This is a genomic window from Nocardia sp. NPDC051832 (genome assembly GCF_040681285.1).
Lineage (GTDB): Bacteria > Actinomycetota > Actinomycetes > Mycobacteriales > Mycobacteriaceae > Nocardia.
Genome location: NZ_JBFAYL010000004.1, coordinates 449,493 through 564,835, shown reverse-complemented (window position 1 = coordinate 564,835; position 115,343 = coordinate 449,493). Strand labels below are relative to the sequence as shown.

The window sequence follows — 115,343 nt, the reverse complement described above, 5'->3', positions numbered from 1 at the left end:
GGCCGTATTCCAGCCCGGAGCCCTGTGTCATCAGGCCAGGAATATCTGTTGCTTCCAGCGCTTCGGAATCGATCGGCGGCCAAGCCTGGTCGAGCAACCGCAACGCCCGCGATGCTTCCGAATAGTGTTGTGCGAGTGCGCCGGTCGCGTTGAGTACCCACGGGTCATTCGTGGATTTCCGGAAGTAGAAGTCGAAGCTCCGACGCCCGGACTCGAGCGGCCGAACAGCGACCTGAAGCTCGATCTCATCGTCTTCGGACGGCACGATCGGCACCTGCAACGTGAGTTCGTCGAGCACGTCGCAGTCGATCCGCGCTGCCGCGATCAGCAGGAATTCCACCAGGACCGCACTGGGGACCACCACGACGCCATGCGCCGTGTGGTCGTTGATCCATGGGTGATCGCGCATCGACAGCCGACCGGTGAACAACCATTCCTCGGTACCCGCGACGCCGACGACGTCGGTCAGGATCGGGTGGCCGCCCAATTGGCTGGACGTGGCGGCGAGACTCGGACGCAGCCAGAACCGCTGATGTTGGAAAGCGTAGGTCGGCAACGGGATTCGTTGCTCAGCAGGTGTGGCCAGCAGTGTCCGCCAGTCGACCGATCCGCCGGTGACATGCAGCTGCGCCAGGGCCGACAGCAGCTGCGGCACTTGACCGTTCGACCGTCGTGACGTGGCGACGACCGAGGCCGAAGCTTCGACGGCCGGGTCGGCCGCCAGACACCGGTTGGTCAGTGCGCTGAGAACGGCTTCCGGTCCGACTTCGACGAATCGCCGTACTCCGCTCGCGAGCAAGGTATTGATTCCGGGTGCGAAGCGCACCGTGGCCCGGACTTGCTGTACCCAGTATTCGGGGGTGGTGATGGCGTCGTCCGCGAGATGTCCAGTGACAGTGGAAACGATGGGCAGCCGGGGTGGATGGTAGGTGAGGCCCTCCGCGACCGTGCGGAATTCCGCCAGCATCGGATCCATCTGCGCTGAGTGGAAAGCATGGCTGACGCGCAGCCGCGTGGTCTGAATACCCTTGGCGGCCAACACTTCTTCGACGGCGACGATCGTGTCGGTAGCACCGGACAGCACGGTCGCGGCCGGTGCGTTGACCGCGGCGAGCGAAAGGTCCGCATCGAGTCCGGCGATGATGTCGTTCGCGTGCGCCTCGTCGACCGCGACGGCGAGCATCGCTCCGCCTTCGGGGAGTTGGCCCATCAGCCGGCCGCGGGCTGCCACGAGTGTGCAGGCGTCCCTTAGCGAGAGCACTCCGGCGACGTGCGCGGCCGATACTTCGCCAATGGAGTGGCCGGCGAGGACATCTGGCGATACTCCGAACGATTCCAGCAGCCGATACAGCGCGACTTCGAACGCGAAGAGCGCGGGTTGAGTCCATTCGGTGCGATCGAGCACCCCTGCGGGGTCGGTGAACATCACCTCACGCAGTGATCCGCCCGCCCCGTTGCCTGCCGCGTGTGGTCCGCCGAGGAGCGGATCGAGGTGTGTGCACACCTCGTCCAGTGCCGTCGCGAAGGCCGGGAAGACGCTGTACAGGTCAGCACCCATGCCGACCTGCTGGGCACCTTGCCCGGTGAACAGAAACGCTGTCCGGCCCGCGACAGCGGTTCCGATGGCGATGGCGGGGCCACTGCCCGCCTCCGCGTCACTGCCTGCCTGCGCGCCGCTGCCCGCGTCGGCGGCGCTGTCCCCATCAGCGAAGGCGCGCAACCGTTCGAGCAGCTCGTCCCGGTTGCGTCCGAAAACCACCGCGCGCGAATCGAGTTGTGCGCGTGTAGAAGTCAGCGCGCTGGCAACATCGGCGACGTCCAAGTGCGGACGTGCCGACAACCAGCTGCCCAAGCGGGCGGCCTGTGCGCGCAGAGCCGCATCGCCCTTGCCCGAGATGACCAGCGGCACCTGGTTCGTGCTCGGGATATCCGAGCCACGGTGCGGAGCATCCGAACTGGCCGTGTCGTCAGGTGCTTCCTCGAGGATCACATGCGCGTTCGTTCCGCTGATCCCGAACGACGACACCCCCGCCCGGCGCGGCCGGTCCCCGCGCTCCCAGGACTCGGCCTCGGCCAGGAGACGTACCGCGCCCGCGTTCCAATCCACATGCGGGGACGGCACTTCCGCGTGCAGCGTGCGCGGTAGTCGTCGATGCCGCAGCGCTTGAACGATTTTGATCACGCCCGCGACTCCGGCCGCGGCGACGGTATGGCCGATATTCGATTTGAGCGAACCGATGCGCAGGGGTTCCCGGTCACCGCGAGCCTGTCCATAGGTAGCGATCAGTGCTTGCGCCTCGATCGGATCGCCCAGTCTGGTACCGGTCCCGTGCGCCTCGACGGCGTCCACGTCGGCTGCCGATACTCCGGCGTTGGCCAGGGCCTGTTCGATCACGCGTTGCTGCGACGGCCCATGGGGTGCGGTGAGCCCATTGCTCGCACCGTCCTGATTGACCGCGCTGCCGCGCACCACCGCCAGTACCTTGTGCCCGAGTCGGAGCGCGTCGGAGAGCCGCTCCAAGACGAGCACACCCGAACCCTCTGACCAGCCCACACCGTCGGCGGCGGCGGCGAAGGCCTTGCAGCGGCCATCGCGCGAGAGCCCGCGCTGCCGGGCGAAATCGACAAACAGGTCGGGAGTCGCGGCGATGGTCACGCCACCGGCGAGGATCAGCGAGCTCTCGCCCTGACGCAGCGCCTGGCATGCCGAGTGCAGAGCCACCAGCGAGGAGGAGCACGCGGTATCCACCGTCACCGCGGGGCCCTCCAGGCCGAGCACATAGGCGACCCGCCCCGAGATCACACTGTGCGAGGTGCCGGTCAGCCGGTAGCCCTCCAACTCGCCGGTGACCAGACCCGAATACCCGGACGCGCACGCGCCGACGAAGACACCGGTGTCACTGCCGCGCAGCGTCGTCGGGTCGATCCCGGCGTCTTCCAGCGCTTCCCACGCGGTCTCGAGGAACACTCGTTGCTGCGGGTCCATCGCCAGGGCCTCGCGCGGGCTGATCCCGAAGAAGCCGGGGTCGAAATCGCCTGCGCCGCTGAGAAATCCACCTCGGCGCGTGTAGACGGTACCGGCCTTGTCGGCGTCGGGGTGGTAGAGGCGATCGAGATCCCAGCCGCGATCGGCGGGGAATTCACCGATCGCGTCGCGTCCGGCTTCGATCAGGTCCCACAGCTGCTCGGCCGAGGCGACACCGCCCGGGAACCGCGCACCCATGCCGACGATCGCGATCGGCTCGTTCGAGGTGGTTCGCCGCGTGACCCGGCTGCGCCCTCCGCTGTCCGCGGTGACGCGCGCTTTCAGCACGGTGGCCACCGAGGTGGCGGTGGGGTGATCGAAGATGAGCGAGCGCGGCAATTCCACACCCGTCGCCCGGGTCAGGAGTTTTTGCAGCTCCACGCCGCTGAGCGAGTCGAATCCCAGGTCGGTGAAGGGCAGGTCGTCCCGAATGGACGCAGCCGATTCGTACCCGAGGACGGCGGCGGCCTGCTCGCGGACCACGGCGAGAACTGCGGCGTGGTGCTGAAATTCGGGCAGCGCTCGCAGACTGTGCGCGAGGATGCTGTCGGAGCTAAGGTCGTCATCCGCACTGCGAGTGCGGGGCGAAGGGGCGGGCGATACCGCCGGCAACTCGACGATGGAGTTGTCCTCGCGGCGAAATGCGTACGGCGGCAGATCTACTCGAACACCTGCCGACCTCCACGCCGACGAATCCACCGGCAGCCCAGCGCAATACGCCTGAAGGAGCGACTCCCAGCCCTGGCGAGTGCCGTCCCGCGACGACTCGGCCGCGTTGATCGCGGCAGCCCCGCCGGTCGGCTCGACACCGGCCTCGGTCGGCGCGACGGAATCCGAACCACCGCCGTGCTCGGCGAGCGCCTCGAGCCCGACCAGTAGCTGCTCGCGACTGGACGCGAAAAAGCCTGCGCGCCAAGGCATGTGGGCGCGGGTAGTGAGCAGTGAATGTGCCACATCGGCAAGCGCGAGTTCCGGGTGACGCCCCAACCAGTCGTGTAGCCGCCTCGCTTGCGCCCGGAGGCCGACCTCATCGCGTGCGGAGAGCACGATCGGTCGCCCGTCGGCGTCCTCGGGGGTTGCCGTGCTGTCCGTGAGCGGCGCCTCGTCGAGGATCAGGTGCGCATTCGAACCGCCCATGCCGAACGAGGAGACCCCCGCCCGCCGGATGGTGGTCGCGGCCCACGGCTCCGTTGCACTGACCACGCGCAAGCGCAGAGCATCCAGGGGAATCGCCGGATTGGGCCGCTCGAAGTTGAGGCTGGCCACGAGTTCGCGGCGCCGCAGGCACAGCGCGGTCTTGATCAGGCCGATGATCCCGGCAGCGCCTTCCAGATGGCCGACGTTCGTCTTGACCGACCCCACCGCCAGCGGCGCATCCGGCGCGCGATCGGAGCCGTAGGCCGCGCCGAGCGCGGCGGCCTCGACCGGATCGCCCGTCGGCGTTCCCGTACCGTGCAACTCGACATACTGCACGGAATCGGCGGGCACCTCGGCCGCCGCGAGCGCGGCGCGAATCGCGGCGACCTGCGCATCGCGGCTGGGTGCACTCAACACCCGCCGCTCGTTGCCGGTATTGACCGCGCTACCACGGATTACGGCGTGAATCCGGTCGCCGTCGTCGATCGCGCGCGCCAGCGGTTTCAGCACGATCACGCCACCGCCTTCGCCGCGCACGAAACCGTCCGCGCGCGAGTCGAAGGTGTAGCACCGCCCCTGTGCCGAGTGCGCACCGAAGTGCTCGACCCGTGCACCACTGGCCGGCGAGAGGATCAGATTGACGCCACCGGCCAACGCGATATCGGTTTCGCCCGCCCGCAGGCTCTCGCACGCCAGGTGCACCGCGACGAGCGAGGAGGCCTGAGCACTGTCGACCAACAGGCTGGGGCCGGTGAAACCGAAATAGTTGGACACCCGGTTGGCGATGATTCCGCGGGTCGCACCCCACAGAGAGTGGCGCGTGATGCCGGGCCCACCGGCGGCCGTGACGAGTTCCGCGAAGTCGCCGCCGGTGCAACCGAGAAACACCCCGCCCCGGCGCGATTCGCGTGCCACGTCGGCCAGCCCCGCGTCCTCGAGCGCCGCCCAGCTCAGCTCCAACGCGAGCAGTTGCTGTGGGTCGATCGATCGAGCCTCATGGGGCGCGATGCCGAAGAACTCCGCGTCGAAATCGCTCACGGAATCGAGGAAGCTCGCGCGTTCGCTGAGCTGCGCCCGCGCCGCCGGTGCGGCGCCGACGGTGGCGCGTCCCGCACCGAGCAGCCGCCAGAATTCGTCGAGATCAGCAACCCCCGGCAGCCGGCACGCCATCCCAACGACAGCAACGGGGAAATCTGATCGAGTCACCACTCGGGAACCTTCCTCAGGTCGAGCACGCGCCAGGGCGCCGCGGCACCGCGCATGTGTGAAATGTCAACTACACCAAGAGCTTTAGAGATTGCTCTAGGTTGCCCGACCGGGCGGGATGCCGAAGCGGCCGGCGTAGCGACGCCGTTGGTTCCATCGTTCCGCCGGGATCTTCACGGCAGTGGCAATGTCAGACACAGAGTCTCCTCGGTAACTCGAATCCCCCCGAGAAGTGTTGTACGGGAACGCACCCCGCGAGTTCGCTACGACGTGACGCCACACATCGATTCGCGCGCAACAACTTTCAAGCCCGCTCCGGCGCCGCTCATCGATAAAACGCCGCGCCGCACGGCGACCGCCGACCCCAACCCACTGATCAACACCTACACCTCACCTGCCTTGCCGCGCCCGACCTACCCGCCGGACCATCCATAAACCGCGCGGACCAGAACCCGATCCGCTACTAGCCGGTAGCTTACCTCGGGGTAGGCACGAACGCTCGGCTGGTTCTGTGCCGTATCACATCTTTACGTCTCATTGATCCGTGCCAGATCATCACCTATTGTGCCGACCCGGCGGCTGCGGACGACCGCAGCAGTGCACTCCTACTCGGGCCGCCGACTGCTGCGAACGCGCCTGTGCAGCAGAGCGTTCGGCGTTGGGCATTGAATGTGACGACTGAGGTCGCCTCTGGTTTCCGCGTGAAATGTGCCGTGACCTCGGCGGGGGCCCCGCTCGAGACGAATCGGCTAGGGTTGCTGGTGCAGCAGGTGCGGGATCGACCGGGGGATCACCATGAGCAATGACTGGTTTTTCTTTCTCATCCCGCTCGGGTTGGGACTGATCTTCGCCACTGTCGGCTTCCACGGCATCCGCCGGGCACGCAGACTGCGCCGCACCGGCGCGAAGGCGTACGGACAGATCGTGCGGCTCGACACCAGCTCAGGCGATAGCGGCACCCTGTATCACCCAGTGGCCCAATGGTTTACACCGGACGGCCGCCTACATGAGCATTCGGCGGCCATGGGCAAAGGCATCATCCTCAATTTCCGCCCCGGGACAACGGTTCTCGTCCACTACGACCCGGACGACCCGCGCCGCGCCGCCATCGACCGATACGACGGCGGCGGCGCGGATTGGCTGTTCGCGCTACTCGGCACGGCGGTGACCCTCGGCACGGTCGTGGTCTTCACCCTCCAGGTGCTGAGCTGAGCTGTTCCACACGGCCGGCGCCCGATCCTGTGTCCCGATCAGAAAGCATCAGCTTCCGCCAAGTACCCAGCGCGAACGCTGCGCGCGGACCGGGCGACCATCCGGGCGAGAGCCGGAATTCGCTGTGCGGCATGTATGTTCAGCGCTCACGCCCGCGGTAGCCGCGGATGGCGATCGTCGCGAACACCGCGATGAGCGCGACCGTCCAGGCCAGGGTGCGCCAGGTGGGGGCGGCGATCGGTCCGGTAGCGGCCAGGCCGCGCATCGCCTCCACCACCGAGGAGACCGGATTGGCGGCGGCGAGGGGCTGGATCCAGGTGGGGAGGTCCTGGCGGGGGACGAAGCCGGTGGAGAGAAACGAGGCGACGAGCAGGATCGCGTTGAGTGCTGAGCCGACCGCTTCGCCGGACTTGGCGTGCACGGCGATCGCCACCATCATCCAGGCGACCCCGGTTCCGAAAACCAGTGGCAGGATGAGGAATCCGAGCGCGCCGAGCAGCCCGCCGGTGAAACGGAAGCCGAGCAGATGGCCGACCCCGATCACCGCGAGCAGGGTGATCAGGTTGCGCACCGCGTCCCCGGCGATGCGGCCGATCAGCGGCGCCGACCGCGCGATCGGCAGCGCCCGCAGCCGGCGGTCGAAGCCCGATTGCAGATCGTCATAGGTCGTCATCGCGGTGCCGAGCCCGGCGAACATGATGCCCATGACGGCGAACAGCGGCAGGCTGAAGTTCACGTAATCGGCGCGGATGCCGCCGGGGGCGACCAGCGAGCCGAACGACACCGTGATCAGCACCAGCAGGATGAGGGGAAAGAACGTCGCCATCATCAGGAGGACGGGATTGCGCAGCGTCACCCGGATGGCCCGGACGGTCAGCGCCCAGCCGTCGTGGAGCAGCTGCGGCCGCGGTCCGGCCGCGGCAGGGGTCTGGTTCACAGTGATCTCCGATAGGTCCGGGCCGCCAGCGCGACACACAGCACGAAGCCGCCGATCAACCACAGCAGCGCGATCGTGACCGGTTCGGCGACAGCGGCGTCCGGGTCGGCCAGGGCCCGCAGTGCGGCGGCGGTGCGACTCAACGGCTGGTTGGCGACGAAACCCTGCAACCATCCTGGGAATGCTTCGGTCGGCGTGAAAGCGTTGGATACGAGCAGGAATGGGAAGAAGATGACGTTGGTGATCACCTGCACCGAGTCGACCTTGCCCACGGCGAAGCCGATCGCGATGAATCCGGTGCATGTCACCGCGGCGAAAAGCAGTGCGATGAGTACGAATCCGACCGATCCGAGGACGCCGCCGCCGAGGCGGAAACCCATGACGGCGCCTGCGGGTAGCAGGACGGCGATCGTCAGCAGCGCGCGGCTCAGTTCCGCGCCGACCAATCCGAGGACCGGAGCGACCGGCGAAACCGCCATGGAGCGCAGCCTGCGGATCATGCCGCCGGTCACGTCCTCGACCGAGAGGATGGCCGCCGACATGGCCGTGAACAGCATCGCCTGCAGCAGCACCGCGGGCAGCAGGTACTGCCCGTAGTCGCCGCCGATCCGGCGCTCGACCACAGTGCCGAACACGACGTAGAACATGGTCGCGAAGACCAGCGGCAGCACGATGGCGCCCATGATGGAGGCGGGCCGCCTGCTCATCAACCGCAGATGGCGTCCGGCCAGGATCGCGGTATCGGCCGCCATCGACGGATACGGACGAGGCGCCGCGGCAACGGATTCCGGTGCGGCGGTGCGTGTCACGGGGTGTCCTCGGACTCGGCGGGGACACTCGGGTGCCCGGTCAGGCGGAAGAACACGTCGTCCAGAGTGGGGCGGCGCAGGGCAATATCGTCGACGCTGATCTCGGCGGCGTCGAGCTTGCGCACGACATCGACCAGCGTCGCGGCACCCGAGGCGGCGACGGCGACACCGTCGGTCAGTTCGGCGAGCCCGGACATGCCCGTCAGCGCGGCGGCGATCCGGGGACGGTCGCCCTCGGCCGCGCTGACGTGGCAGACCGAACCTCCGGCCTGGTCCTTGAGTTCGTCGGCGGTGCCGTCGGCGATGACGCGGCCGTGATCGACCACCACGATCCGGTCCGCGAGTTCGTCTGCCTCGTCCAGGTATTGGGTGGTGAGCAGGATGGTCATGCCCTCGTCGCGCAGACTTCGGACCACCTCCCACAGCACGGCGCGGCTGCGCGGGTCGAGCCCGGTGGTCGGTTCGTCGAGGAACAGCACCTCCGGTTGGCCGATCAGCGACGCCGCGAGGTCGAGCCGCCGGCGCATGCCGCCGGAGAAGGTCTTGCTGCGCCGGTCGGCGGCGTCGGTGAGATCGAACCGGTGCAAAAGTTCGTCGGCGCGTTCGGCGGCCCGATTGCGTCCGAGTTTCAGCAGTCGCCCGAACAGCGTCAGGTTCTCACGCGCGGTCAGATTCTCGTCCAAAGCGACGAACTGGCCCGTCAAACCGATCACCGAACGCACTCGACCGGCGTCGGCCACCACATCGTGACCGGCGACCCGCGCGTGCCCCGCGTCGGGGACCAGCAATGTGGTCAATACGTCGATCGTTGTCGTCTTTCCCGCCCCATTCGGTCCGAGCACCCCCGCGATCGTGCCGCGCTCCACCGCGAAACCGAGCCCATCGAGCGCGGTCACCTCGCCGAACCGTTTGACGAGACCCGTTGCCTCCACGGCATAGTCCACCATGGGGGTTAACTTAACCTAACCTAACTTGTATTGGCTAGGCCGCGAAAGGGATTCATTGCCGGCTGTTCGTGGACCGCTGGGATGCGGTCTTGCGGTACTGCCGTTGCTGGCACGCGCGCGAGCAGTATTGACGGCGGCGTCCGGTGGTGGGTTGGCGAAATGTACCGCCGCAGACCGCGCAGCGGTCGAGCGGCTGGGAAGTTTCATCACACGACGGCTCGGTTTCATCACGGTCGCCGACAGCGGTCCGACCGTGGGTCGACTGTGCCGCGGTGACGAAACTCCCGGCGGCGGAATGCCCGCGCGGCGTCCGGCTCTGCAATTCGTCATCGAGCCAAGGACATTCCGCGACGATGTCGTCGTCCGGGCACTCCAGTAGGTGCATGAGATATCCGTGCGCGCTGCGCAACTGCTCGATCTTCTCCTCGAGCAGGTCGGCGTGAGTTCGAACAGTGTTCTGCCAGAGCTCATTTCGGTTGCCTGAGGTCACGACGGCCGCGTGCTCGAGCGGCATCGCGCCGGTGACGCAGCACAGGTAGGCCAGGCCGATGCGGCGCAGCCCGGTCTCGTCGTAGACGCGTCGCCCGTGGGTACGTGCCGGTTCGGGCAGTACCCGCTGAGACTCCCACCAGCGCAAGGTCGACGGGGCGAGGTCGTACAGGGCGGCCGCCTGGCCGATCGAGACGCCTGCTGAATCGCTCATTGGTCCATGTTGACATGAAGCCGACTTGAAGATTGAAGATTGTCGAGCAGTTAGGCACGCCTTACCTGCCGTCGCGGGCGGCGGGTGGAACCCCGTAGGAGGAATGTCTTGAGCACGACAACGGCGGACCCGGGCACGGCCCCCGCGGCCGGGTCCGAATCGAAAGCAGCCGCGCGCCTTGCTGATTCGGCCGCTCTGGCTCGCTTGTTCGCACCCATCCGGTCCCACCTGATCGCGTGCGGGGTGCTGTCGGCGTTGTCCGCGGCGGCGGGCATGGTGCCCTATATCGCCGCGGCCGAGATCGCGCGCATCATGCTCGACGATCCGGTGGGAGCGGCAGTCTGGACCTGGGTGGCGATCGGTGCACTCGGCGCCGCGCTGTGGCTGATCCTGCTCGTCCAGTCCTCCCGGGTCGGGCACTACGCCGATGCCGCGATTCTGCACGACTTGCGGGTGCGGATCGTGCGGCATCTCGGTGCGTTGCCGCTGGGGTGGTTCCGCACGTCGGGGTCTGGCCGGGTCACGCGCGCGATGACCGGGGACCTGGAGGAGATGCACGAGGTCATCGCGCACGCGCTGGGCCAGCTGACCGGAGCGGTCACGGTGATCGTGGTCGCCGGGAGCTATCTGTTCTGGGTGGACGTGCCGATGACACTGGTGGTGCTGGCCGTGCTGGCGCTGATGGGGCTGAGCTACCGCATCTCGATGCGTTCCATGACGACGCATGTCAACCGGCTGATCGCCGCCGAGGGCCGAATCAGCGCCGCCAGCATCGAGTATGCCGACGGGATTCAAGTGGTCAAGGCCTTCGGCACAGGCGGACAGGTGCTGCGCCGCTTCGACGACGCCGTGCACGAGTACGCCGCCGCCTTCGCGGCCTGGGTGGGCGAGGTGCGCTACAGCTCGGCGGTCACGCGATTCCTGGGGTCGGAGATGGCGGTGCTCACGGCGGTGACGGCCGCGGGCGTGGCCTGCATCGCGCACGGCACGCTCACCGGCGCGGAACTGGTGGCGTTCCTGGTCGTCTCGGTGGGCCTGCCCGCTTCGATCGTGCCCGCGGTGTCCGGCGCCCAAGCCGTGCGCAAAGGCCGGATGGGCGCGGACAACATCGAAAGGCTGCTCGCGCAAAGGCCATTGCCGGTACCCGAACAGCCCCGGGTCCCGGACGGCCACGGCGTGGAGTTCGACCACGTGTCCTTCTCCTACGACGGAACGACCAACGTGATCGACGATGTCAGCGCCGTGTGCGCGCCGGGCACGGTGACCGCGATCGTGGGTCCCTCCGGCGCCGGAAAGACGACGCTGGCGAGCCTGCTGCCGCGCTTCTACGACGTCAGCGGCGGCGCGATCCGGATCGGGGGCGTCGACCTGCGCGAGATCGGTTCGGCCGACCTGCTCGCGTCGTTGTCGCTGGTGTTCCAGGACGTCGCGCTGCTGCGCGACAGCGTGGCCGAGAACATTCGCATCGGCCGGCCCGGCGCGAGCGACGAGGAGGTGCGCCGGGCCGCGCGGGCCGCGCAGATCCACGACGTGATCGAAGCTCTGCCGCAGGGATACCGCACGCCGCTGGACGGGGGCGGCGGCGCGCTGTCCGGTGGTGAACGTCAGCGCTTGACGATCGCACGGGCGATTCTGTCCGGCGCGCCGATCGTCGTGCTCGACGAGGCCACCGCCGCACTGGATCCCGACAGTGAGACCGCGGTGCAGGACGCGCTGGCCAGGCTGGCGGTGGGCAAGACGGTGATCGTCATCGCGCACCGGCTGCACACCATCGCCGGGGCCGATCAGATCCTCGTGCTCGACCACGGACGGCTGGTCGAACAAGGCCGCCACGACCAATTGCGCACCCGCGGCGGGCTTTACGCGCGGATGTGGGCCGCCCAGGAGGCGGTGTGCTCGTGATCCACTTCCGAATTTCCCGAGTGCCGGGTTTCGATGAGAAAGGACCGACGACATGATCGCCCGCCTCTACCGCCTGTGGCCCGATCCGCGGCTGCTGGCCCGGCTCTGGTCGCTCACCGCGATCCAGGCCGTTCTGGAGGCTCTGTTGCTCGGCGTACTCGTTCCGATCCTCGACGCGCTGGTACGGCCGGAGCCCGATCTCGCCGGAGCCACACCGTGGTTCGTGCTGGGCGGTATCGGTGCGGTCGGTTACGGAGTGCTGGCGGTCGTCGCCGACCCGGTGGGCTATGCGGCCGCCGGAGCTCTCGCCGCACAGTTGCGGCAGCAGCTGATGCGCCACGTGAGCACGTTGCCGCTGGGCTGGTTCACCGCCGCGAACAAGGCGCGTCTGGCGCGCGGCGTGACCGCCGACGTCGGTGACGCCGCGCATTTGGCGGTGGTGATCGGCAATCCGGTGATCACCTCGACGGTGCTGCCCGCCGTCCTCCTCGTGATCGTCGCGGTCATCGATTGGCGCGTCGCGGTGCTGCTGGGTGTGATCGCGGCGGCCGCGTCCGGGGCGCTGCGGCGCGCGGCCCGGGTCAGCGCGCAGGCGGAGATCGAGCTGGAGCGCGCCGCGGCCGATGTCGCCGGACGTGCGATCGAACTCGGGCAGGCGCAGACCGTGCTCCGCGCGGCCGGCCACGCCGGCGGCACGCCTCGGATGCATGCCGTCCTGGACGACCACCGCGATACCTACCGGGCCGGCATGGATCGCGCGCGGCGGCCGTTCTTCCGCTATACCGGCGTGGTCGCCGCCGGTTTCGTCGCCGTGCTCGCCCTGGTGGCGTGGCTGATGCTCACCGAGCGTGTCGAGATCACCACGGCGGTGGTCTTACTCGTCTTGGCCGCGCGTTTCTTGCAGCCGCTGGGCAATCTGATCGATCTCGTCGGTGCGCTGCGTGCGATGACCAACAAGATCACCCGGATCGAGGAATTCCTCGCCACCCCCGCGCTGCCGGTCCCCGCGCACCCCGTGCGCCGATTCGAGGAATCCGGCGTCGAGTTGATCGGTGTCACGTTTGCCTATCCGGGAGCGGATTCGCCTGCGGTGCAGGACCTCTCGCTGCGCTGCCCGGCCGGCAGCACGACCGCGCTGGTGGGTCCCTCGGGGTCGGGCAAGACCACGGTCATCCGGCTGGTCGCCCGCTTCTTCGACGTCGAGGCCGGGTCCGTGCGCCTGGGCGGCGTCGACGTCCGCGACCTCGACCCGCAGGTCATGCTCGACCAGATCGCGATCGTTTTCCAGGACGTCTATCTCTTCGACGACACCATCGAGAACAACCTGCGCCTGGCCCGGCCGCAGGCGACCCGGCACGAGCTGGGCGAAGCCGCTCGCGCCGCACGACTCGACGAAGTCATCGCACGCCTGCCCGGCGGCTGGAACGCCCGGGTGGGGGAGGCCGGAGCGATGCTGTCCGGTGGCGAGCGGCAGCGGGTCGCGATCGCCCGGGCGATGCTCAAGCAGGCCCGCATCGTGCTGGTAGACGAGGCCAGCTCCGCACTCGACCCCGAGAACGAAGCCGCGGTAACCCAGGCCATCTCGAATCTCGGCGCGGACCCGGGCCGCACGGTCATCGTAATCGCCCACCGCCCAGCGACTCTGGCTGCCGCCGACCAGGTGGTGTCACTCGACCGGGGGCGCGTCGTGGAGGCCGGAACCCCTGCGGCGCTGCTGCGCAGCGGCGGCATGTTCGCGCGGATCAGCCGGCAGTCCGAGCGGGCTCGGCACTGGCGCATCGAGAGTTCGGCGTCATGAACCTGCCCGGCTTTCTGGGTCATTGGTCCGCGTCGCGGACCAAAAGCGCGATCTGTACCCGATTGGCGACGCCGAGCTTGGTGAACAGATTGCCGCTGTGCGCCTTGACGGTGGCGACGGTGACCTGCAACCGCGCGGCGATCTCGGGGTTGCTCAGTCCGTCCGCGATGGCTCGCGCGGTGTCGAGTTCGCGTTCGGACAGGGCGGCCAGGCGTTTCCGCGCCGCGTCCCGGGCGGCGCTGCGGGCTTCGGTGGAACCCGGTCCGGTGGCGGCGGCGATCACCCGCGCCGTGACGGTGGGGGACAGCACCGGGTTGCCGGCCGCGACGGTGCGCACCGCGTCGGCGATCTGAGCGGGTGGGGTGTCCTTGAGAACGAAGCCGAGTGCCCCGGCGCGTAAGGCGCTGAGCACCAGCTCATCGGAGTCGAAGGTGGTCAGCATGAGTACCGCCGGGGCGGCCGGTGCGGCACAGAGGTACCGGGTGGTGTCGACGCCGTCGCGGCCGGGCATCCGCACATCCATCAGCACGACGTCCGGTCGCTGTTCGTTCACGACCTTGATCGCGGTGTCCCCGTCGGTGGCCTCCGCGACCACGGTCAGGTCCGGTTCGCCGTCGATAACGAGTCGTAGCGCCATCCGCACCAGCTGGTCGTCGTCGACGACGACAACGCGCACCGTCTCCCGTTCACTGTGCACTCATGCTCTTTTCTCGTGGTTGCGGTCGGGCTCGGGCCAGGGAATTCGCGCGGTGAGAACGTACCCGTTGTCGGAGGTGCGGTGGTGGTCGAGAGTTCCGCCGGTGAGGGTGATTCGTTCGGCCAGGCCGAGCAGACCGAAGCCCGAGGCCGGTGGCCGGGTGACGGTGGTGGCGGCCGCCGAATTGCGGACGCTGACATGCAATTCGCCGCCAGGCGTCCCGGCCAGGGTGATCTCGACCCGCGCGGCCGGGGCATGTTTCGCGGCGTTGGTCAGCCCTTCCTGAATTACTCGATACCCGGTCCGTCCTACGGTCTCGGGTGGGGTAGCGGTCACAGTGGTGGCGAGCGTGACATCCAAGCCCGATGTCCGGGCGTCGGCCACCAGCTCCGGGATCCGGTCGAGCGTGGGTTGCGGTGGTTCGGGGCGGTCGGGGTCGGCGCGCAGGACGCCGAGGACATCGCGGAGTTCTTCCAGCGCTTGGCGGGAACCGTCGGCGATCCCGCGTGTCAGTGTGCGCTGCTCCTCGGCCGAGAGGTCGTCGCGGTGATCCAGGACGCCGGCTTGCATGGCGACCAGCGAGATCCGGTGCGCGAGCACATCGTGCATCTCGCGGGCGATCCGGTTGCGTTCGGTGGCCTGTGCCTGCGCCGCCCGGGCGGCCTGTTCGCGTTCCGCGCTGTCGGCGCGGTCCCGCAGCGATCGCACTTCGACGCGACGGGCGTCGATGGCCACACCGATCGCCACCGCGATTCCCGCGGCCGCTGCCGGCAGCGCGAGTTGCAGCCAGGTCGGGGCGGGCAATGTATCGATCGGGTAGAGGTTTTCGGTGAACTGCGCCGCGGTCACATACGCCGCGACGACCACAGCGATCTCGACCGGTCGGCGGCGAGTAGACAGCGAGCACAGTGCCAGCAGCGCGGCGCCGGTGGCGAGCGCGGACACGGCCGCGGCGATCACGACCACCAGGGCGACGGTGAATGGAAACCGCCGCCGCCACAGCAGAACTGTCAGGCAGCCGAGTGCGATGAGCGGATCACCGGTGACGAACCAGGAACACGTATCGGCCACGCAGCCCGCCGGCAGCGCCGTGGCGACGGAGAACCAGAAGGCTATCCCGACTACCGCGGCTGCCGTCAGCCGCCAGATCTGCTGCCATGCCCCGAGTCGTGCGGCGCCGTCGGTGTCCACCCGGCCATTATCGCGACACCGACCGGCCGAAAGCAGCAGCCCAGCGGCTGAGGTGTGCTCAACCCAGGGCTAAGGGCCGCTTCGACTTTCGTCGAACACGATTGCCGCCGAAGGAGTGATGTGCCGGCGGTGCGGGCTCGACAGACTTGTCCAGGTACCAGCCGGACACGACCCTGCGGACGGTTCGCTCGTGGCCGGCGCCATTTCGTCGGGAGTAGGAGCGCATGAATCGACAACGGAGCCTGAGTCTGCTGGCCGTGCTCGGTCTCACCGGCGCGCTGGTCGGGGCGCTCGTCGTGGCCGCGGAGCCGGACGAGGGCCCCGCCGCGCGGGTGCAGTGGGGCGCCTGCCCGGAGGGGATCGAAGATCCCGCCGCCGGGCCGGCTCAGCTGCAGTGCGCCACGGTGCCGGTGCCCTTGAATTACAGCGAGCCCGAGGGCGCGCAGATCGAAATCATGATCTCCCGGTTGGCCAGTAAGCACCCGGACAAGCGTCGCGGAGTGCTGATGCTCAACCCCGGTGGTCCGGGTGGTTCAGGGTTGGACCAGCCCAAGTTCCTGGCTGCTCAGGGGCTTCCCGCCGATGTGCTCGACAGCTATGACGTGATCGGTATGGATACCCGCGGGGTAGGGCATTCGGCACCGGTGAGCTGCGGGTTCACCGACGATCAGGCGTACTTCGGCAATATCCCGCCGTATGCGGTCAACGATGCGGCGGTCACCGAGCGCGCCACCGTCGCCCAGGGCGTCGCCGAACAGTGCGCGGCCAACGACCGCGAAGGCCGATTGCGGTACGTGTCTACGGCGAATATGGCCCGTGACCTGGACCGGATCCGAGCGGCGCTGGGGGAGGACAAGGCCAGCTACCTCGGCTACTCCTACGGCACCGCGCTCGGCGCCGCCTACGCCTCGATGTTCCCGCAGCAGGCCGACCGCATCGTCCTCGACAGCAATATCGGCGATACCTATCTCGACCACGACGGGATGCGGCTGTACGGCCGCGGAATGGAAGAGACGTTCCCCGACTTCGCCGAATGGGCCGCCGCCCGCCACGACAGCTACGGTCTCGGCCGCACACCGGAAGAGGTGCGGCGGACGTACTTCACCCTCGCTGAGCGACTCGACGCGAACCCGGTGGACGGGATGGATGGCGGCCTCTTCCGGTTCGGCACCTTCTTCACGCTCTATCGCCCGGCGTTGTACGCGTCGGCGGCCGAAAGCTGGAAATCGCTGCTCGAAACCGGACGTCCCGGGCTTGCGGGCGGCCGCCCGCCAGGTACCGGCGCGCCCGCGCCGACCGATAACGCCTGGTCGGTCTTTCTAGCCGTGACCTGCAACGATGTCGAATGGCCCGAGGACATCCAGACCTACCACCGCGCTGTCGCCGAGGACCGGGAACAGTACCCGCTCTACGGTGCGGCCACTTCGAACGTCATGCCCTGCGCCTACTGGAAGCTCAGGCCGTCGGAGCCGCCGGTCCGGATCGACAACACCGGCCCGGCCGATGTCCTGATCATGCAGAACCAGCGCGACCCGGTCACCCCGCTACGCGGCGGCGAACTGCTCGACGAGAAGTTCGGTCAGCGGTCCCGATTGGTCACCGTCGACGGGAGTGGCCACGGGGTCTACGTTCTCGGCGCCAACCCCTGCGCGTCCGAGGTCGTCACCCGCTATTTGGTGGACGGCGCCATGCCCGAAAACGACATAGCCTGTCGCGCGGGCTAGCGCGAGTATCCTGCCGTCCCTCACCACCACTGCGTGATCGCACCGACCTGCCGCCCCAGTTCCGGGGCGAGCGTGCGCGCGAAACTGGCCGAGATGTGGTGTTTCAGTCGTGTGCGGTGCCGATAATCAGCCCGCCGAGTAGGGCGCGGGCAAGTGCTGCCGCCCGTGCGCGGCCGAGGGTGAGATCGTCGGATTCGGCGATGGTGAGCGACATTTCGGTGAGAGCGCCGTAGATGGCGCTGGCAAGTAATTCGGGTGGGTGCGGCTGCATCTTGCCCGCATCGAGCAGGTGCTTGGCGCCTTCGATGACGAGTCCGCTGAAGTGGCGCTGGTCGACTTCACGCCAGTGTCGCCAGCCCAGCGCGATGGGCCCCTGCAGCAGCACGATCTGGCGATACTCGGGTTCGACGCAGATGTCGAGGAAGGTCTCCATCGCGCGGTCGACGCGTTCCACCGGATCGGTCGAGGAGTCGATCGCGGCTCGGATGCGTTGTGCCGCTTTGTGTTCCAGGTCTTCAACGACCGCCTCGAACAGGCCCTTCTTGCCGTCGAAGTGGTGATAGAGCGCGCCGCGGGTCAGGCCGGCGGCGCGCACCAGCTCTTCCGCCGACAGATCGGCGTAATCCCGTTCGGCGAACAGGCGGGCGCCGGTCTCGAGCAGCGTCCGCCGGGTGTTCTCGACGTGCTTGTCACGCAAAGACTCCATACGCTATGTTTAGCACATACAGCGTGTATGACAGATGCATCATGAATGGAGCGGAGCTGCGGGTATGGACAGATCGGTGGACGTGCTGGTTGTCGGCGCCGGTACCGCGGGCCTGGTCGCCGCTCGTGACCTGGTGCGCGCGGGATCCGAGGTGCTGGTGCTCGAGGCGCGGGACCGGGTGGGCGGCCGGCTGCTCAACGCCGAACTCCCCGGCGGCTCGCCGATCGAGGTCGGTGGTCAGTGGATCGGGCCGGGCCAGCATCAGGTGCTGGCGTTGATCGAGGAACTGGGACTGCGGACCTATCCCACCTACACAGCTGGCCGCAGTGTCGCCGAGCTGGACGGCTCTCGTTCCGAGTACACCGGCCGAATTCCGAAGGGCAACCCGCTGACGCTGCTGGATATCGCTCAGACGCAACTGCGGCTGGATCGGTTGGCGCGCAAGGTCGTTCGGACCGAGCCATGGGAGTACGAGCGGGCCGAGGCGTTGGACGCGCAGACCTTCGATACCTGGCTGCGCGGCCACGCCCGCACCTCTGGCGGCCGAGCCTTCTTCCGATTGATCACCGAGGCCGTGTTCGCCACCGGACCGCAGGATATGTCGGCGCTCTGGGCGAATTTCTACATCGGTGCCGCCGGTGGGCTCGACGCGCTGATCAGCGTTGCCGGAGGTGCTCAGCAGGACCGGGTGGTGGGCGGCACTCAGGCCATCGCGCTGGCCATGGCCAAGGAACTGGGCGAGCGCGTCCTCCTCAACAGACCTGTGACCGACATTGATTGGGATGACGCCGGTGTGCGCGTCCGCGCCGGCGGCATGACAGTGCGTGCGCGCCGGGCCGTGATCGCGGTGCCGCCGCCGCTGGCCGCCCGGATCCGATTCACGCCGGGCTTGCCCGGTGATCGTGACCAGTTGGTGCAGCGGATGCCGATGGGCAGAGTGATCAAGCTCAATGTCGTCTACGACGAACCGTTCTGGCGGGCGGAAGGCTGGAGCGGCCAGGCCAACAGCGACCGGCGAGCTCTGGGCACCGTCTTCGACAACACCCCGTTCACGGGTGGGCCAGGCGTGCTGGTCGGGTTCCTCGAGGGCCGCCACGCCGACGCCGGCGCCCGCCTGAGCCTGGCCGATCGGCGCGCGCTGGTGCTCGAGGATCTGGCCGGGTACTTCGGCCCGCGGGCGCGTCAACCCATCGACTACATCGAAAAGGACTGGGCCGAAGAGGAATACAGCCGCGGTTGTTACGGCGCGTTCGCCACGCCCGGCACCCTGACCCGGTTCGGGCCCGCGCTGCGTCGCCCGGTCGGCCCGCTGCACTGGGCGGGCACCGAAACCGCCACCCGTTGGCCGGGTTACATCGACGGCGCGGCCGAGTCCGGTCACCGCGCCGCTGAAGAGATCAACAGCGCCCGAACGGTCGGCACATAGCCGCGATCACCGATTCGACCCTGCAGACAGGCCATCACGGCAGAGCGACATCAGGGCGGTTCTGCCCGGAAAGGTAGATATGAGCAGCAAAGACTCCACGCGTCCCCAGGCTGCCTCGGGCTCCGCGCCGCCCACCACGACCGTGGCCGTGATCGGAGCAGGATTGGCGGGATTGACAGCGGCCCGCACCCTGCACCGTGCAGGTGTCGATGTGCTGGTGCTCGAGGCCGCGGACCGATCAGGCGGACGCGCGATGAGCGAAACCACCGCGCTGGGATCACGGGTGGATCTGGGCGGGCAGTGGATCGGTCACGACCACTCCCGAATTGCCGCGCTGGCCGCCGAACTGGGAGCCACCCAGTTCCGCATGCACACCTCACAGCGGCCGACCGTCCTCGACGGCGCCCGTCGGGTACCGCTGGGCGCGCCGCCGATGCTGGCCACCGCAGGTCTTCTGCTCGGTCTGGAAGCGTTGTCCCACATCCGTCCGCCCCAGCGGTGGGACACCACGACCGTCGCGGACTGGTTGGCCAAGGCACCCGGGCGCACACCACGACGATTGCTGGAACTGACCGCCCTGACGTCGTGGTGCGCCGACCTCGACCGGTTGTCGGTGCGGGCGATGATGACGTTGATCCGCCTGCAGGGTGGACTTCGCAACATGCTCTCGACCACGGGCGGTGCCCAGGAGAGTCTGCTGGTCGAAGGCATCGGCACCCTCGTCGACGGCCTCGCCGACGAACTCGGTGACCGGGTCTGTCTCGGGCACCGGGTCACCTCGATCGCAGTGGGCGCCGCCGGCGTCACAGTCACCACGACCGCCGGCGCGATCAACGCCACCAAAGTCGTTGTGACAGTGCCACCACCGTTGCTGAATCGCATCGACTTCCAGCCGGCCCTGCCGCCCGAGCGTAGCGCCATCGCCGCTCGCACCTACATGGGGTCGGTCTACAAAGCGATCGCTGTCTTCCCGAGACCGTTCTGGCGAGACCGGAGCAAGAACACGGAAATCATCGTTCTGGATGCGCCCGGCATCGCCGTGTTCGACACCAGCCCGCCCGATGGTCCCGGCCACCTGTGCATGTTGGTGGGTGGCCCGCACGCTCGCACCCTCGACCATCTCGACCCCGCCACCCGGCGCGAAACCGTCCTCCGCCCCCTGGTCTCCTGGCTGGGTACCGCGGTCCTGGAGCCGGTGAGTTGGCACGAGAAGGCCTGGCATCTCGACGAGAATGCCGGCGGCGGCTACACCGCGCTTCCCGGACCGGGCGGCGCTGACGCGGACATGCCGGTGCAGTTCACGCCCGTCGGCGACATCCATTGGGCCGGTACCGAAACCGCAGTCGATCACCCGGGCTACCTTGACGGTGCCATCGAATCCGGCAACCGAGTTGCCCACGAGATCCTCGGCGCCCTCGCACAACTCAGCCCTCGATAGCAAACCGAGCACGCAAGCCAGCGGGACCGAGCCTTAACCGGGCACCTCGGCAACGTAGATCCGGGCGCTCCGGCGCGCGAGCACGGCTTCGAGCTGGTCGACTCCCTCGAACTCGTTGCACAAGAGGAACAGGTGACGCCCCTCCGGCCCGCCGAGCGCGCAGGAGAAGCACGGAAGGTCGGTTTCGACACGATGGGTGATCTCGCCACCCTCGAGGACCCGAACCACTACTCCCGCAGGGACACTCGGATTCTGGGGGTCTGGCATGTCGGCGGTTTGACACCAGATGCCGCCGCCGGAGTCGATGCAGATTCCGTCCGGTCCCAGCCCTTCGGCCCAGGTGCGCCGGCCCGACAACGAGCCATCGTCCCCGATGTCGAACGCGGTGAGCCGTCCGGCGAATGATTCCGCGATCACCAATGTCGAGCCGTCGGGGGTGATCACCATTCCATTAGGGAACTCGATGCCCCCTGCGACGTCGCGAATTATCCCGTCGGGGTCGATCAGACGTATCCAGCCGGGTTCGGGTGCGCCACCGCCCAGGAAGTCGAAATCAGCGCCGTTGATATAGACATGACCGGCCGGATCGACGACGAGCTCGTTGCCGCCCTGCACGCTGTGCCGCACGGTCGACCCGTCCGGTTCCACTCGGGTCAGCTCTTCTCCCGAAACTAGCAACCGGCCATCTGACAGCCAATCGATCGACCAGCCCATGGTGTCGCGACCAGGCGCGACGACTTCGGTCTTCCCCTCGAGGTCGACCGCGACCACTTGCCCGCCGCCCCAATGGGCGAACCACAGCCGGCCGTCATGCCAGCGTCCGGACTCGACCATGATCAGGTCATCCACGAGAAGCCGTGGGGGAGCGAGCACCTCGACCCCGCGGTCGGAGTTCCCCGGCTGGACGGTCACAGTCGCCATGCTATCGCTGACTGAGTTCTGCGATGAGATTTCGGTAGGTGGTGAAGGCCGGTTTCGGTGTGTAGTCGTCGAGCATGATTCCGAACTGGTCGAACAGGTCGGTTCCGCGGCTGTTGCCGTCTCGCAAGGACCACAGTTCATAGGCTCGGACGTTGAACTCGGCGCGATGTTCGTGGACTGATCTGACACAGTGTTCGATCACCGCGGCCTGTCGGGCGGCGGTGCGGTCGGTTCCGGTCGGCCATCCGTGTTCGGTGATGTGGATCGGTGTGGTGGGCGGGATGCCGGCGCTCGCCATTTCGCCGCGCAGCCACCGCAACAGCTCGACCATCGCGTCGCGGAGGTCGCCCGGCCGGCCATCGGCATCGACCGGATGCATCCAGACGTCGGGAAAGCAGTCCAGCCCAACGTAATCCAGCGCCCGTGACCAGGCTGTGCCGCCGATCTCGCCCAGTTCGGCGAAGAACGTGTCGCCGTCGAAGGAGGGGGCGACGTTGAATCCGACCTGCACTTCGGTCCAGCCCGAACGCAGCGCTTCCGCTTTGCCGGCCAGCACGCCGGCTACCAGCGCTTCGCGGACGTGTGGCACCTTGCCGTCCACCAGATCGGTGATGTCGTCATCGACCAGATCGGTACTCCCGACGTTCGGTTCCTCGGTGATCTGCAAGGTGCTCAGCACGGGACCGAAACGTCGCACGAGTTCGCGAACGACGTTCTGATACCCGTCGATGTCGCCAGTCTCGGATTGGTAGGACACCACCAAGTCGAGCCGCCGCCCGGCGGTGAGATATCGCGTGAAGTCCTTCGGGTCGGCCTCGGCTTCCATCCGCGCTACCGACATGCCGTCGTCGTAGGCCAGATAGCAGCGAACCAGCAACGGGTAGCCCGGATCGGGCTGCAATGCCGCCAGCGCCGCCTGGATTCGACCCGGATCGTCGGGCGGCATGGTTTCGGTCGGCGAGAACCCGCCCGGGTAGATTCCGAAGACCAGTGCGGGGAAATCGGTATCCAATTGCCCTGTCCTCTTTGGTAATTCGCTCAGCCCGACGCTACTCGCCTACCTTTTATGCACAACCGCGGTGGGCGGATTGTCTTCTCGCGTAGGTGCAGCTCCGGCCGTGCGGCCGCGCGATACGCGAAATCGGTTGTCGCTGTGTGTCAGAGCTACCGACGCCGCCGGGATGGCCGGATCAGTCGGACTGCGGGCTTCGGCAGGACCATCTTCTCGAGGTCCTGTTGAACTAGGGTCGCTTCGCGGGTGTGCTTCTGTTAGTTGATTTGAGTCAGAAGCAGATTCGACGATGCAGTCTTGCTGGTCGTCCTGCGACTGGACCTGTGATGTGCCACCCGTGACGCATTGTGGTTCTGTTCAGTTCTGGCACAGTAGCTCGCCTGCCGAGGTGTGGAATCGTTGGTAGACACCTGAGCGTCCGACTGTCAGTTCTGCGCCCATGAACGCGGCGGCAACTGGTCCGCCACCGGTTCGGGCATCGATGAACGCAAGAATCTCGGACTCAGGGGTAGCTCCGGGGTCGCTGCAAACCTGCGGATACTGGTCGATCATCGACCGTGCAGTGTCGAGGAGGTCTTGTGGGGTGACGGTGGCGCACCAGGTCGAGTCGGCGATCTCGTAGAGGAATCGGCGCACAGGGTTGAGACGAGCGTCGGGCGCGTGGCCGTCCTCCAGAAACTGGCCCGGGGCGAATGCAATGTGCTCGGCGCATGCCGGCCGGGTACGTTCGGCCTCGACGAGGGCTGGCTGGGGTTTCGGTGTCGTGCAGGCTGTCCCTGAGATAAGGATGACACCGAGGAGCCAGCATGCGAGCCCTCTGCGGACCAACTGTCTCACCCCGGCATTCGATCGACGGATCCTCGACCTCGATGCTATAGCTCTCAAGCTACTATGTAATGAACAATCGTTCATTACATAAGGGGAGGCGTGGCACGCACCGCTGAGCAGAGCGCGGCCATGACCGCAGCGACACGGAGCACAGTTCAAACCGCGGCCGTGCGCGTTTTCGCCCGGCACGGGTACGCCGCATCGGCGATCCGCGATATCGCGGTGGAAGCCGGCGTCAGCATCGGCACGATCTACCGTCACTATCCGACCAAAGATGCGTTGTATGCCGACCTGCTCGACCAGGCGCTCAACGGCCTCCTCGCCCTGACCGAGGAGCTGTCCGGTCCAGGCAGTCCGGCCGAGATAATCCAGCAATTTACCGCCCGATACCTGTCCGGCCTCACTGCCGATGACGGCGCCGCGGAGTTCATGATCGTCGTCAACCAGGGCGTCACAGCCGGTATACCGGCTGCATCGACCGCTCGACTCCACGACGCCCACCGCGTGATGTGGCGCGCTTTCGAAGACCTGATCCGTCGCGGCCGAGCGGCCGGCGAGTTCGGTCACGGTGATCCGGCTCAACTCACGACCTGCTACTTCGCGATGCTCGGTGGCCTCACCTCGATTCGGGTCGCCCTGGGTGCTGAGTTCGCAGCCCCCGACGTCGATGTCGTACTCAAATTGCTGACAGAAGGACGCGCGGGATGATCGAGATCGAACACGGCGACAAGCTGGGCGAGAGCTACCGGCAACGGATCACCGAAGTACTGGTGCGGGGCTTCGCTGAAGACTTCGCCTACTTCTCTTCGGACCCAGAGCAATTGACCGCGGCGTTCGAGCACATGCTGCTGCTGGAGCGTTTCGTCGTGGCCTTGGTCGACGGCGAACCCGCCGGCATCGCATCGGTCACCACTGGCGATCAGGAGTGCTTCGCACCCCGACCGCGGGAGTTCCGCCGACACCTCGGGCTCCTCCACGGGACCATCAGCTACCCGATCGTGCGCTCGCAATTCCTCGGCGCACCCGAAGAGGCACGAAAGGGACTGGCCGAGATCGCCTTCGTCACCACCGCCCCCGCCCACCAAGGGCGCGGGGTGGGTACCGCACTGATGCGGCACATCATCGCCCTTCCCAGCTACGACGAGTTCATCCTGCGCGAGATCAAAGACTCCAATACGCCCGCGCTCAGCCTCTACCGCAAGTTCGGCTTCACCGAATACCAGCGACGACCCGTCCGCTTCGCGCGCCGCGCAGGCTTCAGCCACTACCTCTCACTCCACCTGACGGCCTAGTTGACACGTGCGAAGGGCCGGACGCAGTTCATATGTATTCGGCCGCTAGGTTCGAAAGCGACGACGCAATCGATCTCAGGGGGTTAGGGCATGCCGTCAGCTTGGGAGCAGGCGTTGAATCGCCGGGTAATCCATCCGGTCGTCGTATTCGCGCTGAACAACGGTTTCGCGCCCCCGACCTTCGCCCTGCTGGAAACAACCGGTCGCCGGACTGGGCGCCAGCGCGTTGTTCCGGTGGCGAATGGATTGCAGGGCAATACTTTCTGGCTCTTTGCCGGTCAGGGGGCGGCTGCCGCATACGTCCACAACATTCGTGCCGACCCGAGAGTGCGGATCAAGGTCACGCCCGCGCGGCTACGCGACGGCTTCGGCTTTCGATGGCGTTCGGGCACAGCCCATCTGCTTCCTGACGACGACGCTCGCGCTCGTCACCACGCGCTCTGCAAGGGCCGCCCCGGCTACCGTCTCGACGGCCTGGCGTTACGCCGACTCGCCGCCGGCGCCGAAATGCTCACCATCCGAGTCGATCTCGACTGATCCCCTTGTTTATCAGGCGACGGTGCTGTGGGGTGGAGGCGATCAAGAGAACACCGCAGTCGCTCCGGTACCCCCGACCGCCATGCCCGGCGGGCGGGTTTCGTTCGACCAAACAGTGACGCGCTCTCGGCGGTGCCGCACGGCGTGTGAGCCAGGAGCCGGGTTTGCTTGGGTGAGGGTTCTTACGGCAGTTTTAGGGCGGCAGCATCGGGGATCGGGCGGCATACCGTGCCCTGGGCTGCCGACTGATGTGTGCACCCGGGAAGGCCTTGCGAGATGAACTCCTCCGACCCCCGGCTACGAGACTGTCGTAGCCGTCGGACAGGGCTGTGCTGATGGTGCGCCTTTGGCGGCGACCAGCCGCGGTCGATCCCGACCCCGGATCCGGACGGCAGGTTGTTGCGGCGCATGCCGTCGTGTCGACCGAGTATCGCCACGATCTGGACGGTTTGCGCGGCCTTGCCATCGCGCTGGTTGTGGTGTTCCACGTGTGGATGGGCCGCGTGTCCGGTGGCGTGGATGTGTTCTTGGTGTTGTCGGGTTTCTTCTTCACCGGAATGCTGCTGCGCCGAGCCGAAACCGCGGGAACAGTCGATGGCAGACAGGTGCTCGCCAGAACCGGGCGCCGACTGCTGCCGGCCCTGCTGCTGGTCCTCGCTGCGGTTGTCGCCGCGACGGTGATCTCGCGGCCCTACACCCAGTGGGGCGAGATCTCCGCCCAGACCCTGGCTTCGGTGTTCTACTACCAGAACTGGTACCTGGCTGGCGCCGAGCTCGATTACAACGCACCGGATCCGTCGGTCAGTCCGTTGCAACACCTGTGGTCCATGGCGGTGCAGGGGCAGTTCTACCTGGCGATTCTGTTGCTTCTGGGGTCATCGCTGTGGGTGTGGCGGCGAACGGGCCGCCGGGGCCGGCACCGGGTGTGGCTGCTGGCTGGGCTGATCGGGCTGGCGGTGGTCTCGTTCCGATACGCCGCGGACGGCTCGGCTCGCCACGAGGCCTGGACCTACTACGACAGTGCGGCGCGGGCGTGGGAGCTGCTGGCCGGGGCGGCACTCGCGGTCGCGGCTCCGTGGATCAGGGTGCCGAAAGGTGCGCGGGCGGTCCTGGCCGTACTGGGTTTGGCCATGGTCGTCTCGTGCGGCGTACTGATCGACGGTGCCACGAAGTTCCCGGGACCCGCGGCACTATTCCCCGTCGGGGCCGCTGCCGCGCTGATCGTCTCCGGGATGAACGCCGGCGAGCGACCGCCCTGGATGAACCGAATACTGGCCACTCCCATCCTTGTCGAACTCGGCGCGTTGGCGTATTCGCTGTATCTCTGGCACTGGCCGGTGCTGATCTTCTTCCTCGCCGAGTACGGAAAAGTCACCCCCGGCATCGAGGGCGGAATCCTGGTTATCGGTGTCTCGCTGGTGCTGGCCTGGGCGACTCGGCGTTTCCTCGAAACACCGCTGCGGCTGCCCGCGGATTCGCGAGTCCGGATGATGCTCGGACGTTCTGTCGGCTTGGCCGGTGTGGCGGTGCTGGTCGCTGCGCTCGGCTGGCAGACCGTGCTCAAAGCCAATCCACCGCATCCACCGGACGAACTGGATGCCGCCCGGTATCCCGGGGCGGCGACGCTGTTCGCCGGAGTGGCCGCCACCCCGGAACGTATGCGTCCCACTGTGTTCGAGGGGCAGCGCGACGCGCCGCGCCCCACTTTCGACGGCTGCATCGTGCCGGATCGGGCAGTCCGCGTCTGCACCTACGGTGACCCCGACGCCGCCCGCGCCATCGCCCTGGTCGGCGGATCGCATTCCGAGCACTGGTTGCCGGCGCTGGAACTTCTTGCCGCCCAGCACGAATTCAAGGTGGTGACCTATCTCAAAGAGGGGTGCCCGCTGACCCTGGTCGACGAACCTTCCTACGCGCTGGCGCCGTTTCCGGAATGCCGCGAATGGTCGGCTGAGGTACTCGACCGCCTCACCGAGCAACGCCCGGACTGGGTGTTCCTCACCGCAACTCGGCCCCGCATCGACGACGGCGACCACGTCCCGCCGGAGTATCTCGAGGTGTGGACAGCGCTGTGGGAGCGCAACGTCAACGTGCTGGCCGTGCGTGACACCCCGTGGCCGCGCCGCGACGGCGTGGGGTACCGGGCGCTTGACTGCCTGGCCCACCGCGGCAACGCCTACAGCTGCGGAATGGACCGCACAGCCGCCCTCGATCCGGAAAACCCCGCAGCACAACCGGCTTCGGGTTACCCCAACGTTTACCCGCTCGACTTGACCGACGCGGTGTGCCGCCCCGAGCGCTGCCTGGCCGCGGAGGGCAACATACTGGTCTACCGCGACGAGCACCACATCAGTGCCAGCTACGCGCGCTCGCTGGCTCCTGAACTCGGGCGTCAGCTCGGGGAGATCACCCAGTGGTGGTGAGGACGGGCGAGGTCGTCCTGGGGCCGTCCTATTTATTGAATCCCGAGGGCGTCGAGCAAGATCGGCAGGGAGCGGTGGAAGTTGTCGTTCCAATACGGCGATCGGGAGATCAGGCCACGGCCCTCGTCACAGCCCGCTGAAGCCGAAACACGCGCGCGAACGGTCATCGATTTCTTCGCTCGGAGTCGTGCGTTGCGCTGGGTAGCACAATCGGTGGCGCGATCGGGGGATCTGCCCGCGGCACGCGACATCGCAGCCTCTATCGATGACAGCGAGTATCAAGTCACAGCACTGGCCGACATGGTGGCCGCAGCCGCCGAATCGGGGAACCTCGCCGCCGCGAGCGACATCGCCGCCTTGGTGACCGACGAATTGGCGTCGATCGACCCTTTCGATCGGATACGGTGCTGGGCGAGGTCGTGGAAGCGCTGGCGCGGGCAGGGGACTTGCCCGCCATAGACAGGATCACGGCTTCGGTCACGGACCTCGATCTACGCGTTAGAGGACTGACAGCTGCGGCAAAAGCGCTGGCGCGAGGCGGGGACATCCGGGCAGCCCAGAACATTGCCGGCAACGCTGAAGAGGCCGCGCGCAACATCAGCGACCCCTACCAGCAGGCATGGCGGTTGACCGTTGTGGCCGAAACCGTCGCACTGTCCGGCGATTACGCCGCAGCTCGAAAGATCGCCACGCAGGCCGAAACAGTTGCGCGATCGATCACCAAGGAGCGAACCAGAGCGCTGCGAGTGCTGACACAGGCGGTGGGACGATCGGGAGATCACGCGACCGCCCGCAACATCGCAGCCTCGATCGCCGACCCCGAAGAGCAAGCCCTGGCGCTGACCGACACAGCGGTCATGGCCGCGCGAGCAGGCGATCACGCCGCCGCACGCGACATCGCCGCGCAAGCCGAAGCAGTCGCGCGGTCCCTCGCCACCCCCACCCCCAGGCCTAGGTGCTGGCGGAGGTTGCCGACGCGGTATGGCGATCGGGGGATCACGGCGCCGCCCACGACATCGCAGCCTCGACCTCGACGCCGACGATCCATATCTGGATGTCACCGGAGCCCTGGTCGAATCCAAGGGCAAAGGCACCGGCGGCTGGATCCGCAAGCCCGCGCCCAAGTCCGAGAACCGGTGGCGGCGAATCCTGTTGCACGCCCACACCGTCGAGGCGCTACGCGAAGCCATCGAGCACCTCGAGGCGTCGGGTCAGCCGAACCCGCTGGGGGCGCTGTTCCCGTCCCGCACGGGCACCTTCCGCAAAGGTGTCGCGACCGAAGTCGATCAGGCCTTCAACGATCCCGAGCGTGCGGCACGGCAGCCGGGTAACACGACCGCGGTGGCCAAGCGCCATTACATCGATATTCCCGAGACTGTCCCCGACAACCGGGCGGTCCTGGAGCGCTGGGCCACCGGTTTGGTGGGGTAAAGTGTGGTGTTTCTGTGGGATCAGCTCAATTCCGGGCTGACCTTAGAAAGAATAAAACCCTCTCCGACCGTGGTCAGAGAGGGTTTCTGTCGGGCTGACAGGATTTGAACCTGCGACCACCTGACCCCCAGGACTCAAATTCGGGCATTCACGCACGTCGCGCACTGTAGGCATGTGCCTCCGGCGATCGCATGACCTGGGAGCGTTCACTGGCGTGCAGTGCGTGTGGTCCCAACCTGGTCCCAGCTTCGGGGCCCGCAGATGATCGGCAGTCAGATGTCGTCCTCGTCGCGTAGGCCCTCGACCAAGTGCAGTTGACGGGGGTCGCCCCACTGCACGAGGAGGTAGGCGTAGTCCTGACACTCTTCGGGGACAAGGTCGCACCACTCCTCGATCAAGTCGTTCAAGCACTCTGCGGCCGCGTGGCGGTCGATTTTCGAGTACAGCGTAATGGCCTCGAATCGCGAGTAGTACCAGGAGCTCTCTTTCGCAAGCATGCTCAGCGCTGCTCCGGCCCGCTCGTCGGAGTTTTCGAACAGGATTTCCGCAGCTCTTACCCGTACCAACTGGTCGAGGTCCTCGTCGTCAAGCACGAGTTGCATCAAGGCGTCGGCTCCGCGGCGAGTATCGAACTGCATCAGTGCTGTGGCAGCCTGGAGCCGATCACTGAAATCCGGTGTGTGCGGATCTTCGTTGAATTCGCGATCCAGGGTTGGTTCTTTCGCGAGTGATTCCAGCGCGGTAAGTCCGGAGTCCTTGTCGAGCTCGGCAAGAATCTCGGCCGCCCAGACTCGCGTTGTTGGATCTTCCTCGAGCTCGACGACGGCCCTCGTTGAGTGGATCGCTTTCTCGATGAGAGGTTGCCAACTTTCGGGTTCGAGGGATCCGAAGCGGTTGATCATTGCGACGAGTAGGCAGCAATGCAGACTTTCGCGGGTGACGTTGTCGTACAGCTTCCGGTGGGCAATGTCGTGTAGGGGTGATTGGTCGGCTTCTATCAGGAAGCTGATGTAGGACACCGTCTCCAATGGTGCTCCCCAGGGATTCGATCCTCCGTTGTGAATCCATCGATGGAGGGTCCTGTCCAGTTCCTGCTCGTAGGCCTGTGGGGTGCGCATGGCCCACCGTGCGGCGCAGTATTCCTGCATTGTCTTGTGTGCGAACTCGAGTCGGTCACCTTCGCGGACGAGGAGGCCGCATCTGGTCAGCGCGGAGACAATGAAGTCCGTCCAAATTTTGCGTGTGATGGCAGGTGGACGTTCGCCTGCCGGGCTCCGCGATATCAGCCTGATCCACGCCTCGACACTGTGGTCGGGGAGGTATTCAGGCCTCGCAGGGCGGATGTACATCAGTGGATCGACCGGTCGTGATTCGTCTTCTGCGGCCATTTGTCCGATGAGATCGAGCAGTCCACTCATGAGCGATTCGACATGTTTCGACACGGTCGGGCCGAATCGCTGCGTCAGGTACTCGCTCTGCGTGCGGAATCCGGATGGCCCTCGACTGTGCATTCGTTCGTGCAGGAGGTCCACGAAGCTCGAATAAAGTGCATTTCTGCTGTCGGGTATCACACCGTCCGGATTCATCGAATTGACCTGGCACAGAAGGGAGGTCATCAGTGGTGTTCGCGCCAGTTTGGACATCCCGACAGAGCTCAGCGCTGCAATGAATGCGTCCGCCGAGGCCTCGGGGCGAGGGATTCCGAGTTGGCGAAACCATCCCTGCACGGCGCTACGTAAATCGTCGGTGGAGAACTGGTCGAGTCGATATTCGGGAACGGTACGCAGGAGCTTGCGCTCGGCATCGGATATCGGTCGTCCGGCCACGACGAAGGAGTGAACGGCAGGTTGGCGATCAGTGCATTGCAAGATCCACTGGAGGACTTCCCTGCGGAGTTCGGGGTCGGTAATCTCGTCGATTCCGTCGACTAGGACGAGCCATCTGGTGCCGGGCCGCGGCGCTGTTCGGAAGAACCCCTCACCAAGCGTGCGCACAAGTCCGAGCCGCGACAGGGATTCGTTTGCCGCCGAGGCGAGAGCGGTGCCGAGGGGTCGAAGCGGAGTCAGCGCCGCGGCGTTGACCGTGAGAGCCAGCGGCTGCGTTTCAATTCCCGCCAGCCATTGCGCTGCCGAGCGTGCCTGAATCGCGCGCAGGAGGCTCGTCTTACCGCCACCTGGTCCGGCAGTCAGCATGCACAGCGCGTCCTGCCCAAGGCAGTTTTCGGGCAGTGTTTCACTGCTCGCGACGATCGAGATTCTTTGCGGGACTCGAACATCCGACAGTCGAGTTGGACAGCTCGTCTCCATCAGACCGTAGGGATGCTGATAGTCGGCACTCTGGCTGGCCTGGAGAAAATCCAACAGCTCAGGAGGCAACAACCGAACTGCTATGGCGGCAAGTGTCTGCCGGGTCAGCCGTTTTCGAAGGATCACCTCCGCAGGGTCTGGCCGGGTAACGAACAGTTGCCACCGCGGGCCCAGCCGCTCCACCATGGCCGAGCGCACCAGGTCGGACAGGGTCTGGTGAAGTTGCCATACCTCGGCGATGGTCAGATGCTCGGCCAGACCCCCCAGCGCCTCTCGATTGTCTCGCTCGAGCTCACCACGTAGCGGGAGCTCGACGATGTAGATACGGGAAAGAAAGTCGCTCAGCTCGTCGGGATCGGCGTCGAGATCCTTGAGTTTCGATCCGAGCCTGGCGCGGATGCTGGATTCTCGCTTGCCGTCACTGCGCGCGACGTCACGAAACGAAGGCTCTCTGGCAGAGAGTTTTCCTTCGATCGCCACAGTGAGACGATAAGGTAAAACCGAGCCTTCCGAATTGGCCTGTCGGAGAACACGATCTGTTCGAAGGAGACTGTGCAGAGCCTTGGAGTCACCTATCCGCAGCAGCGTCCAAGGCTCGTTGGGCTCACGGGATTTGACCTGCTGAAAATCCCACAAAGTCGTGTCGCCGCCATGGTGCGTGCCCAACGTGCGGGCCACCACGACGTCTTCGATGTGTTCGCACGTCACATTATCGATGGGGTAGCCACCCAACATTTCTATGGCATACCGCACGGCTACTTGCGCCTGAAACCCAAACCGCTTCTCCGTCTCGGTCCCCGTGTTGTCCGGCGCTGGAATGTGGCGAGGATCCTGCCCGACGTCCACCCGATCTCCTTGTCCTCGGTGGCTAGTTCAGCGAGACCGAGTCTGATGCCACGCCACATGACCACGCAGGAAGCGTAACTGCGAATCGGTGCGGCACGCTGCAATCGTCGACATGGCGCCCACGAGCTTTCATGAGATCCTCCGACACGGTGCCAACCTGGCGTCATCGGTCAGCGTGTCGGCTGCTTTCAAGGCATCCAGCGACGCACCTTCCCCAGCGGAATGTCGGAGGGGGAATATTCGACCCTGACCGTGGCAACCAACGCCGCGGTGGGGCGTTGCCGGCACCGGTGAGCCGGAGCCGGTAGAGCCCAGCATCGGCGCCGGTGCCGGTAACACCACGACCGTCGCAGCTACGGACAAGATGGGGTACGTGATCGTGCGTGGGAACATAGTTGCCTATATGCTGACATCAGCGAGAGCTACGAAAGGCCAGCCGCCTCGAGTTGGTCGACAACGTCTGTGACGTAGCGGTGGATAGTCTGTAGTTCAGGTATCAACTCGCGGTAGTCCGTTGTCTTCGGGATATCGATAACAGGTGTTACGCGCAAGTGCTTCTGGTATTGGAACTCGAAGGGTCCGACTCCGGTCTGCGCCAGCCTGAACCGCGTTATCACACTGCCTTTTTCGAGATTTGCGCCGCTCTGAGGATCCTCGTGTGTTATGGCGTATCCGTCCGGTGCGACAATTTGGATCTGCGCGGAGAATCCGTTTGTAACTAACAGCTGACGGTGCTTATCTTCGTTCACCAGCTCAGTTAGTACGCCGAGGGGTTGGTGGTGTGCGGACGGCCAATGATACGGCTGGCACTGTTCAATGACGGCTGTAACCGCAGGCGAGTGAACAGGCTTTGGTACAACGGGATTACCTTTCTGATCCACAGCGCTAAGCAAGATTTGGAACTGCCAGGCGTGTGGGTACACCGCGTGATCTAATGCCGCCCGGATGCAAGTCAAGGCATCGCCGGTAATCAGCGACCAGACCTCCGGCACGTCGGATGGCTCGGTAACAGCGATTGCTTGGCAGTCCACCTCCCCGGGGTGAGTGGTGCTGGGCTGCCACAGGGCGTGCACCTCAATCGGGTGTTCCTCGGTGAACACCTCCACACGCGCAGCCAGGTCAGCCACGTGGTAAGCCGCGCGATCGAGCTTGTGGCGTGCGCTTTCGATTCCAGTAACTGCCATACTTTGATCGTAGAACGATCTCGCCACCGGTCTTGTTGACTTCGCTCGATTCGTCACGGCTGCCGTGATAGCAGCATGGCTAGAGGAGATTGAGCTCTGCTCGTGTCTGCTGGATCAGCGTGGATTCAAGCTGCTTTGCTTGTCGCCATAAATCTTCCCATCGGCTGTACATCTTCTTGGGGTCTTCGTCCTTGCCTATGCCGGCGGCCTCGCGGATATGAGAGGTGGCAAGGTTGTGAGTTGTCCAGACAATATCCGTGAGAAGTTCCAATAATCTGCCGGACGTCGCCGACATTCCGTCAGGGCTAAGTATTCGAAGCTTGCCGACCTGCGGCGATGTCGCGTATACAGCACTCTCTAACGCCCGGGCAGTCTTAAGGGCATCTGAGCCGTCTGCCGTCATTGCCCACCCATCAAAGTCTTCGACCGCATGATTGATTTTTGTATATACGTCAAGGATTGCCGATATGCAATTCAAGATGGCCTCGTGCCGCCATTTATCGTGGTCGCGATTGGCTGCCGCCGCATTCGATAACTCGATATTTTCCTGTGCAGCCTTAATGGTTACAGTATTGCGCTCATCGGCTGCAACGATTGCACGGCTATTCGTACGGTTATTAATTAAGATGCCGAAGAAGGTCACGGATGCGACGACAAGAGAACTGAGCAAGGGTAGCCACGCTGTCACGGAGTCCATCTTCCCATCGGCTCATAGACCCGCGCATCTAGATCGTCTCCATTGAGTAGACGGCGCCTTGCCAGGCTTGCCGCGGCTGAGGTGATGAGCGATTGCAGATCTGGGGCATCGAACTGCCGGGACAATGCCGGGACTCGGCCGGGACAGTGCCGGGACCCGGTAGGTCCCGTCCAAGTCCCGGCGCACATGCCTGAAAACCATGTCTGATCACCTGAACGCGCCACCTGGTCCCAATCTGGTCCCGAGGCTCCGGATCGTGAAATGAGAAAATCCCCTCCGCCCGCAGGTCGGAGGGGATTTTTCATGGTCGGGCTGACAGGATTTGAACCTGCGACCACCTGACCCCCAGGAGTCAGCACCCGGGGGTTGCTGCACGTCACGCACGGTTTGCGGGCTCTACCCTGATGAGCGCGAGCTGGGGATGTTCGTGGTCGCGCATGGCGTTTGGTCCCCAAACGGTCCCCAAGTCCGTCTTTCACCGGCGGAGACCGGGATCCCGGCGGCACGTGTGGGAGTCCGAGTCTTGAGTGACGGCTCATGAAGCGGAGGCCTTCTTTATGCGCCCGGACAACCTCGCCTTGATCACCGAGTGTTTGGACGCCAACCCGAATAGCGAGGCGGTGAGCGCCTCGTTGCTCATGAAGCCGGGCCCTTGTGATCTCGTCCTCGGTCAGTCCCTGTTCGTTTGCCAACGCCAATATTTGTCCTACCCGACAAGCCATCGCTGTCTTGTAAACAACTTGGACGGCCTTCCGAGCGTCCTCGCGCTGCGGTGGGGCGGTGCGGTCCACCCGATACTTCGTTAAGTGTCACTCATAAACACGACATGATCAGGCGGTGGCCGGTCCGCGTCCAGCCCGCTGACCAGCAGCGAGTATTAGAGGAGGAGCAGGATTGCATCCCGTAGTGCTTCGTCATCTTCTTGCCCATCCCAAGTGACGAATAGGATATTGGACATTTGAAGCATGTTGTTTTCGGAACGAGACAGTTGATAATTTGCAATAATCAACTTCGGCGTCGACCCGTCGATCGAAGATAGCTGCTTAGCAATTTTTTGAAGGATCCTTATTGGCATCTTGTGTCGCGAGTATCTAAGAACTGCTGGCGTGATAGTTTCGCCGTCAATTGTTAAATAAAGATCCCAAACCGTATCCGTCGGAGGATGCAAAATCTGCACTTCCGGACAGGTTCGACGTATTGCATCTACTACGGCGTTCACGTAGCTAGTTCCATGCCCCGCTAAAGCGTCAAGTTTCCTCTCATGAGCATTGGTTGTTGCCTCCACCTGTTTGATTGTCTCTTGGTCGACATGTATAGAGAGAAACCTCTCCACTAGCCGCAAGAAGCCTTTGAGCGTTGTCTGATGGTATGGATGGTCGGTCCTTGATGCCATCTCGGCACGTAGTTCGGGCCTTGGCCCGCGTATCTTTCCGTCGGGACTGTGGAAGTACCAATCCTCTTTTTCGTCGTTTGTAACGAAGAGGAGTGGCTTCTCTATTGAGTCGGCGTATTCCAACAATTCGCTCCAGATGAGATAATCCCCCTCTGGGCTAGGCTTTTTATTCGGTCCTTTGGCGTCTCGGTAACCAGGGGGGATATCTTTCTCGTACCGACTTTTAGACTCGGTGATACGCTTTTTGAGCTCGTCATCGGTTGGCTTTTTGCCAACCTGATCTGGTATCGCGAACAGGGCGTCAATCGCCGCAAGAACTGGATCGTCCTTATCGACGGTGGCGAAGTCTATGACGTGCTTCCTGGCGAGGTCCAGTAGCTCAGTCTTAAGTGACTTGGCCATTTCCTCAAGTGTTGCAACAGGAACTCGGCGAACGTCAGGATCGGAAATCCGCTCTTCGAATTTGGCCTTGAGTTGCCGGGTGTGGGTGTTGACCTCGTCAGCCAACTCCCGATAGACGCGGCACTGATCGTAGGCGTTCTTGAGTCGGTTTCGCTGAAACTCCAACCCTGCCTGATAGGGCAGCCAAAGGCGACTTCGAACATTCTCGTGTCCAAGTACGGAGAGTACTTGTTGGCGTTGTTGCTCCCCGAGTCGGTACAAGTGGTGCAGAACATTCGCATCGAGGGCTATCGCTCCAGTCTCTAAGATCGCCTGGAAGGTTGCCTCGTCATTTCGATACCATTCAGGGAACGAGTGCCGCATGTTGGCCCTTCCGCGTCGAGTCTGAGCTGTCAGCATGTGCAAGGCAGCATATCGTAGGTGGAGCGTGGCACGCATCGTGAATTCGGTAGTCCCCCATCGGAACTTTGAGATCGTCAATGCAAATACGCGCGGTGGAGGTTAGGTAGATATGACCGTTGGTGGCCAGTCCTGTGGTTCAACATTCACAGGCTTGCCAGTGCCATCATCAGACCAATCGAACCTTGGTGGCGGCGGGCCCCACTGAAGTGGTCCGGCGAAGTCAACTTGTCCAGCGCCGAAGTCGGCGCCCGCGAAGCTGACAGCATCTGCAAACGCAGCTCTATGGAACTCGATGTCGCCGCTGAAGTTCGTCCCGTCGAACCCGGCGCCCCGGGCTAGAAACCGAGTCCGACCTGCGCCTAGAGCGAGAGCAAAGGATTGAGTGCAACAGATGGAGAGCAGATAGGAACCAAGACCAAACCCAGCAGGAAGGAAAGAAGGACCACAACCGGGCCAGCTGGTGGTTGCGTTTGATAGAGACAGCGGGCCCGGTCTTGCGTGGCCGAGCAGGAGGCGATGCAGTTTGTCGGTGAGCAAGCATAGCATCGTGGCTATGCGCTCGATCCGCCTATATGAACGAGAGTGGTTCTCCCACACCGGACATCGCACCTACGAACTCGCCGACCGGCTCTACCGCATGGCCTCTGCCGGCCTGCCGACGATCGCCCGCATCCGCGACGAGAACCGGGAGACCGAGTTCATCGCGACCTGGCCCACCGACACCCTCGTGCATCGCCTCGCGCGGATGGCCGCCCACGACATGTTCTACGACGAGATCGACACCACGCCCTCGTCGTGGGAGCTCCGTGACGAGACAGCACCTCGAGGCGTCCGCCCGGTGCGATACATGTCGGTGACGGTGGCGATGCGCCACTACGGCCTCGAACACGGCGCCGACAGCTTCGAGGTACCGCGGACCTCCGATGTCAGCGACGCCTGTCACGACTACTTCACCAGCGATTTGATGTGGAGCGAAACCTACGACCAGCTCCTGCACACGATGGCAGCCGAGGTCTTCCACACCGTCTTCCCATACCGCACCATGCTCTACAACCTCAACCGGATCGCCGCCGCCGTAGTCTCCGAACTCGACGCCGAGATGTGCAGCGAAGAACCGAAAGTCGCGAGCCTGTTCGCACAACCGGGACGGCTCGCACGCAAGAAATTCCCGGATTGGGCTCAGCCGGTCGTCTGCCACCGGGATCGCAATCACTGCACCTACTGCCGGTGCGACTTGACCAGGGGCGGGACCCCACTGGGCAAGGGGAACTTCGATCACATGGTCCCCCTGGCCGAGGGCGGGTTGAATGACATCACCAATATTCAATTGCTGTGCAGAGACTGCAATTCGGAGAAGTCCGCCAAACTCATAGAGCCGAGCGACCAGTACATAAAGTGGTTCCCGTAAAGAAGCGATGGTTCACCAAGGCTGCCCCATCTGCCCGACACGACACCGATGCTCTCGCGATTGGTTACTTCTACACGCGTCACCGCGGCCAGCAAGCGACGACTCGACCGGAGGTAACGAAACTCTCAGGACCAACTAGAGGTCGAGATAGCTTCGTGCCAGATCGGAGAGAACGAAACGATTGCTGGCAGGCCAGACAACGCCGATCTCTCTGTCGTCTTCTAGGTACGCACACCAGGCCGGCGGGATCTTCTCGTCAGCAAGGAAGATCAGGCTGGCATCGTCATCCACGACTTGGAAGTATCGGTACTCGTACAGTTGCCCGACTGCCGCCCGGATGGCGTCCGCCGGCCGTCCACTGACAGTTTTGCCTCGATCACCGTCAACGGCTCAGTTGTCGCGAGGTCGACAGCGGCGTTCCGAAGGGGTACTCGTCCACGCGTTTCAAGCCACTGGGCGAAGCTGTTCACCAGGGTCTCATGACTGCGGGTCCGGACTCCTCGTCCGCCAAGCATATTGGCGACGTAGTCGGTGTCAGCCTTGGGCTTAAACGGCTGTAGAAACCCCGCCGAGCAACCGCCGCAGTCGCATTGCGCCGAGATGGTCTGCGGCGAGTCGGGCTCGGCGCGGGATCGTAGTCGAACAGGATCTCGATAAACGATCGCGGCAACTTCGCGAAGTAGTTGGACATCGGAGCGAACAGCTCCCGGTCGGCGTACAGCGCGTCGGACAGGATCGTCAAATGACAAAAATCCCCTCCGACCCAGGTCGGAGGGGATTTTCTTGGTCGGGCTGACAGGATTTGAACCTGCGACCACCTGACCCCCAGAATTCCGGGATTAGAATTCGTGCACGTCACGCGCGATTTGCATCAATTCGGGTACCCCTATTGAGCTGGCGATGTTCATGCTCGTGCGTGGCGTGTGGCCCCAAATTGGCCCCAACCGCAGGGGTTGTATGCGCCTGTATGTGGACTCCAACCAGAAATCCGCCGACCACCCGTATTTCGTTGCCAGAGCGTCGAATCGGTCTCAGGCGTCGAGCACCGAACCGGTATCCCGGAGGTCGACGCGTTGATCGAGATCGCCGAGCACGAACGGTCCCAGGGCTGGAACCACGCCGCGGTCAGCACCGCCGAAGCCACCGTCGCCGATACGCGGCTCAACAATCTTGCCGAGCAACAGAAGCCGGCGCGACGGCGGTGGTCGGCGGCCAAAGCCCTGCTGACCAAGGCACAGAAGGCCGGACACGCCGCCAAGATCGCCGCTGCCCGGCAACGCGAGATCGCCGCCTACCGGGAGTTCGACACGATCTCGCGGGCAACGATCAACGAGGGCTTCGGGATAGTCGCCGCCGGCAATCAACGTTGGGGCCAGCGCCTCGATCACATGCAGCGCACCAACGCCGCTGACGATGCCGTGCTGACGGCCCTGCGAAAAATGCCCTGACCAGGGTCATCTTGTCGGCAGCCCGCACTATGATTGCGGCCGTGAACCCGAGGCCACAGATCGACAGTGAGAACCTGATTCCCGTTTCCGCCGAGCACTTGGATCAGTGGAAGAATCTGACGGTTCAGATCCGTGCCCACGAACTGGTCCTCGCCGGCACCATCGAGCCCGTGCCCGGAAGTGCCCTGCACCAAGCCAACGCCATCTACCCACGAGAGAAGGTCTCGGCTTGGGCGCGGTCGTACCTACTCGCTGCGGCCGAGCACCTGGGCTTCTGGGCCGACCTGGTCGCACCTTACGAATTCGACCCCAGCGTGGTGAACAAAGTGCGGTTCCGGCAGTACCTGATTTTAGGGCGCTCGGGCTGGGAGGCTGCGGCCCATGCAGCGTGGCTACTCGACGTGCCGAGCCTCAAATTCGAGGAGTGCGTGCAACGATTCGTCCGGCTGATGCATCGTGACTTCACCTATCACCGTGACGCGCTGGTCGCCGACCAGGCCGATACCACCGCTGCGGATGAGCGGATCGCGAACCTCGCCACCAGCGCGGAGCAACTACCGTTCGCCGCACCCCGCAGCCGAGTCCCGGGCTATGAAGCCATGCTCCGCGAAGCCGCGATGACCCTCGGAGCCGACGAGAACCGGTGGGCCTACCTCTGGAAAGCTGCCAGCGGCGCGACCCACGGCCAGAACTGGTTCGGGCTCGAGGGCTTCGACTTGATCGCCAGAGCCGAGCTCGAACCAGGCGTCTACCACACTGTCGCGATACCGGATCCGAGCTTCATCACCGAAACATTCGCCGCGGCAACGCAAACACTGGCGCGTGGGACTCAGCTGCTGTTGCACTCCGGGGGCCATGATCCTCTGGCGTTGCTCGGCCCGGCAATCTTCGAGGTAGGTGCACGTATGCAGAAGAAGGACCAACCAGGCGATCGTCCGGATGCCGACATAGCTCAAGCCGAGACGGATTGACCACGATGGCTCTACTGTCCCAGGTCAGGTCTGTCGGCCGCCGTTGCGCGCCCGTCGTGTAGACAACCGCGGCACAGTCACTTCGAGACGAGCACGAAGGGGAACAGCCAGGTGAGCATCAACTGGGACCAGATCGGGCAGGAATGGTTCGACCGGATCGTCGAGGTGTTGATCAAGCGCCGCTACCGCGAGGCCGACAGCGTCATTGCGGTTAATGGTCGTGGAGGAGACGGCGGGATCGACATCGAGGTGCGCCAGGGCGCGCGGCTGCGGATCTTCCAGTTGAAGTACTTTCCCGGGGGCTTCAGCGGCGGATGGACGCGACGGCGCACGCAGATCAAACGCTCCTACAACAAGATGCTCCCGGAGAAGCCTTATGAGTGGATCCTGGTGGTGCCCGACAACGTCATCCAGTCCGAACGCAAGTACGTCAAGGATCTGGCGAGCGGGTCGGCGGCGCCGCGCTGGCGAATCATCGGCCGCTTGGAACTCGACGACATGCTCATCGACTTTCCCGCGGTCGACAAGTGGGCGCAACGCAATGTGACCAGCCAGCTGCGCGAGGACGCCAAACTCTATGGCCAGGAGCGCAGCAGTCTGCTGCGCTCCGAGGATCTCGGCGAGCGGGTCGCCGCTCTGGGCGAACTGGTGGATTCGGCGGATCCGGACTGGACTTTCGATATCCATCGAGTCGGCAGCACCGTGTCGCAGGTGCTGCGGCCCCAGCACCCGGGTGCCTACGAGTCCAGCCCGGTATCGGTGTCCTTCCAGACTCGTTTCGGTCCCGAGCATGCCGCGCTCGCGCGCCGGTATCAGCGCAAGGTAGGTTTCGGCACCGCAGAACGACTCGAACTGCCCGCCGAAACCGTCCAGGACGTCGAGATTGCCGGGCCTCCGCACATCGCGCGTCGCTTCGACTCGGCCTCCGTGGTGATCGGTGACCCTCAAGTCATGGCCCCGGGTGTCGTTATGCCGGTGGAGCTGCGCTTCACCGACGAAGACGGCGCACTCTTCGGCTCCCACGAAGGTCGCATCAGCAATCTCGGGACCGGCCCGCACGGGATGTCGATGAAGGCGACCCTCTACGACGAGCGCGTCAGCGTGGAGCTCACCTTCGCCCCCTCGACCGACGAGCAAGTGGCGCCGCCAGCTGCGGAGTTGTCCACCAATATCGGCGGCGCGAGGCCGCGGGTGGTTGCCGATGTTATGGGATTCGTTCGCCAGATGCGCACCACGCGCAAGCTCGAGGTCTTCATCAACGGTGACTTCGTACTGTCGGTTCTCGCGCACGCCGATACCGCGGCGGAGGAGGATGACGAGCTGATTGTGGAGGAGTTCGCGACAGACCTCGACATCGTCCAGCGGCACTGCGGACAGCACTTCGCCTATCCCGTCCCGAAGTCGGACATGGAACGTGTGGCCTTGCGGGTCGCGCGGATCGTGATCGAGGGCGGCATCGTCGCCACCCCTGATGCGGGCGTCGTCACCGTGGCCTGGCCCGAGCAGGACTTTCCGCAACTGCAAGAGCTGCTCGACACCGAGCGGGGGCAGGTGGCATTCCGCTTCGACTACGCGGTGCGCCTCGGTGATCGGGTTCTCCCGATCGGGCTGGCTTGGGTCTTCCACGACGCAGTTGAGGTGCTGGACGCCCAGGCCGCTCGCGACGCGCTGGAGGCCGGTGACAGCGACAGCATCACTGTCGCCGTCCGGGTCGTCGGGGGTGAATACTTCTTCGTCGCATCCGCAGAGCAGTCGCCCGACCATCTCGACGAAAAGCTCGAAACCCTGTGGCAGCTCCACGGAATCACCCAGCCACGCCCGGAACGCCAGGCCCGCGGGCACGAAACCTCCTCATGATGATCCGACCTCCAGACCGGATCGCGGCCACGGACACACGCCGACAGGCCCACCGGACGCCCCGATGCGAGCGAGCCGCCATGACGCGCCCTGAGCCGGGGTCGACTGCGGCTCACGCTCCGGCGACGCCACTCACGGTGGCGACGCTGAGAGCAGGATCAGGGCTGCGCCCCGAACAGCGACGCGAATGGCGGCAATTCGCACGGGCCACGGGCCGCCGACCTCACCGCCCTGCCGCACATCGTGGTAAATATCCTCACTTCCAGTACCTCATTGGTATGAGGTACCAAAACTGAGTACCCATTTCCCCTCCGACCAGCGGTTTTGGTGGTGGTGTCTGGCTGTCTGCTGCATGGACACTAAGCACACCCTGCGGGCATGTTTAGTGTCCATGCAGCAGACAGCCAGACAGTTGAGGAGTAGAGCAGGTCGGAGGGGAAACAGAACGAGAACTGAACTAGACGAGGAGGACTGGACCAGGGAGAGGACTAGATCGAGGAACGGACCGGCACGAGGAGGGGGAGGACGAGACCAAGAGAAACCGGCACCCAGGGAGCTTCGAGCGGGGGCTGGTTTGGGTTGGTGACGAGTTGGTCGGGTACCAGCGGCAGGAATGCGGGGACTGCTATCCGCGACGACGCCGCCCTTGTGGCCGGCCACTTGCCAGTGCGAGGCCGCGTTCTTCTTGCCGAGAGCGATCCCCAGCTTGTCGGGTAGCGGGATGCCGGTGAGGGCGTCGCGGGCGCCGGTGCCGTAGGCGGCGATAATGGCTCGGATCTGCTCGCTGTGGGTGAGGGCCAGGTGCTCGCTGTGGGTGACGATGACAGTGCGCCAGTCGGGTTGGCGCATGAGCGCGCGGACGGTGCCGCACACAGCCACTCGCAGGCTTTTCCCGGTCTGAGAGGGCTTGGAGATCATGAGCCGCGCGCCCGGTGTGCGGAACGCCCATTCGAGGCGTCATCGATCATTTCCAGGTCTGGCGTTTGGATGGTCTCCGGATCGATGGCCTGTGCGAGTGCGCCGGCGGTGGGGTACCGGCGGACGGCTGCACGCCGGATCAGCTCTTGTTTGGCCCAAGCGACGAACGCCGCCCGCTGCCCGGTGGGCAGTTGGGCGGCGCGTTCCCACAGTCGTTCCGCTGATCCGGCCATCGACCGGTTGTACGAGTCACGGGTGCAGCACAAGGCTGAACGGCAACGATCGCGGGCAGGTCGCGGGGGTTCCTGTGAAGTGGAACTTGCCACGGTTCGGTTCCCGGCCGGATCGGATTGGTTGGTCAGAAGTAATGCGCGTAGTACGCACTCCTGCAACGATTTCCGCATGATGACATTGCTAGCTCAGCAAGCCAGCATCGGCAGCCCTGACAGGTGGTGGCTGGCGTTCGTTGTTCCAGCTGGGGTGGTGCTCGGAGCTCTTGTGGCCGGAGTGTTCGCATTGCGGACTACCCGAACGACGCCGCACGACAAGTTGGAGACCCTGATCTCGGCTCTGAAAGACTGGCCTGACGATCTTCCTGGAAAGGAGACCGTGCACCAATCTGTCGAGCTGACTGCCGGATTGGGCTCGGCCCTTGTGTATGGGCTCGTGCAATGGATCATCGGACTGGACAACGTTGTGTCCCTGGTCGTCATCGCTACTCTGACGGTCTTCGGAGCCCTAGCCGCCTTTCTGGCTACCATGATGCTCGTAGGGCCAACAACTGGCGGCATGTTTTCGTTTTCCGCCATGAGACTGATCGGAATTGCTAGAGCCCAGCGGAACTCTGGGACCCGGCAGCGCCGTTGACCGCGGTGGATGGTGGTTACGCGCGGTCGGGTTCTTCACCGAGCACGGCATCGCCCGCCTCCACCGCGTGCTGACCGATAACGGATCCTGCTACCGATCCCGCCGTTGAGCGGCTGCGCTGGAATGTTCTGAGATCGTGCACTAACGGACCCGTCCCTACACCCCGCGCAGCAACGGCAAGGTCGAACGGTTCAACGGCACCCTGGCCCAAGAATGGCCCTACATTCGCGCATACGACTCCGAACAGGCACGCCGGGCGGCGCTGATCGGCTTCCTCAACCACTACAACCATGATCGCCCGCACGCGGGCATCGGGCACTAAACACACTCTGCGGGCGCATTTAGTGTCCGTGCGGCAGGCAGACAGACAGTTGGGAAGGTCGGGACTAATCGGAGGGGGAAACGGGGCCGGATGGGAGGAGCAGAGGGGAGGTAGACGAGTCGCCGCTCGGATTGTCGCTGGGGTCGGACGCCGTGAGCGATCGCCTCGAAGTGGTAGATCCTGAGTGGAATCCACCTGCCGAGGGGGAGACGAGGGCACTCCGCCTAAGGGCTGAGACCTGCGGTATCGGCCTGTGGGTGGTGCTGTTGCCCCACCAGCCGCAGGCCGATATGGGCGGCGTCGTCGCGGAGATGTTCTGCGGGAACGCCGGCGGGGCGGGGCTCGGCCGGCGCGTTCGGTAGGTGATCGTTTCCGAACGCCATGACTGGTCGGCAAGCCGCCGCGGGTTCACTGGGGCGGCTTAAATGCCCCGGGCCACCGAGTTGTGTCGTCGTTAACGCTCTCGGTCAGGTTCGCCCCAGTCAGATCAGCACCGGTCAGGCCCGTGCCAGTCAGGTTTGCACTAAACAGGCCCGCGCCGGTCAAGTTCGCGCGAGACAGAAGCGCGCCTGTCAGATTCGTGTAGCTGAGATCTGCACCAGTCAGATTCGCACCAGTCAGGTCTGCGTTGGTCAGGTTCGTCACCCTCAAACTCGCTTCGACCAGGTCTGCGCCGCGCAGAGAGAGTCCGGCGAGATCGAATGCCCTGAGATGGCACTTCGGAAGTGAGGCTCGATCCAAGCTGATGCTGGTAGACACCCACGACTTCGGGTCATCAACGGGCCGCAGCCGTCGCTGGGCAATGATGCCTACGATGGTCTGTCGGATCTCGCGTTCAGATAGATCCGGCTGCTCGGAATCGCTACTGATCGTGAACGGGACGCGCAGGTACCACTGCAGCAGGTTGATGCAGACCTGACGCTCGTCGTCCTCGCCGAAGGCGTGCCAGTCATCGGCGAGCGCAGTCAATGCATAAACCCCGGCCTGGCGGATAGCGGCGGAGTCGTGGGCTATCTGAGCGGCCACGGCGGTGTAGCGGTCACGCAGCACTGACTCGCGTGCACGATGGGAGTCGTCTTGGTGCCGTTCGCGCTCGCGATCCATGGTGGCTTGGTGATGGGTCGCTTCCTGAGCGCGGCTGCGTTGGCCGTTGACGTAGGCCAAGGTGCCCGCAGCGAGCGCTCCCGCACCGGCCAGCACTGTGGCCAGCGGCTGGGAAAAGGTAGTCGCTACCCCCGAAAGCGCGGCCACACTGAATCCGGCGACACCGGCCCCGCCCACCATGAGACCGACCGAGCGCCAGCGCAATTCGACCGAACTGCGGTGTACAGGCTTCTCCCCCTCAGGCACGAAGGTGACGGTACTGAACCCCACCTGATCGTGCTGAGCATTCGGTTTCAGCCGATCGTTTATCAGGACACCACGCGCGCGAACACTATGCGGTGGAACCGTTCTACTGCCTACCGCGTCAAACCTTGTGAAGGAACGGATTGACGACAGAACGGTCGAGCCCATGTCGCTTAATAGGTCTATCAGAACCGCAGCCATCGGTAGCCTCGTCGCTGCTGCGATGATCCTCGCAGGGGGCGCCGCAACGGCGACGATTGACACCTGTCAACCCGGAGATGTCTACTGCGAAGCGCCGAAGTCGACGGGTTAGGGCCGCCACGCACCCCTAGCTGGCCCGTCTCTCGCTCGCTGTGAACGATTCTCGGCCAGCCAACCGATGTCCGGGAATCGATGGATTCCTCGACACCGTCGCGCTGATTCGCGGCGTCGCGCAGAATCAGTGCGATGTCCGGGAGGGTGAGCACCGCTGGTGCACAGGCGCGTTCGAGAACCACGGCGATGCGCGCACGGTTCAGCAAGGACTCCCGCGCGGCCCTTGGCCGACGTGCCGGACGGATCCGGCTCTTCCCTGCGGTTACGCTTGCTCTGCTTGCCGGGCTGGGTGTGGCGGCCGCGGCTTACGGGTTCCTGCGCTGGATCACCCCTACCGACACCAGCAAACCTGCCGCCGAGCTCGATGTCACCAAAGTGGCGTTGACCGTTGTCGCCGGTGTCGGCGGCGTCGTTGCCCTGGTGATCGCCTACCGTCGCCAACGCGATCTTGAGCAATCTCGGTTCGTCGAACGCTTCGGCACCGCGGCCGCCCAGCTCGGTGCTACCGATGTCGCGGTCCGCATCGCTGGGGTCTACGCCATGGCTGGTGTCGCCGACGAATCCGACGGGCTGCGCCGCCAGCAGTGCATCGATGTTCTGTGTGGCTACCTGCGGCTTCCCTATAGTCCCGAGCTTGGTGGTAATCACCAGACCAAACGAGTGCAGAAGCAGCCGCGGTGGCCGGACGGCGGGGACAATGAGGACCACTTCGAATACCGGCAGAACGATCGGGAGGTCCGCGCGACCATCGTCCGCGTCATTGCCGACCATCTCCGCCCCACCGCCGAATACAGCTGGTCGACAAGCAACTTCGACTTCCGCACAGCACACCTTGAAGACGTGGACCTCACCGAGGCGACCTTTTCTGGGGACGTCCTGTTCGGAGGGGCGACCTTTTCCGGTGACGCCTGGTTCGGTGGGACGAGCTTCGCCCGCGCCGCTCAGTTCGAAAAGACGACGTTTTTCGGTGTTGCCTGGTTCGAGGGGGCGACGTTTTCCGAAGACGCCATGTTCGACGGGGCCTCCTTCGCTGGTGGCGGCCGGTTCACCCTCGCACGATTTTTCAGCAATGCTTGGTTCAATAGCGCATCGTTCACTGCCGCCGCGCGATTCGAACAAGCAAAGTTCGGCGATGCCGCGTTGTTCAACGAGGTCAAGTTCTCCGGCAGCACCGGTTTCGGTGGCGTAACGTTCATCGGCGAAGCCTGGTTCGTCGGGACGATGTTCACCGAGGACACCGTGTTCGAAGGAGCGGCGTTCTCCAAGCAATCCCGGTTCGATGGTGCGTCGTTCTTTGGCGATGTCGGGTTTGACCAGGCCACGTTCATCGGTGCTGCTCAGTTCGAAGGGGTGGCGTTCTCCGGTGCCGCCTTGTTTGCGAGAGTCGATTTCGGTAGCGAGCCCATTTCCTTTGCGGGACCGAAGCAGTGGGGTCCTCCCACACCATGGTTCGACTGGGATCAGGGCATCAGTCAGAAGCCAGCCAACGTGGAGCCGCAGGATTGGCCACCCACCGCGGCGACACCGCCGTCGTCTGCCGCGTAGGTGTCGAGAATCGTTCGTTTGTTGGACACCGGCCGGGCTGGCAGCGAACGCCAGGTCGACCACATCCAGGCCCTGTTCAACAAACGCGTTGAAAAAGATTGGTGTTCAACAAGTCCTGTCGGACGTTTCTCGTACGGTCCAGGCCATGACCGAGACCCTCGACCAGCCCGTGCTCGTCCTCGACGGCTACGCCCTGGATCCGATCGGCGGGCCGGCGCCCTGATCGGCTACGCCCGCGTCTCGACCGCCGGCCAGCTGCTCGACCGCTAGCTGCACGCGCTCGCCGTGGCCGGGTGCCAGAAGGTGTTCTCGGATGTGCAGCCGCATCTGTGGGGTGCGTGGGCACTGTACGAGAGCCTCATCAAAAACTCCGGGATCAGCTGATCTCTCACAGCTTCCGACTGCCGGTAAGACCCACATCGCGGTCGCTATCGACGTCAGATCGAGGGCGGGTGTGGGGCTGGTTCAATGGCCGCGCCGGGCTGGCCGGGCCGCCTATGGGCCTGGCTATCACGGTGCCGGTCGAACTCGTTTGGGGCGGCACCGTGATTGCCAGGTGCGTGGCTGGGATGGGTGACAGGATCGGCGGCATGAGGAGATTTCTCGGGGTGCCGGTCGTGGTGTTCGCGGCCGCGGTGCTGATGGCCGGGTCCGCGGTCGCGCAGGCGCCGTCGACCGCTCCGACGAATCCGGGGTGGTTCACCCAGCCGTTGGCTACGGTGCTCACCGGGGTCCTGGCGGTGTTCGCCGCCACGATTGCGCTCGGGGGCGTGCTGCTGAACCGCCGCCAGACCGAGAAACACTTCACAGGCAAGCAGGAACAGGACCGCGCGCAGTTCGATCGCAAACACGAGCTGGAGCGGATCGAGGGCCTACGTAAGCGATACACCAGTAGCGCCGAACAACTCGCCCACGCCTCGGCTGCGATCCGCCAAGCCGGGGTCTACGCACTGACCGCGCTCGCCGACGACTGGCACGCGATCGGCGAGGACGAGGAACGCCAGGTCTGCATCGATCTGCTCCAGTGGTACCTGCGCGTGCCCTTCCCGCAACCTCTGGAGGGGGAACAGCCGGATCTGTCCGAACGCGAGATCCGCCAGACCATCCTCACCATCCTCACCCGCCGCCGGCACCGGCCGCCCGAGGACCCGAAATCCTGGGCAGAAGTTTTCATCGACCTGCGGCAGATCTCCCTACCGAATTGCACCCTCGCCCACCTCGAATTCGCCGATCTGTCCTTGACCGGCGCGAACCTGACCGATGCCGACTTGTCCGACGCGGACCTGCACGGCGCGGACCTGCACGGCGCGCACCTAGGCGGAGCGAACCTGCACGGCGTGCACCTGACCGATGCGGAGTTGTCCGCCGCGGACCTGCACGGCGCGAACCTGTACGGCGCGAACCTGATCAATGCGAGACTGGTCGTCGCGAAACTGGCCGGCGCGCACCTGACCGTCGCGGACCTGACCGGCGCGAACCTGTACTGCGTGAACCTGTACCGCGCGAACCTGTACGGCGCGAAACTGGCCGGCGCGACCCTGGGCCGCGCGAACCTGGGCGGCGCGAACCTGAAAGTCGCGGACCTGACCGATGCGGACCTGACCGAAGCCAGGCACAACGACGAGACCGTATGGCCGCATGGGTTCACCCCTCCGGCGGATGCCGTTTACGAGCCGATAGCCGACCTCTGACCGCCGGTAAGTCCCGCGTATCAGCGCCCAGATCGGGCGGACCACGGGGAAGCGGAACGAGCGACTACGCCGTCATCCATACCCAACTGGCGGCGGCGAACGGAGGCCATCGGGGGAGCGTCAATGCGGGCCAGGACAAGCACCGGCTCGCCGCAGCGTACCAGGGCCATGTGAGGTCGGCGGAAGCCTGCGAGCTCGATACGCGTGTTCACTGCGGCTAATCGCCCGCGGCGCCAGTGAGCGCCGGCAGCTTTCCGACCCAAGGGGCCCGGTGCTTGAAGGTCGAGATCCAGGCGATTCTGATGCGGACGTGATGCGACTCGGAGTCGCATCAGAGTCGCATCAGCCAACGCTGTGAACAGGCGCTTCGCGCCTTGTTGTTGTCCTGCCCGTCCGAAACTCTCTGTGGCTTCGCTGATCACAGAGAGTTTCGACGGGCAGGACAACACCCAACAAACAAAGATCAAGTGATGAGGAAGGAAGGGAGAAAGAGACCCCAATGGGAGGAAGGAAAGCGAGACCCCAACAGGTCGGCTGGTGGTCACGTCGGGCGCGTGCGTTACGTCTCGAGCGGCGCCGCCTCCGGCGGCGTGTTCGCGCGCGTAGCGCGCTCAGCGCGGTGGTTCAGCCAGGAGGCGGCGCGCACACTCGAAGTAGGAATCACCACAACGAAAAAGTGGGCTGATACTCCGGCGGCGCTCCCATCGCACCCAGCTAGGTGAAATACGGCGCCGCCCCCTCGCGCAGACCTACCTCGATCCGTAGCTTGATCGAAGGGTGGATATCGAGCGCCGAAAGGTCCTCCGGGGCAACCCACTTGACGTCTGTCGATTCCGAGCTGGGGCGGGGCTCGCCGCCGATAGGGTTGGCGTAGAAGCAGATCGAGAACTCCTGGCGAACCTCGCCGTTGTCGTAGGCAATGACGTGACCGGGGTTCGAGAAGACCCCGACGATCCCTGTTACCGCGACGTCGATTCCGGTTTCCTCGGCCACTTCGCGTGCCACCGCAGCAGCTACGGTCTCGCCAACCTCTTGGCCGCCGCCGGGAATGGAGTACTTGTTGTTGGGTGAAATCGGCGACCCACACCAGATTCGGTGCGGCGGCAGTGAAGTCGCGATTGAGCTTGTCACCGGCGCGGATCCCATCTTTGACGGGGATCGTCGCGAACCTCGGGCGGGTAACCCTTCGTCATGATGGAACCAACTTCACTAGGAAGAAGTGGCCCCCAACCCGTGACGGTTCACCCGGGGCCCGCGAACAGGTAATGGCTGGGCCATTGCGGGCCCCGGGTGCGGATGACGTGAAAGCCCGCCGATCCGCTGCTGACCGTCGGCCGATGTCGAATCCGCCACGGCCCGAGCCTGTTCGGGTGGCAGCTGTGCGGCGGCAATCCACCGTCGCCCTCGCCGGAGCCAACCGGCACTCACCACCACTGCGTGATCGCACCGACCTGTCGCCCCAGTTCCGGGGCGAGCGTGCGCGCGAAACTGGCCGAGATGTGGTGTTCGTCGCGGTAGACCAGGATGTTGCCTTCGGCGGCGAGGCAGCGTTCGGGGCGGCAGATGGCGTCGGTGAGGTCGACGGGGAAGATATTGGGGTAGGCGGAGGCTGGTTGGGTGGCGGGGTTTTCGGGGGTGAGGGCGGTGGCGCGGTCGATGCCGCAGCTGTAGGCGGTGCCGCGGTGGGCGAGGCAGTCGAGGGCGCGGTAGGTGACGCCGTCGCGGCGCGGCCAAGGTGTGTCGCGGATGGCGAGGACGTTGAGGGTCCGTTCGGACAGGGCAGACCAGATGTCGAGGTACTCGGGCGGGACGATGTCGCCGTCGTCGGTTCGCGGGCGAGTTGCGGTGAGGAACACCCAGTCCGGGCGCTGGTCGGCGAGGCGGTCCAGCACTTCGACGGACCATTCGCGGCATTCCGGGAACGGAGCCACGGCGTAGGAGGGTTCGTCGACCAGGGTGAGCGGGCACCCTTCCTTCAAGTAGGTGACGATGCGGAAGCGGTACTCGGCGGCGAGGACTTCCAGCGCGGGCAGCCAGTGCTCGGAATGCGAGCCGCCGACCAAAGCGATAGTGCGTGCGGCGTTTTCGTCACCGTAGGTGCAGACGCGGACGTCGCGGTTGGGGGTGATGCAGCCGTCGGAGGTCGGGCGTGGCGCGTCCTTCTGCGCTTCGAACACCGTCGGACGCATGCGTTCGGGCTCGGCGACCGCGCCCGCGAAAAGCACTGCCGCACCCGGATAGTGCGCGGCATCCAGAGCTTCCGGCGGGTGCGCGGGATTAGCCCGCAGCACCGCCTGCCAGCCGAGCGCCGCGAAGAGCACGCCGACTCCGGCCATCGCGGTCACCAGTCCGATACCCCGCCGGTAGCGCACGCCTTCGGTGTAACCGCGTTGCCGCAGTGGAGTTTCGATGTAGCGCTCGGTCAGCACCGCCAGCACCAGCGAGACGGCGAGGACGAGGAGCCCGCCTTGCAGACCCGGCGTCACCTTGCCGTACTCCGACAGATAGAAGATCAACACCGGCCAATGCCACAGGTACAGCGCGTAAGCCAGCCCACCGAGCCGCACCAGCACCGGCGTAGCCAGCAGCCGGTTCACCCACGGCGCGGGCCCCATCCCGGAAATGATGAGCGCCACAGCGGCCGCGACCGGGAACAGCGCGGCGGGGCCCGGGAACTTGGACGCCCCGTCGATCAGCATCCCGCACGAAATCACCATGGCGAGACCGGCAATCGCCAGCACCGCCCGCAACCAATGCGGAACCTTGATCCACGGCGCAGCGACCGCGAGCGCGGCTCCGGCCAGCAACTCCCACGCGCGAGCGCCGGTGTCGTAGTAGGTCCAGGCCTGATGCTGAGCGGCCCCCTCGGCGGCGTACCAGAACGAGAGTGCGCCCGCCCCAACCAGCCCGGCCAGCAACAACATCCGCTGCCCCGACCGGCGCGCCCACACCGCGACAACGACCAGGATCACCAGATAGAACTGCGCCTGCACCGCCATCGACCAAAGATGTTGCAGCGGACTGACGGACGGATCCGGCGCCAGATAGTCCAACTCGGCGCCCGCCAGAAACCAGTTCTGGTAGTACAACGCGGACGCCAGCGTCTGCGCCGAGATGTCACCCCACTGCGTGTAGGGCCGCGCGATCACCGTCGCACCGAGCACCACCACGAGCACCACGGTGAGCGCGGGCAGCAGCCGGCGCGCGGTGCGCTGTAGCGTCTGCTTGATCTCGCTGCGCCGCAACAGCATTCCGGTGAAGAAGAACCCGGACAGCACCAGGAACACGTCGACGCCGCCGGACACCCGGCCCATCCACACGTGGAAGACCACGACCAGCGCTATTGCGAGACCACGCAATCCGTCCAGGTCGTGCCGATACCGCGGTGCCGCACTCGGTTTCGCGACCCGCTGCGCGGGTTCGGTGCGGCGCGGCAGCCGCGGCATCACCACGCGGGCCCACAGTCCGCGGCGGACATCGTCGTTCTTCGCGAGAGCACCGTCCAACTCCTCATGCCAACCGTCCCCGACCCGCATTCCGGGCAGGGTTTCGACCAGACTTCCGAGCGCGCTACAGGGAACAGCAGATCACGATAGCCCCGGAGTTGCCGAAATCAGGTTAGGGGCAAGATCGCCGGGACTCCAACATTGTCCTCATCCGCGGCCACATATTCGTCAATTAGGCGGTATGTCCGATTTCGGAACTACAACAGGTTCGCCGCTGGCCGGATGCGGTAAGTGTGCCGGTCAGACTCGGTGCGCCTTGTGCAGCCGGGCTTCCAGGCCGTCCAGTACACACAGCAACCCGAAGTCGAAGGACATCGCCCGCGCGGCGGCCGCGTCCATTCCGATCTGCGACCGGTAGTCGGCCAGCATCTCGGGGTAGTCTGCGGCGAGATCGTCCATCCGCTCCTCGACCCCCGCCGCGTCCATCTTGTCGCCTCCGAACGCTTTGGTGAACGCGATATCCGGAATGACCTGCCCGAGCACGAAACACATCACCGTGCCGCTGGCCATGTAGATGTCGACTCCGCTGAACCCGGCCTGGGTGAACGCCCGCCGCAGCCGGTCGTTGAGCCGGAAGGCATTGGGCCCCAGGCTCGGAAACGACCCGACCAGCTCCGTCGACCACGGATGCGCGTAGAGCGTCTCGCGCAGGTTGTAGCCGAAGGTCGTCAGCACCTCCCGCCAGGACGAGTCGTCCGGCTCCGGCGTCTCGACCATGCCCCAGACCTCGTCGAGCACCAGCTCCAGCAGCTGGTCTTTGTTGGCGACGTACCAGTAGAGACTGGTCGCCCCCGCGCCCAGCTTCGCACCGAGCTTGCGCATGCTCAGCGCCTGCATCCCCTCCGCGTCCAGGATGTCGACGGCCGCCCGGACGATCTGATCGCGACCTAGCCCAGCCGCCTTCGCGGGCCGGGGTTCGCGGGTGAAGACCGACGAGAACTGTTTGCTCACGGATCAGATCTTATATCGACTCGCACAGTGTTCGATGATGTCGTACAGTGTTCCGGTGGAATCGAACACTGTACGAGACCCGCGTCGTTGGTGGGTTCTCGGCGTCCTCTGTCTCTCCCTACTCGTCCTGATGATCGACGGCACCGTCCTCAACTTGGCCATCCCCTCGATGATCAAGGAGCTCGGCGCCACCCCGTCCGACATCCAGTGGATCCTCGACGCCTACGTCCTGGTGTTCGCCGGTCTGCTACTCACCGCGGGCAGCCTCTCCGACCGCTTCGGCCGCCGGAAGATGCTGATCATCGGCCTGGCCCTGTTCGGCCTCGCCTCCCTCGGCGCGGTCCTGGCCAGCGAACCCTGGCAGGTCGTCGGCGCCCGCGCGGCCATGGGCATCGGCGGCGCGCTGCTCATGCCCTCGACCCTGTCCATCCTCATGACCACCTTCGACGAGGAAGAACGGCGCACGGCCATGGCCGCCTGGTCCACCGTGTCGATGGTCGGCATCGTCCTCGGCCCCACCCTGGGCGGCTTTCTGCTGCAGCACTATTGGTGGGGATCGGTGTTCCTGCTGAACATCCCCGTCGCCATTCTGGCCATCGTCGCCGCCTACACGCTGATGCCCGAAACCTACGGCGACCAGCGGCCCGTCGACCCGGTCGGCGTCGTGCTGTCGATCGTCGCCCTCACCGCCGCCATCTGGGTGATCATCGAACGGGAATGGAACCTCCCGGTGATCGCGCTCGCGGTCGTCGCCGCGGCCGGCTTCCTGTTCTGGGAGAAGCGCAGCGAACATCCGATGCTCCCGCTCGGCGTGTTCCGCAACCGCGACTTCAGCGGCACCGCCGCCACCCTGCTGCTGATGGTGTTCGGCATGGGCGCGGTCATGCTGATGCTCACCCAGTACCTGCAGTTCGTGCTCGGCTACGGCCCCATGAAAGCCGGCCTCGCGCTGCTTCCATACGCCGTCGCCGCCGCGGTCTGCAACGGCCTGGGCGCCACCCTCGGCAAGAAGCTCAGCAACAAGACCCTGATCGTCAGCGGCCTGGTCGTCATGTCCCTGGCCTTCGCGATCCTCGCCCTGAGCGAGAACTACGCGATGATCCTGGCCAGCATGCTGGTGATGGGCATGGGCGGCGGCCTCGCCGGACCCGCCGCCTACGCCTCCATCATGAACGCCATCCCGCTCGAGCACGCCGGCGTCGGCTCAGCGATGAACGACACCCTCCAGCAAGTCGGCATGGCGATCTCCATCGCATTGCTCGGCAGCGTCCTGGCAAGCGTCTTCACCGACAACATGCCCTCGGATGTGCCGGAAGCGGCACGCGAATCCATCGGCAGCGCATTCCAACTCGGATACATCGAGCCGGCGAAGGAAGCCTTCACCACCGCGATGTCGTACGGATCCTGGATCAGCGCGGGCTTCACCATCGCGGCGGCGCTGCTGGGCTTGGTGCTGTTGCGCACCAAGCCGGCAGCGGCCGCCGAGCCGGACAAAGCGGAGGCCCCGCTCCCGCTGTAGACCCCGACACCCCCGTCAGAACCAGGCGATTTGGTTCTGACGGGGGGTAGTGCGCTAATCTCTTCAAGCACCCGCTGAGCGGGGGCAACGGGCTGTGGCGCAGCTTGGTAGCGCACCTGACTGGGGGTCAGGTGGTCGCAGGTTCAAATCCTGTCAGCCCGACCAAGAAAATCCCCTCCGACCTGCGGGCGGAGGGGATTTCTCATTTTACGATTCGGAGATGGGGACCATTTGGGGACCAATGCTCCTGACTGTGTTCGGCCTCCAGCACCGGAAGCTGAGGTCCGGCGCTCGACGCCGACAGAAACTCGCCGTCGTTCTGCAGCGCCTGGATCTCAGGGTGCAGGCACCTCTGTGTGATTCGCGGGTCGGTGTGGCCGGCGATCTGTTGAAGTCGGTGCAGCGGGACGCCGGCGTCGGCGAACCAGGTGAGTCCGGTGTGCCGGAGATCGTGGCGCCGGAGATGGTTCGTAACCGAGTCGAGCAACGACGGTGTCCCAATGGGTCGCCTTCCGCAGGACTCCGGTCTGGATTTGACCACCACGCAGCCCCACGAACAGCCTGGCATCGGGGTTGCTGTTGGCGGCTCGAATCCTCCCGAGTACCAGCGGCCGGATTTCCTCGATGATCGGAATCCGCCGGGACCATTTACCTTTCGTTCCGTTGTCCTTCAGTCCGCTTGGGCCTGGCGCGGTTTGACGGCGCAGTACCCAAATCCACTGCTCGGTGTCGATGTCGCAGACGCGGCAGCCTGATACTTCGCCAATGCGGGTGGCGGTGCACGCTTCGAAGCGAACGACTTCTCCCCATACACGATGCTGACCGGCCGCAGCGGCTACCAGCGCGTCCGCGAGCTCGGCCAGCGCGGCCCAGTCGGAAAGAGTCAACGCTCTGGGATTGTCCAGCTCGTCCTCGTGTCGCTCGTACTGGCTGTGCCAGCCGTTGACCTCGACGCGATTGAGCACGGCCAAACTGTTCTTGACCGCGGACTTGCTGACTCCGTTGGCGATCCAGCTCATGACCGCCCGATCGGCCAGGCCGGCGGTCACCATGGTGACCGGTAGATGTCCCAGGGCGGGAACGACTCGGCGGCGCCATGCCGGCAGATAGGCGTCGCCGACTGCCTTCCTCAAGTCCGCGCATGGCCGCTTCCCAGCTGAGTTTGCCGTAGTTGGCCAGCGTCGCGGTCGCGGTCAGAGGGTCGACACCTCGTGCTGCGGCGCGACGGATCTGCTCTACCCTGTTCGGCTTCATCGCGGGTGTTTTAGTGTCCATGCGGCAGGTAAGCAAACAGCACCGCGATAACCGCAGATGATTGCGCAGATACCTACTCACTCGTCCCTACTCGCATGGGCGAGTAGGGACGAGTGAGTAGGCGCTAACCGCGCAGCACACCAGCCATGCCAGCTGGTGTGCCATCTAAATCGTAGTTACTGTCAGAAGCGAATCACTGTCGGTAGGGACACCGATTACCTTGGTTCGATTGAGCTCCATCTCCAACGGCTTAGAGCACTTCGCCAGTGGCGAGAGATCAATTTCGTGGTCGGGGCCTCCAACGCATCCGTACAGTGATATTGTGGCTAGATTTTGTAACTCCAACAGCACCGACAAATCAGCCGGCAAGCGTGCCGCGAATAACGTGATGTGATGGATATTCGGGGCGGCACCGATAACAGCGCGAAAATCGGTGGCAAGGTCGCACTGTCCGAGACTAAGCGCCTCAATACTATACATCTGCCGAGTCTTTAACGCAGAGACTCCAGAATGTCCGCTGAGTTGTATTACTGAAATATGCGGGCAGCGATCCAGAAATTCGCCGGTATAAGCCTCCGCTCCATCGATAGCTAGGGATTTCAGGCTAGCGGGAAGGGACCAGGATTCTGAGGTTTCAGCTGTACTCACCCACTTACCCTCTACGGAAAGCGACTGCAAGTTCTTGAAGCACCCCAGAGTATTGATTCCCTTAAGCAAAACATCCTGGGCGCTAATTGCAACAAATGACAATTGACGCACAGCATCGGGGTCTGGAATAAAACCCAACGATGACAGGTCATTATCGCCAACCAGGCCGTAGAAATTGAGCGCGCTCACAGAAGGGAGGCGCGTGAAGTCCATTTCACCGACACTAATCGGATAATAGACACTAATTGAAGAAACACTAGGTAGTTCCATCGCAGGTTCCCACTGCGCAGGCGATTGAAGCCTGAGTCTCAATCCCAGCGATGTCTCGATCTTTGCCAGGACTTGATGCGCGAAATCCGCGATGTCACTGGCGAAATCCCAAGCCTCCACCAATGCCCTATGCACCTCAGGGCGCCGATCGCGAGCATAGGAGACAAGTAGCTCTCGATCTCTTTTTCCGCCAATTAGGGCCGCGGTACGCACGGTCGCAGCGGCCGACCCGACACTAATCCCATCCAGCGTCAGCGGCAACTTTCGGGAAACCGCCTCGCCAACTTGCGCGAGTGACCATGCATCATCGGAGCGCCTCGGCGGGACTAGTTCATCCAGGGCCGCATCGATACACAAGTCCAATTCATCGTCTAACGCTTCGATAGTTTCCAGGCAAGACACAACAAGCATTCGAAGCCGACGCCGGTAACGAGGCTCGTTCTCCACTCGCTCCAAAATCCCAGATATCAATTCCAACCGCTGACTCGCATTGGCATGCCCAGCTGCCATCACAATAGTTTCACGCCACAGGTCAAGATGGGCTCGGCCGATTAAATTGCCAATTCGGTCCTGACTGGCGGCTTCCTCGGCGGCCAGATACTCCTGGAATGTCCGGTGTACGAAATTTATCTTTCCCTCCGACGGAGATCTAAGTATCCCCGATCGGACCAAGAGATAATCCATAACTGCCTGCGGCTCAACATCTATCTGCCGCATAGAAGCGACTTTGGCAAAGACGTATTGCTTGGCTTTTTCAAGACCAAGTTCGCTCCGGTTATTGTCCGACAGACGCCATGCCAAATCGCGCAAGACGCTACGCTTTTGCGCATAACTCAAAGCCATGCCAGTAGCACTGGGAACTTGGCGATCCGAATCACGGCGCTGCACCAGCAACTCAACCGCAATTTGATACAGTTCCATTCTATTTCGAGGAAGCTGCCGATATCGACTCAAGTTTAGTGAGCACAGCATAGCTGCAAGGAGGGGATTTGAGGCGAGAGAGTAGAGATGCTCTCGGTCAATTAAGCTCCTCACCAACGAGCGTTCATAGTCGGGCAGCTCCTCAAGGCTACATGGGAGGGATTTTTCATGAACAGCCACCGCTTGATGCCACTGCCTAATGAATACCGAGAGATCATCGCGCGTCATTCTCTCCAATGAAATCGGCAAGAATTCTTCATCTATCAACCAGTCCTGACTCGCAGCTGCAGGGCGCGATGTAACGACGACACGAATAGTTGGATAGATAGCTAGAATCTGCTGAAGCCATTTTCGGACATCGCTTCGTTCTTTCGGCAGCAATTCATCGACGCCATCAACGAGAAGCAATACACGGCTTGCATTGAATTGGCGATCAACCCAACCGCTAGGCATTATCCCGGTTATTGCACCCGCAGCATTGTCTAGCATCTCTTCCAGCCGCGGGAGAGCGCGAGAGCTATAACTGCGCAGGACTACCAAAATTGGTACGAGGCCATTCCACTCGGAGAGTGACTGGGAAAATGATCCCCTAGCAGCCGTAATAGCAAGCCATCTAAGCAAAGTTGTTTTTCCGGAGCCTGCTTCTCCTCGCAACAGAACTCTAGACTCGCTACTTAGTATTGTTTCGATGCGAACACTGGAGCCGCTGACGCCTAGCCTGGATCGATCGCTAGATGTTGCCGCGCTTGATACGTCGTCGACGTCGGCGTCGCTCCCATGTTTTCTCTTGAGTCGCCTGTGCCCGCTGGCACGCAAACTGATGTATGCCAGCGACAGCTTAGTTCGAAGGTTTTTCTCTGTTGAAAAGCTGAATACCTCAACATCGTCTAGCGTGGTACTGACAAGTCCCAAATATTTTTGCCTAAATGCTTCATCGCGATCCGATCCGTCCGGCGAGTAAAGCGTACGAGCCGGCACGCGTTCCACCATTCGAGCTACCTCTGAGCCAATTGCACTGATTCGTGCGAGAAGCTCGACCACCGCTCTTTCAGTAAAAACTGGTAGGTGACGAACTATACGAACGTAGTAATCGCATGACTCAGCGATAAGCCGTTCATAGAGAGCGGAAGCCGGCTCGCTCAATCCCGCAGGTGCTGTCACGGTCTTTCGGATATCTCTAGCTAGAATGACTGGATCGGCATCTGCCCTAAGAATTGCGCTGTCACCGAGGTCCGCTTGCTCAAAAGAATCAATCACAGCTTGCACAACTGCAGCTTGCTCATTGTCATCCAACCCGCGGTATTCATGCGCAAGCATCGGCTCAATCCTGGCAGCTACGGCATCCGTTATCTGCTCGAACTGCCTTCGCAAACTACGTTGATGTTTAAGTCCAGGAATGTATCGACGAATTAATTCCTCCATGCCGAGCTGGCTCTCCTGCTTGCGCAGGTTTGCAGTCAGCATCATGGCCGCAGCGCGTCCCACAAGGGCACTGCCGAGCCTAATGGCAACAAGTTCGGTGCTCATGATAAATCCCCAACCCACGGTCTGTGGCCACAGCCTTCCTTTCACAGTGCTGCAGCGCGAGCTATCATCCGATTGCGGAAAGCGACACTTTCTCACCGACTGCACATAAACTCTACCTTTCTAGCGTGTTCAAGATCACTTCTCATATCGGTCGCAGCTCTGAACCGTTACAGAGAGCCGCGTGCTTACGCATTATCCGACCGAACGGTTTGAATGGCTGGATACTTTGCTAAGCGATGAACATCGAAGGAGGGGCTGGTACTCAACTAAGGAGCCCGCAAGCACCGGCTCCAGCGGACATCGGTGTCCCGGCGTTGGGTCAAGCGATGCGCATACACACTGAATGAATTATTGAAACGTAACCGTTTCTGATATGGCTTATCGGGCGGCGGCGTGTGGAAATATTAGACCCCCGCCCGTTGGGGGCGGGCTGCCAGCCGTCCTCGTCCGCCTGAGCGCTGGCTCCAATGATGAATCGCTGGACACCGACGCCCTGACGTCCGGGGCCCGCACGCTGTACACGGCCGCGAACGGCACCAGGTCGACTACACCGGCGCTGTTCAGATGAACCGTGCGTGACGTGCGCAAACGATTGATTATCAGTCCTGGGGGTCAGGTGGTCGCAGGTTCAAATCCTGTCAGCCCGACCTAGAAAATCCCCTCCGACCTGCGTTCGGAGGGGATTTTCTCATTTGACGATCCGGAGCCTTGGGACCAGATTGGGACCAGGGGGCGCGTTCAGGTGAATCGATAACATGCCTCCATCGTTTTGGAGGGCGGCGATCTCCGGATGCAGGTACCCGCTGGGTGATCCGAGGGTCGGTGTGGCCGGCGAACTGTTGTAGACGATGCAGCGGGACGCCGGCGTCGGCGAACCGGTGAGTCCGGTATGCCGGAGGTCGTGGCGTCGCAGGTGTTCGTACCCGAGTTTGGCGACCACGTCTGGCCAGTCGGTGGTGCGCCGGAGTACGCCGGTCTGAATCTAGTCAGCGCCGACCTGCGTCGTGCAATGTCCGGCAAGCCGTGGCAATGGAAGGCCCTGCCGTTGAACAGCTTTCGCATACGGACGCCAACGCATCCACCCCTTGACGTCTGGTTATCGTTTGATAACCTCGATATCAGGTTATCAAACGATAACCTGATGGAGGAGGTTCATCATGTCCGTGACCGCCATGCCGAGAGTCGAGGAAATCCTGGCCGATCTACGCGGCTACCTCGGCGACGATCCGCCCGCGCTGAGCCTGCCGCCCGGCGCGTACACCTCGCCGGAATTGTGGGAACTGGAGCGGGAACGTGTTTTCGCGCGCTCGTGGATGCTCGTCGCGCACCGTGATCAACTGGCGGCTACCGGCGACTACGTGGCGCTGTCTATCGCGGGGGAGTCGATCGTGGTGGCCCGCTCCGCCGACGGAGACCTGCACGCGCTGTCTCCGATCTGCCGCCACCGGTTGATGCCGTTGGTCGAACCCGGTGCGGGGCACACCGATTCCTTCACCTGCCGATATCACCTGTGGAAGTACGGGCTGGACGGGCGGCTGCGCGGTGCGCCATACATGAACGGCAACAAGGACTTCGATGCCAAAGACTGCCGGCTGCCGCGGTTCGCGGTGACCGAATGGAACGGTTTCGTCTGGGTCAACCTCGACGCCGAGGCCGAACCCATCGCCGGCCATCTCGACCTGGCCGCCCACGAATTCGCCGAGTACCGGTTGGGTGACTTGGTCCAGATCGACTCGTGGTCGCTGGAATGGCAGGTCAACTGGAAACTCGTGATGGAGAACGGGCACGAGAACTATCACGTGATCGGGCTGCATCGGCAGACGCTGGAACCGTTCATGCCCGGCGGCGGCGATCTGCACATCCGGCCGTACTCGCCGTGGGTGCTGCACGCCCGGATCCCGTTCGCCGGTGCGGTGCCCACCGAAGTGCTGAAGCTCAACGAGATTCAGCAGAACAACGGCATGGTGCTGCTGGCGTTCCCCAGCGCCGCGTTCATCGGGCTGGGGGATCAGGTGGTCTGGCTCAGCTTCATTCCGGTGAGCATCGACCGCGTTCACGTGGTCGGCGGCGTGCTCACGCCGCCGGAGTTGTCCAGAACCTCCGAATCGGCCCTGCGTACTCAGCAAGCGGTGACGGCGATGATCAACGACGAGGACCGGGCCGGACTGGAGGCAGTCCAGCGCGGTGTCGGCTCGCGCTTCGCCGAACGTGGACATCTCAGCCCGAAGGAAGCACCGGGTGTGCTGGTGTTCTATCGGAACCTGGCGCACGCACTGCTCGGCGACGGTCCGTGGCCAGGTGCCGCATGACGGCCCCGCGGTTCGCCGCCGGTGCCCTGCTCACTGTCGCCACGGTGAGCGTGATGGCGGGAACGGCAACTGCCACACCGGAATCCGATGTCGCCTACACCGTGGAACAGGTCGGCAGGTCCGTCGTTGTCACGACCACCGGGGGCGCGGCCGAGCTCGTCGACGGGCAGTTCCAGATCACCGCACAATCCGGCCGGGTACTGGCCCGGCTGCCGCTGTCGTATCAGCTCGGCGACCGTCGGTTTCCTATCGAAGCGCAGGTCAGCGGTGATCAGGTGGCACTGACCCCGATCACCGACCCCGCCAGGGCGACCACGACCACACCCCGCACCACCGTGGAAGCCGTTGCGGCGCAGGACAGAACAGAGCGAGAGCGCGCCGCGTTCCTCAAAATGGAAGGACAGATCCGGTTCGCCGCCATGATCGGCACGATCATCGGTGCGGTGGTCTCCTCGGCGGTGGGTTGTGTGATCGGTGGGGTAGTGGCGGTCCCCACGGCGGTGCTGACGGCGGTCTTCGGGCCGTTGGCCGGGTGTGTGGCCGGGGCGCTGGTGCTGGCGCCGGTCGGAGCACTCGGTGGCACCCTGCTGCTGACGGCGCCGGTGGCGCTCGGTGCGGCATTCCAGTACTTCGTCACGATCAGCGCACCGTGAAACCCGCCGCGCTCGGCGGCATCGGCGTAGGTGAGCTGTAACCTCGAACGCATGCCGGCGGAGACCACGCGATGGAGCCCGGCGGCCGAGCGCATCTTGCGCACGACCGCCGAGCTCATCGCCGTGCGCGGGTACTCCGGTACTTCCACGCGCGATATCGCCGCCGCGATCGGGGTGCAGCAGCCCGCTATCTACAAGCACTTCTCCGCGAAGGACGACATCCTGGCCGCACTGGTCCGGCTCGGTCTGGAGCGGCCGTTGGCACTGGCCGACGAACTCGCCGCCGTGTCCGCGCCCGCGGTGGTGAAACTGCACCGCTGGTTGCGGGAATCACTGGACCACCTGCGTGATTCGCCTTACGTGCTGATATCGATCCTGACCACACCGGAGTTGCAGCGGGCGCGGTTCGACGCCGAGCAGGAGCTGCTCGTGCAACTCGAACGCGTCGTGGTGGACCTCGTCGCGGCAGCCCAACGCGAAGGTGACGTGCGCGAGATGGATCCGGTGTCGGGCGCTCGGCTGGTGCTCGCACTCTTCGACGCTCTGGCGCTACCCTCGATTGCCGTGCGCCCAGCCGAGATCGTCGAATTCGCGTTGATCGGCTTACTGTCCGAACCCGGCGCTCTCGCCGAAGTTCAGGCGGCCGCGGACACCCTGGAACTCCCTCTCGTTGCGGGCTAGGACTGCCACACGATCTCTCCACAATCGGCGACCGAATCGGACACAACTGCTCGATACTGTGAGCGCGTGGTCGCGTCGGAGAAGTCGCGGGATCGGTTGAGCCGTCCCGCGTACACAGTGCAGGTTGTCGCCGTCGGCGCGCTGGCGGCAGCGTGGTTGATGATCGGGCTCGGACTTTACTCGGAGCCCGGAGCGGATCCTCGGTTCGAGCTCGAAGCGGGCGGCAACTTCGCGGCCAACTTCATGGTCTATTGGCCGTTCCTGCTCGTGGTCACCCCACTGCTGATCGTCACCGGTATTTTCGGGCTGCTGCCCTACCGGTTCGCGCCTGGCGGCACCATGGTGGGCGCGGTAATCGCCAGTGTCTTCGCTCAGTGGGTGGCGACCGAGCTGTACCTATCCGATTACAGGCCTGCGCTATCCGGATATCTCGAGACGAGCCTCGTCGCGGCCTGCTGTGCTCTTGCCGCGGCGTTCGCCGCGGCCTTCTTGCACCTGCATGGCAACCGAACCAGTCGTACGCGCGCCGCCTCGATACGAGGCGCAGCGGTGCTGGTCGCCGCCGTTCTCGCCGGTGCGGCGGTCACGATCCCGCCGCTGATCGCCGAAAACGGCACTCCGTCCGGTGTTCTGGCCGGGATCGTCTCCGACCCGCACTGCGGCAGGAAATCGTCGGACTGGACCGAGGCCGGACAGGCGGCCGTCTACACGGGCAGCGCGACACAGTCGTATCCGCCGAACGATATGTCCGGCACCGTGTTCGAGGTCGTGGTCACTCTGCATGACGGCACCGGCAGCGTGGCGACAACCCCGCCGACCGCGATCTCGTTCCGAGCTGAGCAGCCATCGCGGTTCAGTCCACCGGGAACCGAAGTGCTTCTGCACCAGCGTGATTCAGGCAATGGGTTCGCATTCACCCGCCTGCGTGCGCCGAAATGCCGCGCCGGCAGCAGCCGGGTGGTCTCGGCTACCTACGAATATTCCGACTACGGCAGACCGGGCACGTCCAAAATTGCGGGCACTGTGTCCCGCGGCGACTAACGTCCAAGGAGGTCCAGCTGTGGCTGTTGTCGCAGGCATCGATCCACGAGAGTGGACCAATGCGGAAATATCTTCCGAACATTTTGGTGATGCTGGTCTGCGGTGGGCTGTTGGTGGTGCTCGCCCGTGCCTGTGCCGCACCCGATCCCGGGTTCACGGTGGCTGAAGCCGAGCAGCGGGCCGACCGCGAGGTGCAGGGGCTGATCCAGTCGATCCCTACCAGTCTGCGATTCGCCCGGGAGAAACTGCCGACCGAGGAAGCCCGAAATCCCTACGAATGCCATATGCCGCTGTCGGGTTCGCTTTCCGGCCTGTTCGAGGTAACCGTCGCCTACACGGCGGCCGATGTCTGGCCGCCCAAGGAGCCGATTCCGGCCGTCGCCCGGAGTTTCCTCGACGATGTCCGGAAGGAATGGGAGCGGTCCGGCCACGTCGTCGACAGCCAAGATGAGATCCGTTGGAATATGCATACTGTCACCCGGGAGGGCGACTACAGATTCGTCGTCCGCTATTCCGGCGGCCGACTGACGATTTCGTCCACGTCACCCTGTGCCAAGCCGACACCGGATGATCTTGGCGGTGCGAGCTGGGGACTGACCTGAATGATCGCCGGAAAGCCCACCACCGCCACAGCGAAAGGTGTTGTGGCGGTTGCGGCTTCCGTCTTCGGTCAGTCGAAGCTGATGAGGTGCCGGTTCAGGTCCGGTGGGCGGACCTCGTGCTCGGGGCTGGAGTCGGTGTAGTAGTTCATGGCGACGACGACGCGTTTGGCGCCGACCGTGGTGAGGCTGCGGACGTAGTGGCTGTGGCGGCGGGCGTCGAAGAGGACGAGGTGGCCCGCGCGGGGTTCGACGATGGAACAGTCGGCGTCGACTTCCTCGACCGAGCGGACGTCGCCCCGGTTGGATACCGCGAGCTCGCCGCCCTCACCGAGGTGGTGGCTGGTGCAGTACAGCAGTGCGGCGATCGGGTTGCTGTCGACGTGGCATTCGTAGCGTTCGGAGTCGCTCTGGACGTTGAGAACCGCGCCGAATCGAGGATCGGACATGGGGGAGACCCGCTCGGCCGAGATCGACTGTGCCATTTGGAGAAAACGTCCATCGTAGAGATCGGCCAGCCACGGCAAGCGCTTGCGCACAGTGAGTCCGTCGACGATTCCGCAGGGAATCTCCGCCGTGGTGGTCGCCTCTCGGGAGGTCGAATGGCTGCTGATGAGCGTCAGTTCTAGGACTTCCTCCTCGACGACCTGCATGACCTGAGCCTGCCAGTCTGGTGGCAGCAGCCTCCGCACATCGAAGGTCGTCCAGCGGAAGTCCATCTACCGTCCTTTCAGTTTCTTGGTGTGGATCGTAGGGGTTATGAGCTGCTCGAGCTGGGTGGCGCCAGCCGCTCGAGAACGCGCGTCGCAACCTGCATCCGGTCCGCGTCCAGCAGAAAATACGCCCGCAGCGGAGACGATGGTGGCTCGATGTAACCGATGTAGTTGTCGTGTGTGATGAACGATTCGAGGTATCGGTGCAGCACTGGACTGTGGCGCTTGAGACCGTCGACGTCGAGCCGGAAGAGACAGCAGCCTACGTAGAACGAGTCGAGTCCGATGCTGAATCGGCAGTTTCGCAGGTCAGCCTCGCTCAGGTGCTGATCCAGCAGCAGAGTGCGGTACCGCTGGATCAGTGTGTCGTGGTCCTCCATCTCCGGAGACAGCACGAAATGGTAGGTGCGTCCCTGTGCGAGGTTCTGAGCCACGACGGTGAGAAAGTCGCCTGCGGTCACTTCCTGTTCGCTGTCGACCTCGACGATGTCGTCCGTCAGATCCATGGTGACGATCGTGCTGTCTTCGCTGTAACGCTCGAGCTCGAGGGCCTGCTTCTGGTCGAGCATGTTGCTCAGGGTCGAGGGCCGCTTGGCCACCGATCTTGTTGCCGCGTCGATCTGCTGGGCGAGGATCTCGCCCACCTTCCCGACCAAGGCCGAGTGTGTCGCGATATCGGCCTGTATCGAAGCGGTGACAGCTTCCGCCTCCGCGTTCGCGTGCTGGCCGATCGTATCCGGGCCGAAGACCAGAAAATCGAGCGACACATCGAATAGCTCGATCATTGCGAGAAGCTTCTCGAGGCTCGGGTTCGTCTGCCCGTTGATGTATTGCGACAACGCCGCCGGAGTGATTCCGAGCTGGGTGCTGACCCACCTGCGGTTGCCGCGGTACTCGCCCTCGTCGACAAGTTGCTTGAGCATTGCGGGAAGTTTGACCTCGCGCACGACCGCCCCCTATCGGCGACTCCGCACGCGCGAAGCCGTGTCGACTCCGGTAAAGCCCGACTTATCGTAAGAAGAATAGTTGTTTAGTGCTGCTTGACAACCCCCGGTAATCCCGGGACCCTCGTGATTGTCGGGCCCGTTGCGATGGAACGGTCCCTGATCCGTCGGAAGGGGGCTCCGATGTCCAGCTGCATTCTCCGCGGTCACCTCGCGGTCACCGAGTCGGAATCGTTTCTGGTATCCGCACTGCGTACCGGGCGAGCAGTGGTCGTCGGGCACGGCATCACCGGCCATCACGTCGTGCACCGGTTATTTGTTGAGTCCCAAAGGGTTTCGCGTCCGGTTCAGATCTTGTGGGTCGCCGATCGACACGACGAACGCATCGCCAGTTTCGGCGCCAGCGGCTGGCACATGCCCTTCCTCGAGCGGGACCCCCGGATCGCATCCTGGGCGCAGCGCTCCTTCCGTAGCTGGAACATCTTGCCCGAGTTGGGATTCGGTGAGTACCGCGCGGCCGTGCCGAGTGTGCTTCTTACCCGCGAGGATTCGGTGCGGATCCCGAGCGGCTGCCCGGCCGGGCCGATCCCGGTGGATCCCAGCGAGTTCTCGGCCTCGTTCTACCGCCGGGCGGCCTTCATCGCCGACGGGGCGGTCATCTCCACGTGCACGCTGATGCCGAATCTGTACCGGGCGGTGGCGCAGCTGCCCGGCGTGCGGCCGCTGCATCGCCATCTCCGCGATCTCGGCGACCTGCTGGAACTCACCGTGAGTTTCGGCGCCGAGGTCGTCTGTGTCGCCGCGGGCGATCGCGCCCAATTCCTGCTCGACGACAAGCGAATCGAAGGTGATCTCGGCGTTGTGCTCCTCGCCGACCTCGCCCGGGTACCGCAACCGCTGGATCGGATCGTGCTAATGGACGCCGACCAGGACCACGAACTGACCTACAGCATCCCGCACCGCTCGTGCGGGCATGTCTGCCTGGGTGGTTCGTCGGGCCGGCTGGTCACCGAGCCGGAGGAGTACGCCGAACTCGCCCGCGGGCTCACTGATCCGTCGGGGGTGCCGTCCTATGTCACCGATACCGTTGCGGAGATCCGAGACCGTGTCCTGCAACGCCTTCCGGCGCTGCGCCCAGCGCTGGCCACGGGGCATTATCAGTATTGGTACGGCCTTCGTCCGCTCGCCGAACGGGTGATTGCCGAGTGGGTGCCCCGCACCCGGACGGGGCCGGTGGGCGTACTACAACTAGGCGGTCTGGGCGGGTCGGGGTTCACCGTCGCGCCGGCGTTCGTCCAGGACGGTCTCGCACTGCGCCGGCCCACGTCGCGGATGGAATCCCACCTCGGCCGTCCCACTCCGGTCCATTCTTCGTAAGGCACGCGGCCCGGCTTCGATTTCGGACTTCTCGAATGAATTCGGGCGTTTACACGGGTGCGAATACCCGCTGCGGGAGGCTAAACTCGACTGTGTTTGTAGCATCATAACTCTCGTGTCTGTGCCAGAAGACGAGGTGCATCCGATGGACAGTTCCGCGGTCGGAACGCGCTTGTCGGTGGGATTCTCCCCGGCTGTTCTGTCGTCGCTGGCATTCCTGGCACGTAATCGAGCGGTGCCGATGGGGACGCTCATCAGAGACGCTGTCGTCGACATGCTCGATTCGTACGGAATCGATAGCGACACCGATGTTTTGGTGGTCGCGGCGATGGTGGATATCGAGCACATCCCCGATCGGCGGCGCAGGCGCAAGGACTTCGACCCCGCGCACGGGCCGGCCGCACCCCGGAAAATCGGAGTGGGTGAGGTCCGGTTGGACGAGGCGACACTGGTACGGCTGGCCGTGTTCTGCCGGGGCGCCGGCCTGAGTCGCGCCCGCGCCATCCGGATGGCGGTCGACCGATGCCTCTTCGACGAGGTCACCAAATCGAGGTTCCAGACGCCCCCGGACCGCCCGTCGTCGCCGAGCGTCCGCCGTCCCTGACCGGGCTCAGCTGTCCGTGCCCACGTCGTCGCCGGATTCTGGTGCGTCGCAGGGGATATCGGTATGGAGCGGGGCCAGCTCGGCCGCGGCCGCCGTGGCGTCCGGGGTGCCGATACTGCGATAGATCATGATGGCCTGCCCGAGCTCGCATGGCGCCGCGGTGTCGCCGGTGGCCAATCGGCACCGCGCTATGCCTTCCAGCGCCTGAGCTTCCCCGAGCCGACTCTCGACCGCACGCGCGAGCGTCAGCGCCTCTGCGAAGATCGCTGAAGCGGCTGTGGCCGTAGTGGTTTCGAACAACAGTCGGGCCAGATCGATCAGGATCTCGAGCTCGCCGAGCCGGTTACCGAGCTGACGATACCGGGACAGTGCCTGCTGATGCAGGTCGATGGCTTCGTCGTTGCGTCCGGTGCCGGCTCGCACGACGGCGAGATTGTGCAGGGCGTCCGCCTCCCCGACCCGATAGCCGAGGCGGCGCGAGAGGGCCAGTGCCTCCTGGTGCAGTTCGACGGCCTCGTCGTAGAGTCCGGTGCGCGTCCGGACGATGCCGAGATTGTTCAGCGCGCTGGCTTCGCCGCGCAGACTGCCCAATTCGCGATACAGGGCGAGTGCTTGGTGATGCAGATCGACGGCTTCCCGATAGTGCCTGGTGCGGGTGTGCACGATACCCAGGTTGGTCAGCGCGTTGGCTTCGCCGAGCCGATTGCCGAGCTGCCGATAGAGGACCAAGGCGTGCTGATGCAGTGCGACGGCCTCCTCGCTACGGCCGGTGCGGGTGCGCACGATCCCGAAGTTGTTGAGCGAGTTGGCTTCCCCGAGCCGGAAGTCGAGGTCGTGGTAGAGCTCGAGCGCCTGCTGGTAGAAGTCGATCGCCGCGGAGTAGTCGCCGGTTTCCTCGTGCAGGTTCCCGAGATTGTTCAAGGCGTTGGCCTCACCCAGGACGTCGCCGGAGCGACGGTACAGGTCCAGCGCCTGCTGATAGTGGGTGATCGCGGCGGGGTAGTCGCCGGTTTCCTCGCAAGCGTTGCCGAGATTGTTCAGGGCGTTGGCTTCGCCCAGCAGGTTGCGGCCCCGCCGGTACAGGGTGAGGGCTCCGTGGAATCGGACAGTGGCCGCGCGGAAGTCCCCCGCCCGCCAGTGCGCGGCGCCCAGATTGTTGAGCGCCCCGGCCTCTTCGAGCTCGTCGCCGATCTCGTGCGCGGCGGCGACCGCGCGCCGATGCAACCGGCACGCCAGCGGCCAGGGCCCGTCGCGATCCAGCAATCCCGCCAGCAGACCGGTCATCATCACCATTCGAGCCGGCTGCCGGGTGGCCACGTGGTCGACACAGGCCAGCAGGTTGTTGCGTTCCACCCGCATCCACTCCAGCGCCTGCACCTCATCGCCGAATTCCCTTGCTGTCACGCCATTTCCGCAGCCGTGGACGCGTAGCGCGACCGGGCGTGTGCGGCGGGTGATCCAGCGGTCGGCCGCCGCGGCGGTGTGGTGGTAGTAGTCCAGCAGCCGGGTCTCCGCGCCGACGTGCTCGGGCTCGGCCTGGGCCAGCGCGCGAGCGTACTCCCGTAACAGGTCGTGCAGCCGGTAGCGGCCGCGGGCCGGCTCGTCGAGCAGATGATCGGTGTAGAGCGATTCCAGCTCCGATCGTGCCGCGGCCACGTCGATGCCGGCCAGCGCCGCCGCGGCGTGGGCGTCGAGATCGGCGCCGTGGTGCAGCCCCAATCGCCGGAAGAGCCGGGCCCGTTCGCGGGGCAGATCCCGGTAGGACAGGTCGAACGCCGCCCGCACCGCGCGGGTTCGCGCGTCCGGCTCGCCGAGCCGGTCGGTCGTGGCTCCGAATTCCGCCGACAGATCCGCGATGGTCCACGAGGGATGGTGCGCGAGCGGCGCGACCAGCAGCGTGATCGCCAGCGGCAGGTACCCGCACTGCTGGACGAGGCGTTCGACCGCGGCACCATCTGATTCATCATCGATCGTGCGACGGCTCAATGTCGTGAACAGTTCCTCCGCCGCGCCGGGCGCGAGCGTGTCGAGCGCCAGCGGGACGGTATTGGTGAGATCGACCAGACGCCGCCTGCTGGTCACCAGGGTGAGACACCCCGGCGAGACGGGCAGCAGCGGCTCGACCTGGGCCTCGTCCCGCGCGTCGTCCAGGACCAGCAGCACACGCTTGCCCGCGAGCCGGTCCTGCCAGAGATGACGGCGGGCCTGCAGCGAATCGGGGACGTAGCGGGTGTCGACACCGATCCCGATCAGCAAGCCCGCCAGGACATCCGCGGGATCGGCGACCGAGCGGCCGGGGGTGTGGGCATGCAACTCGACGAAGTAGCGGCCGTCGGGGTAGCGATCGGCGAGCAGGTGTGCGGCCCGGGTGGCCAGCGCTGTTTTGCCGACACCGGGCATGCCGTCGATGGTGTAGATGGGGGCCCCGGACTCCGTGGCGTCCAGAATTTGTGCGAGCTCGGCGTCCCGCCCGATCAGCGTGAACACGTCGCGGTGCAGGGCGGTCCGCATCGCGGGAACCACCTCGAGGGCGTCGGCCTGTCCGGCGGGTTCCCGCAGGATCCGGCGCCGCGTCTCGAGCCAGGCCGGTAGATCCTCGCGGGGGACGCCGCAGCACCACAGATAGATTTCCAGCCGATTGTCGAAATCCGGTGCGGTTCTGCCGCCTTCGAGCCGCTGCCCTTTCTCCATCGACTCGATGATGTTCTTCGTCAAATTGACGAAGGTCGGAGCGCCGGATTTCTTCCGGGCCAAGGCTTTCAATTCGAGAGCGCGAATGGACAGCGCGGCCGCCAGCCGGGTCCGCTTCAGGGTCGCACCGAATTCCGCGGTGGTGTGCACCGCGTGCAGGTCGGCGCGAGTCGTCTCCTGATTCGGTTTCTCTGTCATCCTGTCGTCTTTCTGGACCTCGACGCCTGGCTCGAGGCCCGTTTACCGGTGTCCGGCGCTGTCTTTCGTGTCCGCCGGACAGCCGGGAAATAGGGCGAGCGACCGCCATATTGTCTTCCGTGCTGTCGGACAGTGGCTCCGCCCGGGTGTCCTGTTTCTGCGCCCAACGGGGCGCAGAACACCGGGAGGACGACCATGAGCCAGACAATTCCGGCGACCGCGCGACTGGCGCGCAGCGAAGTGGTGACCTCGACCTGGACGCAGTCCGCGCACACCTGGTCGGCGGCCCTGCGCGCCGCGGACCGACGCCACCGGGTCGTGGACCCGGCGGTGCTCGCCGCGGGACTGATCACCAGCCTGCCCCCGCAGGTGGTCGTCGCTTTGCACCGCTTCCGCACCGTCGGGTCGCCGAACAACGCCCTGCTGCTGCGCGGCGTCGGCCCGGTACTCACCGATCTGCCGGCCACCCCCGCCGCGGTCGACCCGCGCACCACGTCCCGCGTCGTCGACGCCGCCGCGCTGCTGCTGCTGGCCCTGTCGCTGCCGCTGGGGGAGCCGTTCACCTTCCGGTCGCTGCACGGGGGCCGGCTGGTCCAGCACGTGGTGCCGGTACCCGGCCGGGAAAGCACTCAGACCGGCGCGAGCAGCACCGCGGCACTGGACTGGCACGTCGAGGACGGATTCACCGACGACCGCTGCGACTACTTCGGATTGCTGTGCCTGCGTGGCCATCCCGGCGCGGTCACCGTGCTGTCTCCGGCGCGCGGCCTCGACCTCGACCCCGCCGACGTCGCGACGCTGCGGGCCCCGCGCTACCTGCTCGTGCCGGACGATGCCCACGACGGCGCCGACACCGGTGCCCGGATTCCGGTGCCGATCCTCGCCGGTCCGCCCGAGGACCCCGAGATCTGTTTCGGCGAGGGTGACGTGCGCCTGGCCTACCCCGGGGACCACCGCGCCGCCGCGGCGTTGCGCGCTCTGACCGCCGCCCTGGATCGCGGCGCGGTCGGTCACGAACTGGCCCCCGGCGATGTCCTGATCGCTGACAACCGGCGAACAGTGCACGGCCGCACCACCTTCCACCCTCGCTACGACGGCACCGACCGCTGGCTGCTGCGGACGATGACCTGCGCCTCGATCCGGGCTCACCGGCGCCGCGGCGCACTGCGCGCACTGGGCTGAGCACCCGGCCCGCACCCTGCTCACCGAAAGGACCCTGTCATGTCCCATCCCTCGATATCGCCGATCGCGCGAATCCCGGTGCCCGCCGAGCCCGCACCGGCCTACTCCGAGGACGAGTTCAGCCCGCTTCTCGAAGTCGTCGTCGGTGTCGCCGACGACGCCCGGATACCGCCGCTGGACCGCTCGGCCTGGCTCAACCTGTATCCCGACCTCGATGCCGCCGAGCTGGCGCGAGTTACGGTGGGCCGCTTCCCGTCCCGGGTGCTCGCCGAAACCGCTGACGATCTCGACGGACTGGCGGCCCTGCTGGAGAGCCTCGGCGTGCGGGTCGTCCGGCCCGCGCCGGTGGCCCATGACCTGGAGTTCGCGACACCCTGGTGGCGGACCAGCGGTTTCTACTCCTATTGCCCGCGCGACCTCGCCATCGTGGTCGGCTCGACCATCATCGCCGCACCCAGCCCGGTGCGCGCGCGGATGTTCGAGCTCGCCGGGCTGCGGGAGCTGTTCCAGCAACGGATGCTCGCGGGCTCGGCCTGGATCGCCGCGCCACCCCCGCGACTGCTCGACGACCTCTACCTCGACGACGGCCGCGGCCGGATCGCGCTGGGCGAGACCGAGCCGGTGTTCGACGCCGCCAATATCCTGCGCTGCGGACGCGACCTCTTCTATCAAATCTCCAGCAGCGGAAACGAACTCGGATATCGCTGGTTGAAGAACACGGTATCCGCGCTGGGGGACTACCGCGTGCACCCGATCCGCGGAATCTACCCTTACACACACATCGATTCCACGATCAGCCTGCTGCGTGAGGGGCTGGTGCTGCTCAACCCGGAGCGTATCCACGATCCCGCGCAACTGCCCGAACCGCTGCGCTCGTGGGAGCATCTGTGGTGCCCGCCGATGGCCCACGATCCAGCCCCGCCAGGGCACCCGCTGTCCTCGGAGTGGATCGGGATGAATTTGCTGATGGTGCGGCCCGACCTCGCCGTCGTCGACGTCGGGCAGACCGAACTCATCGCCGCATTGCGCCGGCGCGGCATAGATGTCGCGCCGCACCGTCTGCGCCACGCACGCACCATGGGCGGCGGATTCCATTGCGTCACACTGGATCTGCGTCGTGAACACGGTAGGACCCGCGGCCGGCACGGTGTTAGGGGGTCGAGGCCGAGGATTCGATGAGTGCGCGCACCTCGGCCAGCGGGCGTGCCGAGCGGGCGGCGGGAAGCGGAGCGAGGACTTCCCGCACCCGGTCCGGAACCTGGCCGACATGGAACTCCTGCGGCAGACGCTGCCATGTCGTGGTGATCGTCTGGCACGCACCCTCGAGCTCCCCTCGGTCGACATGTGCCGCGGCCTCGTCGAGATACAGCAGGGCCCGACCGATCAGGTCGTGCCGCGACGCCGACAGCTCCAGCACCCGATCACGCAACGGAGCCGCCTCGGCGTGCGCCCCGGCCAGCGCCAGCGCGTTGGCCTGGTTCCAGCGCAACAGGTACTCGCTGACATGGAACCCGTCGGCGACGGTCTCCCCGTCCGGCAGCAGCGCGAACATCCGTTCCGCGCGTGCCACCGCGACGAAGGTGGCTTGCCGGTTGCCCAGGCGGGCTTGGATTCCCGCCTCGGCGAGATATCCCAGCACCGCCACCGCACTGGGCCGTCCCGCAGCGGCCGACTGCGCCGCCTGGGCCGCGACCAGGCCGGGCTTGAACTGCCGGTGGAACGCGCACGCGTCTCCGGTCCAGGCCGCGACCCAGGCCTGCACGGTCTCGTCTTCCGCGGCTCGGGCCGCGTGCCGCGCGATGGCGAACCATTCGAAGGTGTCGGCGACCGCGCCGACATCGGAGAGCCGGATCGCGATCAACCCGGCGTTCTTCGCATAGACCCGCCGCAGCCTGCGCCGTACCGCCGTATCGGTCGTGGTCAGCAACCCGGCCTGCACCCGCGCGAGATCCATCATCCGCGCCGGGATGAACTCCGCGGGCGCGGCGGATTGCAAGAGAAAGCCGCTCTGCTCGACCATTTCCTCGAGCAGTCCGACAGAGCGCGCGTCAGCGTGGTGCCCACTCGGCGGGGCGAAACTCGCACCGAACAGCCCGGCCATCGACTGGGTCGGGGCCAGCGCCGCGCCGGCCGCGGCAAGTCCCACGAAATGGCGACGATTCATCGCGTCCTCGGCATCTTCCAGCGGGAACGAACCCGCCTCCGAGTAGTCGCTCCCGAATCCCAGCCGGTCCGGCCGGCTCCGATACAAGAAACACAGCGCATCCAGATAACGTGGCGACGGGATGTCCTGGCCCTGTTCCCATTGCGAGAGACGTTGATGGCCCAGGCCGCTGCCGGGAGTGCCGCGTTCGGCAAGCACTTCCTTCAGCGCCTCGACCGCCTCGACCAGGGTGTACCCCCGCACCGCCCGATGCGCACGCAACATCGACACCGCGCAATGCTGGTGTACCGCCCGAGCGGCGTCGTGATCGGATCCGCCGCAATTCTTGACCGTGCGAGCGACCCGACGCGCACAACGCATGGGGTGTGGGCTTCCCGTCATGTGCACCACCCGTCCCCGCCTGGTCACACTGCCGTTGATGTTAGTCGCGCACCCCCACTGTGTCGACGGCGTGCAACATTCTGCACGTGACGCGTGCAGAAGACGCTCGTATTCCGCGAAAACGCCACCACTGGTTGGCAATCCAAGGCCCTGCTGCCCATTCTCGAAATGTCGCCGCCGCGTCAGCGAAACCCTTCCCCGCCCGGCGCGGACGGCCTCGAACCATTTCTTCGCAATACCGACGGTTGGAACATCCGTGATGGAAACAGACGCATTCGAGCCCACCGGCGCGACCCGGAACCACGGCGCGCTTCCCTTTTACGGCGCGGACTGGATCACCCGCATAGTTGTCATCCCGGAGGCCTCGAAGTTTTTGCCCCGCTTCATCATTGCCGCCGCCCTCGTAGTCGGACTGGCAGTCCTGGCGATGCTCGCGGTGCTACTGATGTTCCCCGGCCCCACCTACCAGACCTTGCAAAGCGCCGTCCTCGGTTGACCGCCGATACCGCACCCCGATCGCAGTCGGCCGGGGTGGAGTGCTCCCGGGGCGGTGGCGCGAGGGGTGCCGCTGTCCCGGCGAGTGCGCAACGTCTAGAGGCGACTTTCGGCGGCTTCTTCGACCCGTTCGCGGACCCACGCCAGGAAGGTCCGCACTTCTGTGGCGGGCAGTTCGAGCGCCGCCGTGCGGGGACGCTCGAAGCTGCGCACCGCGGTTTCGAGGAGGGGGCGGAAATCCGGCTCCGACTCCGAGATGATTTGTGCTGCCTCACGTTTGGCTGCCCACCGGCCCGTGCGGCAAAACGCGACAGAGCGGCAGCCGTTGAGTACCTGATTGTCGGGCAGATGACCGATGCCGGTGGTGTGCTCGCGCACTGAGGCCATCAGCGCGGCGAGAAGATGACGCTGAGAGGGTGCTGCGAGCACGTGACGCACCGGACGCCCGTAGAGGACACGTTCGGACTGGTAGGCGATGGAGCGATCGAGGACATACCAGAACGCCGGTGCTGCCGCCGGATCGAAGCTGACACGCTCAGGCAGCAGCGGCCCGGTATTGAGATCCAGCAGGTACCCGGCCTGATCGGAAGGCCGGCCGACAAAGGCCGAGTCGTACACCACAAGCTCCAGGCCGGCGGCCGGGCATCGCAATGCACCATCCGCCAGCGACTCGGCCAGCTCGCGCACGACCTCGCCGGGCAGCGACGGCTCCACAACCACATTCACGTCGATGTCGCTGCGCCCGTGGCGATAATCCCCGAGCGCGATCGACCCGACCGCGAAAACGCTGAGGAGATGGGGACCGCAGAGAATACCCACGCGTTGAACGAGCTCCGCCAGGTAAGGCCGCAACTCGGCGGGAACCGCTGATGGGTCGAGGAGGGAGCGGGTCATGCTGCCAGTATCCGCGATGCGCCCGGACCTCCGGACGCACTCATGGACCTGATCCGCGAAAGTGCTGCGGGAGTGACGTTTCGGTGACTAGCTTTGCGTGCACCGCTGGCAGGTAGCCAGATTGGTAGGTAGGCGAGAACTCGGTGATCAGCAGCAAATTCTTCAGTATGCCCGCCGCACGGTGGCGGCGGGTTGTCAGTGTTCGGACCAGGGTGCTGGTTATCGTGCTCATTCCGAGTTTCGCGTTGCTCGCGATCGGGGTCGGCGGATCTGCCTATCTGGTGCAGAGCGGGCGGGAGGCCAATCGGTTCGCTGAACTGGCGCGTGGCACTTCCGGGCCGTCGATCATGATGATCGAAGCGTTCCAGGAGGAGCGCAGGCTTTCGCTGCTGTTCCTGGCCGGGGACGATTCGGCGGGGCCCGCATTGCCTGCGGCGCGTAAGCAATCCGACGTGGGGTACGCGGCGGTGGTGGCCCAAGCCAATGCGTTGTCGGAACTACGGCCCGACCTGAAGGACGGGTTCTTCCGAGTCGGTGTCGGTCAGAAGGTGCCTGCGCTGCGGGCTGCTGTCGATGCGCGCACGATTCCGGCCGCGGACGCGTTCACCGCGTACAGCATGGCGGTAGCCGCCATCATCAACGGCTGGTTGATCTCGGCGAGCGTCGCGCCCGATTCCTATATCGCGGTCGAGTTGTACAAGTCGGTCCACGCGCTGCGGGCCGCCGAATCCATCTCGCGGACCAGCGGATTGGGTTCCCTGGTGCTGCTCACCGGGGAGCTGTCACCGGAGCTGCTGGTGGAGTTGGCCGGGTATATCGGCGACGGACGTGGCGAGGTCACCTACGTCGGGTCGGTCCTACAGGGGGCGCATCTCGACCAATGGAAGGCGATCACCGCTAGCTCGGAATGGCAGCGGCTGCGCGCCATGGAGGACGCGATCCTCACGCGTGGCCCCGTCACCGAATCCGGCACCGGCGAATCCGCCGATCCGCTGCCGCTGACGTTGACCGAATGGCAGCAGGTTGCGGGGAAAGTCCGGCGCGATCTGCTGAGCCTGTGGGAAACCCAAAGCGTCGACGCGCATTTCGAAGCGACCGAACAAGGCAATCGACTCAACCGGAACTCGCTGTATGCGGGGGCGGGTGTGCTCGCGCTCGCGCTGCTGGCGTTCCTCGGTGCGCTGGTGCTGGCCAACAAGTTCATCGCGCGCCTGCGCCAGTTACGCCGCGACACCCTGGAATTGGCCGATGAGCGATTGCCGGAGACCATCCGCCGGCTCTCGGCCGGCGAGGAATTCGATGAGGACGCGGACCGATTGGATTTCGGAGCCGACGAGATCGGCCACGTCGCCGACGCTTTCAATCGCGCGCACCGGGCGGCGGTGGCGGCGGCGGTGGCGGAGGCCAAAACTCGGGCAGGTGTGAACGCGGTGTTCGTCAAGATCGCACACCGCTCGCAGGGGGTGGTGCACCGCCAGTTGGCCTTGCTCGACAAAGCCGAGCGCGAGGAAACGGAATCGGACCGGCTGAAATTGCTGTTCCAGCTCGACCATTTGGCGACCCGGGCCCGCCGCAATTCCGAGAATCTCATCGTGCTCGGCGGCGAACAGCCGGGACGACAGTGGCGTCATCCGGTGCCACTGGTCGACGTGGTTCGCGGTGCGGCCGCGGAATCGCTGGACTACACCAGAATTCATGTCCGGAATGTGCCGGAGACGCAGATCGCCGGATCCGCTGTCACCGATATCATCCACCTCTTGGCCGAACTGGCCGACAATGCCACGACGTTCTCCCGGCCGGAGTCGTCGGTCGAGGTCACCGGCGGTACGGTGGGCCGGGGAATCGCTGTCGAGATCACCGATCAGGGCCTCGGCATGACGGTCGCGGATATGGCCGCGCGCAACGAGCTGCTGGCGCAGCCACCGGATTTCAGCGTCGCGACCCTCTCCGGAGACAGCCGGCTCGGATTGTTCGTGGTCGCGAAACTCGCTGCCCGCCATGGTATTACGGTTCGGCTCACCGAGTCCGCCTACGGCGGAGTGAAGGCCATCGTGTTGATACCGAGAGCGCTCACAACCGCCACCTTGCAGGCGGGGACAGCCGATCCTGTGCGGGAGAACCGAATTCCGGCACAGTCCGAGCACTCATGAACTCAAGACGGCCAAGTGCTCCTTCCGCCCAAACCGAAGGAGCGCAGGTGGACAGCTCGCGCGGGGCGAACTGACACGAACACCATGTCGGGGGAGTCGTCGGGTCCGCCGGGGGCGAAGCTGTTCAGGTCGTAGTCGAATACGCCGTGCCACAGGCGCCGCTTGGTCTCGATGTCGGTATGGATCTCGGCTTCGCCCCACACCTCGACACCGTCGCCGACCGCGTCGACCTGCCAGTGCATGGCGATTCGGCGGTGGTGGGCGATGTTGCGGACTTTGGTTGAGGTAGCGCCGGTCAGGAACCAGATCAAGTCGTCGTGCCAGACCGGATGGACTGGGGCGACGTCGGGGTCGCCGTCGTGACCGACTGTTGCCACGTGGGCCCACTCGCTCAATGCCGCAGTGGTCTGCTGGATTTCGATGAGGTCCATCGGCCGGCTCAGTTCGCGTCCGGTACGAACAGGGTCTCGACAACGTCCACGAGCAGGCCGTTGGGGTCGAGAACCATGAAATGGCGTTGCCCGACCTCTTCGTCGCGCAGTTCCTGGGCCACTTCGAGTTTCAGTTCCTGAGCTCGGCCCCACAGCGCGGTTGCGTCGTCGACCTCGAAAGTGATCAGCACTCCACTCGCGGCATGGTGGTGGTTCGCGGGAATGCTGTCGTGGCCGTGCTCGACGATCGCCAGTTGGATGTCGGGTCCGTCGCCGTGCAGCAGGACGTACCAGTCGGACTCCCAGGCCACGGTCAGGCCGAGTAGCCCCACATAGAAATCGCGGCTGGCGGCGATGTCCTTGCTGGGGATGTCCGGAAAAATACTTTTGATCTGCGTCATCACGCTGCCCTTCGAGCCAGGTTTCACATACCGATGGTATGTAACCTAAGCTAGGTGACATACCATCGGTATGTCAATGGCGTCAGCGCAGTCGAGCGGCGCGGGCCTCGAGTAGCGAACGCACGAACTCGAGGTGTGTGGGCAGTGCTCGATCCCAGACCGTGCGCCCGGCCGGGTCGTGGAACTGGACGAAAGTCGCCAGCAGGACGCCCTTTTCGCTGCGGTGGAACAGAAGTTGCCCTTCGAAGCCGAAATCGGACTCGGCATGGAGCAGGACGTAGTGGGGGTCGGTGTGTGCGATGGTCCATCCCGCGACGGTGTGCGCGGTGCCGACGGGGGCTCGGCGCAGTGCGATGACCTTCCAGGCGCGTTCGAGACGCGTCTGCATCTCCGTGGGCACGTCTTCCAGGATTTCCCGAGCCCATTGCTCCGCCGGATGGTCGGCGGCGCGGTCGGTGCGCAGCAGGTGTGCGTCCCCGTGCTGAATCTCGGCCAAGGTGGCGAAGGCGAGCATTTCGGTGTCGACGTCGATCGCGTCGACCGTTCCGTGGGTCATGCCATTCCTATCGATCGTTCTCATCGGGGGCCGGCGGTCCGGCTCCGATAGATACGGGACAGTACTGTATCTATCGTGGATGATGTAATCAAGAGCCCACGACTGATTGGTTGACTGCCGATGGCGCCTCCGGTGCGAACTCCCCGTCAGGCTTGGATCGACGCCGCCTTGACGATCCTGTCGACCTCCGGGCCGGAGGCTATCCGCGTGGAAACCCTTGCCGCAGAGCTGGGTGTGACCAGGGGCGGGTTCTATCGGCAGTTCGCGGGCCGCCAGGAATTGCTCGACGCCGTCCTGGACACCTGGGAGCATCGCAGCATCGATGAGGTGCTGCGGCGGCTCGACGTGGAAGGCGGCGACGCCAAGTCCAAGGTCCGCAGGGCCGGCCGGATGACCCTCTCGAAGGAACTACTGCCGATCGATCTGGCGGTGCGGGAGTGGGCGCGCCGGGAACCTGCCGTCGCTGCCCGGCTCGTACGTGTCGACAACAGCCGGATGGACTATCTGCGTGAGCTCATCGGGACACTGCACAGCGATCCGCGCGAGGTCGAGGCCCGCAGCATGCTCGCCTTCTCGTTGATGATCGCCGACTACCTCGTTGCCGCCGAGCATCACACCGGCACTCGCGCGGAAATCGTCCAGAGCGCAGCGGATTTGATATTGAATGGGGAGGGGAAAGTCGATGTTCGATGAACTCGATGCCGTGCGGACCGAGCAGTTGCCGCCGCTGGAGACGATGCCGTTGATCGTCGACACCGATGTCGGGGGTGATCCCGACGACGCGGTGGCGATCGCTGTGGCCGCTGGGCTGCCGGAGCTCGCGCTGGTGGTGACCAGTGATGAGATCGGTGGGCGGCGGGCCAGGCTGGCGCGGCATCTGCTGGATTTGCTCGGGCGTGCGGATGTGGCTGTTGTCGCGGGGAAAGATCTTGGGGTAGCGAAGTATTGGGCGGCGGCGGGGCTCGTTCCGGAGAGTGTTCCGGTTCAGGATGACGATGTAGTGGCCGCGGTCGCTCGGGTCTTCGAGGGTGCACAGGGTCCGGTGCGCTGGCTCGGGATCGGGCCGATGTCCAATCTCGCCGCGGTAATCGGGCGGATTCCGGATGCCGAGGAGCGGCTGGTCGTCACGCAGATGGGTGGTGGGCTCGAATATCGGCACGCGGATCGGGCCGAGCACAATGTCCGGCTCGATGTCGACGCGGCGCGGGCGGTGTTTCGAGCGGGGTTGCGGATGTGGGTCATGCCCTCGGATGTGACGTTTCACCCTGCGAACGAAATCACTTCGGGCTCAGCTGAATACGTGGTGCTGGCAGGGAAGGCCGGGGTGCTGATCCGGGCGCATATGGATCAGTGGTTCGCGGACTTTCATCCGGGGACGATGCAGCATGACGCACTGGCGCTCGCGCTCGCGATGGGGATGCCGTTCGTGCGGTTCGGTCGAATCGGCGTGGATCTCGACGGGATCGGGCGGATGACAGCCGGTGAGCATCAGGTGTTCCTGACCAACTCGGCTGATTACGCCGAGTTCAGAACGTGGTTGCGTCAGCGTCTGGAGCGATTGTCCGGGGAGGGGGAGCTGTGATCGAGGTGGCGGCCGGGAGCGAGGTCGGGAATCGGTATCGGGCGAATTTCGATGTCGTGCACCTCGCGCGGAGTCCATTGGTGGCAGTGGTCGCGGACGGGATGGGCGACGGGCCGGGGAGCGCGCGGGCGGGGCGGGTCGCGGTGGATACGTTCGCCGAGTGGATCGGCAGTGCTGAGGTACTCGATGCGACGGTATTGCGGGATGCGGTTGCGTTGGCGCAGCAGCGGGTTGGCGAGATCGGACGGCAGCTGCAGAGTCTCGCCGGGTGCACCTTGACGGCGTTGACGGAGTCGGCGGCGGGGTTCTGGATTACCCAGATCGGGGATTCGCGGGTGTACCGGCTGCGGGACGGGTTGCTGGAGTTGTTGACCGTCGACCACACCATGGCGTGGCTGGGGGCCGTGCACGGGTGGTATCCGTTCGAGTCGCGTGCGGCTGCCGCGGCGCGGTACCACCTGACGCGGTATGTCGGGCACGGGGCGCATCCGGAGCCGGATGTGTTCAGTGTGACGGTGCGGGCCGGGGACCGGTATCTGGTGTGCAGTGACGGTGTCGCCGAACAGGTTCGCTATGAGCAGATTCAGGACATCCTGGGGCGCAACGGATCTCCCGAGAGCATGGTTCGGTTGTTGCTGGACGCGGCGGAGGCCGCGGGTGGCAACGACAACGCCACCGCCATCGTGGTCGTCGCGCGTTAGTGGCGGCGTTCGAAGGTGATTGCCGAATGTGCTATCGGCGGGACGCCGCTAGCGGAATAACCGTGTCGGAGTCGGTAATTCGGCCCAGAGCCGCGAGAGCGGCCGCGGTTGCCTGCGCACTGGCAGGAAGGAGCGGGAGGCGGACCGCCGGGGTGGGGATCTGGCCGCGGGCGGCGAGGACGGCCTTGATGACGGTGGGGTTGGGTTCCGCGAACAGCGCCGCGGAGAGCGGGGCGAGGCGGTGGGCGTGCGGGCGAGCGTCGGCCGATGTGCCTGTGCGCCAAGCGGATATCAGTGCGCTGAACGCGGCGGGGGCGACGTTGGCGGAGGCCAGAATGCCGCCGGACGCGCCTAGCGCGAGCAGGGGAGCGACGTGCAGGTCGTCGCCGGCGAGGACGTCGGTGCCGGGCGGGAGGCTGCTCATGAAGATGACTGTCGCGTCGTCGATGCCGCCGATGGCGTGTTTGAAGCCCGCGATGTTGGGGATTCGGGCGAGTTCGGCGAGGGTCTCGGCGCTGAGGGTGCGGCTGGTGCGGTACGGAACGTTGTAGACGATCAGTGGAACGGGGCTGGTGGCGGCCAGTTCGCGGAAGTGGGCGAGGACGCCCGCTTCGGAGGGGCGGGTGTAGTAGGGGACTACGGTGAGGGCGGCGGCGACCGAGGACCCCAGGGTGGCAAGCGAATTGATGGATGACGCAGTCGAATTGGTGCCCGCGCCGACGATCAGCTGGGCGTTGCGCTCCCCGCAGACCTGGGCGCAGATCTCCAGAACGCGTTGGCGTTCTTCGGTAGTCAGTGTGGCGGCCTCGGCGGTGGTGCCGAGGGCCACGAGGCCGGTCGCGCCGGCGTCGAGGACCGAGTGCGCCAAACCCTCCAGTGCCTCGACGGCGATCTCGTCGGAGGCGGTGAACGGGGTGACGAGGGGGACGAACAGGCCGGTGAAAGTCATGGTCTCAGCCTGGCTCGGCCGATACGTCAGGTCCAGTTCACATTTCTACAACTGAGATTAAGCTGAACTTATGCTTGATGTCAGAAGGTTGCGGCTGCTGCGGGAACTGGCGCATCGGAAGACCATCGCCGCGGTCGCGGAAGCGTTGTCCTACACGCCGTCCGCGGTGTCGCAACAGCTGTCCGCGCTGGAACGAGAAACCGGCGTGGCGCTGCTGGAACGGACCGGTCGCCGAGTCGAGCTGACTTCCGCCGCACTCACTTTGGTGGAACACGCGGAGGCGATCTTCGCGGCGTTGGCGCAAGCCGAAGCCGATCTGGCCGCCGGTCAGGCCGGGCTCGCGGGGCCGCTTCGAATCGGCGCGTTTCCCTCCGCGATGCCCATGATTGTGGCCCCGGCATTGGTCGCGCTCAGCCGGGAACATCCGAAACTCGAACTGGTGGTCGAGGAAGTCGACCCGGCGACGGTGCCTCAGGCATTGCGCGCAGAGACGCTCGACGTCGCGCTCGTGCAGGAGTACGACTACGTGCCTGCCGAGCCCGCCCCCGCCATCGAGAGCGAGCCGCTGCTGGAGGAAACGATCTATCTGGCCGCTGTGACTCCCGAACCGTTGGCCGCCCGCCGCGACGCCGCGTGGATCGCGGGCACACCCGGCACCCTGTGTCACACCATGACGATCCGCGCCTGCGAGGCCGCTGGTTTCAGCCCTCGAATCCGGCATCACGCCGATGATTTCGGCATTGTGCTGGCCCTCGTCGCCGCCGGTCAGGGCGTAGCGCTCGTACCAGAACTCGGTGTCGTGACGCCGCCCGCCGGAGTGGTGCTTTCGCCCCTGCCTGCCCGCCGCAGAACCTCGGTCGCCTACCGTCGCGGCACCGGCGGGTCCCCCGTGGTGGTCGCCGCGCGAGCCGCGTTGCACGCTTCCATCGCTGACAACGAGATGAGGCCCGGCGAGGACGGGACCGAGGCGCTGCCCGCCCCCAGCTAGCGCCTCGCGACCGCGAATGTGGCTGCCACCGCGGTAGCTCGGGGCCGAGCGACGAGTCGTGGGTCGGTCAGCAGAACGAATTGCCCTCTGCTCGTGCGTCGGTCAACAGATCGAATTGCCTTCTGCGCCTGCATGAATCGCATCCGGCGTGGCGAGTGTGCGTTTGAACTCCGGGCAGTCCACCAGACGGGCGTGGGTGCAGGTGGCGGCATGGTGCAAACCGTCGCGCATGCGGGTGAGTCGCGCGATGTCTTCTTCGACTTCCCTTGCCTTGACGGCCAATTGGGCGCGCAGTTCGGTGTCGTCGGGGGTGGCGCGCAGGAAGTGCTGGATTTCGGCGATCGTGAAGCCGGCGCGGCGGGCGCAGTTGATCAGGGTGAGCCGGGGGACGACGTCGGGGGTGTAGGTGCGGCGGAGGCCGTGGCGGCCGGCCGAGGTGATGAGGCCCTGTTGTTCGTAGTAGCGCAGGGCGGAGGCGGCCAGGCCGGAGTGGTCGGCGACCTCGGCGATGTCGAGCAGGGGAGCGGTCACAATGGTCCTTGACTTGAAGTGCGCTTCAAGTCACAGACTAGCGGGTATGAAGATTCATCACCTCAATTGCGGCTCGATGGCGAAGATCGAAGCGACGTATGCGGCGGCCCCGGCACATACGGTGAACCACTGCCTGCTGGTAGAGACCGCCGATGAACTGGTGCTCGTCGAGACCGGGCTGGGTTTGGCGAACGTGCGGAATCCGGAGGGAACGCTGGAGGCGGACTGGGTGCGGTTCGCGCAACCGGTGCTCGACGAGCAGGAGACCGCTATCCGCCAGATCGAGCGGCTCGGGTTCTCGGCCGGGGATGTCGGCCACATCCTGCTCACCCATCTCGACGTGGATCACTCGGGCGGATTGCCCGACTTTCCCGACGCCAAGGTGCACGTGCATGCCGCGGAACTCGATGCGGCACTGGCCGAGTCGGCGGCGACCAGATATCGGCCCGCGCATTGGGCGCACGGCCCGAAGTGGGTGAGCTACAGCCCCGAACCCGGCGACGAGTGGTTCGGTTTCACCGCGGCGATCCCGGCTGGTCTCGGGCCGGACTTCCGCCTCGTCCCGTTGCGCGGCCACACCCCGGGGCACATGGGGGTCGCTGTGCGGCAAGGTGATCGGTGGCTATTGCACTGCGGTGACGCCTACTACTACCACCGCGAGCTGGACCTGCCGCCGGAGCCGCATCCGATTCTCGACATCTTGCAGCAGAGCGCGGAATTCGACCGGGATCTCCGTTTGGGCACCCAGGCGCGGTTGCGTGAGCTGACCCGCACCCATCCGGAGGAGATCACGCTGGTGAATGCCCACGATCCGTGGGATTCGCGGCTGCGCGACGCCTTGCGATAAGTGTGCGGTCGACCGTATGCTTAATTTATGACTGCGACGATGCCCTCGAGGACAGAGGAAACAGATCCGTTCTGCCTATCGCCGGTGGCGGCGGCGGGCTTGCTCTACGACGCGCCATGGCAGCGGTTCGGGGTCATCGGCGACAGCCTCTCGGCTGGAACCGGTGATCCCGTACCGGGTTACGCACCGCTGGGCTGGTGCGACCGATTCGAGGGGATTCTGCGGAGCGTGCGCCCGGAGCTGGCCTATCTCAATCTCGCGCGGATCGGTGCGAAGACGCCGGAGGTGATCGCCGAGCAGTTCGACCGCATGCGCGCCTTCGAACCCGATCTGCTGCACGTGAATTCCGGTGCGAACGACATCGTCCGCCGTGCTCCCGACTTCGGCGAGATCGAGCGGGACCTGCGGCGGATGTACGAGCTGGCGGCCGGAACCGGCGCGCAGCTGTCGGTTTTCACGCCGGGGCGCGCGTATGTCGTTCCGGTGTTCGCCGATTGGCATGACCGGCTCAGTCGGCTCAACGACCTCACCCGTCGTTTGGCGGGCGAGTACGACGCGGTGCTGACGGACTTCTGGGACCACGACTTCAACGACCGGCCGGACCTGCTCAGCGCGGACCGGATCCACTTCTCCACCGCAGGCCAGGCGGTCATCGCCGCGGAACTGGTGAAGCAGCTGGCGCATCGATTGGCTTCGGCTCGCTGACAATTGAGAGTACGATCGACCGCATGCAGAGTGCGGCGGAGGCGGAGATCACCGACAAGCGCCTGCTGCGGGGAGCGAAGACCCGGCAGCTGGTGCTGCGTCAGGCGGTCGACCTCGCCTCGCTGGAGGGACTGGGCGGCTTGAGCTTCGGTCGCCTGGCCACCGATACCGGCCTGAGCAAGGCCGGTATCCAGACGCTGTTCCGGACCAAGGAGACCTTGCAGCTGGCCACCATCGACCACGCCCGGCGCTTGTTCGTCGACGCGGTCGTCCGGCCCGCGCACGTGGAACCTGTTGGTGTGCAACGGCTTCGAGCGCTCGTGGAACGGTGGATCGACTACGCGGTGACGCCGCTCTTCGCGGGCGGCTGCTTTTGGACCGCGACCTTGGCGGAATTCGACAGCGTGCCGGGCCCGATCCGCGACGCCCTGCTCGCGGGTAAAGCCGAGTGGATCACCGCACTCGCGGACGAACTGCGCCGCGCCATCGAGGCGGGCGAGATCGGTCCGCTGGACGCCGATCTCGTCGCCTTCCAGATCGACGCGGTCCTGAGCTCGGCGAACACCGCGTTGCGGTGCGGGGACACCGCGGCGGTCGACAAGATCCGCCGCAGCGTCGAGAGCTTCCTCGCCTGACCCTCAGGTTTGGCGGAGCGGCTGGTAGCTGTCGGCCGCCAATTCGAACGTCCAGGCCACACCCTCCTTGGCGGTGCGGGTGTTGGGCGGGACGCGCAGCCAGTAGGTGCGGAACGTGCCGTCCGGCTCGGCGGTGGAGTTGACGACCTCCACCATGACCACGTCTTCGTCGTCGGGCAGCGGTATCCGCCACAGGATTCCGGTTTCGTCGCGGTGCACCGGCTGGGCGTCCGACTCGGCGAGGTAGCGCTCGTAACCGAAGTATTCGAGCATGACGCGGCGCAGTTCCGCGTTCTCCTCGGTGCGGATGCGCGCGGGGGTCAGGTCGCCGAGTTCACTGAGAAAGGTTGCGGGAACCGGCATTCCGCTCCAGGCGTACAGCGCGAAACCATCCGGGAAGATCAGCGCGGGTCCGGTGCCACAGTGCAACCGGCCCGCTTCGTCGCGCTCCAGGTGCAACGGGCGTTCGCAGAGGACAACCGCGTTCTCGAACGGCCACCACCAGCCCGCGTGGCGCGCGACCTCGGCGAGGCCGGCCAGCCGTCCGGAGGTGTCGAACGCGGCCAGCCACGGCGCGTCGTGCTGGCCGAGCACGGCGTCCAGCAGCACCACGCGAAGCTCGCGTTCGGCGGCGGCGCGCGCCGCGCGGGCGGCACCGTCGTCGTCGAGTCCGGGTTCGGCGGGGCCGAGCAGGTCATCCAGCACGCCGATTCGGATGCGCTCCGCCAGGTCTCGGGTGGTGTCCCAGAGCATTGCGCCGGTCGCCTGCCAGCGTTCGTTCCAGCCCTCGGCGCCCAGCTCGGTGAAAAGCCGCTGGCGTTCGGCGGCCCAGGGCAGGGTGCGGACGGACTCGCGCACGCTGCGGCCCGGATTGTCCAGCGCGCGGACGGCGGCGATACCCGCCACGGGGGAATCGGCCCAGACGATCCGGGCGGGCTCCGGCAGTCCGGCGTCGGCGTAGGCCCGGCGGATCCCGGCTTCGGCGGCGGGCCGGTCGGCCCGGCCGGTGGCGGCCGCGACGGCGCGCCAGGAGTCGATCGTGTCCATGAGGAATTCCATTCTGTGGCAACGGGTTCGGGATAGCCCAGGCGGCGAGCGCCGCCGGGCGGCGGATCAGTCGGCGATGACGCGCACCGAACCGGGCACGTACTCACGCTGGCGGATCACCCGGTACCAGCCCTTCGGCAGCGGAATCGGCGCGTGTTCCTCGTGCACCAGGCGGCCGCCCTCCGGCAGATGCAGCAGCTTCGGCGCGGTCGGCCCCGCGGTACGGATCAGCCGCCCGGGTGCGGTGAGCGCGTGTGCGTGCCCAGTGACCTCGCCCAGGGCGAGGACCATGCGCCCGCGCCCGTCGCGCGGCTCGCCCGCCGCCGCCTGGAATCGCTGCGGCACGGCCTCCTCCGCGATCGGCATGATCAGCACATCACCCTGTCGGAACATGGCCAACTCCCTCCGAGCCGGCGCCCCGTGCGCCTTGCTCCCAGCTCTGAAAGTAGCCGGAGGGTACGACAATTCACGGCGGGCCGCGCGGCTGTCGGCGGCTGCTGGTAGAACTTGCTGGCACATCGGATCGATCACTCATGGGGAGCCCGCGACATGGCCATTTCCGACCACATGGAGGGATTCCACGGGCTACCCGTGGTCGAATTCCCGGACACCACCTCATCTGCCGAGCTACCGGCGGCGGACGACGTGGCGTGGCGGATCGCGATCGAGCCCTGGGACAGCAAGGAAAGTTGGCCGGACGCCTTCGCGCGTTTTCTGGAGACGGTCGACAGCACGGCGGTGCGGGCTCTGGTAGTCGGCGTGTGGGGCGAGGGCGACGACGATTCCGAGCCGGTCGTCGCGGCCCTGGTCGCGGCCAAAGACCGGCTGCCTGCGCTGCGCGCGCTGTTCCTCGGCGACATCACCTACGACGAGAACGAATGCTCCTGGATCCACCAGTCCGACGTCACGCCGCTGCTGGCGGCCTTCCCGGACCTCCGGGAGTTCGGCTTCCGCGGTGGCGAGAACATGGAGCTCCACCCGGTCGAGCATCGCGCGCTGCGCGCGCTGTCGGTGCAGACCGGCGGCTTGGACGTGGAGGTCCTGCGCGCCGTCGCCGCGAGTGAGCTGCCCGCGCTGGAGCGCTTGGACCTCTGGCTCGGCACCACCGAGTACGGCGCGACAGCGGAGATCAGCGATCTGGAACCGTTCCTCACCGGCACCCGGTTCCCCGCTCTGACCCATCTCGCGCTGCGCAACAGCGACATTCAGGATCAGATCGCGCTCGCGATCGCGTCCGCGCCGGTGGTAGCGCGCCTCAGCAGCTTGGATCTGTCCCTGGGCACACTCGGTGACGAAGGCGCGGCCGCGCTGCTCGAAGGCCAGCCGCTGACCCACCTGAAGACGCTCGATCTGCATCACCATTTCATCAGCTCGGCGTTGAGCAAGCGGCTGGTCGCCGCCTTGGAGCCGTTCGGAGTGGAGGTGATCCTCTCCGGCGAAGAGGAAGCCGAGATCGACGACGACCGGGAGTGGCGCTACGTCGCGGTAGGGGAATGAGCGCCTGCCCGGCGCTCGCCGTCGTCGGGATCCCGGGGAACCGGCGCGTCACCGGGTTCCAGGAGGCCTTGCGGCGGGCCGGAATTCCGGAGGCGCGGGTGGTGTCCTGGCTCGACGTGCTGAGCGGGCACGCCGACTTCCACCCCGGTGAGCTGGTGCGCCTCGAGTCGCCCGGCGAGGACCCGGAGGTCGACCGGATCTTGCGCGATGCGGCCGACCCGACCCGGGTAGAAGGTTCGGCGCGCTGGTACCGGCGCTTCGTCGCGGCGGCTCGGGGATTGGCGGAGCGGGCGATGTTGCTCGACGACCCCGCCGACCTGGCGGTGCTCTTCGACAAGCGGCTCTGTCATGGCGTGCTGTCCGATGCCGGTGTCCCCGTGCCGTTTTCGCCGACATCGGGACAGCGGGAGCCCCTTCGCGGCTGGGACGACGTACGCACCCGGATGGCCGACGCCGGATTGTCGCGCGTGTTTCTCAAACTCGCGCACGGCTCCTCGGCGTCCGGCGTGCTCGCCCTCGCGACAGCGAGCGGCGGACGAATCCGGGCGACCACCTCGGTCCGGCGCGATACGCAAGGGGGACTGTTCAATTCGCTGCGTGTCGCCACTTACACCACCGACGCCGAGGTGGGTGCGATCGTCGACGCCTTGGCTCCGGACGGCCTGCACATCGAGCGCTGGCTGCCCAAAGCCGCGCTGCACGGCCGCACCGCGGACCTGCGGGTGGTTGTGGTCGACGGCCGCGCCACCCATGTGGTGGTCCGCACCAGCCGCTGGCCGATGACCAACCTGCATCTCGGCGGCGCGCGCGGCGATCTCGCCACCGCGAGAGCGGCCATGGGAGAGCACTGGCCGGAGGCGATCGCGATCTGTGAACGAGCGGCGGCCTGCTTCCCGCGCTTCTCTCGCGTGGGCGTGGACCTGCTGCCCGCGTCCGGTTGGCGGCGCTTCGCGGTCGGCGAAGTGAACGCGTTCGGTGATCTGCTGCCGGGCCTGCGCGGATTCGCGGGCGGCGGCGCCGAATCGGGCGACACCTACGACGCGCAGGTCGCCGCGATCCTGCGCCGGGCAAGGAGCGAAACGCATGTCTGAGCCGGATATGAACGAGGTGATCGGCCGCGACGATCTGCTCCTTGTCACCCTCGACACGCTGCGGTTCGATGTGGCGGCCGAGCTGGCTGCCGCGGGCCGGCTGCCCACTCTCGCGCCGCATCTCCCCGGCGGCGAGTGGGAAAAACGGCACGCGCCAGGCAGTTTCACCTATGCCTCACATCAGGCGATGTTCGCCGGATTCCTGCCGACACCCGCCGCGCCGGGCCCGCATCCCCGGCTGTTCGCCGCGCGGTTCGAAGGTAGTGAGACCACCGCGGGCCGTACTTTCGTCTTCGATACCCCGGATCTGGTCTCCGCGCTCGCGGCCGAGGGCTACCGCACCGTGTGCATCGGAGGCGTGGGGTTCTTCAACAAGCGGGGGGCGATGGGCTCGACGCTGCCCGGCTTGTTCCAGGAAAGTCACTGGGAGCCGGAGTTCTCGGTCGCAGCGCCGCATTCCTTCGAGGCGCAGGTGCGTTGCGCCGAGCAGGTCGTCGCGGCGTTGCCGCCCGAGCGCAAGCTCTTTCTCTTCGTCAACGTCTCCGCGCTGCATCAGCCGAACTGGTTCCATCGCCCGGGTGCGACCAAGGAGGCCGGTGACACCCGCGAAACCCACGCGGCCGCTTTGGAATACGTGGATCGCCAGATCGGCCGGTTGTTCGCCGCCGCGAGCAGCCGCCGGCGGTGTTTCGCCATCGTCTGTTCCGACCACGGCACCGCCTACGGCGAGGACGGATTCACCGGGCACCGCCTCGGCCACGAATCGGTGTGGACCGTGCCCTACGCCCACTTCTTCCTAGAGGCCTCCGCATGACCACGATGACCCGGCCGCGTCCGTACCAGAGCTACGTCTACGGCTACCCGCACAAGACCGCCTACCGCCCACTCGACGACCGGCCGCTCCTAAGCGACCTCTGGGCCCGGGAACCGGCCGACGCGTTGTCGTTGTACGCGCACATTCCCTTCTGCGAATACCGGTGCGGCTTCTGCAATCTGTTCACCCGTATCGGCGCGCCGGACGACCTCACCGGCCGCTACCTCGACGCGCTCGAACGCCAGGCGATCGCCGTGCGGGCAGCGCTCGGAGATCGGCCCGCCCATTTCGCGGCGGCGGCATTCGGCGGCGGCACACCACCTACCTGACCGCCGCGGAGTTGACCAGGCTCTGCGATATCGCCGAACAGCGGATGGGGGCCGACCTGCGGGCGATCCCACTCTCGGTGGAGACCTCACCTACGACCGCGACGGCCGACCGCTTGGCGGTCCTGGCCGAGCGGGGCGCGACCCGAGTCAGCATCGGAGTGCAGAGTTTCGTGGACAGCGAAGCCAGGGCGGCGGTGCGCCCGCAGCGCCGCGGCGAAGTGGAGGCCGCCCTGGAGCGGATCCGGTCGGCCCGCATTCCCGTGCTCAATATCGATCTGATCTACGGCATCGAAGGCCAGACCGAGGACACCTGGCGTACTTCGCTGCGCGCGGCCTTGGCCTGGGAGCCCGAAGAGCTCTACCTGTACCCGCTGTATGTGCGGCCGCTGACCGGGCTCGGCAAACTCGGCGGCGATACCGACGAGGACTGGGACGCCCAGCGCCTACGCCTCTACCGCGCGGGTCGCGATCTACTGCTAGAAAACGGCTACGACCAAACCTCGATGCGCATGTTCCGGCGCACCGGCACCCCCAGCACCGGCCCTGACGACTACGCCTGCCAAACCGACGGCATGATCGGGCTCGGCTGCGGCGCGCGCTCCTACACCGCCAGCCTGCACTACTCCTTCGACTACGCGGTCGCACCGCGCGAGGTGCGCGGCATCATCGACAGCTACACGCGGACAACGGATTTCACGCGAGCGGAAGTCGGCCGAAGGATCGACGAGGACGAGGCTAGGAGACGGCACCTCCTGCAATCGCTCCTGCAAGCCGAGGGTATGGACGTCGCCGAATACCGAACCCGATTCGGCGCGGACCCAACCGAACACTTCGCTGCGGAACTCGACGAATTCACCGCCTTGGGTTGGTTGGACGCCGCCTCCGACCCGTCACTGCTGCGGCTGTCGGCCGAGGGCTTGGCCTATTCGGATGCGCTCGGTCCTCGACTGTTCTCGGCCGCGGTGCATGCAGCGATGGCCGCCTACGAACCGCGGTGAGAGCGAGTTATCTGAGCGAGGAGTTCACCGCGCTGGGTTGGTTGGACGCAGCCACCGGCCCAGCGCCGCTGCGACCGTCAGCGATTCACGCCGCCCTGCCGCCCTACGAACCGAGGTGAGAACGAACCTATGGATCTGACGATCCTTTACCGGGGGCCGCTGGCATCCTGCGACTACGACTGCCCGTACTGCCCGTTCGCGAAGCGCCGGGACAGCCGAGAGCAGCTGCGTGCCGACCGTGCGGCCCTGGAGCGATTCGCCGACTGGGTCGGCGCGCAGCACGGCGATCGGTTGTCGATCTTGTTCACTCCGTGGGGCGAGGGTTTGGTGCGCTCCTGGTATCGGCGCACGCTCGTTGAGCTTTCCCGTCTACCGCAGGTTCGCCGGGTGGCGATTCAGACCAACCTCAGCTGCCGCACCGACTGGCTCGATGCGGCCGACCCGGAGACGCTCGCGCTGTGGTGCACCTACCACCCTGGTCAGACGCCCTACGAGCGGTTCACGGGGAAATGTGCGGAGCTGGCGCGCAAGGGGATTCGGTTCAGTGTCGGCGTGGTCGGTTTTCCGGACCATCTGGCCGCCGCCCGGCGGTTGCGGGCCGACTTGCCTGATCATGTCTACCTCTGGGTGAACGCCCCGGAGGGGCATCAGCTCACCGTGGACGAGGCCGCCGCCTGGACCGAGCTGGATCCGCTGTTCGAGTACAGCCTGCATCCGCACCGCTCGGCCGGAATGCCCTGCCGCACCGGTGAATCGGTGATTTCGGTCGACGGTGATGGCACGGTGCGCCGCTGTCACTTCGTTCGCACCGAGCTCGGCAACCTGTACGACGGTTCCTATCGGTCGGCGCTACAGCCCCGGTCCTGCCCACTTGCCTTGTGCGACTGCCATATCGGCTATGTGCATATGGAGACGCTGCCGCTCTACGACGTCTTCGCCGGGGGCGTACTGGAGCGGATTCCCGCGGATTACAGCGCGGCGGTGAGCCGGGCGCCCCAGCGGGTGGTCATCGAGGCGCCGGGGGCCAGCCGGATCAGGTGATCACCGGTCTGGAACGCGTTGGGCGGGCAGGTCATCGGTTCCGCGGCGAGTCCGGTGCGGCGATGGGCGGGTCCGAGGGTGTCGGCGGTGAACAGCTGGATCAGCGGGTAGGTTTCGTCCACCCAGAGTTCGGCGACCTGATTGTCGCTGCCGCGCAATCGAACCCAGGCGCGGCCGTCCTCGTCGCGGGCCAGATCGGTGAACGCGTGATCGATCTGTACGTCGCCGACCTGCCGGGGTGTGGTGAAGTCGAATTTCGGTGTGTCCGCGACGGGTTCGGTGCCCGCCGGGAGTTGGCGGTAGGGGTCGGTGCGGATTCGGGTGGCGGCGTCGAGGTGCAGCACCGCCGCATCGATCTGCCCTCGGCCAGGTGAGAGATACGGGTGCTGGCCGCAGCCGTACGGGGCGGGAACCGCGCCCGAATTGGTCGCGGTGGTGGTCACCGCCAAGCCCGCCTCGGACAGCGCGTAGTGCACGGCGATGTCCAGGTGGAACGGATATTCCGGCCGGGGGTGCAGCGTGGTCCGCATGGTGACTTCGTGCTCGGACAGTTCGGTCGCCGCCCACGGTCGCCAGCGCAGAAACCCGTGGATCGCATTGTTTTTCGACGGCTCGGTCAACGGCACCTGGTACTCGGCGTCGCCGAAGTGATATTTGCCGTCCCGCAACCGGTTCGGCCAGGGAATCAGCACCGCTCCGTGCGCGCCGTCGGCCATCGCCGTCACGTCGTAGGGCTGGAATACCTCGCGCGCACCCACCCGGTACTCGCGGATGCCGCCCCCGACCTCGACGAGGATAGCCTCCTGCTCGCCCCAGGCGATCCGGAACTGCTGCCCGGACGGTGCGGAGATCCCGCCGGATGCCGGGAAATCCGGGGTCACGCCTGATCCACCCGGTGCGCACCGGCCGACGGCACCGCGAGGAACGCCCGGGGATCGGCGAAATAGGCTGCGCGGAAACGCTGTTCGATCTCGGCGACGACGCGATCTCTGGCCCCGGCGTCGATCAGGGCGATGATGCTGCCGCCGAACCCGCCGCCCACCATCCGGGCGCCGTGCGCACCGGCGTCGAGTGCGGCGTCGGCGGCGGTGTCGAGCTGGGCGGTCGAGACCATGAAGTCGTCGCGCAGCGAGGCATGCGCGGCGGTCAGGATAGGGCCGATGGAGCGCGGGTCGCGGCCGTCGCGGAGCAACTCGACAACGGCCAGGACTCTGGCGTTTTCGCTGACCACGTGCCGCGCGCGCCGGCGCAGGATGGGGTCGGTGAGGGCCGACAGCGCCCGGATATCGGTGACCTCGCGGAGCCGGGTGACGCCCAATTCGGCTGCGGCGGCTTCACATTCCTGCCGCCGCCGCGCGTACTCGCCGTCTACCAGCGCGTGCGGGGTGTTCGTGTCGACGATCAGCAGCGCCAGGCCCGCCGCCGCGAGATCGAATGGTACCTGGGAGGTTTCGCCGGTCCCGGCGTCGAGGAACAGGGCATGCCCGGCGATGCAGCGGATCGAGGCGGTCTGATCGAGGGTCCCGGTAGGTGCGCCCACGTAGTTGTTCTCGGCTTTGTTCGCGATGTCGATGAGGTCGGCTTCGGACACCGATAGCTGGAACAGATCACGCAACGCGATCGCCACCGAGCATTCGATGGCTGCCGAGGACGACAGCCCCGCGCCGATCGGCACCGACCCGTCGAGTTCCAGGTCGACGCCCGGAATTCGGTGGCCGCGGCGGTGATATTCGTACACCACGCCGAGCGGGTAACGGGCCCAGCCTTTGACGGGCGCTTCGGCCAGCTCCCGGACCGGTACCTCGGTCCGCTCGCCCGGATGCTGTTGGGAACCCACGCGCACCAGGCCGTCGGTTCTCGGCATCGCGGTACACCGCACCATCTGTGGCAATGCCATGGGCAGGCAGTAGCCGCCGTTGTAGTCGGTGTGCTCGCCGATGATGTTGACCCGGCCCGGCGCGGCCCAGATACCGCCCGCGCTCATCGCCGCCACGTCTCTCGCCGCACCCTCGGACACTTGATTCACCGCATCTCCCGCAGTTCCGCCGCGACCTGTTCGGGCGTGGTATCGCTGATGAACACCTGCATGCCCGATTCCGAACCTGCCAGATACTTCAGTTTGTCGGCTGCCCGCCGGATCGAGAACAATTGCAGGTGCAGCCACCAGTCCTGGCTGGGCACACCGGAATTCGGGGTCGGCGCCTGATTCCAGGCTGCCACATAGGGCATCGGGGCGGGGAAGCGCCGCGCGAATCGGCGCAGCACGTCCGGGTAGAGCTGGGCGAAGGCGTCGCGTTGGGCGTCGTCGAGGTCGGGGATGTCGGCGACCCGGCGGTGCGGGTACAGCTGCACCTCGTAGGGCCAGCGCGCGAACGGCGGTACGAATGCCGTCCACTCTTCGTTGGCCGCGACGACGCGCAGCTCGGCGGCCCGCTCCGCGGCGAGCATGTCACCGAATAGGTTGGTGTCGTGCGCTTTTCGATAGTGTGCGACGTTGGCGGTGATCTTGGCGACCCGCGGCGTCACGAAGGGGTAGGCATAGATCTGTCCATGCGGATGCGACAGCGTCACGCCGATGTCGGCTCCGGAGTTCTCGAAACAGAAGACTTGCCCGATCCCGTCGAGGCCTGCCAGTTCCGCGGTGCGCTCGGCCCACACATCGACGACCAGCCGCACCCGGACCGGCTCCAACTGGGCGAACGACGAATCGTGGGCGCTGGTGAAGCACACCACCTCGCATTTGCCGAACCCGTCCCGCAGCGGCGTCTGCGGCGCACCGTCCACCGACTCCGGCAGGTCGTCGTGCACCGGGGTCAGCGAGGGGAACCGATTGTCGAAAACCGCTATCTGGTAGTCGGTCTCGGGAATCTCGGTGGCGCGCTCCGGTGTCGAGGGGCACAGCGGGCACAGATCCGCGGGCGGCAGAAAGGTGCGGGACTGCCGATGCGAGGCCACCACGACCCATTCGCCGAGCAGCGGGTCGAACCTGCGCTGTGAGGTGGTGTGCGCGACCGGCAGGTCACGCGTGTCGACGGCGAGCCGCGCCACCGGCGCGGCGTCGTAGTACCGGATCGTCCGGCCGTCGGCCAGCGCGCGTTCGGTCTTGATCACCGAATCAGTATCGTCGACTGCTAGCAAATATTCAGCAAACGCGCCTACTCGGTGACGAAGTCGGCCATCATCGCCATGTCCTCGTGCTCGGCATTGTGGCAGTGCAGCATGTAGGTCCCCGCGTGGTCGGTGAAGCGGACCGCGATCTCGACGGCCTCGGCCGGGCGCAGGTCGACGGTGTCCTTCCAGCCGGCGTCGGCGGGGTTCGGGGCGCGATTGTTGCGCGACAGCACCAGGAACGGGTCCAGGTGCAGATGGATCGGGTGGTGGAAGTCGCTGATCAGGCGCCAGATCTCGACGGTGCCCAGCCGGGGGCGGGCCAGCACGCGGCCGGCTTCGTAGGGCAGGCCGTTGATGGTCCAGCCGTGGTCGGGGCGCAGCTGGAAATGGAAGGTGCGGGTGGTGACCGCGCGGGCCGGGTCGAGGGCGGGCTCGGTGCGCAATCGTGCGGGCAGGGGCGGGTTGTCGCCGGTCGGGCCCGTGACGTCGAAGGACATGACCTCGGCGGTGGCACCGCTGCCCAGCCGGTTCAGCAGGCGGACTCGGGTGCCGGGCCGGTAACGGGAGAAGTCGACGACGATGTCGAACCGTTCCGCGGGCGAGATGTCGAGCCGGTCGTGCGCGATCGGCCGCCCCAGCAGACCTCCGTCCGAACCGATCTGTACCAGCGCATCGCCGCCGGGTGGTTGCGGGTCGAGTTCGAGGCGATAGCGGCGCGCATTGGAGGCATTGAGCAGCCGCAGCCGGTAGCGGGCCGCGTCCACCCGGGCCACCGGCCACGGGGCGCCGTTGACCAAGATGACATCGCCGAGCACACCGTTCATATAGGGGGCGGTCACACCGTGCTGGTGCGCGCCGGCCCGCGGATACCGGAATGATCCGTCGGCCGCGAAGGAGCGGTCGGTGATCATCAGCGGCAGATCGCGTGCGCCTGTAGGCAGGCCGAGCGCGTCCTGCTCGTCGTCGTGCACCAGGTGGAAGCCGGCCAGGCCCTGCCAGAGGGCGTAGCCGGTGCCGCCGTGACGATGATCGTGATACCAAAGCGTCGCCGCACCTTGCTGATTCGGATAGGTGTAGTCGCGCTGTCCGGCCGCCACGTCGCGGCCCGCGTGGTGCGTCGGGTGCGCTGCCGCGTGGGCGGGCAGGATGAGGTCCATCGGGTAGCCGTCGCTGTCGGCGGGCGTGTGCCCGCCATGCAGGTGCACCACCGCGGGCTGGTCGAGCTCGTTGCGGTGGCGGACCACGGATCTGCGGCCGGACCGGGCGAGGATGGTTGGTCCCGGGAAGCTGCCGCCGTAGGTCCAGGCGGGCGTCCGCAGGCCCGGCAGGATCTCCAGTTCGGTGGGGCGCTGCACTATTTCGTAGTAGTCGGCCCCGGCGTCGCGGCGGATCGGCTCGAGCACTCGCGGAATCGGCAGCTCGGCGGTGAACGGCCGGGGAAGCGCCACCTGGCTCGGCAGCAGCAACCCCGGATCACCTGGACCCAGCAGGCGCGCGCCACCGGCCCAGCCGGTCGCGGCGACACCGGCCGCGGCCGCTGCCGCGCCCAGAAAGCCGCGTCGGGAAAGCGCGAAACTCATTGCGGTCCTTCCGGTATGCGCCGCCAGGCGGTGTAGGTCGAATGCAGGACTCCGACGACCAGGAGTACGGCCAGGGGCAGGTGTACCGCCAGAATTCGCTGCTCTCCCAGGGGAATCAACGCCGAGGTGACCACGATCTGGCCGAGGGTGGCGAGCAGCGGCTGCTTGGTCGCCACACTGGAGCGCAGGCACAGTGCCGCGGCGATCAGCTGGACGACCAAGAACGCGCCCATGATCCCGGCATTGCGGGCGTGCGCGGCCAGTGCGGCGTATTCGCCGGACAGGAAGCTGCCCGCGAGCGCCGCTTGCAGCAGAACGAGGACCGCGACACCGGTGCTCGCGGCGCGCAGCAACAGGATCGGCCAACTGGCACGAGGTTTCGCGGAGGTGAGAGTGGTCATGTCCGTACCCGCCGAGCGGGTTCGGCGCAGCACAAAACAAGCATGCGCGGGCTCCTGATAGAGGGTGTGCAGAGCGTCATTCGCTCAGCTCGAACCGATGCTGGTGAGCTGGTCCGACTCGGTGATCGAGAGGTTCGCGGGTTGCTGCTCAGGATGTTGGTGAGTGGGTCCGGGTTGGTGATTGCGCGGTTCGCGGAGTGCCGCTCAGCTGATGCTGGTGAGCTTGTCCGGGTTGGTGATCGAATAGACAGCGGCGATGCTGCCGCCGTCGGGCGTGAGGTCCACGACCACGACCGCGAGGGGGCTGTTGCCGGAGAACACCAGCGCGCAGGCGTCGCCGGCGACGCGGCGGTAGCGCAGATCCAGCCCGGCGGGCACCGTCGCGGCGACCGACATGAACACGGCGGCAACGTTTTCCCTGCCGTGTACTGGGCGCAGGCTGAGGGCTGGGCCCTTGCCGCCGCCGTCGGTCCACAGCGTGACCTCCGGCGCCAGGAGGTCCAGCAGCGCCTGGAGGTCACCGCCGAGGGCGGCCGCCGCGAACCGCTCTGTCACCTCGGCTTGTAGTTTCGGCGGCGCGCTGTGCCGGGGTCTGCGGGCCTGTACGTGGCGGCGAGCCCGGGTCGCGAGCTGGCGCACCGCGGCGGGGGAGCGGTCGAGCATCTCCGCGATCTCCGGATGCGCGAACCCGAAGACCTCGTGCAGCACGAACACCGCCCGCTCCAGCGGCGAGAGTGTTTCCAGGACAACCAGCATCGCCATCGACAGCGACTCGGCGCGTTCGACGGTCGCCGCGCTGTCGTCCGCGGCGGCGACGAGCGGCTCCGGAAGCCACGGGCCCACATAGGTTTCCTTGCGCTTGCTCAGCGCGGCGCGGCGGGCCAGGGCCTGGTTCGCGGCGATCCGCACCAGGTAGGCGCGCGGGTTGTCCACGGGCTCGGTGCCGGAGGCGTGGCGGGACGCCCACGCGAGCCATACCTCCTGCAAGACGTCTTCGGTGTCGGCGACACTGCCCAGCATGTTGTAGACCACCGAGAAAAGCAGTTCCCGGTAGCCGAGGAACTGGTCGGTGGCGGTGCCGGAGTCCGGCGGCATGGATGTCATGTGTTGTCTCCTCGCTGTGTCAGGACCGAAGAGCCACATGACCCCGCGAGTGTGACATGGCTGGGCGGCACTGTGACCGGCCCCACAGCGATGTCACAGTCCGGGGGAGCGGCCGCTCTGTGGTGGTGTCCGGGGATCGGCCCCGGAAGGCACTACCGCACAGGAGAATTCGATGCGCACAGTTATTCGCAACGCCCGGGTGTTCGACGGGCAGCAGACTTTGGGTCCGACCGATGTGGTCTTGCAGGACGACGTCATCGCGACGGTCGGCAGCACCGAACTCGCCGCCGACGTCGTTATCGACGGCGCCGGCCGCACCCTGCTACCGGGCCTGATCGACGCCCACACGCATGTCTTCGACGGCAGCCTCGCCGCGGCTTTGCGCTACGGCGTTACCACCGAACTCGACATGTTCTGCCTGCCGGATGTGCTCGCCGCGCAGCGCCGCCTCGCGGCGGAGCGCGACGACGTCGCCGACTTCCGCAGCGCGGGCACCTTGGCTACCGCGCCGGGCGGGCATCCGACGCAATTGCTGGGCGCGCTGGCCGGAATGCTGGACGGCGTCGGCACCACAATCGATTTCATCTCCGGCCCGGCCCACGCGCCGGCTTTCGTCGAAGCGCGACTGGCGGAAGGCGCCGACTACCTCAAGATCGTCATCGACGACGGCGCGGTGCACGGTGCCGAACTGCCGGTGATGTCCCCGGAAACCATTGCTGCTCTTACTGATTCGGCTCATCGCGCGGGCCTGCGGGTCATCGCGCACGCGATCACGGCCGCCGAGGTGCAGCTCGCTCTGGCGGCGGGTATCGACGGCCTCGCCCACGTCTGGACCGACCTGACACCGGGTGATCCCGCTACCACGGCCCTGGCCGAACAGATCCGCGCACAGGGCGTGTTCGTGGTCACGACCCTGGCGTACTTCGAAGCGATCACCGCTCAGCAGATCCACACCGCCGACTGCGCCCGCCCAGGTAGCTCCGCGAACGCCGTCGACGCCGTCCGGGCCCTGCACCACGCGGGCGTCCCGCTGCTCGCGGGCACCGACGCCACCCCCTTCGTTCCCGCCCACGGCAGCGGCCTGCATCGGGAACTGGAGCTCTTGGTCGAAGCGGGACTCGGTCCGGAGCAGGCGCTGGCCGCCGCGACCAGCGTGCCCGCCCACCATTTCGGGCTGCTCGACCGCGGCCGGATCGCCGCCGGACTGCGCGCCGATGTTGTTCTGGTGGAGGGAGATCCGACCCGGGAGATCGCCGCTGCCGGGCGGATCGCCGAGGTCTGGCGGCGTGGCGTGCGTCAGCTGCGCGAGGTTCGCTGAACGGTGGCGGCGCGGAGTCTGTCAGCCGCGCGGGGTTTGCTGAACGGTGGCGGCGCGGAGTCCATTAGCCGCGCGAGGTTCGCTGACTGGCGGCGGCGCGGAGTCCGTCCGCCGCCGCGAGGTCCGCTGACTGGCGGCGGCGCGGAGTCCGTCCGCCGCGCGAGGTCCGCCGAACGGTGGCGGGGAGGCTGACTCCCCGCCACCGGATGCTCAGCAGCTGGTGGGTACCGGCTCGTTGCGGAAGCGCGATTCCACGTAGTTCCACGCCTCGGTGAATCCGGCCGCCGCGGCGGTCATGTGCTCGGCGATGTCATAGGTCACCAGTTTGACCGGTGCGCCGGCGCGGCAGTAGCGGTTGGCGGTTTCCTCGACCGAGTTGTACGGGGTGAGGGTGTCGTAGCGGCCCTGCCAGATGTAGGTCGGGGCGGTGGGGACGCCTTCGTAGTAGCGCAGGCTGTTCTCGTGCAGCACTTCGCGGGCGACGGGGCTGTCCATCAGGCTCTTGGAGGCGGCCAGCTGGTCGGCGCTGCGGAAGGCGCCGTGGAACAGCAGGAAGCGGCGGCAGGCGTCGTGGGTGAATTCCCGGAACCACAAGCCGTTCTCGTTGAGCTGGTCCGAAATCGGCAGGCGCTGCGGGTATTCCCGCTCCAGGCCCATGGCCGCGGCGAAGGCGAGGCCGAAGCCGGGGTGCGGCTCGAAGCCGAGGCCCAGGGCCATCTGCTCCAGGTCGGCGGGAATGCCGCCCGCGACGACCGCGGCGAGCTTCAGGTCGGGCGCGTAGGTCGGTTGCAGCGCGGCGGCCCAGCCGGTGGCCATGCCACCGCCGGAGTAACCCGCGATGGCGACCGGCGAGGAGCCCAGGCCCAGTTCGGTGGCCCGCTGCACGGCCTTGACGCTGTCCAGGGTGACCATGCCGCTGAGCCGACCGGCGCCGTAGGCGACATTGGGGCCCAGGTAGTCCGGCATCGAGACGGCCCAGCCGCGTCCGATCGGCAGCATCGCGCCGGGCGCGTCCTGCAGCTCGCCGTTGAACAGCGACCGGGACGGGTTGCACCGCGAGCCGAGCGAATTGATCAGCGCCTGGTAGGAGACCAGCGGGGGGTTGCGAACGCCGAGGGGCAGCAGCACCGTGGTGACGCCCAGGATGGGGTTGCCCTGCGAGTTGGTGGACCGGAAGGCGACCTGCCAGCCCTCGGTGCCGACGTAGGGGCCGCTGTCGATCTTGCGGGTGCGCACCACGTCACCGGGTGCGAAATTGCCGAGGTCACCCGGCACCGAATAGAACGGATCCGGATCTGGTTGCGGATATAGCGGTTCCGCATTGCTCGGCGCGGCGAACAGGCCCACGGCGATAATGCTCAGCGCTAGCGTGAGAAAGCGGGTGAGAGTTGCGAACACGATCTTCTTTCGGGCAGGGCAGCGTGGCCGACGGTGCGCCGCAGCAGGTTTGGTACCGGGCGGTGGTCGGCCGACGGGTCGGGGTGGGGCGGTAGTGCTGTAGCACTGGCCGCGGGCGTGAACGTATCACAGCGATGATCTTGAAATTACGGCACTGAAAGGACTTTGATCCTGATCACATGGGTCTCGGAAAAACCTTGTGACCTGCATTCTCTGGCCGCGACCGACCCAGACAGAGACGGCGAAGTCAGGGCAGTGGAGTCAGTGCTGGTGGCCGCCAGCGGCCGTCCAAGGCCTCCGGTTTCGGCGCGTACACCCGCATGGTCAGGCTGAACATGCCGGCGGCCGGGATGGGCAGCCAATTGCCCTGCGGTACAGCTGGACCGGGATCCTCGGCCTGCACCACGAGATCGACCGAACCGTCTGGGTTCGTCACGACACCGGGCCCCACGGCGTAGATGCCCGCGGCATTGGGCACCAGGTAGCTCTCGCCGGTGTAGGCGGTCAGCGACCAGAACGCGTCGTTCGGGGGGAGCTGACCTGGCGCGAAGTGCAATCGGTAGCGCTTCAGCGGCCCGGCGGCGATCGCCTGGGTATTCAGATAGATGGCATCACGGCGCAGATTCGCTCCGAGGCCGACCTGGGCGATGGTGGCGCGCGCCAGATAATCGGTGCCGTAGACGCCGACGACCTCGGGTGTGAACCACCGATTCTCGGCTCCGACTAGAACCTGTCCCAGAAGCGCCGTCCTGATCTGTGCTTTCGCGACCTCGAGAGCCCGATCGAGGACCCCGTCGGGGAGGGTGGGGGTATAGCGACCGGGGGTAATACCGATTGACGCGAGCCGTGCCAGCATCGGCGCGTCGGCGGCGGCGGGCGGGTTGTCGCCCATCACCGCGCACAGCCGGCCGAAGAAAGCGCCGGCGTCCATGCCCGCCACCACATCCGGCGGACGCGGCCCGCCGAGGTTCCCGAGCGCCGCGATGCTCGCGCCCGGTCCCGCCGCATCCCAGCCGCTCAACGGGCTCAGCCGCAGCTGCTGCTGGATGTCCTGCACGGCGGCGAGATCGTCGGGGCCCGCGACCTGGATCCGGCCCAGCAGCCAGGCCGTCGCGGTGCTCATCGGCAGCCGGGTGACGCCGGCGGGCAGGCTGCCGGTCCAGCCCGGCCCGGTGATCGCGTAGGTGTGCGGCGCGTGGCCGAGCGGGGCGATGCTACTGGGGTCGTGCTCGCTGTTGGTCCACATGTCGAGCACCTGCATCAGCCAGTACCGGCCGTCGGCCATCGCGGGCACGCGCAGCAGGACCGGCTCGGCGCGCAGGTCCAGCCACGCCTGCGAATACAGGGTGTCGAGATTCGGGCGCACCACGTAGGTGCTGTCCGGAGTCGGCGTCGCGGCGACATTGGCCAGCCGGTTGACCGGGAGGTGCTGGACCGCGGCCGCCCGGGTCACGTCCATCAGCACCAGCGGATACCCGAAGACGTAGGCCTGCACGGCGGCGGCGATCTGGTCGCCCGGGTCGGCGGCCGCGCGACCGGCCAGCCCGGCGCCGGCCGCGGCCGCCGCACTCAGCGCCAGCATCGAGCGTCGGGACAGGGGCCGCCAGCCGGTCATCGTCGATCCTTTCGAAAAGCGTGTGCCGCATGATGGCACACGGGCGGTCGATCAGGCTTGGTTGACCTTGCTGATCAGCTCCGCCAGCTCGTCGGCGCGGCCGGCGCCGAACGCGACCAGCTTGCCCAGCGGGATGGAAGCCATCATCCGCGCCATGTCGACGCCGAGCGCCGCGCCGCCGTCGGCGCTCATGCCCGCGGGCGCGTTGCGGGCCAGGAACTCCAGGATCGGAACCGCGCCGGGGTCGGTCATGACCTCGCCGAGCGTGGAATCCAGGCTAAGTGGCAGCCGCACCTGGTCGCCGGACACGGAAACCCGAGCGGTGGCCCGGATGTCGCGGCTCGAAGCGCCCACCGAGAACTCGTACGCGCCGTCCTCGACGGTCCACTGCTCGGTCCGGGTCTCCCAGTAGGCCAGGTCATCCCGGCCGACCTCGATCGAAACCTGCTCGCTCGCACCAGGTTCCAGGAATACGCTGGTGAACCCCTTCAGCTCGCGAGGAGCGCGCACCACGGCCGAACCCGGCTTGGCGGTATAGCACTGCACGACCTCACGCCCGGCTCGATCGCCGGTGTTGCTGACGGTGACCGACACCGTGACCGCGGCGGTCCCGGCTTCCACCACGAGATCTGAATAGCCGAACGTCGTGTACGAAAGCCCATGCCCGAAGGGGAAACTCACCTCCAGCTCCCGTGCGTCGTACCAGCGGTACCCGACGAAGAGTCCCTCGCCGTAGCGCACGTGCGAGTTCTCGCCAGGGAAGTTCAGGTAGGCCGGAGTGTCCTGGATGCGCACCGGCACCGTCTCGGTGAGCCGGCCCGAGGGATTCACCTGCCCGAACAGCACGTCGGCCAGCGCGCCGCCACCGGCCTGGCCGAGCAGCGCTCCATCGAGGATCGCGGGCGCGTCGACCGGCGCCAGCCGCAACACCCCGCCGTGCGCCAGCACCACGACGGTGTTCGGTTGTGCCGCAAGCACTTCGGCGAGCAGGTCCAGCTGCTCGGCGGGCAGCTCGATGTGCTCGCGGTCGAAGCCCTCCGACTCCTGGCTCGCCGCCAGCCCGAGGAACACCACGGCGACCTCGGCCTGCCGCGCGGCCCGCACCGCCTCCGCCGGTAACGTCCCCGCCGGGCTCCCGTCGGTGGTGAAGCCCGGCGCATAGGTCACGGCGCCGAGCGCGAGCTCGCGGATCTCCGCCAGTGGCGTATCGACCCGCGTCGGATTCACATGCGAGCTGCCGCCGCCCTGGTAGCGCGGCGTCGCGGCGAACTCGCCGATGACCGCGATGGACTGTTCGGCGCGCAGCGGCAGCAGGTTGCCCTCGTTGCGGAGCAGCACGATGCACTGCGCGGCCACCTCGCGAGCGAGTGCGTGATGCGCCTCGGCGTCGTGCGGCGACACGTCCTCCCGGCCCGCGACGGCCTTGGCCGCCAGCGCCGCCACCCGGGCGGCGGCCCGATCGACCACAGTGGGGTCCAGCGTCCCGGCCCGCACGGCGGCGACCACCGCCGCGTCGGAAGCGCCGCCGTTGCCGGGCATTTGGAGATCCAGGCCCGCCGTGAGCGCGGCCACCCGGTCGCTCACCGCCCCCCAGTCGCTGACCACCAATCCGGTGAAGCCCCACTCCTCGCGCAGGACTTCGGTGAGCAGCCAATGGTTTTCGGCCGCGCTCACCCCGTTGATCCGGTTGTAGGAGCACATGACCGTCCACGGGTCGGCCGTCTGGACGATATGCGCGAAGGCGTGCAGATAGATTTCCCGCAGCGGGCGCGGATCGACGTCCGAACTCGACCGCATCCGGTCGTGTTCGGTGTTGTTGGCCGCGAAGTGTTTCAGGGCAGCGCCGACTCCCATGCTTTGCAGTCCCCGCACCCAGGCCGCGCCGAGCACTCCGGTCAGGACCGGATCCTCGGAGTAGTACTCGAAGTTCCTGCCGCAGCGCGGATCTCGTTTGATATTGACGCCGGGCCCGAGCAGGACGTCCACGCCCAGCGTGCGACTCTCGCGACCGAGCGCCGCGCCGACGCGGCGCACCAGGTCAGGGTCCCAGCTCTGTCCCAGCCCGACGGCGGGTGGAAAGCAGGTCGCCGGAAGGCTTCCGGACACTCCGAGATGATCGGTCGCCCCTGTCTGCCTGCGCACACCGTGCGGTCCGTCGGTCAGCAGGACCGACGGAATCGGCCCGGTCGCCTTGGTCGTCCAGAAGTCCGCGCCGCTGCCGAGCGCGGCCCGCTCCGGCAAGCTCAGCTCGGAGATAGGTGAATTGGTCACGAAATACACTCCTGTCGAAGGGATCTGGTGCTCAGGCGGGTCTAGCGCACCGCCTTGATGGGATACACCGCGCACGCGCCGAGCAGGCTCAATAGCGCGGCGATCGGGAACAATCCGGAGTAACCGGCGCTCAGCACGATCACACCGGTGAGTGCGGGCGCGAAGGTCTGCGGCAGCGTCGCCGCGATATTGACCACGCCCAGGTCCTTGCCGAAATCCGCGCTGCTGGGCAGCACCTCGGTGATGAGCGCGGTGTCCACCGCCTGGAAAGCGCCGAAGCCGAACCCGCACACCACCGCGAACGCCACCATTCCCGGCACCGTCGGCCACACCCACGGAATCAGCACGCCGGTGGCCACCACTGCCGAGGAGACCGCGATGAACGGCTTACGGCGGCCGACCCGGTCCGAGAGCGGCCCGCAGATCGCGATGGAGAGCAGCATGGCCGGCAGCGACACCAGGCCGAGCACCGGAACCAGTTGCGCGGCACGGTCATCCACGCCGATGTAGTCCTCGAGCAGATACAGCTGATAGCCGTAGACCACGAAATAGCCGGTGTAGAGCAGCAATCGGCCCAGGAAAGCCCAGCCGAAGTCCGGATGCGCGCGCGGGTTCACCCAGAATGTCCGCAGGAAGGTCCGCGCGTCGAAGGGCAAACGCTCGTCGCCGAGGCTCGCCCGATCGGGGTTGAGCAGGACGAACAGCGTGACCGCGAGCAGCGCCACCGCGGCGAAGGTCAGGTATCCGGCCGGGATGTGCCCGGAAAACGCGGCGGCCGCGCCGGATCCGAGGAGCACGCCCGTCATGGTCGCGACGCCGATCGCGGCGGAGAAGGTGCCGCGCGCCGAGCGCGGCACCCGGTCCGGCAGCACGGCGCTCAGCGGACCCTGCGCGAGGTTGTAGGCGATCTGCGCCGCGATCCAGGCCAGCGCGATCGCGGCCAGAGTGCTCGACATCGACAGCACCAGCAGCGCCAGGCCGCCGCACAGCGCGCCGCCGAGGATCCACGGCGCCCGCCGGCCGTATCGGGAGCGGGTGCGGTCGCTGAGCACACCGGCGATCGGCTGCGCGAGCATCGCCGCACAGGCGCCCAGGGTCGCCACCAATGCCAGGTTGGCGGCTTTGTGGTCCTCGTCGATGGCGCCGATCTGCAGGGGCAGCAGAATCCCGGGAATCGCGCCCCACAACGCGTAGATGCCCGCGGTGGCGGGGATGAACGACCACAGCAGCCGTCGCTGCGACCGGTCGAGCCTGGCGATCGGGCTGTCCGACGTCGATGTCACGCATTCGTCCTGAAGATCCGGTGCGCCGCTGCGCACGGCGAAAACAGTATGACATTCGGTTTTCAGGCACAAGGGTAAGGTCGGGCGGTGGTTCAACGTGGTGCATATTCGAAAGGTATTGCCAAGCGGGAGGAAATCCTGACCGCGGCGCTGGAGATCGTGGCGCGCAACGGCTACAGCCGGGCGACGGTCCGCGAGCTGGCCGACGCGGTGGGGCTCAGCCAGACCGGGCTGCTGCACTACTTCGGCACCAAAGAGCAGTTGTTCACCGAGATCCTGCGCCGCCGCGACGAGGTTGATCAGCGGTTCTACGGGGATTTCGACGCCGCGGGCCTGCCGGATATGGCCGGGGGCCTGGAGCGGCTGGTGCGCCACAATGCCGAGGTTCCCGGCCTGGTGCAGTTGTTCTCGCGGTTCTCCTCCGAGGCGGCCGAGCCCGGTCATCCGGCGCACGAGTTCTTTCGCGAGCGGTACGAGACCGCGCGGGCCGGGATCGGTGCAGGGGTGGAACGGTTGCGTCAGGCCGGCCGGTTGCCCAGCGATGTCGACACCGAGCGGGTCACCGTGCTCATGCTCGCCGTGATGGACGGGCTGCAAATGCAGTGGATGTATGACCCGGCGGTCGACATGGCCGACCATGTCGCGTACTTGTGGCGGCTGGTGGCGGGGGAACAGGGCGAGGGCTGACCTGGCTCGGGCGACCCGGTCAGTCGCTGTCCGCGAAGAAGGCCGTCAGCAGCGAGCTTTGCAGACTGGCCGTGTTTTCCGCTGCGCTACACCAGGATCGGGTGGTCGCCACCATCGTCGCGGGCGCGGGGTTGCCGATGCAGTGCGGGGCCAGGGCGGCGAAGTAGGCGTCCGGGTCGAGCAGGGTCTCCGGGGTGTGCACGCCGGGCGCGGCGGCCGTCGAGGCCCTTTGCAGCGCGGCCACGGCCAGCGGCACGCCGGTGTTCACGGCCATCGAGCGTCCGGGGATCTGTGCGAGTGCGCTTGCGCAGGTGGCCTTTTCGCCCGCGCGGGTGCCGGTGGCGAGGGCGAAGAGCGGCGGCAGTGCGCCCGCTCCTATGGCGCCCGCGGGTAGGAGCCCCGAGGCCCGATGCGCCAGCCGGGCGGCGCGTTCCGGGCTCAGCAGCCGGCGGTCGACCGACAGGCGCAAGGCCCGGCACATCGTGATGAGGGCCCGTCCGCCGGTGATGAGATTGGTGTTGCTGCGCAGTTCCGGGAACGCGCGGTGCAGGGTCACCGCTTCGGGATGGCCGAAGCTCCAGCCGCTTCCGGCGCCGATGCCCGGGTAGTCGAGGCTGATCTGCTCGAGCGCGGGCCGGTCGGTGAGCACGCCGTCGCGGGTGACCTTGATGGTGCCGGTGATCTGCTGAATGGCGTGCAGGTAGGCGGCATTCGGCTGTTGTCCGGCCGGCGCGCCCGCGTCCCCGGTGTCGTCGCCGCTCCACGCGGTCACCAGGGAGTCGACGGTGTCGAGTTCGCGCGCCGCCGTCACCGCGAGCAGATTCGAGACGCCGGGGCTGGCGCCCATGCCGACCAGTGCGACAACGCCTGCGGCCCGGGCACGTTCGTGCATCTCGAGCATGGCCAGGGTCGGTTCCCAGTCGTCGCAGATATCGATGTAGTCGCGCCCGGCCTCGATGGCCGCCGCGAGAATCGGCACGCCGAAACGGAAATACGGGCCGACGGTATTGAGCACCAGATCGCACTCGTCGAGCGCCGAACGCAGCGCGCGCTGGTCGGTGATGTCGAGCCCTAGTCCGGAAACCTTGTCCCCCAGGCTCTTCGCGACTGTCTCGGCAGTGCTCGCGCGCAGGTCGGTGACCACCAGACGACGCACCGCCGGGGCGTGGGCGAGGACGCGCGCGGCGGCCTGTCCCATCTGCCCGGCTCCGCCGAGCATCAAGATCCTGGTCATCGTGGAACCTCCCCGGAAGTCGTGGCAACCTGACAGTGACTATCAGGTTCCTTCGACTATACGGGTCCCTGGAGAAATTGCGAGGAACTTCAGTTCTTGGTGCGCCGGGGCGCCGGAAAGCCGAGGACGGCCTCGGCGCTGCGGGTCAGCGCCTCGATGGCATAGCTGAGCGCCTCGGCCAGCGGCAGGTCGAAATCGCTCTGCACCCAGTAATCCAGCGCCGCGTCGAAGCCCCAGGCCAGCATGGCCGAGAGCAGGCGGATCTGCAGATCGGCGGGGTCGAGGCCGAGGCGCGCGCCGACCACCTGTCGCAGCACCTGCTCGAGCTGGCGGGTCTCGCGGGCCAGGCCGTCGCGGACGTCGGGCTCGCCGGCGACATAGCGCATGCGGCGTCGGATGCGCTCTTCGTCGGTGGCCAACTCGCGGATCAGCGCCGGTACGGATTCGCGGATCTCTTCGACGAACTGCTGCGGCGTGACCACGCTGTCGCTGTTCTGGCTGAGCAACTCGATGAGCTTCGGGTCGTACTCGTCCCAGAGGATCAGCGCCTCTTTGGTGCCGAAGTACCGATAGATGGAACTGGGGGAGACCTGCGAAGCGGCGGCTACCTGTTCGACGGTGATCGAGCGGAAGCCGTGCTCGTCGAAGAGGTCCAGGGCGGTGCGCTGGATTTCACGCATGGCCTGCAGTTTCTTGCGCTCCCACACCGAGGTGCCGGGGGCGGGGGCGTTCGGCGCTGAACGGGACATCCGTCGAGCGTACAACCGCCTGGCAAATTCAGAACGTGACTTGCAGGATGGCCCGCCCGGTTGACGGTATCCGGGGATAAGCGAATCGTTGTCTGAAAGTTACAGGCGTGCAATACTTTTCGCGTCGGCTGGTCCGGAACGGGCGGTTCGGCACACCGGGGTGTCGTCCAGATTATCTGCGATAGACGGCCCGAGTGTGACGGACTGATGGTTCTACAGTGTTTCGGGGTTGCGTATGAACGGACAGGCTACGGCTCGCGTTACGCACGGCAACGGCGCCGCCGACCGGCTCGCCCAGGTCGGGGTTTCGCGGAATGTAGTGGATATTCCCATCGCGGCGCTCGCGCGCGGCGAATTTCTGCGCGTGCGCGAGGTGGATTTCGCGCACGCCCAGATGCTCGCGCAAGTCGGGTCACCGTTGCCTCCGATTCTGGTGCATCGCAGCACCATGCAGGTGATCGATGGATTGCATCGGCTACACGCGGCGAAATCGAAAGGGCAGCAGGCTATTCCGGTCAGATTCTTCGAGGGTAGCGCCGAGGAGGCGTTCGTGCTGGCCGTCGAGGCCAATGCCGAGCACGGCCTGCCGCTGACACTCAAGGACCGCAAGGCCGCCGCGCTGCGCCTGATGGTGATGTACCCGCTGTGGTCGGACCGCCGGATCGCGGCGGTCGCGGGCTTGGATCACAAGACCGTCGGCGCGATCCGCCGGCGGGCCGGTGGGGAAATTCCCCAGACCTCCCGTCGTCTCGGCCGGGACGGCCGGGTGCGGCGGCTGCGCGAACCGGCGGCGCCGCGGCCGAATCCGGTGCACAGCGGCGAAAACCCGCTGACGGCAATGCGTTCGCTGCCGTCGATGCTGGACAGCCTGCGCCGGGATCCGTCGCTGCGCCTGACCGAGACCGGCCGCCAGGTGCTGCGCTGGCTCGACGCGGCGCCGCGCACGCCGATCGAATCGGCGGAGCTGGCCGAACAGCTGCCCGAGCACTGCCTCAACCTCATTCTCGAACTCGCACAACAGAACGCGGAGACCTGGCGCCGGTTCGCGGCCCGGGTCGGCGACCGCCTCGACGAGCAGACACTGGCCATTGCCGGCAATTCTTGATCAAAAACTCCACGCATTCGATCGGCCATTTCCAGGAATGGTCGATCGTTTGCTTTGTTGACCCAGCGCGGCCGACCTCGAAAGATGTAGCGCAGGGGCCGAGAGAACGGAGCTGATCCGATGCGTTCGAGAAGTGAAATCAACAGCAGGGTCGAGTCGATCGGGACGTATCTGCCCGAAAAATCGGTCAGCACGGCGGATCTACTCGCACGGATCGATATCGGACGATTGCGTGCCGGGAAATTGCCGCCGCTCGAAGAACTCACCGGCGTCCGCGAACGCCGGGTCTACGACGATTCCGACGACAATTACGAAGACTCGATTACCCTTGCTGTCAACGCGATTCAGGACTGCCTGTCCCGATCGCAATACTCGGTCGGTGAAATAGACGTCGTCATCTCCGCGTCGATCACGCGCAGGGTCGGCCGGGAGCGCAACGGCCTCGAACCGGCGCTGGCCGCGCTGCTGGCCGAGAAGATCGGTGCGAAGCAGGCCGTCGCGTTCGACATCTGCAATGCCTGCGCGGGCATGGTCACCGGTGTCATGGTGCTGGACCGGATGATTCGCGCCGGTGTCGCCCGAAACGGGATCGTGGTCAGCGGCGAGCAGATCACCCCGATCGCCGAGACCGCGGTGCGGGAGATCGCCGAGCAGTATGATCCGCAATTCGCCTCGCTGTCGGTGGGTGACTCCGGAGCCTGCGTGATACTGGACCGGGCGACCGACGACGCGGACATCATCGAGTACGTCGACCTGATGACCTCGGCGTCCTACGCCGAATTCTGCATCGGCGGCCCGAGCCGGAACGGCGCGGGCGTGGCCATGTACACCGACAACAAGGCGATGCATACCGAGGAACGCTATCTGCAGGGCATCACCTGGTACCTGGACTACTTGCGCCGGCGCGGCACCGATATCGACGCCGAGAAACTCGATTTCATCATTCACCATCAATTCAGCGCCCGCGCCCTGGATTACATCAACGCGCTATTGGAACGCGAGTCCGGCCGCCTGGCGCCGGAAAGCCTCACGGTGCTGGAGCGCTACGGGAACACCGCGTCCACTTCGCATTTCGTCGCACTGCACGACCATTTGAAGCGCGGCACCATCGCGCCCGGTTCGAAGATCCTCATCGTGCCGTCCGCTTCCGGGATGGTGTATGGCCACATGTCCGTTCGCGTCACCGCACTGAAGGCTTGATCATGGGTGTATCCATTATTTCCGCGGCCACCGTCGACGCCGCGGCAGGCGCGGGTTCGGTGGAACGTTGCGCGCTGGCCGTCCGGGCGGCGCTGGACCAATCCGGTATCGGCGACAGCGAGATCGCGTTGCTGCTGAACACCGGCATCCATCGCGACGAGAACATCGTCGAGCCGGCCGTCGCCGCGCTCATCCAGAAGCAGGCCGGTATCAATCTGCGGTATCAGGGGCAGCAGCGGCCGGCGCTGTCCTTCGACCTCATGAACGGGCCGTGCGGGTTCCTGGACGCGGTCCAGGTGGCCGCGGTGACGGGCGCCCGCCCGGCGGTCATCGTCGCGGGTGAGGGCCATCCATCCCGGCTGGAGCAGTCGGACTTCCCCTATCTGACCAGCGCCGCCGCGGTGGTGGTCGGACCGAGCCCGGGCCGGGCCGGCTTCGGCGCCCTCTACCGGGCCCGCACCACCGCGCCGGTCAAGCCGCTGGCCTATGTGCCGCTGGCCACCATGGGGACCGAGGGTTGCCGGGTCGTCGGCCTGGATCAGCCCGACGAGCAGGCGCGGCAACGCGGACTCGATATCGCGACCGAGGTGGTGATCGCTTGCCTGGAACAGGAGGGCCTCGATCCCGCCGACTGTGTGCTGCTGGCCGGCGAACCTCGCCCCGGCTTCGCGAAAACCGTTGCCGCGGCTGCCGGTATCGACGAGGTGTACACGCCCGGCACGCCCGCTGACCCGCACAGCGCGGCCCTGCCGTTCGCTTACCGCTCCTGGCGGGCGGCCGAGCCACGCAGCCGCGCCCGCCATGCCCTGTTCCTCGCCGCCGACGGCCATTTCGTCGCGACCTGCGCACCCTACGGGCTGTGAACAACGGCAGCGCCCGCCGATGAATTTCGGCGGGCTGTCCGGTCTGTATGGAGAGCAACCCATCGACCGGGAGAATACGAATCATGGACCCTGAACAGATTCAGGAGCAGATACGGAACGAGCGGCTGGCGCTGGCGGACTTTCTCGACGGTCTGAGCGAGGCGGAATGGAAACAGCCCTCGCTGTGTGCCGGATGGACGGTGCACGAGGTCCTCGCGCACCTGACCTTGTCGAACCGGGACACCCTGCGCACCGTCCTCGTGGATGTCATCCGGGCCAAGGGCAACTGGGATCGGGCGAACGCCGACGCGGCGATCCGGCGGGCGGCTCAGTTCAGCCCCGCCGAACTCCTCGCGCAGTTGCGGGCGGGTGCCGGCAACCATCGGCGTTCACCCGGTGCGGGGGTGCTGGATCCGCTGGCGGACATCCTCGTGCACGGGCAGGACATCGCGCGCCCGCTCGGCCGGACCCTGCGGCCGGCTCCGGAGCAGGTGATCGCGCCGCTCGAATACGTGCTCGGCAGCATGTTCTACGGGGCTAAGAAGCGGCTGCGCGGTAAGCGGCTGGTCGCGACCGACGTGCGGTGGAGCCATGGCGACGGTGCGGAGGAAGTGCGCGCCCCGGTGGTCGACCTGCTGTTGATCGCCACCGGGCGGACCGTGGATCCGTCGCTGCGCTCGGCCTGACCGGCGGTTCAGGGCTTGGTGTCCGCGGTGGCCGCTTGCTTGCGGTCGTAGGGTGCGCGTCCGGCCGGTAGCGCGGGCGCGGGCTTCGGCTCCAGGTGCGGAATCTTCAGCGTGACAGGCGATTCGGTGAGCCGGGCTGGTTCGCCGTGATGATGGAAGGTGAGCGGCGCACCTTCCAGCAGCCGGTAGGTGGCGGCGTCGCGGGTGATCTCGACCGCGATCCGGCTGTCGCGCCAGATGATTCGGAACGCGAGCCGGTCCAGCTCGTCGGGCAGGCGCGGCGCGAAACAGAGTCGGCCGCCGTGCGTGCGCATGCCGCCGAACCCGCCCACACAGCAGATCCAGGTGCCCGCCAGCGAGGCGATGTGCAGTCCGTTGGAGACGTTGCGGTGCAGATCGTGCAGGTCCGTCAGCGCGGCCTCGCCGAAATAGGCGTAGGCCAGGCCCAGATGGCCGACCTCGGCGGCCAGCACGGACTGCGGGCAGGCCGACAGCGACGAGTCCCGCACCGTAAGCGCCTCGTAGTACTCGAAATTGCGGGCCTTCTGCTCCGGGGTGAACATCTCCGGGCGCAGATACATCGCGAGCGTGAGATCGGCCTGCTTCACCACTTGCTTCCGGTACAGGTCGAAGTAGTGGTAGTTCAGCAGCAGCGGATACTTCTCCGGCGGTGTCGCCGCGAAGTTCCAGCGGGCGTGCCGG

General features: G+C 66.0%; 98 protein-coding genes, 1 tRNA gene and 1 pseudogene (2 of these 100 cut by a window edge). 51 read left to right on the top strand and 49 right to left on the bottom strand.

Going from position 1 to position 115,343, the window contains the following annotated elements:
- Positions 1 to 5,368 carry the 5' portion of an SDR family NAD(P)-dependent oxidoreductase gene (locus AB0M14_RS28225; RefSeq protein ID WP_365000000.1) on the bottom strand. 8,612 nt of this gene lie to the left of the window's left edge, so 5,368 of the gene's 13,980 nt are visible here — the first part of the coding sequence; it begins with the start codon at positions 5,366 to 5,368; the stop codon falls past the left edge of the window.
- A gap of 795 nt (positions 5,369 to 6,163) precedes the next feature.
- Between AB0M14_RS28225 and AB0M14_RS28220 the strand changes: the two genes are divergently transcribed.
- A complete protein-coding gene (locus AB0M14_RS28220) occupies positions 6,164 to 6,580 on the top strand; it encodes a DUF3592 domain-containing protein (RefSeq protein WP_364999998.1) in 417 nt (138 codons plus the stop codon).
- A 139-nt stretch (positions 6,581 to 6,719) separates the two neighbouring features.
- Here the strand turns inward: AB0M14_RS28220 and AB0M14_RS28215 are convergent, their stop codons facing one another.
- From AB0M14_RS28215 to AB0M14_RS28200, 4 genes are read right to left on the bottom strand one after another with little or no spacing between them, the layout of a single operon-like run.
- Positions 6,720 to 7,517 carry an ABC transporter permease gene (locus tag AB0M14_RS28215; RefSeq protein ID WP_364999996.1) on the bottom strand — a complete coding sequence of 266 codons (798 nt, stop codon included), beginning with the start codon at positions 7,515 to 7,517 and terminating at the stop codon, positions 6,720 to 6,722.
- Positions 7,514 to 8,326, bottom strand: a complete 813-nt coding sequence (locus AB0M14_RS28210; RefSeq protein WP_364999994.1) for an ABC transporter permease — start codon at positions 8,324 to 8,326, stop codon at positions 7,514 to 7,516. Before AB0M14_RS28210 ends, AB0M14_RS28215 begins: the two co-directional genes overlap by 4 nt.
- Complete coding sequence (locus tag AB0M14_RS28205; RefSeq protein ID WP_364999992.1) at positions 8,323 to 9,273, bottom strand: ATP-binding cassette domain-containing protein; 951 nt, start codon at positions 9,271 to 9,273, stop codon at positions 8,323 to 8,325. The genes AB0M14_RS28210 and AB0M14_RS28205 overlap by 4 nt, the downstream gene beginning before the upstream one ends.
- A 52-nt stretch (positions 9,274 to 9,325) precedes the next feature.
- A complete protein-coding gene (locus AB0M14_RS28200; protein WP_364999991.1) occupies positions 9,326 to 9,976 on the bottom strand; it encodes a MerR family transcriptional regulator in 651 nt (216 codons plus the stop codon).
- A gap of 108 nt (positions 9,977 to 10,084) precedes the next feature.
- Here AB0M14_RS28200 and AB0M14_RS28195 point away from each other — a divergent pair, with 108 nt between their 5' ends.
- Both AB0M14_RS28195 and AB0M14_RS28190 read left to right on the top strand, forming a co-directional pair.
- A complete protein-coding gene (locus AB0M14_RS28195) occupies positions 10,085 to 11,878 on the top strand; it encodes an ABC transporter ATP-binding protein (RefSeq protein WP_364999990.1) in 1,794 nt (597 codons plus the stop codon).
- A gap of 52 nt (positions 11,879 to 11,930) precedes the next feature.
- Entirely contained in the window at positions 11,931 to 13,676 is a 1,746-nt protein-coding gene (locus tag AB0M14_RS28190) for an ABC transporter ATP-binding protein (RefSeq protein ID WP_364999988.1), read from the top strand.
- A gap of 19 nt (positions 13,677 to 13,695) precedes the next feature.
- On the opposite strand, the gene AB0M14_RS28185 is transcribed toward AB0M14_RS28190, so the two are convergent.
- Positions 13,696 to 14,373, bottom strand: coding sequence for a response regulator transcription factor (locus AB0M14_RS28185; protein ID WP_364999986.1), 678 nt, complete (start codon positions 14,371 to 14,373; stop codon positions 13,696 to 13,698).
- Entirely contained in the window at positions 14,374 to 15,564 is a 1,191-nt protein-coding gene (locus AB0M14_RS28180; RefSeq protein WP_364999984.1) for a histidine kinase, read from the bottom strand.
- A 224-nt stretch (positions 15,565 to 15,788) separates the two neighbouring features.
- On the opposite strand from AB0M14_RS28180, the gene AB0M14_RS28175 reads away from it, so the two are divergent.
- Positions 15,789 to 17,288, top strand: a complete 1,500-nt coding sequence (locus tag AB0M14_RS28175) for an alpha/beta hydrolase (RefSeq protein WP_364999982.1) — start codon at positions 15,789 to 15,791, stop codon at positions 17,286 to 17,288.
- Between the two features lie 103 nt (positions 17,289 to 17,391).
- Here AB0M14_RS28175 and AB0M14_RS28170 read toward each other — a convergent pair whose 3' ends face one another.
- Entirely contained in the window at positions 17,392 to 17,994 is a 603-nt protein-coding gene (locus tag AB0M14_RS28170; RefSeq protein ID WP_364999980.1) for a TetR/AcrR family transcriptional regulator, read from the bottom strand.
- A gap of 64 nt (positions 17,995 to 18,058) precedes the next feature.
- Between AB0M14_RS28170 and AB0M14_RS28165 the strand changes: the two genes are divergently transcribed.
- Positions 18,059 to 19,420, top strand: a complete 1,362-nt coding sequence (locus AB0M14_RS28165) for a flavin monoamine oxidase family protein (RefSeq protein ID WP_364999978.1) — start codon at positions 18,059 to 18,061, stop codon at positions 19,418 to 19,420.
- Positions 19,421 to 19,499: 79 nt separating this feature from the next.
- Complete coding sequence (locus AB0M14_RS28160; RefSeq protein WP_364999976.1) at positions 19,500 to 20,858, top strand: NAD(P)/FAD-dependent oxidoreductase; 1,359 nt, start codon at positions 19,500 to 19,502, stop codon at positions 20,856 to 20,858.
- Positions 20,859 to 20,891: 33 nt separating this feature from the next.
- On the opposite strand, the gene AB0M14_RS28155 is transcribed toward AB0M14_RS28160, so the two are convergent.
- The 3 genes from AB0M14_RS28155 to AB0M14_RS28145 form a co-directional block, all read right to left on the bottom strand.
- The gene (locus tag AB0M14_RS28155; protein WP_364999974.1) at positions 20,892 to 21,770 is read right to left on the bottom strand and encodes an SMP-30/gluconolactonase/LRE family protein; all 879 of its coding nucleotides are present in this window, start codon (positions 21,768 to 21,770) and stop codon (positions 20,892 to 20,894) included.
- Between the two features lie 10 nt (positions 21,771 to 21,780).
- The gene (locus AB0M14_RS28150) at positions 21,781 to 22,791 is read right to left on the bottom strand and encodes a hypothetical protein (protein WP_364999972.1); all 1,011 of its coding nucleotides are present in this window, start codon (positions 22,789 to 22,791) and stop codon (positions 21,781 to 21,783) included.
- A gap of 357 nt (positions 22,792 to 23,148) precedes the next feature.
- Positions 23,149 to 23,628, bottom strand: a complete 480-nt coding sequence (locus tag AB0M14_RS28145; RefSeq protein ID WP_364999970.1) for a hypothetical protein — start codon at positions 23,626 to 23,628, stop codon at positions 23,149 to 23,151.
- A 90-nt stretch (positions 23,629 to 23,718) separates the two neighbouring features.
- Between AB0M14_RS28145 and AB0M14_RS28140 the strand changes: the two genes are divergently transcribed.
- The 5 genes from AB0M14_RS28140 (at position 23,719) to AB0M14_RS28120 (ending at position 29,302) form a co-directional block, all read left to right on the top strand.
- Positions 23,719 to 24,327, top strand: a complete 609-nt coding sequence (locus tag AB0M14_RS28140) for a TetR/AcrR family transcriptional regulator (RefSeq protein WP_364999968.1) — start codon at positions 23,719 to 23,721, stop codon at positions 24,325 to 24,327.
- Entirely contained in the window at positions 24,324 to 24,911 is a 588-nt protein-coding gene (locus AB0M14_RS28135) for an N-acetyltransferase (protein WP_364999966.1), read from the top strand. Before AB0M14_RS28140 ends, AB0M14_RS28135 begins: the two co-directional genes overlap by 4 nt.
- Before the next feature lie 90 nt (positions 24,912 to 25,001).
- Complete coding sequence (locus tag AB0M14_RS28130) at positions 25,002 to 25,448, top strand: nitroreductase/quinone reductase family protein (RefSeq protein ID WP_364999964.1); 447 nt, start codon at positions 25,002 to 25,004, stop codon at positions 25,446 to 25,448.
- A 416-nt stretch (positions 25,449 to 25,864) separates the two neighbouring features.
- A complete protein-coding gene (locus AB0M14_RS28125; protein ID WP_364999962.1) occupies positions 25,865 to 27,871 on the top strand; it encodes an acyltransferase family protein in 2,007 nt (668 codons plus the stop codon).
- A 981-nt stretch (positions 27,872 to 28,852) separates the two neighbouring features.
- Complete coding sequence (locus tag AB0M14_RS28120; protein ID WP_364999960.1) at positions 28,853 to 29,302, top strand: hypothetical protein; 450 nt, start codon at positions 28,853 to 28,855, stop codon at positions 29,300 to 29,302.
- Between the two features lie 272 nt (positions 29,303 to 29,574).
- Here the strand turns inward: AB0M14_RS28120 and AB0M14_RS28115 are convergent, their stop codons facing one another.
- The 5 genes from AB0M14_RS28115 to AB0M14_RS28095 form a co-directional block, all read right to left on the bottom strand.
- A complete protein-coding gene (locus tag AB0M14_RS28115; RefSeq protein ID WP_364999958.1) occupies positions 29,575 to 32,454 on the bottom strand; it encodes a dsDNA nuclease domain-containing protein in 2,880 nt (959 codons plus the stop codon).
- Between the two features lie 422 nt (positions 32,455 to 32,876).
- Positions 32,877 to 33,638, bottom strand: a complete 762-nt coding sequence (locus tag AB0M14_RS28110; RefSeq protein ID WP_364999956.1) for a hypothetical protein — start codon at positions 33,636 to 33,638, stop codon at positions 32,877 to 32,879.
- A 79-nt stretch (positions 33,639 to 33,717) separates the two neighbouring features.
- Positions 33,718 to 34,281, bottom strand: coding sequence for a hypothetical protein (locus AB0M14_RS28105; protein ID WP_364999954.1), 564 nt, complete (start codon positions 34,279 to 34,281; stop codon positions 33,718 to 33,720).
- A gap of 931 nt (positions 34,282 to 35,212) precedes the next feature.
- The gene (locus tag AB0M14_RS28100; protein ID WP_364999952.1) at positions 35,213 to 36,529 is read right to left on the bottom strand and encodes a PIN-like domain-containing protein; all 1,317 of its coding nucleotides are present in this window, start codon (positions 36,527 to 36,529) and stop codon (positions 35,213 to 35,215) included.
- Positions 36,530 to 36,631: 102 nt separating this feature from the next.
- Positions 36,632 to 37,078: a pentapeptide repeat-containing protein gene (locus tag AB0M14_RS28095; protein ID WP_364999950.1), complete on the bottom strand. Its 447-nt coding sequence runs from the start codon at positions 37,076 to 37,078 to the stop codon at positions 36,632 to 36,634.
- Between AB0M14_RS28095 and AB0M14_RS28090 the strand changes: the two genes are divergently transcribed.
- On the top strand, positions 37,062 to 37,940 hold the full coding sequence (locus AB0M14_RS28090) for an HNH endonuclease (RefSeq protein WP_364999947.1): 879 nt from the start codon (positions 37,062 to 37,064) through the stop codon (positions 37,938 to 37,940). The two genes, AB0M14_RS28095 and AB0M14_RS28090, sit on opposite strands and share 17 nt — an antisense overlap.
- Before the next feature lie 135 nt (positions 37,941 to 38,075).
- Here AB0M14_RS28090 and AB0M14_RS28085 read toward each other — a convergent pair whose 3' ends face one another.
- A complete protein-coding gene (locus tag AB0M14_RS28085) occupies positions 38,076 to 38,231 on the bottom strand; it encodes a hypothetical protein (protein ID WP_364999945.1) in 156 nt (51 codons plus the stop codon).
- A 782-nt stretch (positions 38,232 to 39,013) separates the two neighbouring features.
- On the opposite strand from AB0M14_RS28085, the gene AB0M14_RS28080 reads away from it, so the two are divergent.
- From AB0M14_RS28080 to AB0M14_RS28070, 3 genes are all read left to right on the top strand, one after another.
- A complete protein-coding gene (locus AB0M14_RS28080; RefSeq protein ID WP_364999943.1) occupies positions 39,014 to 39,388 on the top strand; it encodes a hypothetical protein in 375 nt (124 codons plus the stop codon).
- Between the two features lie 11 nt (positions 39,389 to 39,399).
- Positions 39,400 to 40,359: a hypothetical protein gene (locus AB0M14_RS28075; protein ID WP_364999941.1), complete on the top strand. Its 960-nt coding sequence runs from the start codon at positions 39,400 to 39,402 to the stop codon at positions 40,357 to 40,359.
- 111 nt (positions 40,360 to 40,470) lie between these two features.
- A complete protein-coding gene (locus AB0M14_RS28070; RefSeq protein WP_364999939.1) occupies positions 40,471 to 42,216 on the top strand; it encodes a hypothetical protein in 1,746 nt (581 codons plus the stop codon).
- A gap of 914 nt (positions 42,217 to 43,130) precedes the next feature.
- Here the strand turns inward: AB0M14_RS28070 and AB0M14_RS28065 are convergent.
- Positions 43,131 to 43,367 carry a hypothetical protein gene (locus AB0M14_RS28065; protein ID WP_364999937.1) on the bottom strand — a complete coding sequence of 79 codons (237 nt, stop codon included), beginning with the start codon at positions 43,365 to 43,367 and terminating at the stop codon, positions 43,131 to 43,133.
- Between the two features lie 169 nt (positions 43,368 to 43,536).
- Here AB0M14_RS28065 and AB0M14_RS28060 point away from each other — a divergent pair, with 169 nt between their 5' ends.
- Together AB0M14_RS28060 and AB0M14_RS28055 are read left to right on the top strand one after the other, a co-directional pair.
- Positions 43,537 to 44,001: a hypothetical protein gene (locus AB0M14_RS28060; protein ID WP_365000530.1), complete on the top strand. Its 465-nt coding sequence runs from the start codon at positions 43,537 to 43,539 to the stop codon at positions 43,999 to 44,001.
- A gap of 7 nt (positions 44,002 to 44,008) precedes the next feature.
- A pseudogene (locus AB0M14_RS28055) lies at positions 44,009 to 44,323 on the top strand (integrase core domain-containing protein); the annotation flags it as partial.
- Positions 44,324 to 44,731: 408 nt separating this feature from the next.
- Here the strand turns inward: AB0M14_RS28055 and AB0M14_RS28050 are convergent.
- Positions 44,732 to 45,871 (bottom strand): pentapeptide repeat-containing protein, encoded by a 1,140-nt coding sequence (locus tag AB0M14_RS28050; protein ID WP_364999935.1) that lies wholly within the window; start codon positions 45,869 to 45,871, stop codon positions 44,732 to 44,734.
- 246 nt (positions 45,872 to 46,117) lie between these two features.
- On the opposite strand from AB0M14_RS28050, the gene AB0M14_RS28045 reads away from it, so the two are divergent.
- Both AB0M14_RS28045 and AB0M14_RS28040 read left to right on the top strand, forming a co-directional pair.
- Entirely contained in the window at positions 46,118 to 47,530 is a 1,413-nt protein-coding gene (locus AB0M14_RS28045; RefSeq protein WP_364999933.1) for a pentapeptide repeat-containing protein, read from the top strand.
- A 590-nt stretch (positions 47,531 to 48,120) separates the two neighbouring features.
- A complete protein-coding gene (locus AB0M14_RS28040) occupies positions 48,121 to 49,221 on the top strand; it encodes a pentapeptide repeat-containing protein (RefSeq protein WP_364999932.1) in 1,101 nt (366 codons plus the stop codon).
- A 714-nt stretch (positions 49,222 to 49,935) separates the two neighbouring features.
- On the opposite strand, the gene AB0M14_RS28035 is transcribed toward AB0M14_RS28040, so the two are convergent.
- From AB0M14_RS28035 to AB0M14_RS28025, 3 genes are all read right to left on the bottom strand, one after another.
- Complete coding sequence (locus tag AB0M14_RS28035) at positions 49,936 to 50,295, bottom strand: NUDIX domain-containing protein (RefSeq protein WP_365000503.1); 360 nt, start codon at positions 50,293 to 50,295, stop codon at positions 49,936 to 49,938.
- 350 nt (positions 50,296 to 50,645) lie between these two features.
- Positions 50,646 to 52,757, bottom strand: coding sequence for an acyltransferase family protein (locus tag AB0M14_RS28030; RefSeq protein WP_364999930.1), 2,112 nt, complete (start codon positions 52,755 to 52,757; stop codon positions 50,646 to 50,648).
- Positions 52,758 to 52,967: 210 nt separating this feature from the next.
- Positions 52,968 to 53,678: a TetR/AcrR family transcriptional regulator gene (locus tag AB0M14_RS28025; RefSeq protein ID WP_364999929.1), complete on the bottom strand. Its 711-nt coding sequence runs from the start codon at positions 53,676 to 53,678 to the stop codon at positions 52,968 to 52,970.
- Between the two features lie 55 nt (positions 53,679 to 53,733).
- Here AB0M14_RS28025 and AB0M14_RS28020 point away from each other — a divergent pair, with 55 nt between their 5' ends.
- Together AB0M14_RS28020 and AB0M14_RS28015 are read left to right on the top strand one after the other, a co-directional pair.
- Positions 53,734 to 55,197, top strand: a complete 1,464-nt coding sequence (locus AB0M14_RS28020; protein ID WP_364999928.1) for an MFS transporter — start codon at positions 53,734 to 53,736, stop codon at positions 55,195 to 55,197.
- Between the two features lie 88 nt (positions 55,198 to 55,285).
- Positions 55,286 to 55,362: transfer RNA gene (locus tag AB0M14_RS28015), tRNA-Pro, on the top strand.
- Positions 55,363 to 55,399: 37 nt separating this feature from the next.
- On the opposite strand, the gene AB0M14_RS28010 is transcribed toward AB0M14_RS28015, so the two are convergent.
- Together AB0M14_RS28010 and AB0M14_RS28005 are read right to left on the bottom strand one after the other, a co-directional pair.
- Positions 55,400 to 55,765 (bottom strand): site-specific integrase, encoded by a 366-nt coding sequence (locus tag AB0M14_RS28010; protein WP_364999926.1) that lies wholly within the window; start codon positions 55,763 to 55,765, stop codon positions 55,400 to 55,402.
- An 851-nt stretch (positions 55,766 to 56,616) separates the two neighbouring features.
- The gene (locus AB0M14_RS28005) at positions 56,617 to 59,817 is read right to left on the bottom strand and encodes an NACHT domain-containing protein (protein ID WP_364999925.1); all 3,201 of its coding nucleotides are present in this window, start codon (positions 59,815 to 59,817) and stop codon (positions 56,617 to 56,619) included.
- Between the two features lie 1,157 nt (positions 59,818 to 60,974).
- Here AB0M14_RS28005 and AB0M14_RS28000 point away from each other — a divergent pair.
- From AB0M14_RS28000 to AB0M14_RS27980, 5 genes are all read left to right on the top strand, one after another.
- Positions 60,975 to 62,126 (top strand): aromatic ring-hydroxylating dioxygenase subunit alpha, encoded by a 1,152-nt coding sequence (locus AB0M14_RS28000; protein ID WP_364999922.1) that lies wholly within the window; start codon positions 60,975 to 60,977, stop codon positions 62,124 to 62,126.
- Positions 62,123 to 62,779, top strand: coding sequence for a hypothetical protein (locus AB0M14_RS27995; RefSeq protein WP_364999920.1), 657 nt, complete (start codon positions 62,123 to 62,125; stop codon positions 62,777 to 62,779). The genes AB0M14_RS28000 and AB0M14_RS27995 overlap by 4 nt, the downstream gene beginning before the upstream one ends.
- 51 nt (positions 62,780 to 62,830) lie before the next feature.
- On the top strand, positions 62,831 to 63,460 hold the full coding sequence (locus AB0M14_RS27990; protein ID WP_364999918.1) for a helix-turn-helix domain-containing protein: 630 nt from the start codon (positions 62,831 to 62,833) through the stop codon (positions 63,458 to 63,460).
- A gap of 159 nt (positions 63,461 to 63,619) precedes the next feature.
- Positions 63,620 to 64,501 carry a hypothetical protein gene (locus tag AB0M14_RS27985; protein WP_364999916.1) on the top strand — a complete coding sequence of 294 codons (882 nt, stop codon included), beginning with the start codon at positions 63,620 to 63,622 and terminating at the stop codon, positions 64,499 to 64,501.
- Positions 64,502 to 64,560: 59 nt separating this feature from the next.
- Positions 64,561 to 65,103, top strand: coding sequence for a hypothetical protein (locus tag AB0M14_RS27980; protein WP_364999914.1), 543 nt, complete (start codon positions 64,561 to 64,563; stop codon positions 65,101 to 65,103).
- 68 nt (positions 65,104 to 65,171) lie between these two features.
- Here AB0M14_RS27980 and AB0M14_RS27975 read toward each other — a convergent pair whose 3' ends face one another.
- Complete coding sequence (locus AB0M14_RS27975; RefSeq protein ID WP_364999913.1) at positions 65,172 to 65,819, bottom strand: 2OG-Fe(II) oxygenase; 648 nt, start codon at positions 65,817 to 65,819, stop codon at positions 65,172 to 65,174.
- Positions 65,820 to 65,857: 38 nt separating this feature from the next.
- The gene (locus tag AB0M14_RS27970) at positions 65,858 to 66,760 is read right to left on the bottom strand and encodes a helix-turn-helix transcriptional regulator (protein ID WP_364999911.1); all 903 of its coding nucleotides are present in this window, start codon (positions 66,758 to 66,760) and stop codon (positions 65,858 to 65,860) included.
- A 180-nt stretch (positions 66,761 to 66,940) separates the two neighbouring features.
- Here AB0M14_RS27970 and AB0M14_RS27965 point away from each other — a divergent pair, with 180 nt between their 5' ends.
- The gene (locus AB0M14_RS27965; RefSeq protein WP_364999909.1) at positions 66,941 to 68,134 is read left to right on the top strand and encodes an FAD-dependent oxidoreductase; all 1,194 of its coding nucleotides are present in this window, start codon (positions 66,941 to 66,943) and stop codon (positions 68,132 to 68,134) included.
- 115 nt (positions 68,135 to 68,249) lie between these two features.
- Complete coding sequence (locus AB0M14_RS27960) at positions 68,250 to 68,738, top strand: hypothetical protein (RefSeq protein WP_364999907.1); 489 nt, start codon at positions 68,250 to 68,252, stop codon at positions 68,736 to 68,738.
- A gap of 6 nt (positions 68,739 to 68,744) precedes the next feature.
- Here the strand turns inward: AB0M14_RS27960 and AB0M14_RS27955 are convergent, their stop codons facing one another.
- Positions 68,745 to 71,627: a tetratricopeptide repeat protein gene (locus AB0M14_RS27955; RefSeq protein WP_364999905.1), complete on the bottom strand. Its 2,883-nt coding sequence runs from the start codon at positions 71,625 to 71,627 to the stop codon at positions 68,745 to 68,747.
- A gap of 195 nt (positions 71,628 to 71,822) precedes the next feature.
- Here AB0M14_RS27955 and AB0M14_RS27950 point away from each other — a divergent pair, with 195 nt between their 5' ends.
- On the top strand, positions 71,823 to 72,809 hold the full coding sequence (locus AB0M14_RS27950) for a TauD/TfdA family dioxygenase (protein ID WP_364999903.1): 987 nt from the start codon (positions 71,823 to 71,825) through the stop codon (positions 72,807 to 72,809).
- Positions 72,810 to 72,848: 39 nt separating this feature from the next.
- Complete coding sequence (locus AB0M14_RS27945; protein ID WP_364999901.1) at positions 72,849 to 73,988, top strand: scyllo-inosamine-4-phosphate amidinotransferase; 1,140 nt, start codon at positions 72,849 to 72,851, stop codon at positions 73,986 to 73,988.
- Here the strand turns inward: AB0M14_RS27945 and AB0M14_RS27940 are convergent.
- Entirely contained in the window at positions 73,960 to 75,243 is a 1,284-nt protein-coding gene (locus tag AB0M14_RS27940) for a helix-turn-helix transcriptional regulator (protein WP_364999899.1), read from the bottom strand. The two genes, AB0M14_RS27945 and AB0M14_RS27940, sit on opposite strands and share 29 nt — an antisense overlap.
- A 370-nt stretch (positions 75,244 to 75,613) precedes the next feature.
- On the opposite strand from AB0M14_RS27940, the gene AB0M14_RS27935 reads away from it, so the two are divergent.
- Positions 75,614 to 75,850 carry a hypothetical protein gene (locus AB0M14_RS27935; RefSeq protein ID WP_364999897.1) on the top strand — a complete coding sequence of 79 codons (237 nt, stop codon included), beginning with the start codon at positions 75,614 to 75,616 and terminating at the stop codon, positions 75,848 to 75,850.
- A 95-nt stretch (positions 75,851 to 75,945) separates the two neighbouring features.
- Here the strand turns inward: AB0M14_RS27935 and AB0M14_RS27930 are convergent, their stop codons facing one another.
- Positions 75,946 to 76,743 carry an aminoglycoside adenylyltransferase domain-containing protein gene (locus tag AB0M14_RS27930; protein ID WP_364999895.1) on the bottom strand — a complete coding sequence of 266 codons (798 nt, stop codon included), beginning with the start codon at positions 76,741 to 76,743 and terminating at the stop codon, positions 75,946 to 75,948.
- Between the two features lie 143 nt (positions 76,744 to 76,886).
- On the opposite strand from AB0M14_RS27930, the gene AB0M14_RS27925 reads away from it, so the two are divergent.
- Positions 76,887 to 78,893, top strand: a complete 2,007-nt coding sequence (locus tag AB0M14_RS27925; protein ID WP_364999893.1) for a nitrate- and nitrite sensing domain-containing protein — start codon at positions 76,887 to 76,889, stop codon at positions 78,891 to 78,893.
- A 2-nt stretch (positions 78,894 to 78,895) separates the two neighbouring features.
- Here AB0M14_RS27925 and AB0M14_RS27920 read toward each other — a convergent pair whose 3' ends face one another.
- From AB0M14_RS27920 to AB0M14_RS27910, 3 genes are all read right to left on the bottom strand, one after another.
- Positions 78,896 to 79,324: a pyridoxamine 5'-phosphate oxidase family protein gene (locus AB0M14_RS27920; protein WP_364999891.1), complete on the bottom strand. Its 429-nt coding sequence runs from the start codon at positions 79,322 to 79,324 to the stop codon at positions 78,896 to 78,898.
- A gap of 8 nt (positions 79,325 to 79,332) precedes the next feature.
- Complete coding sequence (locus AB0M14_RS27915) at positions 79,333 to 79,725, bottom strand: VOC family protein (RefSeq protein WP_364999889.1); 393 nt, start codon at positions 79,723 to 79,725, stop codon at positions 79,333 to 79,335.
- Positions 79,726 to 79,807: 82 nt separating this feature from the next.
- Positions 79,808 to 80,281, bottom strand: coding sequence for a hypothetical protein (locus AB0M14_RS27910; protein ID WP_364999887.1), 474 nt, complete (start codon positions 80,279 to 80,281; stop codon positions 79,808 to 79,810).
- A 120-nt stretch (positions 80,282 to 80,401) separates the two neighbouring features.
- On the opposite strand from AB0M14_RS27910, the gene AB0M14_RS27905 reads away from it, so the two are divergent.
- Genes AB0M14_RS27905 through AB0M14_RS27895 form a run of 3 tightly spaced genes read left to right on the top strand, consistent with a single transcriptional unit; the run spans position 80,402 to position 82,564 of the window.
- Positions 80,402 to 80,974 carry a TetR/AcrR family transcriptional regulator gene (locus AB0M14_RS27905; RefSeq protein WP_364999885.1) on the top strand — a complete coding sequence of 191 codons (573 nt, stop codon included), beginning with the start codon at positions 80,402 to 80,404 and terminating at the stop codon, positions 80,972 to 80,974.
- Positions 80,964 to 81,863 (top strand): nucleoside hydrolase, encoded by a 900-nt coding sequence (locus tag AB0M14_RS27900; protein ID WP_364999883.1) that lies wholly within the window; start codon positions 80,964 to 80,966, stop codon positions 81,861 to 81,863. Before AB0M14_RS27905 ends, AB0M14_RS27900 begins: the two co-directional genes overlap by 11 nt.
- The gene (locus tag AB0M14_RS27895; protein WP_364999881.1) at positions 81,860 to 82,564 is read left to right on the top strand and encodes a protein phosphatase 2C domain-containing protein; all 705 of its coding nucleotides are present in this window, start codon (positions 81,860 to 81,862) and stop codon (positions 82,562 to 82,564) included. Before AB0M14_RS27900 ends, AB0M14_RS27895 begins: the two co-directional genes overlap by 4 nt.
- 31 nt (positions 82,565 to 82,595) lie before the next feature.
- Here AB0M14_RS27895 and dapA read toward each other — a convergent pair whose 3' ends face one another.
- Positions 82,596 to 83,513 carry a 4-hydroxy-tetrahydrodipicolinate synthase gene (dapA, locus tag AB0M14_RS27890; protein WP_364999879.1) on the bottom strand — a complete coding sequence of 306 codons (918 nt, stop codon included), beginning with the start codon at positions 83,511 to 83,513 and terminating at the stop codon, positions 82,596 to 82,598.
- 70 nt (positions 83,514 to 83,583) lie between these two features.
- Here dapA and AB0M14_RS27885 point away from each other — a divergent pair, with 70 nt between their 5' ends.
- Positions 83,584 to 84,501, top strand: a complete 918-nt coding sequence (locus AB0M14_RS27885; protein ID WP_364999878.1) for a LysR family transcriptional regulator — start codon at positions 83,584 to 83,586, stop codon at positions 84,499 to 84,501.
- A gap of 102 nt (positions 84,502 to 84,603) precedes the next feature.
- Here AB0M14_RS27885 and AB0M14_RS27880 read toward each other — a convergent pair whose 3' ends face one another.
- Positions 84,604 to 85,032: a MerR family transcriptional regulator gene (locus tag AB0M14_RS27880; protein WP_364999877.1), complete on the bottom strand. Its 429-nt coding sequence runs from the start codon at positions 85,030 to 85,032 to the stop codon at positions 84,604 to 84,606.
- 46 nt (positions 85,033 to 85,078) lie between these two features.
- Between AB0M14_RS27880 and AB0M14_RS27875 the strand changes: the two genes are divergently transcribed.
- The 3 genes from AB0M14_RS27875 to AB0M14_RS27865 are packed head-to-tail and all read left to right on the top strand — an operon-like array spanning position 85,079 to position 87,219.
- Positions 85,079 to 85,879, top strand: a complete 801-nt coding sequence (locus tag AB0M14_RS27875) for an MBL fold metallo-hydrolase (RefSeq protein WP_364999876.1) — start codon at positions 85,079 to 85,081, stop codon at positions 85,877 to 85,879.
- Positions 85,880 to 85,906: 27 nt separating this feature from the next.
- Positions 85,907 to 86,584, top strand: coding sequence for an SGNH/GDSL hydrolase family protein (locus AB0M14_RS27870; protein ID WP_364999874.1), 678 nt, complete (start codon positions 85,907 to 85,909; stop codon positions 86,582 to 86,584).
- A gap of 23 nt (positions 86,585 to 86,607) precedes the next feature.
- On the top strand, positions 86,608 to 87,219 hold the full coding sequence (locus AB0M14_RS27865) for a TetR/AcrR family transcriptional regulator (RefSeq protein WP_364999872.1): 612 nt from the start codon (positions 86,608 to 86,610) through the stop codon (positions 87,217 to 87,219).
- 3 nt (positions 87,220 to 87,222) lie between these two features.
- Here the strand turns inward: AB0M14_RS27865 and AB0M14_RS27860 are convergent, their stop codons facing one another.
- Complete coding sequence (locus AB0M14_RS27860) at positions 87,223 to 88,266, bottom strand: DUF6745 domain-containing protein (protein WP_364999870.1); 1,044 nt, start codon at positions 88,264 to 88,266, stop codon at positions 87,223 to 87,225.
- 66 nt (positions 88,267 to 88,332) lie between these two features.
- Positions 88,333 to 88,659 (bottom strand): hypothetical protein, encoded by a 327-nt coding sequence (locus tag AB0M14_RS27855; RefSeq protein ID WP_364999869.1) that lies wholly within the window; start codon positions 88,657 to 88,659, stop codon positions 88,333 to 88,335.
- A 156-nt stretch (positions 88,660 to 88,815) separates the two neighbouring features.
- Between AB0M14_RS27855 and AB0M14_RS27850 the strand changes: the two genes are divergently transcribed.
- From AB0M14_RS27850 to AB0M14_RS27825, 6 genes are all read left to right on the top strand, one after another.
- Positions 88,816 to 89,763, top strand: a complete 948-nt coding sequence (locus AB0M14_RS27850) for an STM4015 family protein (protein ID WP_364999867.1) — start codon at positions 88,816 to 88,818, stop codon at positions 89,761 to 89,763.
- Positions 89,760 to 90,854 (top strand): STM4014 family protein, encoded by a 1,095-nt coding sequence (locus AB0M14_RS27845; RefSeq protein WP_364999865.1) that lies wholly within the window; start codon positions 89,760 to 89,762, stop codon positions 90,852 to 90,854. Before AB0M14_RS27850 ends, AB0M14_RS27845 begins: the two co-directional genes overlap by 4 nt.
- Entirely contained in the window at positions 90,847 to 91,668 is an 822-nt protein-coding gene (locus AB0M14_RS27840; protein WP_364999863.1) for an STM4013/SEN3800 family hydrolase, read from the top strand. Before AB0M14_RS27845 ends, AB0M14_RS27840 begins: the two co-directional genes overlap by 8 nt.
- Positions 91,665 to 91,997 carry a hypothetical protein gene (locus AB0M14_RS27835; RefSeq protein WP_364999861.1) on the top strand — a complete coding sequence of 111 codons (333 nt, stop codon included), beginning with the start codon at positions 91,665 to 91,667 and terminating at the stop codon, positions 91,995 to 91,997. The genes AB0M14_RS27840 and AB0M14_RS27835 overlap by 4 nt, the downstream gene beginning before the upstream one ends.
- A gap of 11 nt (positions 91,998 to 92,008) precedes the next feature.
- Positions 92,009 to 92,995 (top strand): STM4012 family radical SAM protein, encoded by a 987-nt coding sequence (locus tag AB0M14_RS27830; RefSeq protein WP_364999859.1) that lies wholly within the window; start codon positions 92,009 to 92,011, stop codon positions 92,993 to 92,995.
- Positions 92,996 to 93,124: 129 nt separating this feature from the next.
- Complete coding sequence (locus AB0M14_RS27825) at positions 93,125 to 94,036, top strand: STM4011 family radical SAM protein (RefSeq protein WP_364999857.1); 912 nt, start codon at positions 93,125 to 93,127, stop codon at positions 94,034 to 94,036.
- Here the strand turns inward: AB0M14_RS27825 and AB0M14_RS27820 are convergent.
- From AB0M14_RS27820 to sigJ, 6 genes are all read right to left on the bottom strand, one after another.
- Positions 93,964 to 94,917, bottom strand: coding sequence for an aldose 1-epimerase family protein (locus AB0M14_RS27820; protein WP_364999856.1), 954 nt, complete (start codon positions 94,915 to 94,917; stop codon positions 93,964 to 93,966). The genes AB0M14_RS27825 and AB0M14_RS27820 overlap by 73 nt on opposite strands.
- Positions 94,914 to 96,020 (bottom strand): galactokinase, encoded by a 1,107-nt coding sequence (gene galK, locus AB0M14_RS27815; protein ID WP_365000502.1) that lies wholly within the window; start codon positions 96,018 to 96,020, stop codon positions 94,914 to 94,916. Before galK ends, AB0M14_RS27820 begins: the two co-directional genes overlap by 4 nt.
- Positions 96,021 to 96,058: 38 nt before the next feature.
- Positions 96,059 to 97,126 (bottom strand): galactose-1-phosphate uridylyltransferase, encoded by a 1,068-nt coding sequence (gene galT / locus AB0M14_RS27810; RefSeq protein WP_365000501.1) that lies wholly within the window; start codon positions 97,124 to 97,126, stop codon positions 96,059 to 96,061.
- 65 nt (positions 97,127 to 97,191) lie between these two features.
- Positions 97,192 to 98,727: a multicopper oxidase domain-containing protein gene (locus AB0M14_RS27805; RefSeq protein ID WP_364999854.1), complete on the bottom strand. Its 1,536-nt coding sequence runs from the start codon at positions 98,725 to 98,727 to the stop codon at positions 97,192 to 97,194.
- Entirely contained in the window at positions 98,724 to 99,128 is a 405-nt protein-coding gene (locus AB0M14_RS27800) for a hypothetical protein (RefSeq protein WP_364999853.1), read from the bottom strand. The genes AB0M14_RS27805 and AB0M14_RS27800 overlap by 4 nt, the downstream gene beginning before the upstream one ends.
- A gap of 204 nt (positions 99,129 to 99,332) precedes the next feature.
- Entirely contained in the window at positions 99,333 to 100,232 is a 900-nt protein-coding gene (gene sigJ, locus AB0M14_RS27795) for an RNA polymerase sigma factor SigJ (protein ID WP_364999851.1), read from the bottom strand.
- A 172-nt stretch (positions 100,233 to 100,404) separates the two neighbouring features.
- On the opposite strand from sigJ, the gene AB0M14_RS27790 reads away from it, so the two are divergent.
- Positions 100,405 to 101,550, top strand: a complete 1,146-nt coding sequence (locus tag AB0M14_RS27790) for an amidohydrolase family protein (protein WP_364999849.1) — start codon at positions 100,405 to 100,407, stop codon at positions 101,548 to 101,550.
- Positions 101,551 to 101,760: 210 nt separating this feature from the next.
- On the opposite strand, the gene AB0M14_RS27785 is transcribed toward AB0M14_RS27790, so the two are convergent.
- The 4 genes from AB0M14_RS27785 to AB0M14_RS27770 form a co-directional block, all read right to left on the bottom strand.
- Positions 101,761 to 102,891, bottom strand: a complete 1,131-nt coding sequence (locus AB0M14_RS27785) for a lipase family protein (protein ID WP_365000499.1) — start codon at positions 102,889 to 102,891, stop codon at positions 101,761 to 101,763.
- Positions 102,892 to 103,195: 304 nt separating this feature from the next.
- Positions 103,196 to 104,563, bottom strand: coding sequence for a DUF1254 domain-containing protein (locus AB0M14_RS27780; protein WP_364999847.1), 1,368 nt, complete (start codon positions 104,561 to 104,563; stop codon positions 103,196 to 103,198).
- A gap of 51 nt (positions 104,564 to 104,614) precedes the next feature.
- Positions 104,615 to 106,834: a glycoside hydrolase family 3 C-terminal domain-containing protein gene (locus tag AB0M14_RS27775; protein WP_364999845.1), complete on the bottom strand. Its 2,220-nt coding sequence runs from the start codon at positions 106,832 to 106,834 to the stop codon at positions 104,615 to 104,617.
- Between the two features lie 41 nt (positions 106,835 to 106,875).
- On the bottom strand, positions 106,876 to 108,117 hold the full coding sequence (locus tag AB0M14_RS27770) for an MFS transporter (RefSeq protein WP_364999844.1): 1,242 nt from the start codon (positions 108,115 to 108,117) through the stop codon (positions 106,876 to 106,878).
- Positions 108,118 to 108,204: 87 nt separating this feature from the next.
- Between AB0M14_RS27770 and AB0M14_RS27765 the strand changes: the two genes are divergently transcribed.
- On the top strand, positions 108,205 to 108,804 hold the full coding sequence (locus AB0M14_RS27765; RefSeq protein WP_364999842.1) for a TetR/AcrR family transcriptional regulator: 600 nt from the start codon (positions 108,205 to 108,207) through the stop codon (positions 108,802 to 108,804).
- Between the two features lie 19 nt (positions 108,805 to 108,823).
- On the opposite strand, the gene AB0M14_RS27760 is transcribed toward AB0M14_RS27765, so the two are convergent.
- Both AB0M14_RS27760 and AB0M14_RS27755 read right to left on the bottom strand, forming a co-directional pair.
- The gene (locus AB0M14_RS27760) at positions 108,824 to 110,038 is read right to left on the bottom strand and encodes a saccharopine dehydrogenase NADP-binding domain-containing protein (protein WP_364999841.1); all 1,215 of its coding nucleotides are present in this window, start codon (positions 110,036 to 110,038) and stop codon (positions 108,824 to 108,826) included.
- 89 nt (positions 110,039 to 110,127) lie between these two features.
- On the bottom strand, positions 110,128 to 110,787 hold the full coding sequence (locus tag AB0M14_RS27755) for a TetR/AcrR family transcriptional regulator (protein ID WP_364999839.1): 660 nt from the start codon (positions 110,785 to 110,787) through the stop codon (positions 110,128 to 110,130).
- 235 nt (positions 110,788 to 111,022) lie between these two features.
- Here AB0M14_RS27755 and AB0M14_RS27750 point away from each other — a divergent pair, with 235 nt between their 5' ends.
- The 4 genes from AB0M14_RS27750 to AB0M14_RS27735 all read left to right on the top strand — a co-directional run bounded on the left by AB0M14_RS27750 (position 111,023) and on the right by AB0M14_RS27735 (position 114,641).
- Positions 111,023 to 111,892, top strand: a complete 870-nt coding sequence (locus tag AB0M14_RS27750) for a ParB N-terminal domain-containing protein (protein ID WP_364999837.1) — start codon at positions 111,023 to 111,025, stop codon at positions 111,890 to 111,892.
- A gap of 120 nt (positions 111,893 to 112,012) precedes the next feature.
- Positions 112,013 to 113,092 (top strand): 3-oxoacyl-[acyl-carrier-protein] synthase III C-terminal domain-containing protein, encoded by a 1,080-nt coding sequence (locus tag AB0M14_RS27745; protein ID WP_364999836.1) that lies wholly within the window; start codon positions 112,013 to 112,015, stop codon positions 113,090 to 113,092.
- 2 nt (positions 113,093 to 113,094) lie between these two features.
- Positions 113,095 to 113,955 carry a hypothetical protein gene (locus AB0M14_RS27740; protein ID WP_364999835.1) on the top strand — a complete coding sequence of 287 codons (861 nt, stop codon included), beginning with the start codon at positions 113,095 to 113,097 and terminating at the stop codon, positions 113,953 to 113,955.
- A gap of 83 nt (positions 113,956 to 114,038) precedes the next feature.
- Positions 114,039 to 114,641, top strand: a complete 603-nt coding sequence (locus AB0M14_RS27735) for a maleylpyruvate isomerase family mycothiol-dependent enzyme (protein ID WP_364999834.1) — start codon at positions 114,039 to 114,041, stop codon at positions 114,639 to 114,641.
- 8 nt (positions 114,642 to 114,649) lie between these two features.
- Here AB0M14_RS27735 and AB0M14_RS27730 read toward each other — a convergent pair whose 3' ends face one another.
- Positions 114,650 to 115,343, bottom strand: partial view of a glycosyl hydrolase family 65 protein gene (locus AB0M14_RS27730; RefSeq protein ID WP_364999833.1) — the end only. 1,679 nt of this gene lie beyond the right edge of the window; the window shows 694 of its 2,373 coding nt (coding positions 1,680–2,373); the start codon falls outside the window, past its right edge; its stop codon occupies positions 114,650 to 114,652.

Excerpts from the sequence above, each read along its gene's own strand:
- AB0M14_RS28220 (WP_364999998.1), top strand. The coding sequence starts at position 6,164 with ATGAGCAATGACTGGTTTTTCTTTCTCATCCCGCTCGGGTTGGGACTG.
- AB0M14_RS28205 (WP_364999992.1), bottom strand. The coding sequence starts at position 9,273 with ATGGTGGACTATGCCGTGGAGGCAACGGGTCTCGTCAAACGGTTCGGC.
- AB0M14_RS28200 (WP_364999991.1), bottom strand. The coding sequence starts at position 9,976 with ATGAGCGATTCAGCAGGCGTCTCGATCGGCCAGGCGGCCGCCCTGTAC.
- AB0M14_RS28190 (WP_364999988.1), top strand. The coding sequence starts at position 11,931 with ATGATCGCCCGCCTCTACCGCCTGTGGCCCGATCCGCGGCTGCTGGCC.
- AB0M14_RS28175 (WP_364999982.1), top strand. The coding sequence starts at position 15,789 with ATGAATCGACAACGGAGCCTGAGTCTGCTGGCCGTGCTCGGTCTCACC.
- AB0M14_RS28170 (WP_364999980.1), bottom strand. The coding sequence starts at position 17,994 with ATGGAGTCTTTGCGTGACAAGCACGTCGAGAACACCCGGCGGACGCTG.
- AB0M14_RS28165 (WP_364999978.1), top strand. The coding sequence starts at position 18,059 with ATGGACAGATCGGTGGACGTGCTGGTTGTCGGCGCCGGTACCGCGGGC.
- AB0M14_RS28160 (WP_364999976.1), top strand. The coding sequence starts at position 19,500 with ATGAGCAGCAAAGACTCCACGCGTCCCCAGGCTGCCTCGGGCTCCGCG.
- AB0M14_RS28135 (WP_364999966.1), top strand. The coding sequence starts at position 24,324 with ATGATCGAGATCGAACACGGCGACAAGCTGGGCGAGAGCTACCGGCAA.
- AB0M14_RS28130 (WP_364999964.1), top strand. The coding sequence starts at position 25,002 with ATGCCGTCAGCTTGGGAGCAGGCGTTGAATCGCCGGGTAATCCATCCG.
- AB0M14_RS28120 (WP_364999960.1), top strand. The coding sequence starts at position 28,853 with ATGGCGATCGGGGGATCACGGCGCCGCCCACGACATCGCAGCCTCGAC.
- AB0M14_RS28110 (WP_364999956.1), bottom strand. The coding sequence starts at position 33,638 with ATGGCAGTTACTGGAATCGAAAGCGCACGCCACAAGCTCGATCGCGCG.
- AB0M14_RS28100 (WP_364999952.1), bottom strand. The coding sequence starts at position 36,529 with ATGCTGACAGCTCAGACTCGACGCGGAAGGGCCAACATGCGGCACTCG.
- AB0M14_RS28095 (WP_364999950.1), bottom strand. The coding sequence starts at position 37,078 with ATGCTATGCTTGCTCACCGACAAACTGCATCGCCTCCTGCTCGGCCAC.
- AB0M14_RS28065 (WP_364999937.1), bottom strand. The coding sequence starts at position 43,367 with ATGGCCGGATCAGCGGAACGACTGTGGGAACGCGCCGCCCAACTGCCC.
- AB0M14_RS28060 (WP_365000530.1), top strand. The coding sequence starts at position 43,537 with ATGATGACATTGCTAGCTCAGCAAGCCAGCATCGGCAGCCCTGACAGG.
- AB0M14_RS28050 (WP_364999935.1), bottom strand. The coding sequence starts at position 45,871 with ATGGCTGCGGTTCTGATAGACCTATTAAGCGACATGGGCTCGACCGTT.
- AB0M14_RS28045 (WP_364999933.1), top strand. The coding sequence starts at position 46,118 with ATGTCCGGGAGGGTGAGCACCGCTGGTGCACAGGCGCGTTCGAGAACC.
- AB0M14_RS28040 (WP_364999932.1), top strand. The coding sequence starts at position 48,121 with ATGAGGAGATTTCTCGGGGTGCCGGTCGTGGTGTTCGCGGCCGCGGTG.
- AB0M14_RS28030 (WP_364999930.1), bottom strand. The coding sequence starts at position 52,757 with ATGCGGGTCGGGGACGGTTGGCATGAGGAGTTGGACGGTGCTCTCGCG.
- AB0M14_RS28010 (WP_364999926.1), bottom strand. The coding sequence starts at position 55,765 with ATGCCAGGCTGTTCGTGGGGCTGCGTGGTGGTCAAATCCAGACCGGAG.
- AB0M14_RS28005 (WP_364999925.1), bottom strand. The coding sequence starts at position 59,817 with ATGAGCACCGAACTTGTTGCCATTAGGCTCGGCAGTGCCCTTGTGGGA.
- AB0M14_RS28000 (WP_364999922.1), top strand. The coding sequence starts at position 60,975 with ATGTCCGTGACCGCCATGCCGAGAGTCGAGGAAATCCTGGCCGATCTA.
- AB0M14_RS27995 (WP_364999920.1), top strand. The coding sequence starts at position 62,123 with ATGACGGCCCCGCGGTTCGCCGCCGGTGCCCTGCTCACTGTCGCCACG.
- AB0M14_RS27990 (WP_364999918.1), top strand. The coding sequence starts at position 62,831 with ATGCCGGCGGAGACCACGCGATGGAGCCCGGCGGCCGAGCGCATCTTG.
- AB0M14_RS27985 (WP_364999916.1), top strand. The coding sequence starts at position 63,620 with ATGATCGGGCTCGGACTTTACTCGGAGCCCGGAGCGGATCCTCGGTTC.
- AB0M14_RS27980 (WP_364999914.1), top strand. The coding sequence starts at position 64,561 with ATGCGGAAATATCTTCCGAACATTTTGGTGATGCTGGTCTGCGGTGGG.
- AB0M14_RS27975 (WP_364999913.1), bottom strand. The coding sequence starts at position 65,819 with ATGGACTTCCGCTGGACGACCTTCGATGTGCGGAGGCTGCTGCCACCA.
- AB0M14_RS27965 (WP_364999909.1), top strand. The coding sequence starts at position 66,941 with ATGTCCAGCTGCATTCTCCGCGGTCACCTCGCGGTCACCGAGTCGGAA.
- AB0M14_RS27955 (WP_364999905.1), bottom strand. The coding sequence starts at position 71,627 with ATGACAGAGAAACCGAATCAGGAGACGACTCGCGCCGACCTGCACGCG.
- AB0M14_RS27950 (WP_364999903.1), top strand. The coding sequence starts at position 71,823 with ATGAGCCAGACAATTCCGGCGACCGCGCGACTGGCGCGCAGCGAAGTG.
- AB0M14_RS27945 (WP_364999901.1), top strand. The coding sequence starts at position 72,849 with ATGTCCCATCCCTCGATATCGCCGATCGCGCGAATCCCGGTGCCCGCC.
- AB0M14_RS27935 (WP_364999897.1), top strand. The coding sequence starts at position 75,614 with ATGGAAACAGACGCATTCGAGCCCACCGGCGCGACCCGGAACCACGGC.
- AB0M14_RS27930 (WP_364999895.1), bottom strand. The coding sequence starts at position 76,743 with ATGACCCGCTCCCTCCTCGACCCATCAGCGGTTCCCGCCGAGTTGCGG.
- AB0M14_RS27920 (WP_364999891.1), bottom strand. The coding sequence starts at position 79,324 with ATGGACCTCATCGAAATCCAGCAGACCACTGCGGCATTGAGCGAGTGG.
- AB0M14_RS27915 (WP_364999889.1), bottom strand. The coding sequence starts at position 79,725 with ATGACGCAGATCAAAAGTATTTTTCCGGACATCCCCAGCAAGGACATC.
- AB0M14_RS27910 (WP_364999887.1), bottom strand. The coding sequence starts at position 80,281 with ATGACCCACGGAACGGTCGACGCGATCGACGTCGACACCGAAATGCTC.
- AB0M14_RS27905 (WP_364999885.1), top strand. The coding sequence starts at position 80,402 with ATGGCGCCTCCGGTGCGAACTCCCCGTCAGGCTTGGATCGACGCCGCC.
- AB0M14_RS27900 (WP_364999883.1), top strand. The coding sequence starts at position 80,964 with ATGTTCGATGAACTCGATGCCGTGCGGACCGAGCAGTTGCCGCCGCTG.
- dapA (WP_364999879.1), bottom strand. The coding sequence starts at position 83,513 with ATGACTTTCACCGGCCTGTTCGTCCCCCTCGTCACCCCGTTCACCGCC.
- AB0M14_RS27885 (WP_364999878.1), top strand. The coding sequence starts at position 83,584 with ATGCTTGATGTCAGAAGGTTGCGGCTGCTGCGGGAACTGGCGCATCGG.
- AB0M14_RS27875 (WP_364999876.1), top strand. The coding sequence starts at position 85,079 with ATGAAGATTCATCACCTCAATTGCGGCTCGATGGCGAAGATCGAAGCG.
- AB0M14_RS27870 (WP_364999874.1), top strand. The coding sequence starts at position 85,907 with ATGACTGCGACGATGCCCTCGAGGACAGAGGAAACAGATCCGTTCTGC.
- AB0M14_RS27865 (WP_364999872.1), top strand. The coding sequence starts at position 86,608 with ATGCAGAGTGCGGCGGAGGCGGAGATCACCGACAAGCGCCTGCTGCGG.
- AB0M14_RS27860 (WP_364999870.1), bottom strand. The coding sequence starts at position 88,266 with ATGGACACGATCGACTCCTGGCGCGCCGTCGCGGCCGCCACCGGCCGG.
- AB0M14_RS27855 (WP_364999869.1), bottom strand. The coding sequence starts at position 88,659 with ATGTTCCGACAGGGTGATGTGCTGATCATGCCGATCGCGGAGGAGGCC.
- AB0M14_RS27850 (WP_364999867.1), top strand. The coding sequence starts at position 88,816 with ATGGCCATTTCCGACCACATGGAGGGATTCCACGGGCTACCCGTGGTC.
- AB0M14_RS27845 (WP_364999865.1), top strand. The coding sequence starts at position 89,760 with ATGAGCGCCTGCCCGGCGCTCGCCGTCGTCGGGATCCCGGGGAACCGG.
- AB0M14_RS27840 (WP_364999863.1), top strand. The coding sequence starts at position 90,847 with ATGTCTGAGCCGGATATGAACGAGGTGATCGGCCGCGACGATCTGCTC.
- AB0M14_RS27835 (WP_364999861.1), top strand. The coding sequence starts at position 91,665 with ATGACCACGATGACCCGGCCGCGTCCGTACCAGAGCTACGTCTACGGC.
- AB0M14_RS27825 (WP_364999857.1), top strand. The coding sequence starts at position 93,125 with ATGGATCTGACGATCCTTTACCGGGGGCCGCTGGCATCCTGCGACTAC.
- galK (WP_365000502.1), bottom strand. The coding sequence starts at position 96,020 with ATGAGCGCGGGCGGTATCTGGGCCGCGCCGGGCCGGGTCAACATCATC.
- AB0M14_RS27805 (WP_364999854.1), bottom strand. The coding sequence starts at position 98,727 with ATGAGTTTCGCGCTTTCCCGACGCGGCTTTCTGGGCGCGGCAGCGGCC.
- AB0M14_RS27800 (WP_364999853.1), bottom strand. The coding sequence starts at position 99,128 with ATGACCACTCTCACCTCCGCGAAACCTCGTGCCAGTTGGCCGATCCTG.
- sigJ (WP_364999851.1), bottom strand. The coding sequence starts at position 100,232 with ATGACATCCATGCCGCCGGACTCCGGCACCGCCACCGACCAGTTCCTC.
- AB0M14_RS27790 (WP_364999849.1), top strand. The coding sequence starts at position 100,405 with ATGCGCACAGTTATTCGCAACGCCCGGGTGTTCGACGGGCAGCAGACT.
- AB0M14_RS27780 (WP_364999847.1), bottom strand. The coding sequence starts at position 104,563 with ATGACCGGCTGGCGGCCCCTGTCCCGACGCTCGATGCTGGCGCTGAGT.
- AB0M14_RS27760 (WP_364999841.1), bottom strand. The coding sequence starts at position 110,038 with ATGACCAGGATCTTGATGCTCGGCGGAGCCGGGCAGATGGGACAGGCC.
- AB0M14_RS27755 (WP_364999839.1), bottom strand. The coding sequence starts at position 110,787 with ATGTCCCGTTCAGCGCCGAACGCCCCCGCCCCCGGCACCTCGGTGTGG.
- AB0M14_RS27750 (WP_364999837.1), top strand. The coding sequence starts at position 111,023 with ATGAACGGACAGGCTACGGCTCGCGTTACGCACGGCAACGGCGCCGCC.
- AB0M14_RS27745 (WP_364999836.1), top strand. The coding sequence starts at position 112,013 with ATGCGTTCGAGAAGTGAAATCAACAGCAGGGTCGAGTCGATCGGGACG.
- AB0M14_RS27740 (WP_364999835.1), top strand. The coding sequence starts at position 113,095 with ATGGGTGTATCCATTATTTCCGCGGCCACCGTCGACGCCGCGGCAGGC.
- AB0M14_RS27735 (WP_364999834.1), top strand. The coding sequence starts at position 114,039 with ATGGACCCTGAACAGATTCAGGAGCAGATACGGAACGAGCGGCTGGCG.